Below are 115,343 nucleotides of genomic sequence, written 5' to 3'. Positions count from 1 at the left end.
AACTTTTACGAATATACTTCAAAAGAGAACCTCCTATATAAAGTGTAATGATTACGATTTAGCACATTGGTTATTTTACTATCGTTCTTCCAGAAGCGCAAGTATTATTTTCTACTCAGTATGCCCGCACTTGCTGCCTACTCATTCGCGTCAAGAAAAAAGACCATGCCTAGTGGACATGATCCTTCTCGGGGGGCCATTCCTCGGGTACTTCATCGATGCCGCCCGGATGGAAGGGGTGGCATTTCACGATGCGCCTGACGGTGAGGTATCCGCCCTTCAAGGCACCGAACCGACTCACGGCCGTGATGCCGTAGTGGGAACAGGTCGGGTAAAAGCGACAGGTGGGAGGCTTCAGTGGTGAGATGACTTTTTGATAGATCTTGAATAAGATGAGAAGTAATCGTTTCATCATGCGTGGTCCTTCCGGGTTCAGTTTCCTTTACTATAGCAGAAAGATCTTCCCTGCCAAAAAAGTTTGTTTAGGACGGATTGATCCGGGAAAACAAGAAGGGATCGATGGTTAATCCGGATTAAGTTGATGAAATAACTTTGAATTTACGGTATACTGATGAAGAATCCAAAATAGGAGTGATGAATCAATGCCTTCAGTAGAAAGCTTTGAATTGGACCATAATGCAGTAAAAGCACCTTACGTCCGCCACTGCGGCGTTCACAAAGTGGGGAGCGACGGACTTGTGAATAAGTTTGACATCCGTTTCTGTCAGCCGAATAAACAGGCCATGAAGCCGGATACGATCCATACTCTTGAGCATCTTCTCGCCTTCACCATCCGTGAATATGCTGAGCCATATAAACACTTCGATATCATCGACATTTCCCCGATGGGATGCCAAACCGGCTATTACCTCGTGGTGAGCGGAGAGCCGACTGTGGAAGAGATCATTGATCTTCTTCATGCTACGATGGAAGACGCCATCACGATCGAGGAAATTCCTGCAGCCAATGAAAAACAATGCGGCCAGGCGAAGCTTCATGATCTCGATGGAGCGAAAAAACTTATGAAATTCTGGTTGGGTCAAAGCAAGGAAGATCTTAAACAGGTATTTGCGTAAAACACGAAACCCCGGCGGATGCCGGGGTTTTTATATGGGGAGGAGCGTCATGTTTTCGGCTCTTCCTTCTTTTGATCGTCTTCCTTTTCCATATGCTCAAGATGCGGATTGTTTTCAATGGGATCCACGGTATGTTTGACGGATGTATAGGCCTTTGATGTCGTGAGGGCACTGATGAAAATCACGAGGATGCAGATGGCGATGGAAATGATCAGCACTAAAGTCACTGACATAATGACACCCCTCCTTTTTTCGCTAGTTTATCATAGAAAGCGCTTCAATATAGATGAATAATCAACAACTTTATGACTATTTTTCCATTTTGACTTTTTTAGGAAAAATCCATTTGGTATGCTTAACGTATGCAAAGGAGGTTGTTTTCATGAACCTATCGTCCATCATGTCGCGTCAAGTAGCAGAGCTGCAGCATACGGTGAGTCTCAGCCTTATGAAGACTCAGATGGCCACCCAGGCAGCACAGGCGGTCGTCATGCTTCAGGACATGAAAGAAGCATCACACCCTCATAAAGGCACCGTGATCGATCAGAAAGGGTAGGGAGCGTCTGGGTATCCAGGCGTTTTTTTTGTTGTAGGCTGAGGGAAAGAGTACATACTAACGGGTAAATCCACTAGAGATCGGAGGAACCCAGATTGTCAATCGACCTTTTATTCCTGCTCATCCTGATGATCCTGAATGCCTTTTTTGCCGCTTCTGAAATCGCCCTCATATCCATGAATGATACGAAGATCAAACTGCTTGCAGAGCAGGGGGATAAAAAAGCGGGGCTGCTCGTGAACCTGCTTGCGGAGCCGAGCCGTTTCCTCGCCACCATCCAGGTGGGCATCACCCTTGCAGGTTTCCTAGCGAGCGCATTCGCTGCAGGAAGCTTTGCGGGAAGGATGGCAGATCTGCTTCATGACTGGGGAGTCCCCCTTTCCCAGAGGATCCTTGAAACCGTGTCTGTCGTGATCATCACGATCATCCTGTCCTACTTCACCCTTGTGATCGGAGAACTTGTGCCGAAGCGCATCGCCATGCAGCGCCCGGAGCCGATCTCCATGTTCGTGGCGAGGCCGCTGTCGATCCTGTCTGCCTTGACGTATCCATTTGTGAAGCTCTTGACGCTGTCGACGAACGGCATCCTGCGATTATTCGGGATCGACCCTGATGCACATGATGAAGAGGTCACCGAGGAAGAAATCCGCATGATGGTGGATGTGGGCAAGGAGCGGGGGACCATCCAGGATACAGAGAAGACCATGATCAACAATATATTTGAGTTTGATAATACAACTGTTTCCATGATCATGGTCCACCGCACCAACGTGACGGCCCTGTCGGCCGATGCCGACTTCGAGGAAGTGGTCCATTTCGTCAATCAGGAGAAGTTCACGCGCTTTCCTGTATATGAAGAAGATATCGATCATATCACGGGCGTGCTTCATGTGAAGGATATCCTTCAGTATATGGAGACGGGGGTAAAGGAAGACTTCGATCTGAAACGGGTGAGCCGTTCTCCTTATTTTGTCCCGGAATCGAGGATGACCGATGAACTGTTCCAGGACCTGCAGTTGAACAAAGTCCATTTGGCCGTCGTGCTGGATGAATTCGGCGGCACGGCCGGGATCGTGACGTTGGAAGATCTCTTAGAGGAAATCGTCGGAGATATTTATGATGAGTATGATGATGAAGAAGAGGGGTATGAGCAGATCGATGAGAGGGTCTATGAATTCGAGGGGACGACGAATCTTCATGACGCTGAACGGATCCTCGAGACCGATCTTCCGAGCGGGGAATTTGATACAGTGAGCGGCTTCATCATCAGCGAGCTTGGCGAGATCCCCGAACCGGGTGCGGCAGTGGAGTTTGAGCGGATCACCTTCAAAGTACTCGAAGTGGACGAAAAGAGAATCAATCGGGTGTTGATCACCTTGCCCGAGGATGAATGAAAAGGCAAAGAAGCTGACCTCCGGGGGTCAGCTTCTTTGCCTTTTCACCTTAATGATAGCTCTTGTTCCCGGCAGGCTCGCGTCCTGTCCCTTTGGACCATCTTTCCTTCAAGGTTTCAAATATGTATAAACGGAAGAAGTATTCCAGTTCCCTGGTTTCCAGCTCATTCAGCATCTCAAGAAGTTCTTCCCGTGAGGTGTCTTCAAGGATGGTAAGGGCAATAAGATCCAAATCTTCATCGGTACCTTTAATCCTGCCGCGGTACATTTCATAAATCTCTTCGATCAGCTTCATGCGCTTCACCTCCCTTATGTTCATTCTATCACGAATCCTTCTCAATTACTCCACATATTATGTGGGGACAACTCTATTTTTGTCATTACCCACCCCCGATAAAAACTAATCATTTTGCTCCATTCCCATGATCAATGGATATGAGCCGGAGTGCCGGTTCTTGATGCATATGGAAGCAAGGTTTATGGAAAGGAGATGCTTACGTTTGGAAAGAGTATTATTGGTGGCAGGCTCGGGAATGGGGGCCTACATCATTCAGTTATTTGGTGAATGGAACCCCTTGCTGACCTTTCTGGTTGCCGTGGTCATCCTCGATTATTTCACCGGCGTCATCGCAGGTGCCATAGAAGGGAAACTATCGAGCAGATTCGGTCTCAAGGGGATTGCCCGGAAGGTCCTGATTTTTGCCTTGGTGACCGTCGCGCACTTATTAGATACTATATTGTCAGATCAGTACTTTATTCGTAATGCGACCATCATTTTCTATATATGCAACGAAATGATTTCCATCATTGAAAATGTCGGACGTGCAGGGGTACCTGTCCCGGAATTTTTGAAGAAAGCAGTGGAAGTCCTGAAAAAGAGAGGGAAATGAATAGAAAATGTGATATTGAGGAAAATGAGGATAGGAAGATGAAAAGGGGTGGACCGCTTGCAGGAAGAACGGAATGATTATTACATTGAAGTCGCGACTGGTGAGATCTCAAGGAGCTCGACGGATTCCCCGTGGAACTTCAAGATCTCTGCTACAGATGAAGAAATCATCGGGCTGCGTGAGATCTTCGACTCCAACCATTCGGTGAGCTGGCAGAATTTTTACCGCGCTCACGTACCCTATGTCCAATATCACTTCGACCGGGAAAATGATGCGTACGATGAAAATCTTCATCGCGTATATGAGACCCTACATCGATTGGGGGATGAAGAAGCCCGCACCTTCATCGAAAGCATGGGAATTCTCAAATCCTCCGACTGACCTTAACATGAAACCGGTCCACCAGAGCTTTTATGGTGGACCGGTCCTTTTTATTTGTGGTTATAATGAAAGAAAGAATGAGGTGAAGCATAATGGAACAATTCAAGGATGCGAACGGACTGGACGTCCACTTTTCATACAGGCGAGATGCCTTTTCCCCGGAATCCGGGCATGTCCTCGTCATTTGCAGGCATGGGGAAGACTGGGTGTTCACCCGTCATAAAAGGAGAGGCCTCGAATTCCCAGGAGGTAAGAGGGAAGATGGAGAATCCCTGGAGGAAGCGGCCATACGGGAGACGTATGAAGAAACGGGGGCTGTCATCACGGAACCGGCCTTCATCGGGGAATACAAGGTGCATGGCGACGCCCCGTTCGTGAAGACGATCTTTTTCGGGGAAGTAACGGAGATCATCGACAAGGAGGACTATCTTGAAACGGATGGGATCTTCCTGTGGAACGGAGACTGGACCGGGATACAGGATGACCCATCGTTCAGTTTCATCATGAAGGACCGTGTCATTGAATTGGCACTGAAGAAGGTCACGAACGGATAAGCTTTTTTTCGATGAGTTCAACGACTTTGTACATAAGGGTGGCGCATATGGCGATCACGAGAAGGGACATGAGGACAAGGGTGAAGTTGAACACCTGGAATCCATAAATGATCATATAGCCAAGTCCCTTGGCCGATACGAGGAATTCCCCTACAATGACACCCACCCATGATAGTCCGACGTTCACCTTCAAAGTCGAGATGATGGTAGGGAAGGAGGAAGGAAGGATCACTTCCTTGAACGTGCGGCTGCGCTTTGCACTGAATGTGTGCATCACCTTCAGGTAATTGGGGTCGACTTCCCGGAAGGAAGTGTACACAACGATCGTCGTGATGATGACGGAAATGATCGTCCCCATGGCGATGATCGATGTAAAGCCCGGTCCGAGCCCGACGATGAGGATCGGACCCAGTGCCACCTTCGGCATGGCGTTCAGGATTACAAGATAAGGATCCAGGACCTTCGAGAGGAATGGAGACCACCATAAAAGGGCGGCGAGGAGTGTCCCGAGCAGCGTCCCGAGTATGAAGCCGATTACGGTCTCCCCGAGGGTCACGGATAAGTTGGTGATGAGACTTCCATCTGAAAGTTTCTCCATGAACAGATTCCATATTTTCGTCGGGGAGCTGAAGATGAGCGGGTCGATCCAGGACTGCCGGCTCGCCGCTTCCCATGCCCCGAAGAATACAATGAAGATCAAGCCTTGGTAAAGCCATACCAGGCGTTTTTCTTTTTTCAGGCTCTGAATATACTCCTTGTGTTTTTGATGCGTATCACGCGTCAAGGCTTTCAAGCTCCTTCCATATCATTTGGAAAAATGCAGGGTAATCATCGTGATTCCTGACATCAAACGGTGTTTGCCCGCGCAACCCGGCCGGAACCTCGAAGGTCGCATGGATCCGTCCGGGTTTGGCTGCGAACAGATAGATGCGGTCGCTCATGGCAATCGCTTCGCCGATGTCATGGGTAACGAGGATCGCCGTCTTCCCGAATGACTTCAATGTAGTAAAGACGAGATCTTCAAGCTTCAGTTTCGTCTGGTAATCGAGGGCGGAGAAGGGTTCATCGAGGAGAAGGAGCCTCGGTTCAGTGATCAGCGTCCTGATCAGGGCGGCCCGCTGCCGCATCCCTCCAGACAATTCCCTTGGATAGAGGTTTTGCACCCCTTCAAGGCCCATTTCCTTCAAAAGGGCAGAGGCCTCTTTCCTTTTCTCGGGGGTAACGGTGCCCTTGATGGACAGACCGATCAGAATATTCTCCTCGATCGTCTTCCACGGGAAGAGATAGTCCTGTTGGAGCATGTATCCGGTCAGGTCCCTTCTTTCGGAAATGGGGCGCCCTTCAAGGTTCACGGATCCTTCTGTGGGATCCATGAGGCCCGCGATGATGGAAAGGAGGGTGGTCTTGCCGCACCCGCTCGGTCCGATGAACGAAATGAACTCACCTTCATCCACATGAAGGGAAATATCCTCGATGGCGGAATTGGCTGATTTCAAGGAAAAGTACGTATGGCTGATGGAATCCAACGATAAAAAACTCAACAGTGAACCCTCCTGTCTGATACGTAAGAAGGGCTGACTCATCCGTCAGCCCGATCTTAGCTATTCTTTGGATGCTTTTTCGGCAATCGACGTATTCACCAGTGTGTCGTGATCGATCCTTTCAGGCAGTTCTCCCGCTTCATCCATGATGTTCTGGAGATTTTCCCACTCTTCCTGATCGAGTATCGGATCGGTAGCATAGGAGCCTTGTGATTTGTAGCGGTCCACGACGGTTTCCATAATGCCGGGATCTGTATCCTCGAAGTACGGTGCAATCACATCGGAGATCTCTTTCGCACTAGCTTGATCGACCCATTGCTGTGCCTTATAGAGGGCACGGGTGAACTTATCGACGGTTTCATCGTTCTTGTTCATGTAGCTTTCTTTTGCCATGAAGGTCGTATAAGGCACATGTCCGGACTCGGTGCCGAATGAGGCGACAATATGGCCTTTTCCTTCTTTCTCGAAGATGGAAGCGGTCGGTTCGAACAGCTGTACATAGTCACCTGTACCGGATGCGAAGGCATTCGCCACATTGGCGAAATCGATGTTCTGGATCAAGTCGAGATCCTTGTGCGGATCGATGCCGTGCTCCTTCAGCACATATTCGCCGACCATCTGTGGCATGCCGCCTTTACGCTGGCCGAGGAAGGTCGTTCCCTTCAACTGATCCCACTCGAAGTTCTCCACCTTTTCCCTGGAGACAAGGAAGGTACCGTCTGTCTGGGTGAGCTGGGCGAAGTTGATCACCGGGTCATCCGAGCCCTGTGCGTGGACATAAATGGACGTTTCCGATCCGACAAGGGCGATGTCGGCTCCGTTCGACAGGAGGGCCGTCATCGTCTTGTCCCCGCCCCAGGTGGTTTTCAGCTCGACATTCAATCCTTCGTCTTCGAAGAATCCTTTCTCTATTGCTACATATTCGGGTGCATAGAAGATCGATCGGGTGACTTCTGCCACACGTACTTTCTCAAGGGGTTCTGCCTGTTTCCCGCAGCCTGAGGTCAATAAAGCAATTCCGGCGACTGCCATGCCGGTCCGTATCCACTTTTTCACAGCCGTTTCCTCCTTTACTGCATGACCGACATTTTACCTGTCACGCACGGTTTTCATTTGCTAAACCATTGTATGTTTGGGGTAAAATATGTGTGAATACCCATGGGAAAGGAAGAGATGATGAAAAACGGGACGATTATACAAAAATATGAATTCCCTTCCCCGAATCCTTCGATCAGGATGTACGAGCTGACGTATATGTCTGGCGGATTGAAGGTGAAGGGGATGCTTGCGGAGCCAGCGAACGGCAGCGGGTACCCCGGCTTCCTATACTTAAGGGGAGGAATCAAGGGAGTGGGGAAAGTGAGGCCAGCGAGGATCGGCCAGTTTGCTTCCCACGGCTTCATCGTCTTTGCCCCTTATTACCGGGGGAACCTCGGTGGAGAGGGAAGCGAGGACTTTGCCGGTGATGATCGCGAGGATGCCGTATCTGGAGTGGAACTTCTGCGGGATCATCCTCGGGTGACAGGAGGGATCCATGTGTTCGGATTCTCCCGCGGCGGGGTGATGGCCCTTCTGACGGCCATCGAACAGCCTGATGTTGCTTCCGTCGTCTCCTGGGGAGGAGTAACGGACATGTTCCTTACATACGAAGAGCGGGTCGATCTGCGCCGCATGATGAAACGCGTCATCGGCGGAACCCCGAAGAAAGTACCCGAGCGTTATGAGTGGAGAACGCCGCTCTTCCAGCTTGATCGCCTGAAGGCACCGGTCCTGATCATTCACGGTGAACAGGATCAGAACGTCTCCATCGAACATGCCCACCGCCTTGAAGCGGGGCTGAGGGAAATGGGGAAAACCGTTGAGACACAGTATTATCAAGCCTACACGCATTATTTCCCGCCACGTAAGAATCAGGAAATCGTTGCAGGAATGTGTGAGTGGATGAAAAAACAAGAGGGGGAATGAGCAATGGGCATGCCGATGGAACTGAACACCATGATCGTAACGAAGAATAACGAAATTAGAGAGGAAGAGAATCTCTTCACGCTTGTGAAAGAGGGGTACCGCCTCTACCCGATGGAGATTCCCATTGAAGTAAGGGTGACTAAACACAGCGAGCCGAACGCCATCGGCCGAATCGAAAAACTAAGTTGGAAAGACGGAGAAACATCGATTACGTACCGGCTGCTTTCTTTGAACTCGACAAACTGAAGTAGCCGGCAGGTTCATCGATGACAGGCAGGAATCCTTTCTGTATGATGGGAAAAAGAAGCTTTTTTTCCAAGGAGGAGATGAATGTGGCACAATCGGTCAACCTGCAAGCGAAGCTGGCCCCTTACCGTACAGCACTTGATGGAACGGAGATTCCGTCTGTCCATCTACATATAAAAGAAGGGAAAACTGGCCCTTATGATAGTAAGATCGCCGGGGATCCATATTTCCCGAAGGCGGATGAGTATCCTGTGGACGGGGAGGGGCACCCGATGAAACTGTTGGCCCAGATCAATTTCGGTCAGCTCCCGAAGCTCGAAGATTATCCCGAATCAGGACTTCTGCAGATCTTCATTTCGGTACATGATGATCTGTACGGAATGAACATCGACCAGAAGCAGGACCAAAAGGATTTCCGCATCAGATTTATAGAAGAGCCGTTCCTGCCGAAAGAAGAGCTGATATCCGATTTTTCTTTCGTGAAAATCCCCGATGACGTGTATTTCCCTGTCACGAAGGAAGGTGCCGTCCTGGCGGAATTGACCAGTGAAACAATCAGCGCCGGCGACTACCGCTTCGAGAAGGTGTTCGGGAAGGAAAGCTGGGATCTGTTTGAATCCATGACCGATGATGGTGAAGAGGCAGACGCCCTCATGGATGAATTCTATGAAACCCAGAGCGGTTTCGGACATAAGATCGGAGGATATCCGGGCTTCACACAGGAGGATCCGCGTCAGTATGAAAATCAGGATCATGCACTCCTGCTGCTTCAAATCGACTCGGATGATGAAGTGGACATGATGTGGGGTGACTGCGGCATTGCCAACTTCTTCATAAAAAAAGAAGATCTTAAGAAGAAACAGTTCGGCAATGTGGTCTATAACTGGGATTGTTCATAATACAAGGCCGGTTGCAAAAAATGTTTTAGTCATAGCAAAACCCGAATTCATTTGCCTACGATCAGGCGATTGAATTCGGGTTTTCACCTTTTTTGGAATAAAAGAATGTTATTGGTCCCAGCGGTTGATTGGAGTGCAAGACATAGACTCCTGCGGGAGAGTAGCTAATGTGAGACCCGCAGGCCTGCCAAGGAGGCTCACGGGCTACCCGCGGAAAGCGAAGGCTTGCACGGAAATCATGAGCGGCATAAAGAACCTACACTGTTCGTGTCCATCATTTTTCAATCTCTTCATAGAGGAGGTATCGTTCGTCAGAAGTCTTGGCGATGAGATAGGTGCTGTGGTCCTTCACATAATAAAGATCCGTTCCCTTCTTCAGATGATTCGCCGTATAGTCTTTTTCAGGGTGGAACTCATCCCCGATCTTCTCCTTGATCACCCCTGCTTTCCCGTCGAGGGTGAGCGTCTTCTTCACAGGCAGCAGCACATATCCTTTCCCGTTCAACACCAGCATATCCCCGTATCCACACAACTCGTAGCTCTTTTCTTCACTTCCGCAGCCTGCCAGCAGCAGGAAAACGAAGCTCAGTGGGATCAACCATTTCATGCTATCATCCCTTCTTGTTTGTTTGTCCTTTTCATTCCTATTCAGAACCGGACGGGTTCATGAGAGGGATCTGAAAAAATAGAAACACCCCAAGGGGGCTCGCATGGTATAATGGTCCTTAAGTGAATAGACCTTCGCAGAAATCAGGTGCGCTCGCGCATAAAGGGAATCCGGTGAAAAACCGGAGCTGTTTCCGCAACTGTAAGTGCTAACGAACCAAGGGAAAACCCACTGTTCAACCATTGAACGGGAAGGGCCTTGAAGTAGGATGATGCACAAGCCAGGATACCTGCCTGATTTCCATCGTATTATGCTCTTCGGAAGTTAAGGGGATGGTGCGGCTTGATGCATCTTTTTTGATGATGATTGCCGGCCGTTTGGCTGGTTTTTTTTATGCCCGTTTCCGCTACGATCGGTGATTCACTAAAAGAGAAGAAAGGGAGGATGAATGTGGGAAAAAAGGATTTCAGGTACATCTGTTATCCGTATATGAGGGAATCCCAGTCGACGGTCGACTTTGAGATCAGGACGGATTCCCTGGCAACGAGGATCGGTCAGGCTTCTTCATTGACAGAGGGGAGAGTCCGTGAAGATCTGCTTTATCTTTGTGAGATGGCGTATCACCTGAATGGTTCGGTGCGGGGGGAGATGGCCATCACCCTCCAGGATCTGCAGCGATTGAGCGACCTGTATGACACGTACGTGAACGAAGTGGAAGAGGAAATCAGAACGTTCCTGCTTCCCCAGGGATGCTACGCGGCGACGGTCCTTCATACGTGCAGGAGCGAAGCGAAGAAATCGGTCAGGGCCCTTCATAAGGTAAGCCTCGAACAGAAAGTGGACAATCTGCTGTTCAAATATGCGCACCTGATGGCAAATGTCCTGTTTGTCATGGCCGTGTATGTGAATAAAGGTGAAGGGGTAAAAGAAATTCCTTTTATCAGCAAGTCCTATGGAGTATCAAAATCAGGCAAGGGAGAATAGTGAGATGAAAAAACAAGCATGGATCGGATTGTTCATCAGCATCGGTCTCATTCTATCAGGATGTGGAGCCGGGGAAGAAACAGCATCAACGAAAAAAGAAGAAAAGTCTACTGCCTATAGCGTCAAGGATGACCGGGGAGAAGAAGTCACATTCAAAAAGGTACCGGAGACCGTCGTTTCCCTGCAGCCGAGCAATACAGAGATCCTGTATGCAGTCGGAGCAGGGGACAAGGTGGTCGGGGTGACAGAATTCGATCATTATCCGAAGGAAGTGGAGGATCTCGAGGTCATCTCCGATTCCATGACAGTGAATACGGAAAAAGTGATTTCCTTGGATCCGGACGTGGTGATTGCCTATACAACAGGTGATGAAGCAGGAGTCAAGCAGCTTGAGGATGCGGGCATTCCGGTTTTCGTCATCCAGTCTGCTCAAACCTTTGACGACGTATACGGCGACATCGAACAGGTGGCAAAGGTGATGGGGGCTCAAAAAAAGGGGAACGAAGTGATTGAAGGAATGAAGAAGCAAATCTCCGATGTCGGGGAAAAGGTCAAGTCCCTTGACGAAAAAGAAAAGGTCTATTTTGAAATCAGTCCAGCCCCTGAGATCTATACGGCCGGTAGCGCGACCTTCCAGCAGGAGATCCTCCAGGTTGCTGGTGTGGATAATGTATTTGCCGATCAGGAGGGCTGGCCGAAGCTCGGAGAAGAAGAAATCATCAAACGGAACCCGGCAACCATCCTGACTACAGTGAACTATGTGGAAAATCCAGTAGATGAAATCAAATCCAGGACCGGCTGGGACACCATCGATGCCGTGAAGGGTGAACGGGTCATCTATCTTGATTCCGATGTCATGTCCCGACCGGGCCCGAGGATCGGTGAGGCAGTCGAAATCACAGCCAAGGCTGTTTATCCGGACCTTTTCTAGAATTCAATCATAATCGTGTAAAAGAAAGCCTTTTCAAACTTGCTTTTAATATGTAAACTAATAATATAATTAAGTTTACATATTTTAAGGGGTGCATGTAAATGGATCGAGACAGGTTGAGAATGATTATTCAGTGCGGGGTGTTTGCGGCGATCACGGGAATCTTTGCGCAGATCGAGATTCCCCTGCCCCTCGTGCCCATCAGCGGGCAGACGTTGGCAGTGGGATTGACGGCGACGATTCTTGGGAGCCGTTATGGGGCGTTTGCCCTCATAGGATACACAGCTATCGGTGCAGCCGGACTCCCGGTGTTTGCAGGGATGAGCGGAGGTGCCCATGTCCTGGTCGGACCGACGGGAGGGTACATCTTCGGTTTCGTCGCGGCGGCTTATGTGACAGGATTGATCCTGGAGAAAACCTCTTTCAACCTGCCCATGGCCATGGTAGCCAATCTGGTCGGGATGGTCGTGACCCTGATTCTCGGGACGATCCAGTTGAAGTTCGTGGCAGACCTTGGGTGGAGCCAGGCGATGGCAGCAGGGGTCTATCCGTTCCTGGTAGGAGGAGTGATCAAGGCGGCCCTTGCCAGTTGGCTTGGGATCGTCGTACGCAATCGCTTGGTGCAGGCCAGGTTGATCAAGCCGGCAGTCGCCTGAAGAGCTTTCGAACAATAAAGGAAAGAGATGGGCACAAAACTAAAAAAGGCCCCTTTAATGCCGAACACGATCAGTATAGGATCTTAATACCGCTCATGATTTCCGTGCAAGACTTCGCTTTCCGCGGGTAGCCCGTGAGCCTCCTCGGCACGCCTGCGGGGTCTCACATCAGCTACTCTTCCCGCAGGAGTCTTCGTCTTGCACTCCGATCAACCGCTGGAAACGATGTAATTTGAATATTCATTAAACGAACGTAAAACCCGAATCATTTGCTTTATCGTAGGCAAGTGATTCGGGTTTTTCTATGACTAAAACATGTTCGTCTCAGCCTCTTTTTAATAGCTGAACATCGACCAGTAGCCGATGTCATGAAATCCGATTCGTTTATAGATCTTGCCTGCATCCGGGTTATCATAGAAGAGGCAGAGCTCCTTTCCTTCCCTTAGAAGATCCCCCACAAGCTTGGACATGCACTTACTCGCGTAGCCTCTTTTCTTGTAATCGGCATGGGTGCAGACCCCGACAATCATGGCCGATTTCGAGTTCTCTGCGGTAGTGGAAGCGGAGGCAGCCAAACGACCGTCCCCTTCAATGTAATAGCTCCTGGCAGCACCGGCTTTCATGCTGTGCTCCTTGCTTTCCACTGAGATATTGGAGTGCTCGAATTCCGGAACGGTGAGAAGGAGTTCGACAAGGGCGGGGATGTCTTCGATTCCCGCTTCTTTCACCATGGACAGGTCACTTTGATCGAGTGATTCCCCTTGGGTGCATTTGGCATAGTGAAGATGCCTTTTCTGCTTCGTCTCCCGGGAAATGAAAGGGTCAAGCTTCGAAACGATCTCTTTCAGTCCTGAAATATAGAGGAACTCCTCATCTTTATTGATGATGGAGGCAAATCCTTCTGCATCATACTCACCGGGTGCATATGGTATGTAGTTTTCCCTGTATCTCAGGAGTACACCGCGCAATACTCCTTCATCGGTGAAATCCCCCCAAACCTTCTGGAAATCCTGGTCGTACCCGAAGGCTTCGATATCCCCGATGATAAATAGGTTCTCTGCAGGCGCCTGGGTGATAAGGTCCTGACAGATAGAGTCGTCTTCGGTGGTCAGTTGTCTGATCATGTTTGGTCTCTCCCTGTAAATTTTTTCTTGTAATCATATCAAGAGAAGGGAGGAGAGTAAAGGGAAAATTCGAAAAAATAATAAGATACCACTTCTATACACCGCTCATGATCTCCGTGTAAGACTACGCTTTCCGCGGGTAGCCCGTGAGCCTCCTCGGCACGCCTGTAGGATTTCAACATCAGCGACTCTTCCTTTAGGGAGTCTTTACCGCTGGAAACAATAAAATACCCGAACGCATTCGCCTTATCTTGGCAAATGCATTCGGGTTTTACTATGACTAAAACATGGAGTTCCAGCCTTTTTACTTATCCCCTACCTGCCTGGAAGGAAGGATATTTGGTCATTCCGCCATCACAGAAGAGGGTGATGCCGGTTACGTAGCTTGCTTCCGAGGAAGCGAGGAAGGCCGCAACAGATGCGACTTCTTCAGGTTTACCGATATACCCCATTGGTATCATGCTTTCCACATCGGCACGCTGAGCTGGATCGGAAAATTTCTCTGCGTTGATCGGTGTGTTCATGGCGCCGGGGCCGATGTTATTGACCCTGATCCCTTTAGGAGCATACTCGAGGGCGAGTGTTTCGGTCATGAGCTTGATGCCGCCTTTACTCGCCGCATAATGGACGAATAGGGGCCATGGAATGACTTCGTGGACGCTCGACATGTTGATGATGTTTCCTTTGACCCCATTTTCAACGAAGTACTTGAGGGCCTCCCGGCAGCCGAGGAAGGCTCCGGTCAGGTTCGTGTTGACAACCTTATTCCAGTTGTCGAGGGTCATTTCGTGTGATGGGACGGGATTTTCCACTCCTGCGTTGTTAATCATGATGTCCAATGTCCCGAATTTTTTGATGGCGGCCTGTATGAGGTTGATGACATCGGCTTCGACCGTCACATCCCCTTGAACGATTTCTGCTTGTCCGCCGGCCTGTTCGACTTCTTTCTTCGCATCCAGTGCTTCTTTTTCATCCTTGAAGTAGTTGATGACGACCTTGGCTTTCTCCTGGCCGAATCTTACAGCCATGGAGCGTCCGAGTCCGGTGGATCCCCCCGTGATGACGACTACTTTATCCTTTAAATCGTTGTACATGTTGTTTCCTCCTCAAATGACATTATTGTTTGGCAATCCCCAACAGGACGCCTCCGATGATGATCAAAATGATCCCGAATGAGATCAGGACAAGCTGTTTCTTCGTTTTCCTCTCACCGAGGATGAAGATTCCCCCCAATGTGGAGATGACGATTCCCATTTGGGAAAGGGAGAAACTCGTGGCTACTCCGACCCGTGGCTGGGAGATGAAGAGGAACATATTTCCCAGTGCCCAGATGAGTCCGGGGATGATATTCCGGATGGCGTATTTGTTGAATGGCTTATGTCTGAACGTCAAGATCACGGCACTGATGAACATCCCTATCGCCTGAGGGAACAGGGCAACCCAGCCATCGACGTGGAAGAGCCTTGCCACAACGACATAGATCAGATAACCGATCGTCGACACGATGAGGGTGAGGATGGCTTTTTTGAAGTTGCCCGATTCTTCTTCGTTCCCTTTTTTCTCTTCATACGAAGTGAAGACGATCCCGACGACGATACAGATCAGGGCAATCACGCCGAGGATGACGGTGGTTGTGGTGGACCATTCATGAAAGACGATGACGCCGAACAGTGCGGTGGAAACGAGCTGCATACCGGTGGAGATCGGCATCGTTTTACTCACGCCGATATATTGGAACGTTTTTAATTGGTTGACCTGTCCGACGGTCCAGAATAGACCTGAAACGATTCCGACGATGATGATCGTTGAATTCAGTTCTGGCTGGATGAAAAGGTAAATCCCAAAGGAGAGGATAAGCGCCCCGATGGTGGTCCCAAGTACCTGGCTGTAGGGTCCGCCTCCCAGTTTTACATTGAATAACACGATGCTACCCCAGAATATTGCTGGGAGTATGGCTAAAAAGATATCCATAAGAAGCCTCTCTTTCTTGAATGCAATAGTCACAATTCTTCTTTGGATAGGTTTTGCCAGAGAATTTGATTGTATGTATCCAATTTCAATTGGGAGTGAAAAGAATGAGGGGGGAGGTTTTAAAATTGCGAGCTTAGGGAATCGTAAGAATAAATAAGGAGGTGCAGCACATCATGATTTGGACGATTATCGGTATTTTATTGATTTTATGGCTTCTTGGTCTTATTTTCAAAATTGGGGGCGCGGTGATTCACGTATTGCTCGTGATTGCCATCGTCGTGTTCATCTTCAACCGCATTACAGGGCGTAAGAAAGGACTGTAGAGGGAATTCGATGTGTCGGAGTCCCTACATAAATAAAAGAGCCGGCATTCCTTGTTAAGGAGTGCCGGCCCTTTTTATATCCAGATCAGACGAGGGGTCCGCCCTTTGCTTCGATCTCACCTGTCATCATGCTGAACTTTTTGAAGTTCTCATTGAATTTGTAGGCCAGTTCTTTCGCTTTTGACTCGTACGCATCTTCATTCATCCAGGTTTTTTTCGGCTGGAGCACCTCATCAGGTACCCCAGGGACATGATGGGGGATATGCAGCCCGAAGATTTCATCGGTCTTGGTCTCCACGTGGGTGAGCTCCCCTTCAAGTGCCGCCTGGACCATGGAGCGCGTATAGGACAGCTTCATCCGGCTGCCGACGCCATATTCCCCGCCGGTCCATCCGGTGTTCACGAGGTATACCTGGGCATTATGTTCATCGATCTTCTTGCCGAGCATCTCCGCGTAGCGGATGGCAGGAAGAGGGAGGAACGGTGACCCGAAGCAGGTAGAGAAGGTTGCTTCAGGGGATGTGATGCCGCGTTCTGTGCCGGCAAGCTTGGACGTATAACCGCTCAAGAAGTGGTACATGGCCTGCTCCTTTGTAAGCTTGCTGATTGGAGGTAGCACACCGAATGCGTCCGCCGTCAGGAATACGATCGTGTTCGGATGACCGGCAACGCTTGGGTCGACGATATTTTCCATCGCTTGAAGGGGATAGGCTGCCCGCGTGTTTTCCGTCATGGATGCATCCTCATAATCAGAGGCACGGGTATCTTCATCGACTGCCACATTCTCCAGTACGGAACCGAAGCGGATCGCATCGAAGATCTGAGGCTCTTTTTCGCGGGTCAGGCCGATGCATTTTGCATAGCAGCCCCCCTCGATATTGAATACGCCGTTCGGTGACCAGCCATGCTCGTCATCACCGATGAGCCTGCGGTTGGGATCGGCAGAAAGGGTCGTTTTACCTGTACCTGACAGTCCGAAGAAGAGAGCGACATCACCTTCAAGGCCCACGTTGGCAGAGCAGTGCATGGAAAGGATTTCCGACTCGGGTAGAACGTAGTTCATGACGGAAAAGATTGACTTCTTCATTTCACCCGCATACTCCGTGCCGCCGATAAGGACGATTCGTTTCTCGAACGAAACGATGATGAACGTTTCAGAATGGGTCCCATCCACAGCGGGATCTGCTTTGAAATGAGGGGCCGATACAATCGTGAATTCCGGTTCGTGACCGCTCAGCTCCCCGTCTTCGGGACGGATGAAGAGCTGATGAGCGAACAGATTATGCCACGCAAGCTCATTGATCACCTGGATTGGAAGGCGGTGCTTACGGTCGGCTCCCGCATACCCGTTGAACACGAACAGTTCTTCTTTTTGTTGAAGGTAATCAAGGACCTTTCCATACAATCGGTCAAATGATTCTTCCGAGATCGGCTGATTGACCTTGCCCCACTCGATTTTATCTTTGGAGGAAGCTTCTTCCACAATGAATTTATCCTGAGGTGAGCGACCGGTGTATTTTCCGGTTTTGGCCCTGACGGCACCGGATGAGGTCAGGATCCCTTCGTTTCGCTGAAGGATTTTTTCCACCAGCTGCGGGACGGATAATTGTTGGTGTATGTTTTCGCCGTTCAGTAATTGCGTCAACTCATTTGATTTGCTCACAGTATTCATTCGAACCCTTCCTTTATGTGAATTTTAAGTAAGTTTGCTTCTCGATGATTAGTATAACACATTAGAAATATTAGTCTATACTATATAATCTTTTTTCTGAAAAATAATTAACATATCCTTGTTTTATGCTCGTATAATCCTATTTATATGCGAAATATCGGATTAACGTTAACGCTTTGGACGATTATGATGTCTTAATGAAAAAGGGGGAGGGGATGGTTAAACCTAGCAGGGGGAAAGTGTTGACACTCCGCCGTTGAACCGTTATTATTGTACCTTGAACGGATACTCTTATCCTGAGCTGGTGGAGGGAGCAGACCCTATGAAACCCAGCAACCTGCTATGAAATAGAGGGAAACAGAACGATTTTCCCAAGAGCGAAGGTGCTAAACTGAGGCAAGGTGCAAACCTTGAACGATAAGAGAGAAAAGGCGCGGCTAAAAGTTCAACCCTTTCCTCTGCATGATTTCCAGAGGGAGGGTTTTTTATTTGACCTGCTACATGGCAATCCCCGGGTCCGATCCCGGCAGCGGGGCCGCCGTGTTTACTTCATACTACTTAGGGAAATGAGTACCGTATCTGCTTCGCTAAATTCGCCGGAAGCCACCGGCAAATGTGTTTAAGGAGGAACCTTGATGTCAACTAAACGTCGTCTGTTTACATCTGAGTCCGTAACGGAAGGACATCCAGATAAAATTTGTGACCAAATCTCTGATTCAATTCTTGATGCTATTCTTACGAATGATCCCAATGCGCGTGTAGCTTGTGAAACATCCGTTACTACTGGTCTCGTTCTTGTTGCCGGTGAAATCACAACCAACACGTATGTCGATATCCCGAAAATCGTCCGCGAAACCATCCGCGAAATCGGATATACGCGTGCAAAATACGGTTTCGATGCTGAAACATGTGCCGTCCTCACATCAATCGATGAGCAATCGGCTGATATCGCTCAAGGGGTGGATCAGGCCCTTGAAGCCCGTGAAGGACAAATGAGCGAGGAAGAGATCGACGCCATCGGTGCCGGTGACCAAGGTCTCATGTTCGGATTCGCCTGTAATGAAACGAAGGAGCTTATGCCTCTTCCGATCTCCCTTTCTCATAAGATCTCCCGTCGCCTGACTGAAGTACGTAAAGAAGAGATCCTTCCTTACCTTCGTCCGGATGGGAAAACGCAAGTGACGGTTGAGTACGATGAGAACGACAAGCCTGTCCGCATCGACACGATTGTCATCTCTACGCAGCATCACCCTGAAGTGACGCTTGAGCAAATCCAGCGCAATCTGAAGGAATATGTGATCGATCCGGTCGTTCCAAAAGAATTGATCGACGAAAACACAAAATACTTCATCAACCCGACTGGTCGCTTCGTTATCGGTGGACCTCAAGGAGATGCCGGTCTGACAGGCCGTAAGATCATCGTTGATACGTATGGTGGATACGCGCGTCACGGCGGTGGTGCATTCTCTGGTAAGGATGCTACCAAGGTTGACCGCTCTGCGGCCTATGCTGCACGTTACGTTGCGAAAAACATCGTGGCTGCAGGACTTGCCGAGAAGTGTGAAGTTCAGCTTGCATACGCCATCGGTGTTGCACAACCCGTATCGATCTCTGTCGACACATTCGGAACCGGACAAGTATCCGAAGATGTATTGGTGGACGTTGTCCGCAATAACTTCGATCTTCGCCCGGCAGGCATCATCAAGATGCTTGACCTTCGTCGCCCGATCTACAAACAGACGGCTGCTTACGGTCACTTCGGACGTAATGACCTTGATCTTCCTTGGGAGCGTACAGACAAAGCAGACGCTCTTAAAGCAGAAGCGCTTGCTTGATTATCCTTAAGAACTAAATAAGGCTGTAACATTCGTGTTTCAGTCATAGAAAAGCCCGGACCGATTTGCCTGTGATATGGCAAATCAGTCCGGGTTTTTAATTTGGTCCAAGACCATGACGACTTTATTGTTTCCAGCGGGTGATTGCTGGAAGAGCAGCATCCCGCAGGCTTGCCGGGAATGCTTTCGGATTATGCGAAGAAAGCGACGTCTTCCGCGGAAGTCATGAGCGATATGAAAAACCTATACGGACCGTGTTCGTCATGCTATGGTCCCTTTTTCGTTTTCGTACTACCCTCTTTTTATTCGGGGTCCTTACAAACAATCCGAGTAATCTCCATCAAGTTGGGGTATCCCAAGTATAAGTGACTAGAGGGGCTTGGCGGCTTTATAATGCTGCGCTTTTTCCGCATACTCCCTTGAGATCCGCTCCATGTCCATGATATCGTCTTCATTCAACTCCCTGACAACCTTGGCGGGTCTTCCGAATGCAAGGGTATTGGGAGGGATGACTTTCCCTTGAGGGACCAGGCTCCCGGCTCCGATGAAGGCGCCTTCACCGATCTCGGCATTATCCAGTATGATCGAACCCATGCCGATCAACGCCTTTTTTCGGATTTTGCAGCTGTGCAGGATGACTGCGTGACCTACGGTGACTTCATCCTCGATGATCAGGGGGTTGTCCGGACTTTGGTGAAGCACGGAGTTATCCTGGATATTGACCTTTTTTCCGATCTTGGTCGGGGCGACATCCCCGCGGATGACGGAATTGAACCAGACGCTCGATTCTTCCCCGATCTCGACATCCCCGGAGATTGTCACATAATCTGCAATATATGCAGACTCTGCAATGAGCGGTTTTTTATTATAATATGGATAGAGCACTTTATACTAACCCCTTTCAGAAATATTTACTATAATAAATGGTAGCAGAATTTTTCGGAATTACCATCTTTAAAGGAGGATTCGCCATGTGGAAATGGGAAACGGATCAAGAAGCAAAGGCAGTCATCGTCATCATTCACGGAGCAATGGAGCATCACGGCCGTTATGGTTGGCTCATTGAAATGTGGCGCTCGGCAGGGTATCATGTCGTCATGGGGGACCTGCCCGGCCAGGGTATGACCTCGAGGAGCATGAGGGGACATATCGAATCATTCGAAGAGTACCTCATCGAAGTGAAGGATTGGATACAGGCAGCCTATCAGTTCGAACTCCCTGTATTCGTGATCGGTCACAGCATGGGTGGACTTGTCGCCGTGCGTCTGCTCCAGGAATCGCATGTGAATCTTGCAGGAGTCATCCTTTCCTCGCCCTGCCTCGGATTGATGAATTATCCGAACAAGTCGGTGGACCTGCTTTCATATGGCCTCAATAAAGTTGCCCCATCGGTTAAATTCCCATCGGGATTATCCATCAATATGGCGACCAGGAACGCTGAAGTCCGTGAGATCGACAGCAACGATTCCCTCTATATCACGAAAGTCTCTGTCCGGTGGTACCGGGAATTGATCAATGCGATGAAGCATGCTCATCAGGAGCTTGATAAAATGCCTGACTATCCGTTGCTTGTCATGCAGGCGGGGGATGATCAGATCGTAGATAAACGGGCTGTGAAAAAATGGTTTACAGAACTTTCCTTGTCCGAAATGCATTATAAAGAATGGGCAAAATGTTATCATGAACTATACAATGAGCCGGAGAGGGAGGAAATCTTCGAGTACTCCAAGTCTTTCATTGAAAGCCGGCTGAAAACATTGGGTTATATTGTGTAATGAAGTAAGGAAGAGGTGATAAGCGTGTCCATACCAAGCGATCCATTTTCATTAATGACAAAAGTATATCGAAATGTTTTTCCACACGTTCATCACGAACTTGATCAGTGGAAAATGAAGGCCGAAGCGATCCCGAATGAAGAATTGAGGCGACAGGCCCTCTCAAGCATTGAACATAAGACGTTTCACTGTGAGGGCGGTGGCATCATGTCCCTCCTTTCCCTTGATAAGAAAGTAGAGACGATCCGTTTCATCGTGGCCTATCAAACGATCAGCGATTACCTCGACAATCTGTGTGATCGGAGCGTCTCCCTAGATCCGGATGATTTTGCCCTCCTTCACCAGTCCATGAGGGATTCCCTTGATGTCGGTGCAGAACCCGTGAACTACTATGCCCTCAGGGAAGACCAGGATGATGGCGGATACCTCGAAGCACTGGTCAGGACGTGCCAGGGTGTCCTCAAGGGTCTCCGGAATTATGAAGCGATCAAAGCCGAGCTCGCTCAGCTTTGTGATTACTACTGCGATCTGCAGATACATAAGCATGTGAAACAGGAGGAGCGCGTCGAACGGCTGCAGGGCTGGTTCGAATCCCACAGGGAGAACCTTCCCGACATGGACTGGTATGAATTCTCGGCGTGCTCCGGATCGACCCTCGGGATCTTCTGCCTCGTCTCGTATGCAAATCGGGCCGATTTCCATCCGTCCTATACGGATAAAATCAAGAGCGGCTACTTCCCTTATATACAGGGACTACATATTCTACTCGATTATTTCATCGATCAGGAAGAAGATAGGGAAGGGGGAGACCTTAACTTCTGCTTCTATTATGAAAATGAAGAGCACATGAAGGAACGGCTCCTTCACTTCCTCCGTAAAGCGGATGAGCATACGGAAGGACTCCCACACGCCCATTTCCACCGATTGATCAACAAAGGGCTGATCGGCGTCTATCTGTCAGATGATAAAGCAAGGAAGCAGCGGGACGTTCATCACTTTTCAAAAGAATTCATCAATGAATCTGGCTGGATCACGAAATTCTTCTATTTCAATGGTAAAATGTATCGGAAATGGAGAAGCCGGAAAAAAACATCTTAAATCCTAAAACCTCGACATCGCTCGAGGTTTTCTTTTTGATTTTATGAAAAAAATGGAATAAAAAAGGTTAGTTGGTTACAGGTAAGAAAGTGGGTGCTGGGACGATAGAACTGTTTTAATTCTGAAAATATTTACTTTTCAGAATAAAGGAGTATATTTGGTAGAGAAAGTATTTACTAGAAACTTTAGGGGGAATGGAAATTGAAGTCTAGAAAGATCATGTCTGTTGCCATGGCCGCAGCGCTCAGTGCCGGTTTATTTGCCGTACCTGCATCCGCTCATGACGCCACTCCGGTGAACGTCCTGAAGGACCCGGTGTCGAAGAAGGTACATAACCACGGGGAAGGACCGTTTGACCTTGCCATCGCCAATGAAGAGAAGTTGATCGAGATGCTCAAGGAAAAAGGGGATATTTCAAAGAATGCTTCCGCTTCTGAAGCTGAAAAAGGATTGCAGAAGTTCCTGAATGAAAAATCCGATGGCTTGAAGGAGCTTGAAGATGATGGAGAGCTGAAGGAAGAGAAAGAGAAGCTCGAGAAGAAAATCACCCAGAACAAAAAGAAGGGAAAGGGTAACAATAACAAAAAGAAACATCGTAACCTGGACCCTGTAAAGGAAGAATACTATGACGGGGATGTCAGGGAGGACAAGGTCCTTGTCGTCCTGATGGAATTCCCTGATTTTCCTCACAATTCGATCCAGGAAGATGAAACCGACATGTACTATGACGATTATGTGCAAAAGCACTATGAAGACATGGTATTCGGTAATAGAGGATACAAAGGTCCCAATGGGGAGAAGCTGGTCTCCATGAAGCAATTCTACGAACAACAAACGAACGGTGCCTATACGGTCGATGGGGAAGTCACGAAATGGTATATGGCCAAGCATCCGGCAGCCTACTACGGCGGCAACGGAGCGAATGGCAGTGACGCAAGGCCGAGGGAACTCGTCAAGGAAGCACTTGAAGCTGTTGCGGCAGATCCCGATGTAGATCTTAGTGAGTTCGATCAGGAAGACCGCTATGATCTGAATGGAAACGGGAATACCCGCGAGCCGGACGGCATTGTCGATCACCTCATGGTCGTTCACTCTGCTGTCGGTGAAGAAGCGGGCGGCGGAAGCCTTGGAGAAGATGCCATCTGGTCCCACCGTTGGAACCTTGGCAGCGTATTCCCGATCAAAGGAACGGAAACGGACGTTCCATACTGGGAAGGCAACATGGCTGCGTATGACTATACGATCCAGCCGGCAGACGGAGCTGCAGGGGTGTTCGCCCATGAGTACGGACATGACCTCGGACTTCCGGATGAATATGATACCCAGTATACAGGAACAGGTGAAGCAGTAGCTTACTGGTCGATCATGGCAAGTGGAAGCTGGGCAGGGAAGGTACCTGGCACAGAACCGACCGGATTCAGTGCATGGTCCAAGGAATTCCTCCAGGCTGCCCATGGTGGCAACTGGCTGAAGTACGATGAGGTCAGCCTCGATGAGCTGAACAAAAAAGGTGCAGAATTCTATCTTGACCAGGCCAATACGAAGGGTACAAATGCAGATGCATTGAAGATCACGTTGCCGGATAAAGAAACACCGGTCAACAAGCCGTTCAGCGGAAAATACAGCTACTTCAGCGGCAGTGGAAACGAGCTTGATAATTCCGCGGTCGTCGATGTGAATCTGTCATCTGCCTCAAGTGCAGAATTCTCCTTCAAAGCTTGGTATGATATCGAGCAGGATTGGGATTACGGATCTGTTCAAGTAAGCGAGGACGGGAAACAGTGGACAACCATCCCGGGTAATATCACAACGGATGCAGACCCGAATAGCCAAAACCCTGGCAACGGGATCACCGGAAAATCCGACGGCTGGATCGATGCCAAGTTTGACCTGAGTGCGTATAAAGGGAAAAAAGTCCAAGTGAAAATCAACTACTGGACGGATGTAGCAGCCGTTTATCCTGGTCTTTATGTAGACGATATCAAGGTGACGGCAGATGGGAAACAAGTATTCTTCGATGATGCTGAGGGCAAACCGAAAGTGAAGCTTGATGGATTTGCGCAGGATACGGGAGTTAAAAAATCAGAACATTACTATCTTCTTGAGTGGAGAAACCACCAGGGAGTCGATAAAGGACTGGCTCATATCAAACGTGGTGACAGCCTCATGTCATATGATCCGGGCCTTGTGATCTGGTACGCAGATGAATCGTACGACGACAACTGGACGGGCATCCACCCTGGTGATGGATACCTTGGAGTGGTCGATGCGGATCAAATACCGATTAGATGGAGTGATGGTTCCGTTGCTTCCACCCGCTATCAGATCCATGACGCTGCATTCAGCATGGATAATTCGAAAAAGATGTTCATTGATTACCGCGACCTTCTCGGGTTGACGCTTACCGATAAGGATACGAAGAAAAATCCTGAGTTCTATGACAGGAAAGACTACTCGAATACAAGGATGCCGGATGCGGGACGAAATGTTCCTGAATATGGCCTGAAAGTCAAAGTGACGGGTCAAAGTAAAGACAAGTCCGTAGGGCGCATCGAAGTATCTAAACATTAATCTTGAAGGGTGATCGCCGACCGGCGGTCACCCTTTAAGCATGTTAGTGGACATTTTTCACTATGGAATTGATAATAATACTCACATCACACAAAGGAGATGTAAGTATTGGCCATTAAATTAAGCATTCTCGATCAATCACCGATCGCAGAAGGAATGAGCCCACAAGAGGCTCTTCAAAATACAGTAAAACTCGCACAGCATGCCGATCGATTGGGCTATGAGCGTTTCTGGGTGTCTGAACACCATGATTCCACCAGCCTTGCCGGTTCTTCACCGGAAGTATTGATCGCCCATCTTGCACAGAATACAGAGAGGATCAAGGTAGGCTCAGGCGGAGTGATGCTCCCCCACTACAGCTCGTACAAAGTGGCCGAAAACTTCCGATTGCTCGAGGGTCTGAACCCTGAACGGATCGACCTCGGTCTTGGAAGGGCTCCTGGCGGGATGCCCATGGCCACGATGGCCCTACACGACGGGAAACCGAGGGACGTCGACCGCTATCCTGAGCAAATCGACGATCTTCTCGGATATATGACGGATAACCTGCCGGCATCCCACCCATACCAGGGACTGACGGCTGCTCCGCAGATCGCTACGATGCCTGAAGTGTGGCTGCTCGGATCGAGTCCATCGAGCGCCATGTTGGCCGCTCAAAAAGGACTACCGTACACATTCGCCCAGTTCATCAATGGCGAGGGCGGTCCGCAATACACCGCGGCTTACCGCAACAACTTCGTGCCAAGCCCTTATCTTGATCAGCCAAAGAATATTGTCGCTGTCTTTGCAATCTGTGGCGAAACGGATGAAGAAGCTGAAAGGATCGCCTCGAGCATCGATCTTTCTATCCTCATGATCGAACAGGGGATGCGCTCGAACGGAACACCGAGCCCCGAGAAAGCGGCCCAGTACCACTACAGTCCGTTCGAACTTCTACGGATCAAGGAGAATCGGAAGCGGATGGTTGTCGGAAGCCCCGAAACCGTGAAAAATAAGATCCTCGCCTTGAGCGAGCAGTATCAAACAGACGAAGTCATGCTCGTGAGCATCACGTATGATTTCAACGATAAGCTGAAATCATTCGAATTGATTGCCAATGCACTGATGGACGCATAACAAAAAGGGACGGCCAGCGGGCCGTCCCTTTTGATTATCTTTTTTCCAGTGCCACGATGAATGGCGGGTGGTTGAGCTGATTCATGAACTGATAGCGGAGGACGTGGACATAATTCTGGTCGAGCTTCTCCACATAGCGGAGGATATAATCCCTCTCCACCGCGCCTTCCGGGTGTCCGTGATAGATCACAAGGACGAGGATTCCTTCAGGCGCCATCATTTCAAGGATCTGATTGAGGGCGAGGATCGTCGTCTTCGGACGGGTTACGATCTCCTTATCTCCCCCCGGCAGGTAGCCGAGATTGAAGATGGCCCCTGTCACTTTCCCGTGATGGACGGGGGGGATCACATTCATCACGGTCTCATGGCCCTGATGGAACAGGGTGACCCGAGGCGCCAATTCGTGGGTATCAAGTTGCTCTTTCGTATTCTCGATGGCTTCTTCCTGGATGTCAAAGCCGTAGACCCTGCCATTTTCTCCTACGAGCCTGGCGAGGAACAGCGTATCGTGCCCATTCCCTAGCGTAGCGTCGATCACGACATCCCCGGGGCTTACGGCACGCTCAAGAAGCTGCCTTGCAAATGGTAGAATTCTGTCTAATTTCATGTTGTCACATCCACTTTGTAATATTTTCCCTGCCAACTTTCGCGGCGCTTCATTTCATCATCAATGGCGTTCAGCACGCTCCATTTATTCACGCTCCACATCGGGCCCACCATAAGATCGATGGGACCATCTCCGGTGATCCTGTGCACCACCATTTCGGGAGGGATGATCTCGAGCTGATCACAAACCAATTGTATGTATCGATCAAAATCAAGGAACTCAAGAAGTCCTTTTTCGTATTGTTTCACCATCGGTGTACCTTTCAGAAGATGCAGAAGATGGATTTTGATTCCCTGTACATCGAGTTTTGCCACTTCGGCAGCGGTCTTAAGCATCATCTCGTCTGTTTCCAGTGGAAGGCCGTTGATGATATGGGAACAAACCCGGATTCCGTGCTTCCTTAACTTCCTGACACCTTCTTTGTAGCATTCATAATCATGGGCACGATTGATTAGGCCTGCCGTCTTTTCATGGACCGTCTGAAGCCCGAGCTCCACCCATAGATACGTTCTTTCGTTCAATTCAGCCAGATACTCCACCACGTCATCTGGAAGACAATCCGGGCGTGTGGCGATGGACAGGCCGATGACCCCGTCCTGCTTCAGCACGGATTCATAGCGTTCCCGTAGTACCTCGACGGGGGCGTGGGTATTGGTGAAAGCTTGGAAATAGGCAAGGTATTTGCCGTCCTTCCATTTTTTATGCATTTTATCCTTGATATCATGGAATTGTTTTTCTAATGATTCGGCCCTGTTGCCTGCAAAGTCTCCAGAACCTGCCGCGCTGCAAAAGGTGCATCCACCAAATGCGGCCGTACCGTCACGGTTCGGACAGTCGAATCCTCCATCCAGTGCTACTTTGAACACTTTATGGCCGAAGTGTCCGCGCAGATGATAATTCCAGGTGTGGTAGCGTTTTTGGTCTGCTGCATATGGAAATGGGTTTGTCTCGATGGCAAACACCTCCTGATTCGTCGATTTCTGTGGTTCATCATAGAGATTTTAACATGAAAGAGGGGGAGAATGAATCCTCGGGGAACCAAAAGGCGAAGTTTACCACTTTTGAAATGGGTGAGCAGGCTCACACTAAGGGATGGGAAGTACTTCCCGAAAGCACTAAATAGGCAGGGGGATGTTCAGATGGCAACGAGGCAATCAATCGACGAGTGTATCCAGAAGTGTGAAGACGCCATCCGCGAAGGTCAGAAGCAGTACCAGGCCGGTCTCGGACAGGAACATTACAGTGACAGTGATTATACGCAGGCCATGCTAAAGATCGAGGAATCGGTCAATGACCTTGCACAGCTGTCACAAAGCGCCAATGCCCAGCAGCGTGAACAGCTTCACAGGATGCGGCTTCAGGTGCAGCATCTTCAGAATGAAATGATCCTCCTTGAGCATGATCCTTCGACGGTAGGGGGGACCCTTCATTGAAGAAGCGATCCGATCAACACAACCCGGAACAGAGTGGACGGAATAAACCGATCGATACCGAGTTCGGGAAAGAGTACAATCCTGTTGAAACCGTGAAAAAGCAGAATGAGCACAGGAGTCAACCTGTTCGGAGCAACCATCATAATGACAGATAGCAACACGGGCCAGCCCTGGATTCCAGGGCTGGCATTTTTTGTTCAAGCGCTTGAATCACCGCATCGAAGCAGCATTACATAACAGGTTTGAAGCCGGTAAATAGTTCTTGCCCCTTTCAATGAAAAGGAGTAAAATCCTCTAGGGAATTGAAATTGTGTTAGAAAGGAAGAGGAAAAAATGCCAAAATCTTTATGGCTCCTCATCATCGGAATGATGGTGAACGTTACCGGTTCTTCCTTCTTATGGCCTTTGAATACCATCTACCTACATGATCACCTTGGGAAGACATTATCCATGGCCGGCATCGTTCTCATGCTCAATGCAGGGGCGAGCGTTGCCGGGAATCTGATCGGTGGGTTTCTTTTTGATAAAATGGGCGGGTACAGGTCCATCCTTTTGGGGATCCTCATCACGCTTACAGCACTTGGAGGAATGAATCTCTGGCACGGATGGCCTCATTATGTCGTGTTCCTGACCATCGTAGGCTTCGGATCGGGGATCGTGTTCCCGTCCATGTATGCCATGGCAGGGTCCGTATGGCCGGCCGGGGGAAGGAAAGCGTTCAATGCCGTTTACGTGGCCCAGAACATCGGGGTCGCCGTCGGGGCGTCACTCGGCGGCCTGGTTGCATCGTTCTCATTCAATTATATCTTCCTCGCGAATTTCTTGATGTATATCGTATTCTTCCTGATCGCCCTGTTCGGCTATAAGAAGATCTCCGCCCAGGTTTCAGGACATACGTCGGTCATTCAGGAATCAAGGCCGATTCGTGACCGTTCGAAACTGACGGCATTGATGCTTATTTGTGGAGCGTATCTCTTATGTTGGGTCGGATATGTGCAGTGGCAGTCCACGATCGCAAGCTATACCCAGGAAATCAACATTTCCCTTAAGCAGTACAGCTTCCTGTGGACTATTAACGGGGCGCTGATCGTCCTTGCTCAACCCTTGTTGTCCAGGGTCATCAAGCGGTTCGAGCATAATTTGAAGATCCAGATCATGATCGGGACGGTCATCTTCATGCTCTCATTCGCCGTTGCGGCTTTTGCCGATCAATTCATGTGGTTCGTGGCGGCAATGATCATCCTGACCGTCGGGGAGATGCTCATCTGGCCGGCCGTTCCGACCATCGCCAATTCCCTTGCGCCTAAAGGGCGGGAAGGGTTTTATCAGGGTATCGTCAACAGCACGGCGACAGGCGGCCGGATGATCGGTCCCCTTATCGGCGGATTGATGGTCGATATGTTCAGTATGCAGATCTTATTTGTCATCCTGATCGCCTTTTATATCGCGGCCATGATCTTATCCAGCATCTATGATCGTCCATTGAAGAGAAAAGAACCGGTAACCATTTCAGTCCATTAAAAAAAAAGCGTACGATGCATGCATCGTACGCTTTTGGTTTCAAAACAAATTAAAAGGGCTCCCGTATCCTACGGAAGCCCACTTGCAAAAAATTGAGGCGGATAATCCAGACGCCACATCGTCTGTTGTCACAAGGACGCGATTACCGACTTACACAATTCAGCTCATCGCTAGATAAGAATAACATGGGCGCCGAAAAAAGGCAACCTCTTTTTTATAGGGATGGATTGCGTGGAATCCGCCAGTGACGGATCAGTGGGCCGGAACCCCCGAAAACGGGGTCGTGCGATGGGAGGGGGACCGAGATGATGTCCAGGCGCGAGCTCGTCCTGTCATCCGTCCCTCCTTTTTTTGTGTTGTAGTCCCTTCCGTCAGGATAGGCGCCTGCAACCTTGAAATCATCACTCGCCGAAATCCGTTTATGTCCGGTGCCTGCAGGCAGGATGAGGACGTCACCTTTCTGGAAGCGTACTGTTTCCCCGAACTCGCCCCCCACCAAGACCTCGGCTTCCCCGTCGATGACCCCCAACACTTCATGGGTATTGCTGTGGAAATGGTGGTAATCAAATATTCCGTTCCTCCAGCTGTTGCACCATTCATTCCGTTCGAACACCGATTCGGGGCTGTCCGTTTCTCCTGATAAGGCATCTCTGTATAATAACACCGGAAGATTCGGGTTATTGGGGATGATCCCATCATCCTCAAAATACAAGATCTTTAGTTCGGCGATTTCCATCCTTCATTCCTCCATTCGTTGTTAAGGAGATTCCCTCCGTATCAAGCCTTTAAACCGTTTTCCAAAAAGTGGTGTGGAATATTTTCCGTGGGCGCAGTAAATGGTATGCTAGGATATAGTTATCTGAAAATTTCGGGTTTGGAGGAAGGTCGATGAGTTCATTGTTGAAGTCGGTATCGGTTGAGATGATCGAAATCATTCTCGAGAATGCGTTTGAGTGGCTTGTTGTCGTGGATGAGGGAGGGACGATCATCTATATGAACGACAGCTACTGCCGTTTCCTCGAGGTGGAAAGGGAAAGGGCCGTAGGAAGTCATGTCACGGAAATCATTGAAAACACACGCATGCATATCGTAGCGGCCAGCGGCAAAGAAGAGGTGGCCGACCTTCAATATATCAGGGGGAACTATATGATCGCCAACCGGATCCCCATCGTGGTGGATGGTCAGGTGATCGGGGCTTTCGGATCGGTCATATTCAGGGATACGAGTGAGTGGATGCAGATGAGTTCCCATGTGAAGAACATGATGTCAAAGATCCAGAGCTATATCCACGATATCAATAGCGGGGTGCGCTATACCCTGAACGACATCATCGGTGATTCAGAAGTGATGCTCGAGCTGAAAGAAAAAGTCCAAATGATTGCTCCAAGCGATATTTCCATTTTGATCAGGGGAGAGAGCGGGACGGGTAAAGAGCTCTTTGCCCACAGTATCCATCAGCTCAGTGAACGGAGCTCACAGCCTTTCATCAAAGTCAACTGTGCAGCCATACCGGAGCATCTTCTGGAATCAGAACTGTTCGGATATGAAGAAGGGGCATTCACAGGAGCGAAAAAGGGAGGGAAGAAGGGGAAATTCCAGCTTGCCCACAAGGGGACCCTCTTCCTCGATGAAATTGGGGACATGCCTTTGAATATGCAGGCGAAATTGCTCCGTGCCCTTCAGGAAGGGGAGGTGGAGGCAGTCGGTTCCACAAAGATCCAGCATGTGGACGTCCGGATCATAGCCGCCACGAACCGACCCCTTGAAACGCTTATGGAAGAAAAGCGATTCCGCAGCGACTTGTATTACCGGATCAATGTGATCCCTTTTCATATCCCCTCCCTTAAAGAGCGTAAGGGGGATCTTTCAAGACTTGCCTCCTTCTTTCTTGAGAAATCAATCAAATCCTCTGGGAAGCGGATCAGTGGATTCGAAGGGGATGTACTGGAAATATTCAAATCCCACAGCTGGCCGGGGAACCTGCGGGAACTGGAAAATGTGATCCATGCCGCTACCTATCTCACCTCTGGCACCGAAATCAAAGTCAATGCCCTTCCTTCTTATTTGAAGGTGGGGAATGTGTACAAACCAGGGTCGAAATCATTAAAGGAAATGATGGAAGAAACAGAACGTGCCATATTGGAAGAAACGATCCGAACTCATCCTGATAAACGGAAAGCTGCCCGTGTATTGGGGTTGGGGAAATCAAGCCTGTATGAAAAATTGAACAAATATCACCTCCAATGAAGGTGGTGTCCGGAATATCGGACTGTTGTCCGGATTTCCGGAAATAGGATGAAAGTGGCAGGTTTGTGCGTGCCGAAAAAGCAGGAGGGAGAATCTGTCCGGAATACCGGACAGATTTTTTTCAGATGAAGAGGGAAAGACCGATAGACAAAAAGAATCCGTATGTTAGAGTTTTTTAAAATAAGTCTAAAACGTGACAGAATGGGAAAATGAACCGCGTAATAGAGAAGACTCCAATTAATTTTCCGAATAGTTAAAAACTTGGCACGAACCTTGCAAGTACATTATGTGAAAGGGAACAAAACCCGATTGGTGGGTGCTAAAAGATGTAAACGATTACAAAAACAAAGGGGGAGCAAGAATGTTAAGTATGATCGGCCTTATTGGAGGACTTTTACTATTAATCTATTTAACGATGAAAGGCATGAATATCCTGGTTGTCGGTCCGGTAGCAGCACTGTTTGTGGCAATCCTCAGCGGCATGCCTCTTTTCCCGCAGCTGGCTGCAGAAGGGGAAGCGGATCTCGTAACGAACTATATGGGTGGGTTCACGGGATTTGTAGCGGCTTGGTATCTCATGTTCCTGCTCGGTTCCGTATTTGGTAAGGTGATGGAGGACAGTGGTGCAGCAGACAGCGTATCCCGCTTCGTTGTCGAGAAAATGGGAATGAAATATGCAGTACTTGCCGTCGTGGCATCCTGTGCCATCTTGACGTATGGCGGAGTCAGCCTGTTCGTCGTCGCCTTTTCTGTCTATCCTATGGCACTGAGCCTATTCAAGCAGGCGGATCTTCCAAGGCGCTTCATCCCGGCTGCCCTGGCCCTCGGGTCCGTCACCTTCACGATGACGTCTGCCGGATCTCCGGAGATCCAGAACTGGATCCCGATTGAATATCTTGGAACCACACCTTATGCCGGATGGGAAGTCAGCATCATCGTCGCGGTCTTCATGGCCTCGTTCGGCTACTGGTGGTTGAAACGCATGATCAAGAAAGCACTGGCCAAAGGGGAGCGTTTTGAAGCGAGAAAAGAAGATCCAATCATCGATGAAGGGCGTCCGCTTCCGAATCCGATCATGGGTCTGATCCCGCTCCTCGTCGTCCTTGGATTATCCTTTGCTTTCCATGATTCTTTGAAGCAATCGGCGCTCATCATCGCCCTACTTGGCGGTGTCATCACGACGTATCTTCTGAACAGGAAGTATTTCAAAGGCTTCTGGGGAGCGGTATCTGAAGGAACGGTCGGTGCACTGATCGCCATCGGAAACACGGCAGCAGTCGTCGGTTTCGGCGGTGTGGCCAAAGCGGTTCCTGCGTTTGAAACGGCTGTTACAGCTATGACGAACATCCCAGGGTCTCCATTGATTGGGGGAGCGATAGCGGTCAGTGTCATTGCCGGTATGACGGGATCATCCTCGGGTGGTCAGGCAATCGCGCTGCCACTGCTCGCGCCTCACTACATGGATATGGGTGTGAATCCGGAAGCACTGCACAGGGTCGTATCGATTTCGTCCGGGGCATTGGATTCCCTGCCGCATAATGGCTATGTCGTCACGACGATCCGTTCGATCTGTAATGAAACCCATGAAGCGGCCTATGGGGCTGTAGGGGCATTGACGGTCATCGTGCCAGCGATAGGGGTGGTCATTGCCATCATCCTATTCTCACTTGGATTAGGTATTTAAGAAAGGAGTTCCATCATGGTAGAAAATAAAATCGTATTCATCACAGGAGCTGCGCAAGGCATCGGGTATGAGATCGGCAGGGAGTTCGCGGTCAAGGGAGCGAAGGTCGTCCTGACCGATCTTGATGAAAAGAAAGTGGAAGAAGCTGCAAGCTCCCTCCGTAAAGAGGGCTTCGAGGCCAAAGGCATTAAATGCGACGTGACGTCCGAAGAGGATATCCGCGGAGCAGTAAACAGGACGGTGGAGGCATACGGTCGGGTCGATGTGCTGATCAATAATGCAGGGCTTCAGCACGTCGCCCATATCGACGAATTCCCCACCGAAAAGTTTGAACTGCTCATCAAAGTGATGCTCACCGCACCCTTCATGGCCATCAAGGCGGTATTGCCCCATATGAGGGATCAGCGGTGGGGACGGATCATCAATATGGCTTCCATCAATGGCCTCATCGGTTTTTCCGGCAAGGCTGCGTATAATTCGGCGAAGCACGGCGTCATCGGGTTGACGAAGGTTGCCGCACTTGAAACGGCAGACCAGGGGATCACGGTCAACTCCGTATGCCCGGGGTATGTCGATACCCCCCTCGTCCGGAATCAGCTCGCAGACCTTGCCTCCACTAGGGGAGTGGAGATCGATAAGGTCGTAGAAGAAGTGATTTACCCCCTTGTTCCTCAGAAGCGCCTTCTCGATGTGAAGGAAATTGCGGATTACACCCTATTCCTCTGCAGTGATGCGGCGAAGGGCGTGACCGGTCAATCGGTCGTACTCGATGGGGGCTACACCGTCCAATAGAAGATCGAAAGCGGCGTTCCCCCGGTGTGACAGGTGAACGCCGCTTTTCCTGTTATTTGGACCCCAAGAATAAAAAGGGCTTGCGTGAAGGTATACAATTGACTAAAATAGACCATATATATGATAGTACTATATGAGACGTTGATCAGGAGTAGTAATGATGAGTCCCGGAGCAGAGAGTTGACGGCTGGTGAAAGTCAATCGGAAGACCTCATGAACTCGCCTGTTGAGTCGCAGATCTGAATGGAGTAGGATCTGCCGTTTGCCGCGTTATGGTTGAATGAAGCTGAGTGCGCGTACACTAATGTGGGTGGTACCGCGGGAGTATAAACCAAACTCTCGTCCCAAATATCTTATTTGGGGCGGGAGTTTTTTGTATTTCAAGGCAATGGCCCCGATCTCCAGCTATCGAAGAAAGTAAAACCACTAAGGAGGTCTCACGATGAGTTTTAATCATAAGCAAGTCGAGACGAAATGGCAGAAACACTGGGAAGAAAACAAGACATTCAAAACGACGGAAGACCCTGGGAAGAAAAAGTTCTATGCCCTTGATATGTTCCCATATCCTTCTGGAGCCGGGCTTCATGTAGGACATCCGGAGGGCTTCACGGCGACGGACATCCTCTCAAGGATGAAGCGCATGCAGGGCTACAATGTCCTCCACCCGATGGGCTGGGACGCATTCGGCCTACCGGCTGAACAATATGCACTGGATACGGGGAATGATCCTGCCATCTTCACGGAGCAGAACATCAACAACTTCCGCAGACAGATCAAATCCCTCGGGTTCTCTTATGACTGGGACCGCGAAGTGAATACAACGGATCCGGATTACTATAAATGGACGCAATGGATCTTCCTTAAGCTGTATGAAAAAGGTTTGGCATACGTGGACGAAGTAGCTGTCAACTGGTGCCCTGCTCTCGGTACGGTCCTTGCCAATGAAGAGGTCATCGACGGGAAGAGCGAACGTGGCGGCCACCCGGTCGAGCGCCGTCCGATGAGACAGTGGATCCTTAAAATCACAGCCTATGCCGATCGTCTTCTCGAAGACCTGAATGATGTGGACTGGCCGGAGAGCATCAAGGATATGCAGCGCAACTGGATCGGACGTTCAGAAGGCGCGGAGGTTGTCTTCAACATCGATGGCCACGATGAATCATTCGACGTATTCACCACCCGTCCCGATACGATCTTCGGCGCAACCTACGCGGTCCTTGCACCGGAGCATCCCCTTGTAGAAAAGATCACAACAGGGGAGCAAAAAGAGAAGGTAGAAGCGTATCTCGACAAAGTGAAAGCAAAGAGCGATCTTGAGCGTACGGATCTTGCCAAAGAAAAAACGGGTGTATTCACCGGTGCCTACGCCATCAATCCGGCGAATGGCAAACAAATGCCGATCTGGATTGCCGACTATGTTCTCATGAGCTACGGTTCAGGAGCCATCATGGCGGTACCTGCACATGATGAACGGGATTATGAGTTCGCAAAAGAATTCGATCTTCCCATCATCGAAGTGGTTTCAGGCGGAGATATCGACAAGGAAGCCTACACAGGAGATGGGGATCACGTCAACTCCGACTTCCTCGATGGATTAGGGAAAGAAGAGGCCATCACAAAGGCGATTGCGTGGCTTGAAGAGAAGAGTATCGGTACGAAAAAAGTGACCTATCGCCTCCGTGACTGGCTGTTCAGCCGTCAACGTTATTGGGGTGAACCGATTCCAATCATCCACTGGGAAGATGGCACGGCCACAGGAGTACCTGAAAGCGAGTTGCCGTTGATCCTTCCGAAGACGACGGAAATCAAGCCTTCAGGCACAGGTGAATCCCCACTTGCCAACATCAGCGACTGGGTGAACGTCACCGATCCCGAAACAGGTAAGAAGGGCCGTCGTGAAACGAACACGATGCCACAATGGGGGGGAAGCTGCTGGTACTTCCTCCGCTACATCGATCCGCACAACAAAGAAGCCCTTGCAGATGCCGAGAAGATGAAGGAATGGCTTCCGGTTGATACGTATATCGGAGGCGCCGAGCATGCCGTCCTTCACCTTCTATACGCACGATTCTGGCATAAATTCCTTTACGATATCGGTGTGGTACCGACGAAGGAGCCGTTCCAGAAGCTGTTTAACCAGGGAATGATCCTTGGTGAAAACAATGAGAAAATGAGTAAATCCAAAGGCAACGTCGTCAACCCGGATCAAATCGTCGAGTCACACGGGGCAGACACACTCCGTTTGTACGAAATGTTCATGGGGCCGCTTGAAGCGTCTGTAGCATGGAGCACAAACGGTCTTGACGGAGCGAGACGATTCCTTGACCGTGTATGGCGCCTCCTTGTGGAAGAAGACGGGCAGCTCAGCGGAAAGGTAACGGACCGTCCGAATGAAAAACTCGATAAAACCTATCATCAAACCGTCAAAAAGGTGACCGAGGATTATGAAGGACTCCGCTTCAACACGGGAATCTCCCAGCTCATGGTCTTCATCAACGATGCATACAAAGCCGATGAACTTCCAAAGGAATATGTCGAAGGCTTCATTAAACTCTTGTCTCCGATCGCCCCTCATATGGCAGAAGAGCTTTGGAGCAAGCTCGGACATGAAGGGACCATTTCATATGAAGCGTGGCCGACATTCGATGAGTCGAAACTCATCGACAACGAAGTGGAAATCGTCCTTCAAGTGAACGGAAAGGTCCGTGCAAAAGTGATGATCCCGACAGACATGAACAAGGAAGACCTTGAACAGCTGGCGAAGGACCATGAAGAAATCAAAGCCCAGATCGAAGGGAAAACGGTCCGTAAAGTCATCGCCGTACCAGGTAAGCTCGTCAACATCGTGGCGAACTAGTTTGTTTCCGGCAGCACCTTTGCTATAATCATGGTACGAACCGTGAAAGGAAGATGATGATGCAGGAAATCAAAACCATTACAACAGATGAACTTCAAAAGAAACTCGAAAACGGAGAAACGCTCGAACTCGTCGACGTACGAGAAGATGAAGAAGTGGCCGAGGGCATGATTCCTGGCGCACGTCACATCAAGATGGGCGATATCCCCGATTCACTCGATCATTTCGATACAGACAAAGAATATTTCCTGATCTGCCGTTCCGGTAACCGAAGCGGAAATGTAGCTCACTACCTTCAAGACCAGGGTTACAAGGTCGTCAACATGGAAGGCGGCATGCTGGACTGGTCAGGGAGTACAGAACCAAAAAAATAAGCTGATGAGAGGACGTCCATTACGGGCGTCCTCTTTTTTAGGTTTATTTGTTTGAATAATAAGAAAAATGTCCATACTGGTAGCAAAAACGGGAGTGGTGAACGTGATACAGGTGAAAGTGTTCGATTATGAGCATGAAAAGGATCTGGAGCAGGATATGAACGGTTTTTTGAAGGAGCTGGATGAGAAAAAGATCGTGGATATCAAGTACCATGTAGCCGCCCTGCCTGAAGATGACGAAGAACAGATCTACTGCTTTTCTGCCATGGTGATCTATAAGAAATAAAACAGAAGAAGCTGGGACAAAGGTGTTTCAATCATAGTAAAACCCGAATTTACTTGCTTGCGGAAAGGCAAATAAATTCGGGTTATTGTATTCATTCATGCTCATCTATATTTCATTGTTTCTAGCGGTTGATTGGAATGCGAGACGAAGACTCCTGCGGAAAGAGTAGCTGATGTGAGACGGACTGCCAAGGAGGCTCACGGGCTACCCGCGGGAAGTGAAGTCTTGCACGGAAATCATGAGCGGCATACAGAACCTAGACTGATCGTGTTCGTCACTACATGTCACCTTTTTTCGTTTTGTCCCCACCGCTATGCAGCTCATTTAGGACTGCGCAAGGGCTGCATTGGACCCTGCTAGACGACCGGTGACGAGCGCGGAGGTGATATTATATCCGCCGGTATAGCCGTGAATATCAAGCACCTCTCCACAGAAGAAGAGTCCGTTCATTTTTTTGGATGCCATCGTCTTTGGTTCGATCTCCTTGATGGACACCCCACCGCCTGTGACGAAGGCCTTATCGATGGATAGGGTCCCGTTCACGGTGAATGTGAAGTGCTTCAGCAACCGGGCGAATTGGCGGAGGTGATCGACTGCGAGGTGATCACCCTTCTCATCGAGGTCGATCCCGGACTTCTCCAATAGAAAATGAAGGTAGCGCTCTGGCACGAGGCCCTTGAACAGGTTTTTGGCCGACTTTTTCCCATCGGTCTTCACCTGCTTGTGGAGGCGCTGGAACAGCTGTTCATCGTGCTCATCGGGGAAGGAATCCACTTCCATCGTGACATGGGTGAGGTTCCATTTCTTCATGGCCTTGACCACATACTGACTGCACCGGAGGACGGCCGGACCCGAGATGCCGAGATGGGTGAAGATCATATCCATGCGGTGGGTGATGATCTTTTTCCCTTTGGGGTTCATCACGCTGAGCGCCACGGAGCGGAGGGAGAGTCCCTGGAGCTCCTTGCGCTTGACGAACGTCTCATCGGATGTGAGGGGGACTTCCGTCGGGAAGAGGTCGGTGACGGTATGCCCTGCTTTCTCTGCCCACGGGTAACCGTCCCCGGTGGATCCGGTATGGGGAACGGATTTACCGCCAACGGCCACGACAACGGCAGCAGCGCCGAGTTCATCCCCATCCTTCAGTCTTACGCCGACGGTTGCGCCGTCTTCATACAGGATCTCATCCACGGTCGTACTTGTACGGATCTGGACGTCGAGCCTTTTCATCTGATCGAGGAGGGCTTCGACGACATCCATCGCCCGGTTGGACACAGGAAACATCCGGCCGTGATCCTCCTCCTTGAGGGCGATCCCGAGATTCTCGAAAAAGGAAATGATATCTTCATTGCTGAATTCGGAGAACGCACTGTAGAGGAATCGGCCGTTCCCCGGGATATGCTTGATGATTTCGTCCACAGGTAAGCGGTTCGTTACGTTGCATCGTCCGCCGCCTGAAATGGCGAGCTTACGGCCGAGCTTCGTCCCCTTATCGATCAGGAGGACACGGGAACCCTTCTCGGCAGCGGCAATGCTTGCCATGAGACCGGAGGGACCCCCTCCGATGACGATGACATCATATGTTTTTTTCATTGATTACACCAACTTCTATTCTGATAAGATTGTTTGTTTGAATGGAAAAAGACCCATTAAGGTTCTCTTTATTTTAAATGGGCTTGTTTTGAAAAACAACCATCCGAAAAAAATTGTCATTCGTTTCATACAGTAGTAAACTACTCATAGTGTGTAAATTTCAGAGTGTTTATTCCAAGTCTCTTTTTTGAGAATAAGTGCAACAAGGTAAATTGAGAGGGATACTATGTCATCAAAACTAATTCGCGGAACGTTTATTTTGACGCTCGGGACCTTTATTTCCAAGTTTTTGGGTCTTTTTTATGTTATACCGTTCGACCGTTTATTGAGGGGACATGAAGAAGGGGCCTCCCTTTATCAGTACGGCTATGTTCCTTACACTATATTCTTGACGGTGGCGACGGCCGGAGTGCCGCTTGCCGTGTCGAAGTTCGTATCAAAATATAATGCCATAGAAGAGTATGCGGTAGGTAGGCGGTTGTTCAAGTCGGGCCTTTTCCTCATGACCATCACGGGGATCGTTTCCTTCCTCATCATGTATGCTTTCGCTCCGATCTTTGCCGAGATGACCATCAAGAGCGATGACCAGGTCATCACGGTCGCTCAGGTGACGACGGTCATCAGGGCTGTGAGCTTCGCCCTGATCATCATCCCGTTCATGAGTTTGATCCGGGGGTTCTTTCAGGGGTATCAATCCATGGGACCGACGGCGCTCTCCCAGGTCGTCGAACAGATCGTCCGGATCATCTTCCTCCTCGGAGGGATCTATGTGGTCTTGAATGTCATGAACGGCACCGTGACGACGGCCATCAGTGTCGCCACATTCGCGGCCTTCATCGGAGGGATCGCAAGCCTGGTCGTCCTCATCTGGTACTGGTTCAAACGGAAGCCGCAGCTGGACGAGCTCATGCTCGAAGACAAAGGCCAGGTGCAGGTTTCCCTGCGCTCCATGTACAAGGAGATCATTGCGTATTCCGTCCCGTTCATCTTCGTTGGACTGGCGAACCCACTCTTCCAGCTTGTGGATCAGATCACGTTCAATACGGCCATGGCAGATATCGGAAATGCCCGGGTTTCTGACCATGCATTCGCCGTTTTGAATTTCTACACGCATAAATTGGTCATCATACCGGTGTCGCTCGCGACGGCGTTTTCCATGACGTTGATTCCATTGATCACCACGTCCTATACGAGCGGTGACCGGAAGACGATGAGACGGAATATCGATCAGACCTTCCAGATCCTTTTGTTCCTGACCGTGCCGGCAGCCCTCGGCATTGCGCTTCTTGCCGAACCGACGTATACGATGTTCTATCATAGCGATGCACTCGGTACATCCGTACTGCGGGCATACGCACCGGTTGCCATCCTATTCTCCCTGTTTGCCGTCACGGCGGCAATCCTGCAGGGGATCGATGAGCAGAAGTTCACGATCTTCAGCTTGCTTGTGGGGTTATTATTGAAGCTAAGCCTCAATATCCCCCTCATCAAACTGTTTGAAACGGAAGGGGCGGTCCTTGCCACCTCCATCGGCTATATCGTGGCGATCCTGATCAATCTCTATGTGATCAAGAAATACGCCCGGTATCAGTTCAGGCTCATCATCAGGAGGACGGCATTCATCGCTGCGATCAATATCGTCATGGCAGTCGTCGTACTGGCCATCTACTGGCTACTTGTGAAATTCCTGAACCCGGCTTCAGGATTCCAGTCGATCTTCATCGTCGCCATTTGCGGCGGCGTCGGCGGACTCGTGTACTTCTACATCAGCATGAGAAGCAGGTTAGCGGACAAGCTATTCGGAGATCGCATTACCCGCTTACGAAGCAAATTACGAATCGGATAAACCACAAAGGGGATGATCACTCATCCCCTTTTCAATTAGAAGGAGAGTGACGCATCATGCGTATTGATAAAATGCTGGCCAATATGGGCTATGGAAGCAGGAAAGAAGTCAAGAAGCTGCTGAAAGAAGGCGGACTTCAAGTGAACGGGGAAGTCGTCAAGGACGGGAAGAGCCATGTGAATCCGGAAACCGACACCGTCGTCCTGCACGGGGAAGAAGTGCAGTACAGGGAGTTCATCTATCTCCTCATGCACAAACCACCGGGCGTCATTTCCGCTACGGAGGATCAGAACGATGAAACGGTCATCGACCTCCTTCAGATGGAAGACCAGATCTTTGAACCATTTCCAGTAGGCAGGCTCGATAAAGACACAGAGGGCTTGCTGCTTCTTACAAACGATGGACAGCTGTCCCACCAGCTTCTATCACCGAAACGGCACGTTCCGAAAACCTACTATGCCCGCATTGAGGGCAAGGTCACGGAATCCGACGTGAAGGCATTTGCCGCCGGCGTGACCCTCGATGATGGGTATGAAACCAAGCCCGGCAAACTGACAATCCTAGAATCTGCACCTCAATCCGAAATCGAACTAGTGATCACAGAAGGCAAATTTCATCAGGTGAAAAGGATGTTCGAAGCTGTCGGGAAGAAAGTGACCTACTTGAAGCGCATCTCCATGGGACCACTTGGACTCGGGGACCTCGAGCTCGGTGAGTACCGGGAGCTGACGGAAGAAGAAGTGACGATGCTGAAGGAATATAAACCGGAATGAACGAAGGCGGCTCCTGATGGGGTCGCTTTTTTTGTTCGTGGGGGTGGATGCATGCTGGTATACATGAGAACGCAGAAGTTGATAAAAGTGAAGTGAGAAACAAGTCGGCAGGCGAGTTAGTGGCGAAGGAATGTGTGTACTGGCTGTGCACGAACACGAAGCGTGGAGAGGACAGGGGAGTTGTGAGTATCGTACGTTAGTGCAGCTGAATGGTAGATTAAAGAGCGGTTTCGTACATAAGGGTGGTTAATCGCAAATAGAATTTGCCCGGCAAAAGTCATTCGTAAATAAAATTTGAAATGTCACAAATAAATTCAGAAAAGTCGAAATTAAATCTTTTGAATTCGCAAATAAGGTTGTTCTCAGGCTCTGAGTTTGGTGGGAAGGAAGAGAAAATCCTCATAAAGCGAGTGCGAAGAAAGTCGTTATATGTCGATCGGGAAATTAGATACTATTCTGCCTTACATATTGCTTTAATAATGGGGAGGTTTACAAACAATCCACCATTATCGCCCGTATCAACAAAAAGTCGCAAATAAAGAATCGGATTGTATATCTGGATGTAAGCCAAAAGCCCGAAAAGGCAAAGGGCGCCTTCCCGGGGTTCTGTCTTATGCTTGTCGCCTCAGGGCGAAGCCCCTGTGCTTTTCTATATGTCCAGCTCCGGCGGGTTGCCCCTCGAGGTCATAAGCCAAAACCCCCAAAAAGGCAAGGAGCGCCTTTCCGGGGGTTTCGTCTTATGCTTGTCGGGCCAGACCGACCCGCCTCCGCTTTTCTATAATCAACTTGTCATTTTTACTTTTTTTGTGGTTGTGGTCCAGTGCCCTCTTGTTGGGCTTTCGACCAGGTCGTTGTAGGCCAATACGTTGAGATCTCTTTGTATGGTGCGTGGAGTAATGCCAAATTCGTCTACAAGATCTTGAGTTGTTACTGTACCTTTCTTATTGATGTACATGTATACAGCCTTGATTCTATTCAGCATACGATTGGTTGAAGGTTTCAAGAAACCACTCCCTCATCATTATTCCAAAGGCAAAGACTACAGTGTCTACTGTGCACCACACGTGCTACCTAAGTACTAAGCGCTTTAGACAACCCCTTTTGTTGACCGCGGTTCCGGGTCATTTTATAAATTTGAAATGTCAGACAACTACATTGTAACGCTATTCCAGAAAAATATCTAGGGAATTGTTCGATTTCATCCATTTAAATGGATGGGATTGGTTCTAGAATATGTTTGTATTTGAAAAAACATGTAGGATGAAGTGAATTTTCTTGTTGTTCCTGTTTGGTTTTACAAGGCAAACAGTATAAAATGGGAGGGAGAAAACTATTACATATAGAGCAGGTGTTAGAATGACGATTAACTGGATGAATGAAGTGGAAAACCGAAAGGACGAATTACTGAAGGATCTTCAGAAATTCTTGCAAATCAAAAGCGTCATGGATGAAGAAGATGCTACGGAGGAAGCTCCCCTTGGTAAAGGAGTGAAGGAAGCATTGGACTATATGCTTTCTCTTGGGGAAAAGGATGGTTTCACACCGAAGAATATCGGCAATCTTGCCGGGCATCTTGAGTTCGGTGAGGGAGAAGACCTTCTTGGGATCCTCTGCCACGTCGATGTGGTCCCTGAAGGGGATGGATGGAGTGTCGATCCGTTCGGCGGCGAAATCAAAGACGGGAAAATCTTTGCGCGTGGTGCCATTGATGATAAGGGTCCGACCATGGCGGCGTATTATGCCATGAAGATCGTGAAGGAACTCGGCGTCCCGTTCAACAAGAGGATCCGCATGATCATCGGGACGGATGAAGAGAGTGATTGGAGATGCGTCGATCACTACTTCGAGAATGAAGAAATGCCGACAATGGGCTTTGCGCCGGATGCCGACTTCCCGATCATCTATGCTGAAAAAGGGATCGCGGACTATGATCTCGTCCAGGAAGGTACACGGGATGCAGAAGCTGAAGGAATCCGCGTAAAGCACTTTGAATCCGGCCGTCGCTACAATATGGTGCCGGATCATGCGAAAGCTGTCCTTCGCATGGAGGAAGATCATACGAAATGGGTGCAATACTTTGACACCTTCACGAAGGAAGAAGGCATCAAGGGTGACTGCTTCATGGAAAATGGGGAGCTTGTCATCACGATGGAAGGTGTATCGTCCCACGGGATGGAGCCTGATAATGGGAAGAACGCAGGCCTTTACCTGGCGGCATTCCTCAGCAAGCTGCCCCTCGCTCCTTATGAGGCTGAATACTTCGGGTTCACGGCCGAGCATTTCTTCAAGGATTCACGTGGTGTCCAGCTTGGGGTGAGCTTTACGGATGATATCACCGGTGATTTGACCATCAATGTCGGGAAACTCCGCTTCTCCGAGGAAGATGGGGGCCGAATCGGGTTGAACATGCGTTATCCTGTTACATTCGATATGGTAAAAGGACGCAAGATCCTCGACGCAATCGAAGGGTACACCATCGAAAACTTTGATGACAGTGAACCTCACCATGTATCGGCAGATGATGACTTCGTCCGTACCCTGCAAAAGGTTTATGAAGATCAGACGGGTGAGAAAGCGGAACTCCTCAGCATCGGTGGAGGTACCTATGCAAGGAGCCTTGAAACCGGCGTGGCATTCGGTGCCCTGTTCCCGGGACGTGAAGACATTGCTCACCAAAAAGATGAATATATGTATATCGAAGATTTGCTGAAAGCGACGGCCATCTATGCCCAGGCCATCTACGAATTGACGTGTGAACAATCCTCCTGACGGGGAGTAATCTAGCGACAGACTATATATAAAGGGGAGTGCAGGATGGAAACAGTATTTGTGAATGGTGTATTGATGGATCGGAAAGAAGCGAAAGTCGATATCGAAGACCGAGGATACCAGTTTGGCGATGGAATCTATGAAGTCGTCCGGGTCTATGGTGGAAAGACGTTCACCATGAAAGAGCATATGGAACGTTTCTATCAGAGTGCTGAGAAGATCAAGCTCCATATCCCTCACGAGATGGATGAGCTCACCGGATTGATCAACCGTTTGATCGAAGCCAATTCGATCCATGACGGAATTGTTTACCTTCAGGCTACTCGCGGGGTCGCCTCCCGTCAGCATCACTTCCCGGCATCTGATGTGAAAGGCAGTGTTGTCGCCTACACGAAAGAAGTGCCCGTACCACAGTCTCAGATGGATCAGGGTGTCACGGTGAAGCTTATCGAAGATGTTCGCTGGCTGCGATGTGACATCAAGAGCCTGAATCTCCTCGGCAATCTTCTTGCCAAGGAGGAAGCTGCATCTGAGGGGCATTTCGAGGCAATCCTTCACAGGGGAGATCTTGTGACGGAAGGATCTTCTTCTAATGCATTCATGGTGAAAGACGGAGTCGTGAGAACCCATCCTGCCACAAACCTGATCCTGAACGGGATCACGAGAAGGGTGATCCGGGACGTCGCAGGTTCAGAAGGGATCCCGTTCCAAGAGGACGCTTTTACCCTTGATGAGCTGTTGTCTGCAGATGAAGTCTTCATCGCAAGCACCACGTCCGAGGTGATGCCTGTTGTGAAGATCGGTGAACGCCTTGTAGGGGAGGGGCTTCCCGGGGCTGTCACGAGAAAACTCCAGGGGGCTTTCAGGAAGCGGATCGAGCAAGAGGCTCCGGTGGCCCATTGATCGGGAGAATCCTTTGAAAGCCATTTATTCACAGCCTTTCATGCAGACAGAGCGCCGCATAGAGGAAGAGACGCAGAAAACGATCGAGACGGTCGGATACATCCATTTGTACAAGGATAGAATCGAGACCCCTTCCAATGTTTTCGTCATAGGCGATGTGTTCGACGTGACCAGCAGGTCGCTATCGGCAGGCTACTGTTTCTTGTATCTCCACACCATCATCGGTGTGCGGACCTTCGTTATCAAATCTTCACCAGACCGCTTCATCCTTCACTACCGTTCATTGAAATGAGCGCAGGCAAAAAGGACCCTCCGTTTTCAAACGAAGGGTCCTTTCCTTTATCTAAAAGCTGAGGCTGACTGCTCAGACCGGCCATTGGGATTAAACGGTCTCAGAGAATCAAAAACGGAAGAGATCGCTTGAAAGGTAACGTTCTCCCGTATCGCATGCTATGCATACCACAACCTGATCCGGGGATAGCTTCTTCGCCACTTCGATGGCAGCGTAGCAGGCAGCGCCTGAGGATGGGCCGACAAGGATCCCTTCTTCGCTGGCCATCCTCCTGGCAATATCATAAGCTTGTTCATCCTCGATCCTATGGATTTCATTATAGATCTCCGTATTCAGGATTTCCGGAACGAAGCCCGGGCTTGTGCCGACGAGTTTATGCTTACCCGGCTTCCCTCCAGAGAGGACGGGGGATCCGGCCGGTTCCACGACGTGGATGTCGAGGTCGGGATAATACGTCCTCAAGCCTTCTCCTGTTCCGGTGATTGTACCTCCAGTACCTGCAGTGGCTACAAATGCGGCCAAGGGCTTGCCGATTTGTTCCATGGCTTCTGCGATCTCGATGGCGGTCGATTGCCTGTGCGCGTCAGGATTGGCGTGATTCTCGAACTGCATGGGCATGAAGCCGTTCTCGATGGACTCCGTCAGTTCCTTTGCTTTCGCGATTGCGCCAGGCATCTTCTCATCACCCGGGGTGAGAACCACTTCGGCTCCGTACGCCTTGAGAAGGTTGATCCGTTCCTGCGTCATCGTGTCAGGCATCACGAGGATTGCCCGGTACCCTCTTGCGGCTGCATTCATGGCGAGGCCGATGCCCGTGTTACCGCTCGTCGGCTCAATGATGGTGGCCCCTTCTTTCAATAGGCCGGCTTTTTCCGCCTCTGTGATCATATGGTAAGCGGCCCGGTCCTTTACACTCTTACTTGGATTATAGAATTCCAGTTTCACGTACACGTCCGCTCCTTCTGCCGGAGCCAATCGATTTAGTTTCACAAGGGGGGTATCCCCGATCAAATCAGCGATGTTTTGCACAACTTTCATGATGAACATCCTTTCTGTCTTGTCTTATCGTTACTTTCTATCCTACTCAATCCTATAAATTCTATCAAATAAATCAGCTTTGCGGGTCATTTCCCATGTATTTCCCTCTGTACTGGTTCTCTAGGTTCTCACATTTTGCTATGATGGATATACATCAAGAAAGGACGGATGATATGCGACAGCCCCATTATTTCTTTGCCCTCCCCATCCCGGAAGAAGAAAAGCTCCGTTTGGCGGATCAAGCAGACGCGTTTCCATTCAGAAAGCCGGTCCACCATCAGGACTTTCATTTGACACTGGCGTTCCTAGGGGGTTCCGGAGCCGACGCCCTGGACCTCGCCAAGTCCAAGGTGCGGGAAGTTTCAAGGGAGCATGACCCCTTCACATTGACCTTCAGTGGCTTTAACTTCTTCGGGCGAGAGGAAGCACCGCGAATCTTCTGGATGGGGGTTGAACCCTCTTATGAGCTCAATCGACTGAGGGCGGCGGTTTATGATGCCTGCCTGGACGCAGGATTCGAGTTGGACCCACGCCCGTTTGCTCCCCACATCACCGTGGCGCGCAAATGGGGGGGAGAGTATGCGTTCCATGAGCGTTCTCCAGAAATCGAACCACTTCATATCGAATTCCCCGTAGAACACGTTGTCCTGTACCGGACACGACTGGAACACATCCCAAAATACGAGCCGGTGGCGACGTTCCCATTGAAAGGGCTGACATCGGAAGAAAGAGGAGAACCTCATGGCACAGCTCATTAAACTGCAGGACTACATTTCCAGATATGAAATGGATCTTTACCGCTATCCTACCCAATTTGTCCGGCTGAAAAAACAGCAGTGGGAAAAAATGAAGGATCACTGGGAAAATGGCGACACCCATGAGGAAGCGCATAGTGCGATGGAGGAGAAAGAAACCGTAAAAGATCGATTGTTTTCCTTTTTTAAGAGAAGGGGCGATCAAGAAGAGATCGAGGACTTGACCATGTATGCAGAAAGTGATGATGAGGAGGAATTCGCCATCGATGCTGAAAGGGTGGAGGCTTCAACCGAGGATGAGTTGAAGCAAGTGTTTCTCGAGAATATCATGGATTTTCAGCTGAAATGGGCGAGTTCGACCATTTCACAACGTTCGTATGTGGACAATAGCTATTATTATGATGAACGGTTGAAGTATCTTCTTCAGCGGTTCCCGGATAATATCTTGGTGCTCTATCATCCGATTCTCAAGATCAAAAAAGCCCCTGTTGAATTTGAAACGATCCTCGTCACCCCGACGGCTGTTTGGTGCCTGACCTTCCTGGAGTTCGAGGAGGGCACCGCGTATATCGGAGGGAAGGATCATTTCTGGCTGAAGAAGTGGGGACGGGAAGAAGAGAGAGTGCTGAATCCCCTGATCACCCTGCAACGAATGGAAACGATCATTGATCAGATCCTGCGCTTTGCCGGTGTGGACCTCCCTATACATAAAGGAGTCATCTGCAGAAACGGGTACATCGATTATCCCCAGGCTCCCCACCATGTCCATCTTTTGGACAAACGGAAGCATGAAGGATGGTTCGAATCCCTGCGATCCATATCGTCCCCCATCAAGGGCGTCCAGCTCAAGGCTGCCCAGGCCATTCTCGACTATGGACATACCACGTCCTTCAAACGGATCGGCATGGATGAAGACCGATTCGTCGGGGAAGAGCCGTGAAGACCTTCTACCTTGTCAATCCCGCAGCCAAAAATCGAGGGAGTACAGAAGCCTGGGAACGATTCCGCATGGAGCAAGGGATCATCCATGAGTCCTTCGTCACCCGGCATCCGTCTGAAGTGAATCAGGTGGTCCGGGATCTAGTGGAGAGGTATCCCGACGAGACCTTGCTACTTGTAGGGGTGGGAGGTGACGGAACGATGAAATCCATCATCAGCGCGTCGATTGGTTTCCCTCAGGTGATCATCGGGTATATTCCTTCAGGAAGCGGGAATGATTTTGCAAGGGGATACAATTGGCCGCGGAAGCCACGTGAGGCAGAAAGCCGGATAAAATCTGGATCGCGTCACGCCTCCTTGATGGATGCAGGTGTATTTCAACTCCCTGCGGAGCCGAATGGGCACTTTGTGAATAATATAGGAATAGGATTCGATGCCCGGGTAGCGGGCCGTGCCAATCATTCCCCATGGAAGAAACGGCTTAACCGGGTTTCCCTCGGGAAGCTCATCTATCCCATCATTCTGGTGAGGGAAGCCCTTACGTTCCAGCCCTTCTCCCTGCAGGTCCGGAGAGATGGAGAAGATAGTATGTACGACAAGGTTTGGTTCATGACAGTATCCAACCATCCGTATTTTGGAGGCGGCATGAAGATCGCCCCCGATGCCCATCCGGATGACGGCATGTTGGATGTGACCGTCGTGGCCGGACTCGGCCGCCTTAAGCTCATTGCGGTCTTTCTTTCTGTATTTGTGGGAAAACATACGGTGTTTAAAGAAGTTCATACATTCCGCACGCGGGAAATGGTCGTGCAGGCGGATGGGGATCCCGAAATCCATGCTGATGGAGAATCGTGTGGGACACTTGCTGTGAATGGACGCATGGGCATCAGGGTGCTCCCGTCCAGTTGGAAAATGATGAATGGAAGAGGGTGAGCAGGTGTTCAATATCAGTCGTCATTATGAAGCGTTTATGGATACATTCACGACCGTCACGATCATTATCCCCCATGATCGAGTCGGGGGTGAGGAGGATTTTCATATAGTGAAGGGAGACATAACGATCCCGCTGGAGATAAAGGAAGAAATCCAGCTTGAGCACGCAAGGAAAATCGTGACCTCACTTCCGGAAGAGCTCGATCTTGAAGAGGCCTGCGAAGTGGTCGATGCGAACGGGATCAAGACCGACCTCCAAGTCGGGGCCGTCATCAGGACGGATGCCTTCGATGAGCGCTACTACTATGATGGCGAAGACCTCGGCGTACGGAAAGTGGAAGGATGCTTCCGGTTTAAACTGTGGGCACCTACTTCGTCGGCGGTCAGACTCAAACTGATGTCGGAAAACGGTGAGGAAACGGAACGCGACATGACGCGAGAAGAAAAAGGGGTGTGGACCCTGGACATCCATGAAGACGTGGAAGGGTTTTGTTATTCCTATCTCACCTGCATCAATCTCGTCTGGAAGGAAGCCCTGGATCCCTATGCCGTAGCGGTTTCGTTCAACAGCCGCTGGTGTGTGGTCGCGACCGGACTCGGACCACCTTGTACATCCCTTCCGCCTGTTTCATCCCCCGTCGATGCCATCATTTATGAGCTCCATGTACGGGACTTTTCCGCAGGGGAAGAAGGCGGCATGAACGCAAGGGGGCGCTATGGTGCCTTTTCCGAGCGTGGAACCAAGACGCCTGCTGGGTACTCAAGCGGAGTCGACTATCTCAAGGAGCTCGGGATCACGCATGTGGAGCTTCTGCCTGTCAATGACTTCGGGGGCGTGCCGGATGATCCATCCGAGGAAGAATACAATTGGGGTTACAACCCATTATTTTTCAACGTCCCGGAGGGCAGCTACAGCTCGGATCCCGGAGAGCCCCTTGTCCGGATAAAGGAATTGAAAGACGTGGTGAACAGTCTTCATGATGAGGGGATCAGGGTCATCATGGATGTCGTCTACAACCATGTGTTCATAAGGGAAGAGTCCTCGTTTGAAAAAATCGTGCCTGGTTACTTTTTCCGTCATGGTGAAAACGGGTTGCCTTCCAACGGGACCGGCGTAGGGAATGATTTTGCCTCGGAGCGGCTCATGGCGAGGAAGTTTATCAAGGACTCGATCCGTTTCTGGATCAAGGAATACGGGTTCGATGGCTTTCGGTTCGATCTTATGGGGATCCTTGACGTGACAACGATGAATGAGGTGTCGGATATCGCGCGGGAATCGGGTCTTATCGTCATCGGGGAAGGGTGGGACCTGAATACCCCTATCCCTCAGGAAGAAAAGGCGAATCTCCGCAATGCACGGTTGCTCCCGAACGTGGGACAGTTCAATGATTGGTTCAGGGATACCGTCAAGGGGAGCACCTTCAATCTTCACGATAAAGGGTTCATCCTTGGACATAGCGGACTTGAAAAACAGGTGGCCCAGGTCCTTTCGGGAAGCGTCGGCATCCAGAGCCGGGACCAGGGGATCTTCGATGGGCCCATTCAATCCGTCAACTATATCGAATCCCATGATAATCACACCCTTTGGGATAAGATGAAGGCCTGCATGCATGAGAGCGAGGAACAGCTGTTCAAGCGGCAGTCCCTTGGCACCGCGATGGTCCTCCTATCGCAGGGGATTCCGTTCATTCACGCCGGTCAGGAGTTTTATCGTACAAAGGGAGGGCATGAGAACAGCTACAATGCCCCGGTTCGGATCAATCAGCTTGACTGGACGCGGAGGGAAGACCATGACAAATCCATTGCATATGTAAGGGGATTGATCGCTATACGGAAAGCCCACGGTGCCTTCAGGTTTCAGGAAGCACAACTGATCAGGCAGCATGTGAGCATCGTCACCGCTGAAAACCAATCTGTGGTCATCCGCTACTGGGAAGTCGGGGACTACGGACCTTGGAGTGAGATGATTCTTGCCTTCAATGGTGGAACAGAACCGGCCGCATTTGCACTTGGAGATGGGGAGGATTGGCTCTGCCTGGCAGAAGGGGACCGTGCGGATGCTGAAGGTCTAAACACGATTGAAGGAGATCATCTGGAGGTCGCCCCAATGACTGTCTCCCTTGCCGTGATGCTGTCGATTTCAGGTGCGCTTGACGAATAAGGAATATGACGATAAAATTGAACATAGATGGCTATTGATCTTATTGCCCAATAGCTATCTTTTTTATTTTATTTGAGATGAAATGTGAACAATCATATAAACATGACAAAGGACCAATAGAAGGTGAATATATTGGAACACTTATTTGACCAAGATTGGGAAATCGTCCCTGCGGGCGGTGCCACGGGGGAAGCCTTCTTTGCCCAATACCAGGAACAGAGGCTATTCCTCAAGCGGAATTCATCGCCGTTTTTGGCGGTATTATCCGCAGAAGGCATCACGCCGAAGCTTGTCTGGACAAAACGTCTGGAAAACGGGGATGTCATCACGGCTCAGCACTGGTTGAATGGCAGAGAACTGAAACCCGCAGAAATGAAGGAAGACAGGGTTGCCCGTCTGCTGAAAAAAATCCATACATCGAAACCTCTCTTGACGATGCTTGAGCGCCTCGGCACAGAGCCTTTTCAGCCTGATCATATGTTGACGGAACTTGAGACCAGTCTTGAATTCGACCTTCTAACATTGCCCGATGTCAAGAAAGCGATGCGTTTCCTTCAAGATGGCCTAGATGAGGTCCGTCAAGGCGAATATGTCGTCTGTCACGGGGACGTCAATCATAATAACTGGCTCCTTTCGGAACAGAATCAGCTATATCTCATTGATTGGGACGGCGCCATGATTGCAGATCCCGCCTTTGATGTCGGCCTGCTCCTCTATTGGTATATCCCTGAAGATCAATGGGAGGACTGGCTCCTCCAATATGGAACGGAACTGACGGATAGCCTGAAGCTTCGCATGAAATGGTATGTGGTCGCACAGACGATCCTCTTCATGCAATGGCATAAAGCCAAAGGCCGTTTTCATGAAATGAACCACTGGATCGAGTATCTGCACAAAATCATCTGATCATGAATAGTTGTTCATGTCCGACACCCACTGGGACAGGTTATCTTTGTTAGTGGTGATGTGATCGGATAGATCCGAAGACGAGATGCCGCTTTGACTGTACCGATAGATCTCTTCGAGTACGGGTTTGACGTTCTCGTGGATGTCTGCATTGACCATGAGGGACTTGACCAGTCTCTCGAGCTGTTCGCATTCGGATACGGAGCCACAGCAGTCCGTTTGATGATTACTCAGAATATCGGATAATAATTGCATTTGATTTTGAGCGTTGAGAGGCATGAAAGCCACCCTTTCTTTTGGGATTGAATTCAGATAGAGAAGGAATTCACTGATAGTGTGTGGATTCCTTTTTTTATTATGCGCGGCTCCAATGGATTTCATCTTGCACAACCATTGTGGTCGTGGTATGTTTTTGTTCGAATGACGTGCCCGTGGACAAGCAGGAAGCTTGCAGAATCGGGTGCGTGAAAAATGGAAAAAAGAGGTGTCTACATGCGTGTGCGTTACAAACCATGGGCAGCTGAAAAGCTCAGTGAACATTCCGGCATAGTAGTGGCGGAGCCCGATAAACTGAAAGGGAAATGGAATGAGTTCTTTGGGAACGACAACCCCATCCATATAGAGGTAGGAACAGGCAAAGGTCAATTCGTCACCGGTATGGGGAAACAGAACCCTGAGATCAACTATATCGGGATCGAACTCTACGAGAGTGTCCTCGTGACAGCCCTCGACCGGATCCTTGAGGAAAACGTGAGCAATGTGAAGCTCTTGAATGTCGATGCAAGGGATCTGAAGGAATTCTTCGATGATGGTGAGGTAGGACGGGTGTATCTGAACTTCTCGGATCCTTGGCCGAAAGCCCGCCACGAGAAGCGCCGACTTACGTATGAACATTTCCTCAAGCTTTATGAGGATATCCTGGTGGAAAACGGCGAAATTCATTTCAAGACCGATAATCAAGGGTTGTTCGAGTACTCGCTGAAGAGCTTTTCCTGGTACGGACTCCGACTGAATTACTTGAGCCTCGATCTCCATAACAGCGGGATGGAAGGTAATATCATGACGGAATACGAAGAAAAGTTCTCTGCAAAAGGGGACCGGATCTACCGGGTGGAAGCTCAATTCCAACACTCATGATCAGAAGGCTGTAGCTGCCGTTTACCGGCTTCTTCAGTCTTTTTTTCCTGTCTGCCGGATTCGCTCGGCCTACTTATGCTACACTTATGGGGAACAATAAGGGAGGAATGGAGAGATGGAAAAACGGATGATTGGTGATACAACGTTTCACTGGCTGAATGGCGGGGTGACCTTCATGGATGGGGGAGCCATGTTCGGGGTCGTGCCAAAGCCATTATGGTCAAGGAAGTACGATGTGAATGAGCGCAATCAGATCGAGCTGAGGACAGATCCGATCTTTTTCCGTTGGAACGGCAAGAACGTATTGATCGAGTCGGGCATCGGAAGAGGAAAATTAACAGACAAACAAAAGCGGAATTATGGGGTGGAAGAAGAATCTGATCTTGAATCTGACCTTCAGGCGCTTGGGGTATCGCCGGAAGAGATCGATGTGATCCTGATGACGCATATGCATTTTGATCATGCATGCGGGTTGACGAAACGCGAGGGCGAAGACTATCGCTCGGCCTTCCCGAACGCCGTCATCCATACATCACAGGTGGAATGGGATGAGATGAGAAACCCCAATATCCGTTCAAAGAATACATATTGGAAAGAAAACTGGGAGGCCGTTGAGCATCAGGTGATGCCATTTGATGGGCAGAAAGAAGTCCTGCCCGGTATCACGATGATCCATACCGGTGGGCACAGTGACGGCCATTCCATCATCCTATTGGAAACAGGAGGAGAAACGCTGATTCATATGGCCGACCTCATGCCGACGCACGCCCATAAGAATCCATTATGGGTGCTCGCGTACGACGACTATCCAATGACGTCGATTGGAGCCAAGGAAAAGTGGATCTCTCAGGCGATCGAAGGGGGATACTGGTTCCTCTTTTATCATGATGCCGTATATCGTGCCCTGAAATGGGATGAAGAGGGAAAAGTGTTGGACTCGGTTGAACGCATTAGGTGATGAATGGAAAAGATCCAAAGCCGGATGGCTTTGGATCTTTTTTTGATTATAAGGGGTAAACATCTAGGATGGTGCCACTCTTCACATCAGCGATGAATTCGAACTGTTCGAGTTCCCCGTCGATCCTGCGTGAAATGCCGCCTTTGAATACCTGTGTTTCAAATGTATGCTGCTTGAAGGACTCGGGCTTCATGCTGATCCATGAGCCATCGATCTTCCCGTCTTCTTTGAAGCGTTCTTTCACGCTTTTAAGTACTTTTTCCGGAGAAACGGTCTTATGATCCTTGGCGGCACCGCTGAGGACGATGCCCCCGACAGCTCCGACAGCCGCTCCTAATGCAAATGATTTCCAGTTCATCCATTCTTCCCTCCAAAAGCACGGCTGAGACATGGAATGCCTCCCCGATATTTTCTACATGATAAGACCATTCTAACAAAGAACACGGAAAAAAGAGAATCTTATTTGAATCCAATCGGTGGTAAGAGGTGCGAAAGTTCTGTAAAATGGTCGTATACATAAAAAGATGTGAAAACGAAATGGGGTAAATGATATGAATCAGGGTACATTGGAATTATTCAAAACATTGACAGAACTGCCTGGTGCTCCGGGTAACGAACATGCTGTGAGGGCCTTCATGAAAGAACAGCTCTCCGCCTACTCGGATGAACTTGTACAGGATCGCCTTGGAGGCGTATTCGGTGTCAGGAAAGGGGACAGTGATGCTCCGGTTGTCATGGTGGCCGGACATATGGATGAAGTGGGCTTCATGGTGACCTCCATCACGGAAAACGGGATGCTGCGCTTTCAGACCCTCGGAGGCTGGTGGAGCCAGGTGCTCCTCGCCCAGCGCGTTCAGATCATCACAGACAACGGACCGATCACCGGCGTGATCGGAAGCATCCCACCTCACCTTCTGGGAGAGGCTCAGCGATCGAAGCCGATGGATATCAAGAACATGCTCATTGATATCGGTGCAGATGACAAAGAGGACGCCCTCCGGATCGGGATCAAACCTGGCCAGCAGATCGTACCGATCTGTCCGTTCACACCGATGGCCAATGAGAAGAAGATCCTGGCGAAGGCATGGGATAACCGTTACGGTTGCGGACTGTCCATCGAGCTTCTGAAGGAACTCCATGGTGAACAGCTTCCAAACACGCTTTACTCTGGTGCCACCGTTCAGGAGGAGGTAGGATTGAGGGGGGCGCAGACGGCGGCCAACATGATCAATCCGGATCTATTCTTTGCCCTCGATGCCAGCCCGGCCAATGATATGTCAGGGGATAAAAATGAATTTGGACAGCTCGGGAAAGGGGCCCTTCTCCGGATCCTCGACCGTTCCATGGTCACTCACAGGGGCATGAGGGAATTCGTCCTAGATACGGCTGAAACCAATTCCATCCCTTATCAATACTTCGTCTCCCAGGGAGGAACGGATGCAGGCCGTGTCCACATGTCCAATGAAGGCGTGCCGAGTGCGGTCGTAGGGATTTGTTCTCGCTACATCCACACCCATGCATCCATGATCCATATCGATGATTATGCCGCCGCGAAAGAATTGATCGTAAAGCTAGTGAAACAGTGTGACCGTTCCACAGTGGAAACCATCCGCAGTAACGGATGATGGAGAGACCGCCCGGTAACCCAGGCGGTCTTCTTTTATGAAAAAGGGGGTAAAGAAATGAAGGATTTCGGAGTGGGGACGACCAATCCGGCAAAAGTGTCGGCGATTCAGAAGGCAATCGGTCCAGGAGCCGTCATACATCCGGTTGAAGCGGAGTCGGGGGTCAGTGCACAACCGTTTTCGGATGAAGAGACGATCAGGGGAGCGGTGAACCGGGCGAGGAACAGTATTGGAACCTTTCATGCGGGCATCGGTCTCGAAGGAGGGGTGGTTGATACGCCTTCAGGCCTTTTCCTCTGTAACTGGGGAGCATTGGTAGACGCCGAGGGCCGCGAATTCATTGCAGGCGGAGCGCGCATCCTCCTTCCTGATGAGCTGGCAGATGACCTTCGCGGAGGCATGGAGCTTGGACCTCTGATGGATGCTTATACGAAACGGGAAGGGGTGCGGCACCAAGAGGGGGCTGTGGGGGTTTTCACAAACGGTCTGGTGACGAGGGAGGCGATGTTCATCCATGTGGTTATCCTCCTGATCGGCCAATGGGAATATGCTCAAATCAAGCAAGATAGACGCTGTGATACCTGACTTGGCCCATACCAAATAGAGCCCATCCTCATAGGATAGAGTAGATCGGATGCGAAGGCATGCGATAAATCTCTTGTACAAGGGGGGCAAAAACACATGGGATGCTATAAAGGACAAAATGAAGGCGGATGTCGCCGTCGTAATTGTTGTTGGAACTTCAATTTCTGCTGTGATTGGGACAAATTCCTATTCGGTAACCGCTGCTGCTGCAGACGCAATCGCTGTGAAGGCAATCGTGGAGGCTGCAGAGGCAAAGGGAACGACCACGGCGGATGCAGGCGCAATGAAGGAAACAGAAACCACGGGTGTAAGGATTGGTAAGAACTGAATAAACTAAAGCAGCCTCTTTGATAAGAGGCTGCTTTTTTTGACTTATTTAATTCCCTTCATGTAGGTCTGGATCTTAGGACCGATCAGGAAGAGGATGAGGCCTAATACGATGGACACACCACCGATGGTACCGAAATACACATTTTCTGTTGCCGGCGAGTAGAATCTGACGAGCTGTGCATTCAACGCCTGTGCCGCAGCAGGTGCAAGGAACCAAAGGCTCATGGTTTGTGCAGAGAAGGCTTGAGGAGCAAGCTTCGTCGTCGCAGAAAGGCCGACAGGCGAAAGGAGCAGTTCCCCGATGACAACGATGAAATAGCTTAGTACGAGCCAGATCGGATTCACTAGTCCGCCATCAGGAGTAAAGTAACCCGGGATGAGGATGACCAGGAATGAAAGACCTGCAAAGATCAGACCCCATGAGAATTTACGCGGGATGATCGGCTGGCGGTTACCAAGCTTCACCCATAACCATGCAAATACCGGTGCAAGGAGAAGGATGAACAATGGGTTAAGGGATTGGAACCACGCAGGTGAGATTTCAAATCCGAAAAGATCGAGCTGTGTCTTTTTATCAGCATAGGTCGCAAGGATGGTTGCACCTTGTTCCTGGATGGACCAGAACATGACCGCAGCAATGAAGAGCGGGATATAGGCGATAACCTGAGAGCGTTCCTGTGTCGATGTTTTAGGGCTGTAGTACATGATCAAGAAGTACGCAAGAGGTACTACCACACCGAAGATTCCGACAATATTGATGAATACATTCAGCGTGAAGATTCCGGCTGGAATGGTCCACCCAAGGATGATGGCAAGGACGATCACGACCACTGCCGACATCCAGCCATATTTCTTTTTCTCGGCTGCTGTCAGCGGGTTTGGCACATACGTACCGGCAAGTCCCAATGTAGAACGTTTGCTTACCATGAACACGACAAGTCCGAGGAACATCCCGATGGCTGCTGCCGCAAATCCCCAGTGGAAGCCGTAGTTCTTTTGAAGACTACCTACAACGAGTGGTGAAAGGAATCCACCAAGGTTGATCCCCATGTAGAAGATACTGAAAGCCGAGTCTCGGCGTGTATCTTCCTGACTGTACATTTCACCGACGACGGTTGAGACGTTCGGTTTAAGTAACCCAGTACCGATGACAATCAGTACCATGGAAACGATGAACATGGAGAAGTTCCCCGGGAATGCAAGGGCGATATGACCGAACATGATGAAGATCCCGCCGTAGAAGACGGCCTTCGATGTTCCGAATACCCGGTCGGCGAGCCAACCTCCGATGACCCCTGACATATAAACCAGGGAACCGTAGATGGAAACGATGGCTAGAGCAGTACCTTCCTCGATGCCCAGCCCGCCTTTTGATACCTCGTAGTACATATAATATACAAGGATGGCTTTCATACCATAGTATGAAAAACGCTCCCAGAACTCTGTGAAGAATAATGTGAACAACCCTTTAGGGTGACCGAAGAACCCGGTCTGAGGTACACTTTCCACAATTTTCTGTTTATTCGTTGATGACATATTACTACCTCCTTATTCTTTTACTATAATATTTTAAGATTTTTATAAAGTCAAAAAGAAATTAATAAAATTTTAATTATACCAAATATTTCTATAAATTACTAATATTAATTCGTTTTTGAATTGTTAAACTATTTTGAAAGCGCTTCACACGCAAAAAAGAATAAATTCGCCCGCCCAGGGTAATAGGGCAGGCGATGGAATCATTATTCTTCAAAAATATAGGAAATGGCTTGAAGTGCCTGATCAATGGTCGAGACCGTCGCATCTGCCCGCTGGGAAATTTCTTTCAGCGGATGGTGAAGCTTTTCCGGACGGATCAGGATCAATGGCTTGTCCTTCGCGAGGGCAATGCCGGCATCCATGGCTGAATTCCACTGTTTGTACTCTTCTCCGAAGTAAGCGATGACGATGTCTGCCTTTCCCATCAGGATCTTGGTGCGTAAGTTATTGAAAGCCGAAGCCGCTTCATCTTTCAAGATGGCGTTCGGCTGGGTGCCGAGGATTTCTTCCCCGATGGAATCAGATCGGTCATGGTTTTCCATAGGTCCTGAGAACTGGATGTTCAGTCCCCTTTTCTCCGCTTCGTTTTTGACATCATCCCTCCAGGCACTATGTATCTCCCCTGCCAGATATACCGTTAATTTCACTGTGATCATCCCCTATCTGTTACTGTTTCCTACACGATTTACCCCATCCGAGTCAAAATTAACCTTTCTTCCCAGTAAAAACAGCATACCTGTAAGAAAACGGGTTGTCATTAGGACTATGTGAGGGTATCATAAGCGTAGGTTTAGCAGAAAAAAGGAGGATGACGGAGAATGAAGCGTAATTTACCGGTTTTATTCATTCTTGCCCTTACATTAGCAGGGTGCAGCACCTCAATTGACGAAGAGAAGGATAAAACGGCGAAAGTCGTAGAAGATATGGTTAATCATAAGGTAGAACCGAAAGAGAACGCCGGGGACATGGAATTTTACCTGCCCTTCGGTGCCGAAGTGGAAAAAGAAACCTCTCATAATGTGATCATCAAAAAGGGGGCGGATACGTTTATCCTCTTTAACAACCCCCAGGAAGATAAGGACAGCGACCTTCTATATAAAACGTCTCTTGAAGATGAATCGGACGTGGTGAAAAAAGGAACGGTCCAAGGCAAGGATGGGTTGGGGTATTACATCATCAAGAGCATCCCCGATTCAGAAAAATATGAACTCATCGTCGGGGTAGGGGGCACGAAGGTTTCCACCCAGTCAGATGAAGGCGATCTGTCTGATCATGCGAAAATGATGATGAAGATGGCCACTTCTGTTAAGGGTTCCTGAGATCTGATCATTACGATCGGATCTTTTTTTGTGTGGATATTTATCTGGACAAATGATACATGTGTCTTTACACTAGTAAAAGACTAATGGTTGAAAGGGGAACCAGTATGAAGGAATGGCTTGCTCGGAAAGGGGTTAAGCCCTCAGCGAGGGTTTATTTTATAGATGCATTGAGCTACATGGCTCTTGGATTATTCAGCTCCCTCATCATCGGCCTGATAATGAAGACGATCGGGGAGCAGGCAGGGTTTCTCCCTGAAGGATTGCAGCAATTTTTGATCGAGATGGGAGGGGTAGCCTCTTCCATGATGGGGCCAGCCATCGGTGCAGCCATCGCCTACGGGCTCGGGGCCCCGCCACTCGTGCTCTTCTCGGCAGTCGTCACGGGGGCAGCCGGTGCGGCACTCGGTGGACCGGCCGGTGCTTATGTGGCGGCGGTCCTGTCTGTGGAAGTCGGTAAGTTGATCAGCAAAAGCACAAAGCTCGATATCATCGTCACTCCGTTCACCACCATTCTGACAGGGTTTGCGGCCGCTTCTTTCATCGGACCGGGTATTTCGACATTCATGACCATGTTCGGCGGATGGATCAGCTGGGCGACAGAGCAGCGGCCGATCCTCATGGGGATCCTTGTGGCCATGCTCATGGGTCTGGCCTTGACGGCACCGATCTCAAGTGCGGCCATCGCCCTCATGCTCGATCTGAACGGAGTGGCTGCAGGTGCAGCAACAATCGGCTGTGCCGCCCAGATGGTCGGGTTCGCTGTCATAAGCTACAGGGAGAACCGCTTTGGAGGTCTGCTCGCTCAAGGGATCGGGACCTCGATGCTGCAGGTGCCGAATATCATACGCAATCCCCTCATCCTCCTGCCTCCGACACTGGCGGGCATGATCCTAGCCCCGATCGGGACGACGATCTGGGTGATGGAGAATAATGCGGCGGGAGCCGGTATGGGGACAAGCGGATTGGTCGGTCAGATCATGACGTTCCAGACCATGGGATTCAGCTCGGGTGTCCTGATCCAGGTCCTCGTATTGCATATCATTGGACCTGCCATCATCAGCCTGTTAATATCTGAATATATGCGTAAACTAGGGTGGATCAAACCCGATCAATTAACGCTGGATATTGGAGGTAAGTAACATGCGAAAACTGGCATCAGAAGAAGAATTTCATGAGTTGAAGGCGAACGGGAAGCATGTATTCATGTTCTCTGCAGATTGGTGTCCGGACTGCCGGATCATCGAGCCGATCCTGCCTGAAATCGAGAGCGAGTACGAAGAATTCACGTTCATTTATGTGGACCGCGACCAGTTCATCGATATCTGCATCGAACATGATATCTTTGGTATCCCGAGCTTCCTCGCTTTCGGAGATGGTAAGGAACTGGGACGTTTCGTCAGCAAGGACCGTAAAACCAAAGAAGAGATCGAGAATTTCATGAATCAGCTTGGCTAAGAGGATCGAAAGGAATTCCCCGTTGGAGGAATTCCTTTTTTTTCTGCCTGGTTACACTGAAAGAATCCGACAGGCTTGTGGCGTCAGAATGGACAGCGCGGACAATTCGCGATTTTCTTTTGAAATTCGGCGCTTTTCATGTAAAATAACAGAAGCGAGATCGCATACGGAAGGAGGTCACACCATGGATACAAAAAAATTAAAAAAACAACTTCAGGAACGGCTGCAGTCACCTGACCGCCTGATTACATATGACCGTGAAAAAGAAACACTCCGCATCGAGCGGAAAGACACAAAGAAGGGGATGACGGTTGCACTTCCCCCCATTGTTTCCAAGTGGAAGGAAAACAACAAGACGATCATCGATGAAGTGGTCTACTATGTAGAGGAAGCATTGAATGCCATGGGCGAAGAAAAGGCAAACAAACATGAACAAAACATCTTCCCTGTCATCCGGTCCACTTCTTTTGCAACGGAATCACCTGATGACATCCCGCTCGTTACCGATGAACATACAGCCGAGACAAGGATCTATTACGCACTCGATTCTGGAAGTACCTATCGCTTGATCGACGAACGGATGATGAAATCGGAAGGGTGGACACGTGAACAGCTTAAGGAAATCGCCCTCTTCAATGTGAGACGTCTTCCGACTGCCATGAAAAAGGATGAAGTGGCCGGAAATACATTCTATTTCCTCAATCAAAATGATGGTTACGACGCGAGCCGGATCCTGAACGAATCCTTTTTGCGTGAAATGAAGGAAACTGTCTCAGGGGAGATGACGGTATCTGTTCCCCACCAGGATGTGTTGATCATCGGGGATATGCGCAATGAAACCGGCTATGACGTCCTTGCCCAAATGACCATGAGCTTCTTCACCAACGGGAATGTTCCCATCACGGCACTATCCTTCGTGTACGATGAAGGTGAGCTAGAGCCGATTTTCATCCTGGCTAAAAATCGTAAAAAAGAAAGGGAGTAGCATACATGAACGTATTTTATAATCTGGAGGGCATCGGTGATACCCTCATCATCACAATGGACCCGACATTCGAAGGAACCGTCGGTCATGAAAGAAAAGGTGATGCAGCACGCCTGTTCAATGAAGAAACGCATGAAACAGTCGGTTACAATCTGTTCAACGCTTCCACTTACTTAACCCTTGAGGCAAAAGGTCAAGTGGAGATGGATGACGAGAAGCTGAAGAGCATCAACGATGCCATCGCCAAAAACGGCTTTGAAGATGTTCTGAAAGGGGACTTCACCCCTAAGTTCGTCGTCGGGTATGTAGCAGAAAAAGAAAAGCATCCCAATGCAGACAAGCTCAATATCTGCAAGGTGGAAATCGGTGACGAAACGCTTCAAATCGTCTGCGGTGCACCGAATGTCGATCAAGGACAAAAAGTAGTGGTAGCCAAAGTCGGTGCCGTCATGCCGAGCGGAATGGTCATCAAAGACGCAGAGCTGCGCGGCGTGCCTTCATCAGGCATGATCTGCTCTGCCAAAGAACTCGACCTGCCGGATGCTCCACAAGAAAAAGGAATCCTCGTCCTCGACGATCAATACGAAGTAGGACAAGCGTTCAAAGGATAATGGAATGTTGGCCCGGGCCTTTTATGGTCCGGGTTTTTGTTTGATTGATGAATCTTTTCCTCTGTCCAGCTCCGGTGGCTTGAGGCTCGAGGTCATAAGTCAAAGATCTCAAAAAGGCACAGAACGCCTTTCCGGTGTCTTCGCCTTATGCTTGTCGCGCCCCCTCCGCTTTTCTATCTGTCTAGCTCCGGCGGGTTGCCCCTCGAGGTCATAAGTCAAGCCACCCAAAAAGGCCAAGAACGCCTTTCCGGGTGGCTCGCCTTATGCTTGTCGGGTCAGCCCAACCCGCCTTCGCTTTTCTTCATGTCCAGCTCCGGTGGCTTGAGGCTCGAGGTCATAAGGCGAAGATCTCAAAAAGGCCAAGAACGCCTTTCCAAGATCTTCGCTTTATGCTTGTCGCCTCAGGGCAAGCCCCCTCCGCTTTTCTTGTTACATTCTATTTACATGGATGTTGGTTTCGACACATTTTTCTAACAATGTTCATTTTGTGGTGAAATGTCTCGAATTTTTCCGTTGAACTGATAGAATAATAGTAAGTATGAAGGAAAGAGTGATTGACGTGAGTTGGATTAAGAAGATTATCGGGAAATTTTCTGATGTTGATGATAGTTATGAAGAATATGTGGAAGATGAAGTGCAGCGCCCTGTCGGAAAGCAGGCTGGGAGTCCGGCGGCTCCTTATCAGCGCGATGTCGAAGCACGGATGACCTATCAATATCCGAAGGGGAATTTCCGTTTTCCTTTGATCGGTGATGGGGAAGGTGGGAGCCGGGAAAGACGGACCCGGGATCGTGATAAGAAAGAAGTCACGGAAAAGCAGCCCGTACGCCCTAAGCGTGAGAAAGAACGGGTGGAACGTCCCCGTAAGGAGGTACAGCCCAAACCTGTACACCAATCAACGTCCGCACCGTCTAAAACGGTCACTTCAAAAGTACAGAAAGGGAAGGGGACCAGACCGTTCAAGCCGACGGAAATCCCTTCACCCATCTATGGATTCAGGGAGCGGCCGATCAAAAAGCAGGAAGTTGAGTACGAACTGGGCAATTTTTTACATAGTCATCCTCCGGAATCGGTCAATGTGCCGGATGTGAGGGAGGAGCCCCTGCCCGTTCGACCTGTCCATCATGATGTACCGGAGGTCGAAGCCCGAACGGAAGAAGCGGTGGACTTTGAATTACATGAATCCAAGAGCCCTTCAGATGAATATGATGTGGCGCCGATTACCGAAACTGTGACAGAAGAAAGTTCAGAAGATCTGTCATCCACAGTTGCTGACGAAGAGGTTTTCGATGCGGCAGGAACATTGGACATGACGGATGCCCCCGCACCTATCGGGGTTGTTGAGGAAAGGGAAGACGCCCGGTTTGAAGATCAAGCAGAATCAGCTCTTTCCGATGAGTATGTAGAACACGTCACCCCGGTTGAGAACACGGAAGAAGATAACGCCACTTTGCATGCAGGATCCCCAGAAGAAAGGACTGAAGCTATTTCAGAACATGATGCAGAAGCAGAGAGCGCCATGCCTGTAGAGGAGTTCCAGGAAGAACGGAAGCAGAAGAAACGGACGCATCTGCCGTTCAATGTCCTCATGCTGAATCAGGATAAGCGGAGCATGTCCGAGCGCCGGCAACAGCCGGCTCCTTCTCCCAACGTGAGGGTTCAACGTCCACAGGTGGAAGAACCTGTGGAGGAGCAACCTGAACGTCAACATGAAATGGAACAGACCGTGGTCCAAGGGGAGGAAGCCGTAAAAAGCTATAGTGAGCTCAGCTCTTCCACCAAGACGTTGAATGAGTACGAGTTTCCGAGTCTGGAATACCTGAATCCCCCCGTATCCAAAACCATGAGTGAAGAGTGGTTGGACACCCAAAGTGCACTCCTCGATGAGACCCTTCTGAACTTCAATGTAAGGGCGAGAGTCGTGAATGTGACTCAGGGGCCGTCGGTCACCCGCTTTGAAGTGCAGCCTGAACCAGGAGTTAAAGTGAATAAAATCACCAACCTTTCTGATGATATCAAGCTGAGCCTCGCTGCCAAGGATATCAGGATCGAAGCGCCCATCCCTGGTAAGCATACGATCGGCATCGAGGTGCCGAATCGGGACAGCCGTCCAGTATGCATCAGTGAAGTCATTGCGAGCCCTGCTTTCCAAGAAGCGGACTCTCCGCTTACAGCTGCACTCGGTCTTGATATTTCCGGTCAGCCCATCGTGACGGATCTCAGCAAGATGCCACACGGACTGATTGCCGGGGCCACCGGTTCAGGTAAGAGCGTGTGCATCAACTCGATCCTCGTCAGTCTTTTGTACAAATCATCGCCTGATGAGTTGAAGATGATGCTGATCGATCCTAAGATGGTGGAACTCGCTCCTTATAACCGGATTCCCCATCTTGTCAGCCCTGTCATCACCGATGTGAAGGCTGCAACCGCCGCCTTGAAGTGGGCCGTCGAAGAGATGGAGCGCCGCTACGAGCTCTTCGCCCATACCGGAGTAAGGGACATCAAGCGATTCAATGAGCTTGCCACAAAGAACAAGCAGTATAGTGATAAGCTTCCTTACCTTGTGATCGTCATCGACGAGCTTGCCGACCTGATGATGATGTCGCCTGCAGATGTGGAAGAGGCCATCTGTCGCATCGCCCAAAAAGCTAGGGCGTGCGGGATCCATCTCATCATTGCGACCCAGAGGCCTTCAGTCGATGTCATTACCGGTCTGATCAAAGCCAACGTACCGACCAGGGTCGCCTTCTCCGTCTCATCTGCCGTCGATTCACGAACCATCATTGATGGAAGCGGAGCAGAACGACTGCTGGGGCGCGGAGATATGCTGTTCTTGGAAAATGGGTCTTCCAAGCCCGTCCGGCTGCAAGGGACCTTCGTCTCCGATGACGAAATCGATGACATTATCTCCCACGTGAGGGACCAGCGTGCACCCCATTATCTTTTCGAACAGGATGAACTCCTGAAAAAGGCACAGGTCACGGAAGAAGAAGATGAATTATTCCTTGAAGCATGTGAATTTGTCGTCGATCAGGGGGGAGCCTCGGCATCCTCTCTTCAGAGGCGTTTCCGTATCGGCTATAACCGTGCAGCGAGATTGATGGAAATGATGGAGAATAATGGTATCATCTCTGAAGCAAGGGGAAGCAAGCCGAGGGATGTGCTGATCTCCGAGACAGAGCTGGAGACGCTCGTCTGAGTGGAAGCATAAGGTAATATGTGGTATCCTGTTGGTGACTTGATTGGAATGTGTCACTGACAGGATCCTCTTTATTTTCCTGGCAGTTTCAGATGATCCCCGCGGGGGTACTATACCAAAGGGTTTCACCAGACGGGGAGAACAACGAGTGGATAGGTGAGCAGAATGGACGCAGAGAGAGGTTTACTGGATTTGACGGAGTACCGTCACCGTAAACAAATGATAGCAGAGGAACAGACCCGTGCGGTTTATGAGTCCGCCAAGGAGTTCTGTCGGCACGAACCAAATATCCGGGAAATCGTCAGGGCGAAGATGATCTTTACCAAGCGATTTGCCCCGGTGGAAACAGACAGCCTTACTGAAGACGTATTTTCAGAATGGCTTTTATTTGATTACAAGACGATCAAGGGGACCACACTGTTCTTTCAGTTTCTCCAGACCCAGGCCCTTTCGCCTTCACAGAAGACCTTGGGGGCTGTGATGATGACCCTGCCGTGGGAGCCTGTATCGGTTGAACCTGAGAGCGATGACGCCCTCTGCATACCGTTATTGGGCGATCACCGTGAGTGTTCCCGATTGAGGGGTAAGACCAGTTTGAAGAAGGACAGGATCTATTTTGTGAGGAAAGTCCCTCTGGTCACCCATGAGTGGATACTAGGTCCCGTCTTTGAAGCGGGATCGCCTGATATTGTGGATACGATGAAGACGCGATACGGTCAAAGGTATCAAGAAAATGGTGGTTTATGGAGGGCATTCCTGAAAGAAGAAGCGCCGGAATTCATTCTAACTGACTGAAAATTTCCTTCTTCATGGTCACAGTTTTTAAAAGGTGGTATAATGTTTCAAGTTGACAGTGTTCACCATTGGTCCTTAATGGCAAAAAAATCATGATTTCATATAATGTTTTTAAGATAGACGATTGTTGGAGGTTCTATTATGACGATATATCATTTCGTAGGAATCAAAGGTTCGGGCATGAGCGCATTAGCCCAGATCCTTCATGATATGGATTATCAGGTCCAGGGTTCCGATGTAGAAAAATACTTTTTCACCCAAAAAGCGTTGGATGATGCAAACATCAAAATCCTTCCTTTCCAAAAGGAAAACATCGGCGGAGATATGCATGTGATCGCCGGAAATGCATTCCCCGACACACATGAGGAAATCGTGGCAGCCAAAGAACTTGGCCTGCCTGTGACGCGTTACCATAAATTCCTCGGTGACTTCATGCAGGAATTCACAAGCGTAGCCGTCACGGGAGCACACGGGAAGACATCCACGACAGGTCTCCTCGCACACGTGATCAGAGGGGCGAAGCCGACTTCCTACCTGATCGGTGATGGAACGGGTAAAGGAGAAGTGGATGCGAACTACTTCGTATTCGAAGCATGTGAATACCGACGTCATTTCCTTTCATACTACCCTGACTATGCCATCATGACGAATATCGACTTCGATCATCCTGATTACTTCGCCAATATCGATGATGTATTTTCTGCATTCCAGGAAATGGCCATGCAGGTGAAGAAAGGGATCATTGCATGTGGGGATGATGAACAGCTTCAAAAGATCCAGGCAAGGGTTCCCGTTGTATTTTACGGATTTGCCGAGGAGAATGACTTCCAGGCACGCAATGTAGCCCATGATGAGAACGGAACATCATTCGATGTGTTCGTACGCAATGAATTCTATGCGTCATTCAAGATCCCGACTTACGGAGATCACAACATCCTGAACGCCCTGTCTGTCATTGCCCTTTGTCATTACGAGGAGCTTGATACGGCTATCGTACAGGAAAGACTTCAAACTTTCGAAGGCGTCAAACGCCGTTTCTCTGAGAAGAAGGTAGGCGGACAGATCCTTGTGGATGATTATGCCCACCATCCGACCGAGATCACAGCCACCCTTGATTCGGCCCGCCAAAAGTACCCGAACAAGGACATTGTCGCTGTCTTCCAGCCGCATACGTTCACAAGGACGCAGACATTCCTTTCAGAGTTCGCTGAAAGCCTTCAGCTTGCCGATAAAGTGTATCTGTGCGAAATCTTCGGCTCTGCCAGGGAAAATCACGGAAAGCTTTCCATCCATGATCTTGAAACCAAAATCGATGGATGTGAAATCATCGATGAACGTGATACAACCGCTCTTCTTCATCATGAAGACAGCGTGCTGATCTTCATGGGCGCAGGGGACATCCAGAAATTCCAGCAGTCCTATGAATCCGTTCTGAACGAACAGGTGGCAGAATAATTCTGCATACATTAAAAAGCCATCCGCGAATAATCGCGGATGGCTTTTCCTATGCTCATTTCAGGTTTTCGGGATTCAATCCTTCAAGTTCGGGGATGACGAACCGTCCATCTTTCCTGATAAGGACATCATCGAAGTAGATCTCCCCGCCACCATATTCAGGGCGCTGGATCATGACCATATCCCAATGGATATTGGAATGGTTGCCATTATAAGCATCTTCATAGCATTCACCAGGGGTGAAATGGAAGCTGCCGTCGATCTTCTCGTCAAACAGGATGTCCTGCATCGGATGCTGGATGAACGGATTGACACCGATGGCGAATTCACCCACATAGCGTGCTCCTTCATCCGTATCGAAGATCTTGTTGATCCGGTCTGAATCATTCGCTTCCGCTTCTACGATCTTCCCACCCTTGAACGTAAGCTTGACGTTTTCGAATGTAAAGCCGTTATAAGGCGACGGCGTGTTGTAGGAAATCACACCGTTGACCGAGTCCTTCACCGGGGCACTGTATACTTCCCCGTCAGGTATATTCAACCGGCCGGCGCATTTGACCGCTGGTATATCCTTGATGGAAAACGTCAGGTCCGTGCCTTCCCCTGTCAGGCGCACGCGATCCGTCCTGTTCATGAGATCGGCGAGGCTGTCCATGGCCGCATCCATCTTGCTGTAATCGAGGTTGCATACATCAAAGTAGAAGTCTTCGAATGCCTCGGTGCTCATTTTGGCTAGCTGTGCCATGGATGAAGTCGGATAGCGGAGCACAACCCATTTTTTCTTCGGTACTCGGATCTCCCTGTGGACCTTTTTGCCGATCGTGTTGCCATGGATCCTCATCTTATCGTCCGGCACATCGGATTGCTCGTTGATGTTATCTCCAGAGCGCAAACCGATGTAGGCGTCCATCTGGTCCATCTTCCGTGCTTCGAAGTCGGCCATCATCTCATATTGTTCTTCTTGTGCACCCATGAGGAGGGAGCGGTCGACAGCTGCGTCCTTGAGGGTGACGAACGGGTACCCGCCTGCTTCATAGGCTTCCTTTACAAGGGCGGTGACGAGTTCGCGCTGCAGTCCGAAGTTCTCGATCAGCACTTTTTCGCCGGGTTGGAGTTGGACGGAGTAATTGATCAGGTTCTTTGCCAATTTTTGAATTCGTGGATCTTTCATTGTGTTTCCCCCTCTTTATGTATTCCCTTCTATTTTACCCTAAATGCAGCAACCATGCGTCATCTGCCGTTTTGAATATACAGATATTTTTTTGAAAGTAAAAAGAGGAATTATGAGAGAAAAGGAAGAAATACTAGTATAATGTTTAATGAATTCATATGAGGGTAAAGAATTTCTATACATGGAGGTGTAGCAGATGGAAATCATTCTTTATCTTAGTGTCGCAGTTATCGCGGTGGCATTCTTCGTCCTCGTGATCAGCCTCATGAAGACATTGAAGTCCCTCGGGACGACGCTCGACAGCGTTTCGACGACCCTGAACGGCCTGGAAGGGCAGCTGCAGGGAATCACGAAAGAGTCTACTGAATTGCTACATAAAACGAATCTTCTTGCAGAGGACATCCAAAAGAAATCCGAAGACTTGAATACGGTCGTTTATGCAGTGAGGGATGTCGGACATTCGATCCAGAACCTGAATACGTCTGTGAAGAAGGTCAGCACAAACATCTCGTCTGAACTCGAACGTAATCAAGGCAGGATTTCCCAGGTGGTTCAGTGGGGCAATACGCTGATGGAACTTCGGGGCAAGTGGAAAGAACGGAAGGCTGTTGAACAACCTCCCGTACCTGCAACCGATGACATCGGCGCAAGGGAAAAAATGATAAAAAGAGCCAGATCTTATAATTGAGAGGGGAATGAACATTATGACACAGCAGTACAATCAGCAAAATCCAAATCAAACCAATGACAGCAACATCAACTCAAAAGATTTCATCATCGGCACGTTGATCGGCGGTATCGTCGGGGCTGCAACCGCTCTTCTGGTCGCTCCAAAATCCGGTAAAGATCTTCGCAGCGATATCAACGAACAGGCAGGCAACTGGAAAGAAAAGACTAGCCAGTGGAAAGACACGGCCGTTGAAAAAAGCAATGAATTGGCTGCAGCTGCCAAAGAGAAATCTTCTTCTTTGACAAAGACGGTTCAAGAGCAGTCCAACCAAGTAGTCGGTAAAATCAAATCATACCGTTCCGGAAGTGCTGAAGGTGAGGAAGAAGTACCTGCAGAAACGGGCGATGTGAATCAAAAGCTTGAAGAAACGAAAAAAGCCTTTGATGAAACAGAAAAAACATACAACAACTGATTTCGCTAACGCGTGATCATTGATTGAAGGAACGGTGAAGTGATATGATGACTTCACCGTTTTTATTATGCTGAAAGGAAGTTGGATAATGAAAAAAATTGAAACCGTACAAGAATTCGAAAACCTCGCAGAGAGTCAGCCCCGCTTTTTCTTCATGAAGCACAGCCTGACATGTCCGATCAGCGGCAATGCGTTCAATGAGTACCAGTCGTTTTTAAACAAACACGGGGAAGAAGAGGGCTACTACCTCGCTGTTCAGGAATCAAAGGAACTATCCAATCATATCGCGGAGAAGTTCGGTATCAAGCATGAGTCTCCTCAGGCCTTCCTTTTCATCGACGGGAAACCGGGATGGAATGCTTCCCACTGGAACATTACAGAAACAGAACTTGATAAACTATAATCTGCATCCACAAAAAAGCCTGAGAGGGCTTTTTTGTTTTCCCCCTGACTGACGAGCTTGTGCCAGGGTTTACTTTCTTGTCGAAAGGGAAAGGGTTTATATAACGATAATTCAAGGAGGAACACAATCCAATGAATTCAACGAGAACCCGTTCGAGAAGTGGAAAGTTGATGAAAGGCATCATGCTCGGCGCTGCAGTAGGCGGAGCCATTGCCATGCTTGACTCTGGCACCCGACGGAGGGTGGCGACGAAGACGACGTCATGGAAGGATTCCACCATGGGCATGGTGGATCGTGTCCGGGAGGATCCTTCCGGGGTGATGAATGATTGGCAGGGACGTTTGAAATCGGCTTCTGCTGTCCTGAAGGATGCCATCAATGATGCCCAATCCCTCTACGAAAGAGTCAGTGATGACATTATTGAACCAGTGAAGGAGCAGTCTTCGGAGCTCATCGCATCGACCAAGGACGCCGCTGAGGACCTCCAGGAAATCGGCATGAAGGTGAAGGAAGCAGGGGAAGAAATCAAGGAGGATGAAGGGGCTCCAACGGCCTCTTCTGATCAAGAATCGATTCATCCTGTTGATCGTCCAAGCCCCGTTCCTGGTAAAATCGGTTCATGACGGAATATACCTCATGAAGATCAAAACGCCGCGAACCCCTGTAATGGGGTTCGCGGCGTTTTATTTGGCCGTATTTACTATCTGACTTTAATCTCAGGCCAGACGATCTCTAGAAGGTCGCCGTCCCGGATTTCGTCGAAGAAGGTTGTTTCCAGTTTGTTTCTCAAGAGGAGGAAGCTCCCCCTGGTGTTTTTCGGCATGTCGATTTCCACGAAATTAAACACGTCCTGGAAAATGAATGGTGATTCTTCCGACTCTTGGACCGTAAGCTCATCCCCTGAGAATACCAGGTCTTTCCCGGATAACTCAGCCCCGTTCCTTTTGACGGTGGTGAAGACTTTTTCAAGTGTTACATCTTCCCCGTTGAAGGAGATGGTAATCGACTTCGTAAGCAGCATCTTCTTTTTGTTCAGGAGGAGTCCGAGGGTCGGTTGTGCTGGAGCCTCGAAAGTGAGGCGATCCAGATGGTGGACCATGGCAGTCGGTTTCACTTCCTGTCCGTTACGTAACATCTTCCCGTTAAAAGCGGGGAAATACGTCTCTTTTCCGTTCAAGGAGAGATGGAAAGGCCTCAAGGAGGAAATCCAATCATGGTAGCCGAGCTGTGACAGGGCGTCAGCGATCGTTTCGATAAAGGTGATGTCGACGATGTCCCCATCTTTCAGCACGGTCTCTTTCCCGGAAGGAACTCCGTTTAGCATGATATCCGGTTCCAGGATGAGTTCCCGTTCCTGTAGATAGACCCGCTTCCCAGAACCCTCATCCATGAGTTCCCCTATGGTCACGACGGGTTCGTCGCCATCCCTTCCCTTTTCGACGAGGAGACGGTCCTGATTCCCGACCCCCTCGTCAAACGAACAGGCCTGATCGTTTTTGAACAGGGAAGGGGGTTCCCCGGGACTTCCAGGTAGGGATAGTGTCTGACCGTTGACCGTGACGGAAATGGCCTTGCCTGGCTTGCCGTGCAGTTCCTGGACTTTGACTCCGGCAGAGAGGATGCAGTCTCCCACCGTCAGATTCTTAACTTCGAACATCCGAACGGCATGCCCGTTCACATCCACCGTCACATATTGAACGGGAGTCTCTCTTGCGGCGATGGCAATACCGATCGGCGTGACCAGTTCTGGACCTTTCAACATATGACCTTGAAGCTTCACACGCTGGATCGCTTCCACTCCCCTGACCGCTGCACGGTTCTCAGGCAGGCCGAGGACAGAGGCAAGCTTGGTGGGAAGACCCGGTGTCAGACTGCCACCGCCGACGAGCATCACGGCCTGCGGTGCCTTCATGTTGTTCAAACGGAGGATTTCGTCCGAGATTTCTTTTGCCAGGCGCTCTATGGATGCTCCGATGCGACGGAGTACCTCATCGGACGGAATGACGGTTTCAAACCCGAGGATATCCGTCACTTCGATGGAAGGAGAATCATGGAGCTGCCGCTTCGCTTTTTCCGCAAGGGGGAAGTCGAGGAGCAGTTCCCTGCTGAGTGCTTCCGTGATTTCATCCCCGGCTGTCGGCACCATCCCATACGCTGTGACCGTTCCGTGGTTCGTCAGGGCGACATCCGACGTACCGGCCCCCACATCGACGAGGGCGACATTCAACCTTCGCATGGACTGGGGGATCAAAACGTTGATGGCAGCGATCGGTTCAAGGGTGAGGGCTTCCAATTCAAGTCCGGACCGTTGAAGTGCAGCAAGCAGTGAATCCACGACGACCCGCGGAAGGAAGGTGGCAATGATCTCCACGCTCGCTTCATCGCCCTGTTGGTCGATGAGGCTCCCGATCTCTTCTCCGTCCAGGCGGTAGTAGAGCACGGAGTACCCCACGCAATAATAGTGATGACCTGCATCATCGCCGGCAGCTTTCGCCTGCGCCTCTTGGACAGCACCGAATTCAAGATGGAGCACATCGTCTTTCTTTAGGAGCGGCTTGCCTTTGATGGAAGAGGTGATGGAGGCCGTTTCGGTTCTCAGGGCCCTTCCGGCAGCCGCGACGCATACTTTCCTCAGAGGGCCGTGTGCATCTTCGAGACGGCTCTTGATCGATGTAATGACGGCAGCTACTGCAGGTACATCGTGGATCTGTCCGTCCAGCATGGCCCGTTCCCGATGCTCCTCTATTAAAATATCACTCACCTGAAAATGGTCATCCATTTCTTCCATGATGATGCCCACCACTGAGCGTGTACCGATGTCCAGTGCAAAGATTTTTTGATTTTTTTTCACCATTCATTCACCTGCTTTAGCCCAGTCTCATAGTATACTTAAATACTTTAACGCTTAAAAGCGTTTAATCAAAAAAGAATTTCTTCGTGACATTTGAGATATGTTCTATTATAATAAGTTTCAACATCAAAAATGTATCATACTTCCTTAAAACTATAACAGGTTTTACGTATGAACAGGAAAAAAAGAAAGGGTGCTGTATTGTGAGTAATCAAGAGCTCGATCAATTAAGGAATCAAGTCGACGAACTGAATCTGAAACTACTGGACATCATCAATGAGCGGGCCAAGCTCGTTCAAGAAATCGGGCGTGTCAAGGAGACACAAGGAGTATACCGCTTTGATCCTGTTCGTGAACGGGGAATGTTGAACCTGATCAAAGAAAACAATGACGGTCCGTTGAAAGACTCGACTGTTGAACATATTTTCAAGGAAATATTCAAAGCAGGATTAGAACTGCAGAAGGATGACCATTCGAAGGCCCTTCTTGTTTCCCGTAAAAAGAAACCGGAAGATACCATCGTGAATATCAACGGAGAAGCCATCGGAGATGGAAATCCTCACTTCGTATTCGGTCCATGTGCCGTGGAATCTTACGAGCAGGTGGCAGAGGTGGCGAAAGCCGTCAAAGCAAAAGGCCTGAAGCTTCTCCGCGGGGGAGCATTCAAACCGCGTACGTCCCCTTATGACTTCCAGGGACTTGGAATGGAAGGCTTGAAGATTTTGAAGAGGGTTGCCGATGAGTACGGCTTGGCGGTCATCAGTGAAATCGTCAATCCGGCTGATATCGAGCAGGCTGTCGAATACATCGACGTCATCCAGATCGGTGCCCGCAATATGCAGAACTTCGAACTTTTGAAAGCAGCAGGGGCTGTTAAGAAGCCGGTCCTATTGAAACGCGGTCTTTCGGCAACAATCGAAGAATTCATCAATGCGGCTGAGTACATCATTTCACAAGGGAATGGAGACATCATCCTATGTGAGCGTGGAATCAGGACGTACGAGAAAGCAACCCGTAACACCCTTGATATCTCCGCGGTGCCGATCCTGAAGCAGGAAACGCATCTTCCGGTATTCGTAGACGTGACCCACTCTACAGGACGCAGGGATCTCCTTCTCCCGACAGCAAAGGCGGCCCTTGCCATCGGCGCAGACGGTGTCATGGCAGAAGTGCATCCTGACCCGGCGGTCGCCCTGTCCGATTCTGCCCAGCAGATGGATCTCGATCAATTCGATACATTCTACAATGAGGTATTCAAAGGAAGAACAATCACAGTATAATCAAGGAAGAAATGGACGGATCCTCCTTTTGAGGGTCCGTTTCTTCCGTTTTCATGGAATTTTTTTCACGAATTGATGCAGAGTCATTGCAGGAATAAATATACTATCGTATGATTATGTACGTGATTGCAGATAAATATACTGTATACACTAATCGAACTTATGAGTGGATGCTAACTTGTGCATAATGTAACAAAGTCCTGTAATCGCTCTCCAGGTTTATTTGGTGTAAAATAAGGTAAATGGTTATGAGTAAAGGAGCGTGTTTGCAATGAACGTGACAATATATGACGTAGCAAGAGAAGCAAATGTATCAATGGCCACGGTTTCACGTGTGGTCAACGGAAATCCCAACGTAAAGCCTGCAACAAGGAAGAAGGTACTTGAGGTCATCGATCGACTCGGCTACCGTCCGAATGCGGTTGCACGTGGTCTTGCGAGCAAGAAGACGACGACTGTCGGAGTCATCATCCCTGATATCTCCAACATCTTCTACGCGGAGCTTGCCCGTGGGATCGAAGACATCGCCACCATGTACAAGTACAACATCATCTTGAGCAACTCTGATCAGAATGCAGAGAAGGAGCTTCATCTCCTCAATACGCTGCTCGGGAAACAAGTGGACGGCATCCTGTTCCTCGGTGGACATATATCCGAAGAACATGTACAGGAATTCGAGCGTTCACCAGTGCCGATCGTCCTTGCTGGAGCGGTTGAAGAGACAAATAAAGTCCCTTCCGTCAACATCGACTACAAAGCGGCGACTTACGATGCCGTGAAGGATCTCCTCGATAAGGGGCATGAACGCATCGGATTCGTAAGCGGTCCGTTCCATGACACGATCAATATGAAGTTCAAGCTTGAAGGATACCGTGAAGCCCTTGCGCAAGCAGGAATCGAATACAATGATGAATTGGTCATCGAAGGGGAATACACGTATGATTCAGGACTTGAAGCATGGCAGAAGTTCTCTGAGCTATCGGACAAGCCGACTGCCGTCTTCGTAGGGAATGATGAAACGGCCCTCGGTGTCGTACACGGCGCGCAGGATGCCGGTGTTTCCATTCCGGATGAAGTGGAAATCATCTCGTTCGATAATACACGACTTGCCCTCATGGTACGTCCGCAGCTCACGTCCGTCGTGCAGCCGCTTTATGATATAGGTGCCGTGGCCATGAGACTCTTGACGAAGTACATGAACAAGGAAACGGTCGATGAAGCAGCCGTTGTGCTTCCTCATCGCATCGAATACCGTAATTCAACCAAATAATGCTGTAAACTGGTTAGATAGGTCTGGAAGGCTGATCCTGCCTTCCGTCCTCTTTTGACCGGAAGGCAGGATTTTATTTTTTTTGCAGGGAGAGTCATGATGAAGAAGCTTGATATGCTTACACCTTTAGGCGTCGTCTTGGGGATTGTATTCGTCGGTGTCGCCATCCTTACCAATGCAGGTCCCGATAGTTTTGCATCCTTTATCAATATTCCATCCATCCTGGTGGTCATCGGCGGCTTGATCGGAGCCATGCTGGTCAGCTTTTCCTTCAGTGAATTGAAGCAGCTGGGAAGAGTGATGGGAGAGTCGTTCAAGGTACAGGAACATGATACACAAGACTTGATTTCCACATTTGTGTCCCTTTCAGACAAAGCGAGGAGGGAAGGGCTTCTTTCCTTGGAAACAGAGGTCGAAGAAATCAAGGATCCGTTCATCAGGAAGGGAGTCCTCCTTGCCGTGGATGGAATCGAATCGGATGTCATCACAGATATCCTGAATACCGAGATCATTGCCCTTGAAGAGCGTCATCGCAAGAATAAGAGACTGCTAGATAAAGCAGGGGAGTATGCTCCTGCATGGGGGATGATCGGAACTCTGATCGGACTTGTCCTCATGCTCCAGAACCTCAGCGACCCGTCATCCCTCGGACCCAATATGGCCGTTGCCCTGCTGACGACCCTGTATGGGACGCTGTTGGCCAACCTGGTCTTCATCCCCATGGCATCGAAGCTTGCCATGAAGACTGAAAAGGAAGTGTTCATGAAGCAGATCGTCATCGAGGCCGTGATGGGTCTCCAATCAGGGCAAAACCCGAGGGTCCTTGAAGAGAAGCTGACGGTCTTCCTATCAGGAGAAGAATTGACTACATATCGATTGAAGGAACGTGATTCCGTTGATGAGGCGTAGGAGTAAGGAAGAAGAATCTCCCCGGACTCCTGCCTGGATGGTCACATTTTCGGATATGGTCACCCTGATCCTCGTATTTTTCATCCTGCTTTTCTCCATGTCGCAGATCGATAAGGGAAAGTTCGAATCCATCGTCGATTCATTTCAGGGTGCGTCCATCATTCCGGATGGAAGTACAAGTGATCTAGATGTGGTCTTGAAAAATGTGAAGGCCTATCTGAAGGAACATGATATGGAAGATGGCATCAAGGCTGAACGGACGGACAGGGGTGTCGTCCTCGTTCTTCAAGAGCAGGCCCTTTTTGAAACAGGGGATGCCGAAGTCCTTGACTCTGCCTTTCCTTTCCTCGATATGGTCGCAGGGCTTCTTGAAGAACTGCCGAACAAGGTGGACGTGGAAGGACATACTGATAATCGCCCCATCTCCACCTATCGCTATCCATCGAACTGGGAACTTTCAACCGCCAGGGCCAGCAGTGTCATCCGGTACCTGGTGAACGAAAATGGACTGGATCCTGAGCGGTTCATCGCCATCGGCTACGGAGATACCATGCCTGTGGAACCGAATGATTCCGATGCCCATATGCAGAAGAACCGCAGGGTGGAGATCATCGTGACCGATCCTGCCTACAAAGAAAACTAAAAAAAGAGTGACGTCCATTTTCATGAACGTCACTCTTTTTTATATTGTCACCTAATCGATTATGTGATAAAGTTAGATAGATATGCGCTGTTAATTAATTTAGGTATTAGTTATCCTTATTATAATTATACAGTGCAAACACGATTCGTGTCAACCCTTATCTAAACGATTCCGAGGAGTGAATGCTATGAATGCCGAGTACAAAAAAGAGCAACGCCGTGTCGATCATGTGCTGGAGGAGATAAACGGTGAAATTGAAAAATTGAAAGAAGAAACCTCCAGGCGTAAACAGGAAGTGATTCACACGCGCAAACATTTCTGGGATGAAGTCAAAGTGAATACGGACAGCTTCGATGACTATTTGGAGACGATCATCGGTCTTCGCCAGGAGGCTCAGGCCTTGTCCTCCAGTCAGAGCAGCCATAGGCACGCTTCTAAGCGACTAGCCACTCTCGAGAGAATGAAAAGAATTCCATACTTCGGACGGATCGATTTCACAGAGGACGGAAATGAATCAGAGGAAAAGGTCTATATCGGCGTATCGTCCCTCACTGACGAAACCGGTGAGAATTTCCTGATCTATGATTGGAGGGCGCCGATCTCAAGCGTCTATTATGATGATCAGCCTGGGCCAGCTGCTTATGATACACCCGGTGGGGTCATCAAGGGAGAATTGAACGGGAAGTGGCAGTACCTCATCCGTGAGGGAGTACTAGAATCCCTTTTCGACACCAGTCTCACCATCGGTGATGAGATCCTTCAGCAGGTCTTGGGAAGAGGAAAAGATCAAAAGATGCACAGCATCGTAGCGACCATCCAACAGGATCAAAACCGGATCATCCGCCATGATCAAGGAAAACTCCTCATCGTCCATGGTGCAGCGGGCAGCGGGAAGACGTCGGCAGCCCTCCAGCGGATTGCTTATCTTCTCTATAAATACAGAAATCGAATCGATGCGGATCAGATCGTCCTCTTCTCCCCGAACTCCCTCTTCAGCCGGTATGTTTCCAATGTACTGCCGGAGCTTGGGGAGGAAAACATGCAGCAGGTCACCTTCCAGGAATACCTGGATCACCGGCTCGGCGATTCTTTCGCTGTGGAGGACGCGTATGATCAGCTTGAATTCGTCCTTGGGGGTCACGCTGACCCTCTTTATCCGGATAGGCTTTCCGCCATCCGTTATAAAGCTTCTGCAGATTTTATCCAGTCGGTCCTTGCTTATCGGAGCACATTGGATACAGACGGTATGGCTTTCAAGGATGTCGTCTTCAGGGGTGAACCGGTGGTGACGGCCGAGGAAATCCGGGAACGCTTTTATCAAACATCCCTGGATCTCAGGTTTTCGAATCGACTCGAAGCTCTGCAGGACTGGATCATGAAGAAGTTGAAGGAGGTAACGCGCCGGGAGAGAAGGAAGCCATGGGTGCAGGATGCCATGGAGATGCTGAGTGAACAGGCCTATCACAATGCGCGGACACATCTGGCACTGAGGAAGGGATATGAACGTGAAGCGGTGGGGGACTACGAAGTAGAGCCCGATCAGCTGGCACGATTGATCGTTCAACAGAAAATGAAGCCGGTGCGCAACGTTGTCAGGGAATTTGGATTCATTGACTTTGTGGCCATTTACAAAGGTCTTTTTGACACCCTCGATCAGACCCATTGGAAAGGCATCGGCGCATTAACGGCAAAAGCCATCGATGACGGGCACCTGTACCATGAAGATGCCACCCCATTCCTCTTCTTGAAAGAATTGATCTTGGGCTTCCAGATCAATAGCTCCGTCAGGCATCTTGTCATTGATGAGGCCCAGGATTATTCACCGTTCCAATTCGAGTTCTTGAAGCGCATGTTCCCCGCTGCCAGGATGACGGTCCTCGGTGACTTCAATCAGGCCATCTTCTCCCACGCCAGCGGGCAAGCGGATTTCCGCATGCTGACAGGGTTGTATGGTGAAGGGGAGACAGATACCATAAGCCTCAAGAGGAGCTACCGGTCGACGAAGCCCATCATAGAATTTACCCGGACGCTCATTCCTGATGGTGATGATATCATCCCATTTGATAGAAGCGGAGAAACACCATCACTTGAATGGGTGTCAGACCGGGCAGGACTGCATCTCGCCGTCCGCTCAAAAGTCGAACATTACCGTGATGCGGGCCATGAGAGCATCGCCATCATCTGCAAAACGGCGAGAGAGAGCGCCGAGGCATTCAGTGCCCTTTCCGACTTTGGTGATGTCACCCTCCTCACAAAAGGGACGCTCGAACATGATCAAGGTATCGTGATCGTACCAGCGTACCTTTCCAAAGGCATCGAGTTCGACGCCGTCATCATCTATGATGCATCAGAGGGCTGTTACGGGACAGAAGATGTGCGCAGGCTCTTTTACACTGCCTGTACACGTGCCATGCATGAACTGCAGGTCTACACACTAGGAGAACCGAGCCCCTTTCTGAAAAAGGCCATGACAGAGGGTCTGATCAGGACCGGGGATAGTGTACGATAATGAAAAAACCGATTCCTTTTTAGGGGGATCGGTTTTTTTGTTGTTCCTTCTGTCTTTTTTACAACATAAAGCTTCCCGGCATTGTGAAAGAAAAAACGCAGCGGTCAATCTGCTGCGTGAATGTCTTCAGCCAGTTTCATGACCCGCTCCTTTTCCGAGCTGCTGACGGATCGGGTAGAGGGCCTTATCCACATTCTGCTTATTCTTCTCTGTGATCTCTGCCTTCCTTGGAATGGGTGTGTAAATTCCCGGCGGATCCATCCAGTCCCTTGGCAGCGTGATACCGGATTTCGTTTTCCAGCGATCATACCAAGCGGAAGGAAGGGTGCCTCCGACGGTCCTGCCCGTCATTTCAAGCCAGATGAACGACCAGGCCCTGGGCACCACCCGCCATATGTCGTATCCCCCGCCGCCTACAGCAATCCATCTGCCCTCACAGTACGTGTTGGCAAGTTCGTGTGCAATACGGGGGATTTCACGGTACGTCTTCATGGTGGTGGAAAGATGGGTGAGGGGATCATAATAATGGGCATCCGCTCCATTCTGGGTCAGTATCACATCCGGTTTGAAGAACTCGGCCACCTCCCGGATCGAGGATTCATAGGCATACAGGAATGACTCATCCTCGGTGAACGCATCCAGGGGGATGTTGAAGGAATATCCATAGCCCTTCCCGTGCCCCCGCTCATTCACATTACCGGTCCCCGGGAACAGGTAGCGTCCCGTTTCATGCAGGGAAAGGGTGCAGACATCGGGATCATCATAAAAGGACCACTGAACCCCGTCTCCATGGTGGGCATCTGTATCCACATAGAGGACCCTTGCTTTGTACTTTTCCTGAAGGTATCGTATGGCGACGGAGCTGTCATTGTAAATGCAGAAGCCCGAAGCCTTTCCCTTGAACCCGTGGTGAAGGCCTCCGCCAAGGTGGAGGGCGTGCTTGGCCTTGCCGCTCATCACCTGATCGACCGCTTCCAGGGCACCGCCCACCAGGAAGGAGCTGGCCTCGTGCATGCCCGGGAAGATCGGCGTATCCTCGGTGCCGATTCCGTAGCTCTCTGCCTGCTCTGGGGGAAGCTCCCCTTTTCCAGCTTTCTTGATGGCTTGAATATAAGCCGCATCATGGTTCAATTGGAGCTCTTCCTCTGTGGCTGCCCGTGGCTTAACGATTTCATCCTCTTCGATCGCGCCGGATTCCCTGAGTAGATCCAGGGTGAGGGTCAAGCGCATCTGGTTGAATGGATGGTTATCGGAGAAGCGGTAGCCGAGGAGGTCATCGGAGTAAATGAAGACGGAATCCTTCATGACGGCATTCCCGGCATGTTCGGCCATAACACGCTATATCCTTCCGATTTGATCTCCTCGATGACGCGGGTGGGATTCATCGTCTGGACGCGGAAGACAAGGACCTTCTGCTTTTCATCCTGTTTATCGGGATACACAAGGACACTCAGGATGTTCGCATTATGCTTGCGGATGATCCCGGCCACTTCGTAAAGGATGCCTGCCCTGTGAGGTACCTTTACTTCGATCTGGGATCCCGGCTGATTGGCACCGGTCAACTGAGTGAGGGTATACAGCAGATCGGTTTCCGTGATGATCCCCACCAGCTTATCGGCCTTCAGGATCGGCAGGCAGCTGATACGATGTTCATAAAAGAGCGCGGCCACTTCCTCGACGAAGTCCAAGGGATGCCCGGTGATGACCTGCTTCTGCATGATCTGCCTGACAGGGTTTTTCAACGTGAAATCAGCAGATTGTTCATTGAGGATCGACGGTGCCGCGTCTTTGACGTCCCTGTCACTGATGATCCCCAGTATCTTCATTTCATCATCCACAATCGGGATATGCTTGATTTTCTTCTCCCTCATGAGTCTGATGGCGGTTTCGATTGAGTCATCCGGTCTGAGCGTTTCTACGTTTGATTTCATGATCTCTTCAATGATCATGGTCGCTTCCCCCTTTGGCTAGTACATAAAACGATTCATGAATCGGAGCTGATCGAACTGTTGGATGGAGTCGGGGTCCACGCGCTCCCCGATACGCGCCATGAGGCAGTTCGCAGGATGGGAGCTGATCTCCGGATCATCCGTCGCGAAGTATTCCAATCCTCCGGCGTTCATCATCTTCTCCATCACTTTCCGGTATTCCCACACATTGAGACCCGTCCCCTTCAGATCCCAATGCCAATAATATTCAGTTGTGATGATGATGAAATCCTCCATATGGTCATCCATCATGGATACGTTCAGAAGGGTTTTGCCGACCGAAGCCCCCCGGAACTTCGGGATCACTTCAATGGCACCAAGCTCGATGAGATTTTTCATTTTCCCCTGTGACCAGCGCTCGAGGGGGTCAGGGTAGAGATATGTAACATAGCCCACCACCTGATTCTCATCCCGTGCGATGATGATCCTTCCTTCCGGGAGCTGGGCGATTTCAATCAAGGCTTTATGCTGCTGGGGAGCAGGCCTGAATGCGGTCAGGTCTTCATGGAAATCGAGTTTGGCCAGCTCTTCGGACGAGATGGGTCCCTCGACGACGATCCTGCCTTTGGTTGTCTTAAGTTCTGTTGCATTATAGGTCATTTTAAATTCCATGTGGCCACCACCTATTGATTTTCCTCAGTATCAGTATACATGAAAGAGATAGCGCTTTCATGACTTTTCTATCATTCTATCTCCAATCGTTATTCTGGAATATTTTAAGAACCTTGCCAGATCAACGTTTGCTATCATCTCTCCTTCATTCTTCTCTATTCTCATTTTTTAAAAAATTGAGAATATATTATATTTATACTATAATGGAAATGTCATTTCATTCACAAGGGGGATATCTCGATGAAAGTGGAAGCGCTACCAGTAACGAAGGGGGATTATAATCTCGCAGATTATGATCAAGCATATGAATCATTTGATTGGAAAGAGGTAGAGAAGGAATTTTCATGGTCAGAAACCGGCCGGGTCAATTTGGCTCATGAAGCCATCGACCGTCATGCGGATACCCACCGTAAAAATAAGGTGGCCCTGTACTACCGGGATCCTGAGCGGAATGAAAAATATACGTTTGCCGATATGAAAAAGCTGTCCAACCAGGCAGCGAATGTACTGAAGAACTTCGGGGATGTAGAAAAAGGGGACCGGGTGTTCATCTTCATGCCACGGTCACCTGAATTATATTTCAGCATCCTGGGTGCCATCAAGCTCGGTGCCATTGTCGGTCCCTTATTCGAAGCCTTCATGGAAGGGGCGGTCAGGGATCGTCTCGAGGACAGCGGAGCCAAGGTGCTCGTCACCACCCCGGAACTCCTTGAGCGGGTACCGGTGGATGAGCTTCCTGAACTGAAGCACGTATTCCTCATAGGGGATGGGGTGAAGGAAGATGATGTGCACATCGACTTCATGGCGAAGTTCAAGGACGCCTCCAAGAAACTCTCCGTCGAGTGGGTGGACAGGGAGGATGGATTGATCCTTCACTATACATCAGGTTCAACGGGGAAACCGAAAGGCGTGCTTCATGTCCATAATGCCATGCTCCAGCACTATCAAACTTCGAAATGGGTCCTCGACCTTCAGGAGGAAGATGTGTACTGGTGCACGGCTGATCCAGGCTGGGTGACAGGGACATCGTACGGAATCTTCGGTCCGTGGCTCGCCGGTGCCTCGAATGTCATCGTCGGTGGCCGCTTCAAACCCGAGCACTGGTACAAAACGATTGAAGACTACGGTGTCACTGTATGGTACAGCGCCCCGACTGCATTCCGCATGCTCATGGGGGCGGGGGATGAGATCGTGAAGCAATTCGACCTTGGTTCCCTCCGTCACATCCTGAGCGTCGGGGAACCCCTCAATCCGGAAGTGGTCCGATGGGGGATGAAGGTGTTCAACCTACGCATCCATGATACGTGGTGGATGACGGAAACGGGTGGTCAGCTCATCTGCAACTACCCGAGCATCGAAGTCAAGCCGGGTTCCATGGGCAAGCCGTTCCCTGGTGTGAAAGCGGCGATCGTCGATGATCAGGGGAACGAACTGCCTCCGAACCGGATGGGGAATCTGGCCATCAAAAAAGGCTGGCCGTCCATGATGCGTCAGATCTGGAATAACCCGCAGAAATATGATTCCTACTTCATGCCGGGTGACTGGTACGTATCGGGAGACTCCGCCTACATGGATGAAGAAGGATACTTCTGGTTCCAGGGCCGTGTCGATGATGTGATCATGACGTCGGGTGAGCGCGTCGGTCCGTTCGAAGTGGAGAGCAAACTCGTAGAGCATCCGGCAGTGGCGGAAGCCGGGGTGATCGGCAAGCCCGATCCGGTCCGCGGGGAAATCATCAAGGCGTTCATCGCCCTCCGCGACGGGTATGAGATCAGTGATGAGCTGAAGGAAGAAATCCGCACCTTCGTCAAAAAGGGACTCGCAGCCCACGCAGCACCCCGTGAAATCGAGTTCCGGGATAAGCTTCCGAAGACCAGGAGCGGTAAGATCATGAGGCGCGTCCTGAAAGCATGGGAGCTTGATCTCCCGACCGGTGACCTCAGTACGATGGAAGATTGAATAGAAGAAAGGCCCCCTCATCCTGGATGAGGGGGCCTTTCTTTATTCGTCTGCCGGCTTATCGGGTTCGGCAGGGGGATCTGGTTTTTCTTCAGCCGGCGGATCAGGGGAGTCATCTGATTGACCATCATCCGTCTCTGACTCTTCCGGCTTTTTCGGTTCATCCGGTTTGTCCGGCTTTTTCTCTTCCGGTTTAGCGTTCGTCGGTTTTGCCTTCGGCTTCGAACTGCCGATCTGGACCGTGTTGGATGGCTTGGATTCTTTTCCGGCCACATCGACGGCCACGACATAGTAAGAACCATTCCCTACGCCTGCTGATTGACTGCCACCGGACTTGACGCTTGCCACCTTCTTACCTGAAGAACTGTAAACCCGGTAGCCGACCACATCACTGCTTCCGGACGATGTCCAGGAAACGGAGCTGCCGCCTGCGGAGGCTTTCACTCCTCCAGGGGCCTGTCCATCATCCGACAGTTTATTCTCGGCGACGAGGACGTTCTTGAAGCGGGCGTCTCCGTCTGGGATGAGCTTGCTGGCATCCCCCGGTACCTTGCCGAAGATCCTCTTGACAAAGTCCGGATTCAGGATGACCCCCTGATCGGCGAACTCGTCCGGAGTTTCCGGTAAGGCCATATACTTCTTGCCACCTGCGACGACGTACTTGCTCATGACGAGGCTGTCGTCGGTCTTGGTCGGCACGTATTTGGCATTGAACAGATCGGTCTTCACAAGGCCTGCTTTGCTACAGGCTTCTGAAGGAAGCATGCCCGAGATTGAACAGTACGAACGTTTTACGATCCCGTCCGGTTCCTTGAACGATTCGTCGGGATCGATCAGCTTCGGATCAAGGTCCCGCGTGTCATTCAGCAGATGGGCCCAGAGGCGGATCGTACGTTGTCCATAATGGCCATAGATGGCATCGGAATCAGGTGTCTTCAGTGGAGAAGGCTGATCATATCCAAACCAGGTGCCGAATGTGATGCTCGGATTGGATGCAACGAACCATGAATCATGGTAATCCTGACTTGTGCCCGATTTTCCTGCCCAGTCGGAGGAGAAATTCAGGAACTGCTTGGCATATCGTCCTGTCCCAAGGCTGTAATCCAATGTATCCCTCATCATATCCAAGGTCAGATAGGCGGTCTGAGGGCTGAAGACGTCGACCGGCTTCGATTTATGCTCATAAACCGTTTCACCATTGGAATCCTCGATTTTCTCGATCATATAAGCATCAATAAACTTTCCGCCGTTTGCGAAGGTGGTATAGGCATTCACGTTTTCTTCCACCGTCACTCCCTGGGAAGCAGCACCCAAGGTAAGGGCAAGGTTGTTATCCCGCTTGGTTAGGGAGTCGAAGCCCATTTTCATCAGGAATTGATTGAACGGATCTCGGTCATAAATATTGATGTAATTCCGTGCAGCCGAGATATTCAAGGATTCGGCAAGGGCGTAGCGTGCCGGGTACAGCCCCTTCTCATTGAAGGAGTAATTCTTCGGTGACCAGGCTGCTCCGCTCCCGCTTGCCGCGGAGAATTCCACATCAGGAATCGGTGTTCCTGGCGAAATCGTCCCATATTCAAGGGCCGGTGCGTAAGAGAGGAGAGGTTTCATCGTCGAACCGTTGGAACGAAGGGATTGGGTGGCATGGTTGGTCTGCTCAAGCTTGAAGTCCCTACCGCCCACGAAACTGATGATCCGTCCGCTCTTATTCTCGATCATGATGGCGCCGACTTGGACGGGTTCTTCCACGGTTTCTTCTTTTCCTGTCTCTTCATTGGTCACGGTTTTCGTTTTGGTGACCCCGTACATATTGTATTCGTCTTTCGTTTTTTGCATCTGATCGTATATCTTTTTGTTGATCGTCGAATGGATCTTGTATCCACCGGAGCGGATCTTACGGTCAGCCTGGATTTTGTATTCCTTCGTCAGCTTATCGCTATTTTCCAAGTCTTCTTTCGAATAGCCGTCCTTTTCGGCAAGGACCTCCGTCAGGATATCGATGGAGCGGCTTTCAAGTTCAGCCATGAGCCAAGGATACTTTTCCTGAGGCGTTTTCTTTTTCTTGATGAAATCTTTCTTTAGATCATAAGCGACCGCTTCATCATATTGTTTCTTCGTAATGTATCCTTCGCGATGCATCCGGAACAGAACGGTGTTTTTCCGCTTCAATCCAGCTTCCAGGTCTTCCTTCAGCTCACCCCGATTGGTATAGGGCGTGTAGGTGAAAGGCGCTTGTGGGAGCCCTGCGATGAAGGCGGCTTGCGGAAGGGAAAGATCTTTTGCTTTCACACCGAAGATCCCCTCGGCGGCAGTCTCGACGCCGGCAATATTCTGACCGGATGAATTCCGGCCAAGAGTGGCCATATTGAGGTAGGCCTCGAGGATCTCTTTTTTGTCGAAGAACCGCTCCAGTCTCATGGCAAGGAGGATTTCTTTTGCCTTCCGTTCGAAGGATACTTCATTCGTAAGGATCTGGTTTTTGATGAGCTGCTGGGTGAGTGTGCTTCCGCCTGATTGAGTGGAGGAATTGGTGAATTCCTGCATCACGGCCCGCACGATCGCTTTCGGTACTACTCCGTCATGCTCTTCAAAGTACTCATCCTCCGTTGCGATGACCGCATGCTGCAGATCCACCGATACATCCTTCAGCTTCACTTCTTCCCGCTCGAGGTCGGTACGGAGCTTTCCGAGATATACCTCATCGGCAAAGTAGAGCTGGGAGGTTTCTTCATAGTTATAGATATCATCTTTCATTTCTTCATAGGGGCGCAGAGGCTCGTCTTTGACCAGGGAGGCAAAGTAGCCGGCCCCGACTCCCCCGGCGAAGGCAAAGCCGAGGACGGCTGTGACCATGATGATCAGTAGCAGGTTCCACAGCACGCCATATGTAATCCGGGTCCGTTTTTGAAATCTCGGACTCCTGAATGGTCTCAGTACAGGATCTATTTTATCGAGAAATAATTTCCATTTTTCGTTCATTTATTCATCCCCTCCAGAACATTCCCATTATAGCATAATAGGGTGAATGCGGTCGGAAAAAGTGGAAAAAAGTCTGACGGCTGGAGGGGCAGTCGTTGACTATTCTCGCGGAATATGATAAAAACCATATAGAGTGATTGAAATGTGATACGCAATGATGGGAATAAGTAGTTTGTGTACTCCGTAACGTCCAGAGAGCCGATGGGTGGTGAAAATCGGCACGGCACGCAGACGAATTACCTCCCGGAGCTTTTGTTGTGAACCCAAGTAGCAGCAAACGGTAAGAGCCGTTATTTCAAAAGAGTGAAGGACAGCTTTGTCCTTAATTTGGGTGGTACCGCGCGAACAGCGTCCCTGCATATTTGTGCAGGGGCTTTTTTTATGCGCTAAACGATAAGGAGGAATGGAAAAATGGAATTATTGAAGGATTTGGACTGGAGGGGCATCACGTACCAGCAGACGGATGCCGAAGGACTGGAGAAACAATTGGAGAAGGAAAGCATTTCGATCTACTGCGGGATCGATCCGACGGCAGACAGCATGCATATCGGTCATCTTCTGCCGTTCCTGACGCTGCGCCGCTTCCAGAATGCTGGGCATCGCCCCCTTGTGCTTGTCGGTGGAGCCACGGGTCTCATCGGGGATCCGAGCGGAAAAAGCGAAGAACGCAAGCTTCAGACCGTTGAAGCAATTCAGGAAAATGTTGCATGCATCAAGGTGCAGCTTGAAAGCATCTTCGACTTCCAAGGTGAAAATGGAGCCGTGATGGTGAATAACTATGATTGGATCGGATCCATGGATGTGGTGACCTTCCTTCGAGACTTCGGAAAGAATGTCGGTGTCAACTACATGCTTGCCAAAGACACGATCTCATCCCGTCTTGAGTCCGGGATTTCATTCACGGAATTCACCTACACGATTCTTCAGGCGATGGACTTCAATCACCTGTATGATCACTACAACTGCAAGCTTCAAATCGGAGGAAGCGACCAGTGGGGGAATATCACAACCGGTCTTGAAATGATCCGCAAAACGCATGATGAGGAAACGAAGGCATTCGGATTCACCATCCCCCTTGTTACAAAAGCGGACGGAACGAAATTCGGGAAAACCGAAAGCGGTGCGATCTGGCTCGATCCGAAAAAGACATCACCGTACGAGTTCTACCAGTTCTGGATCAACACGGCGGATGCCGATGTGGTGAAATACCTGAAGTACTTCACCTTCCTCTCTCATGAGGAGATTGATGCGCTTGCTCAATCCGTTGAAACAGAGCCTCATCTGCGTAAAGCTCAAAAAGCCCTCGGTGAAGAAATGACCAAGATGATTCACGGTGAAGAGGCCCTGGACCAGGCGATCCGGATCTCAGCGGCATTGTTCAGCGGCGACATCAAATCCCTATCTGCGGCTGAAATCCTTGAAGGCTTCAAGGACGTCCCGACGGTGGAAGCGTCAGCTTCTGAGGAGCTCGGTCTTGTCGACCTCCTCGTCGATGCGAAGATCTCCCCATCGAAACGCCAAGCGCGTGAAGATGTCGGCAATGGTGCGATCTACATCAACGGTGAACGCACGACGGATTTTCAGCACGTCATGGGGGCAGAGGATAAAATCGAAAACAAATTCACCATCATCCGGAGAGGGAAGAAGAAATACTTCCGTATCCAGTATGTGTGAATGAACGAAAGGTAATGTGAAAAAGGACTTCCCGGGATGGGAAGTCCTTTTTGCGTCATCGGACATTACGACAGCCACGCCGCGATCGTATCACTATATTCAACGATGGCCAGTGCAGCGCCCAATGAGACGGACGAGCCGATCATCCAGATTGCCGTGCGTTTCTTCTGGCGTGGATTGAGCTTTTTGTCGTTCATGACAGAGCACAACACCGTCGAAAGCAAAATCAACGCTACACAAATCCATAGAGTCATTGCATCACCTCCGATAGGGACGAGTCATAACCATCAATAGGAAATGATGGTTTCAACTGGAATCACCTCGTTTTATTTTAGCACACACCAATCGAGCGGAGGGGAAAAGGAGTGAACGCATCGATTGTTCTGCTGTGAATCCGAAGCATGGGACCGTATCGCCACACTTCGATGATCTGTTTCCTCCAGTTGAAAAATTTCTTAGAAGGTACCCTTTCTTGCAGGCAGAACCTATATATAAGATAGGAGATCAGGTGGATGGGGGATGCAAGAATGCAGTCATGACGATCGGTGGAGACGCGCGGAAAAGATGTCAGAGAAGGATTTATTTTCTTCCTTACAAATCTCAACGCTAGATCCTACTGGAACACCTTGTGAAATGGATGTGAAAGACTTATGAAATGGTTGTGAAAGAGAGGTGGAATGAAGGTGGAAACATAAAGAAGAACTTAAAGATCTTAAAGATCTTAAAGATTGTGAAGAAGGAAAAGATGATGATATGTGCGCGAGGCTTAGGGCTGCAGGGACGGTGGACATGAAGACGTTGAAGAACCGGAAGTGGATCATGAGCTGTCAGCCATGGTGGAAGAAGAGGGATCCGGTAGTGGGGATGCATAGGGTAGCGGAAGCGTGCTGGAAGAGGTGATTATTTGCATAGCACTACACTGTGGATTCTCCTCCGATGACGTTTTCCGAACAGAAAAAAACCCCTGAAACGTTGAGAACAACATTCCAAGGGTTTTTGCTTGCTCATTAACGAGAGTAGAACTCAACGATAAGAGCTTCATTGATTTCAGCTGGTAGTTCAGAACGCTCAGGAACGCGTGTGAATGTACCTTCAAGCTTGTCAGCATCGAAAGTAAGGAATTCAGGAACAAAGCTGTTCACTTCCATCGCTTCTTTGATGATGTCAAGGTTGCGTGATTTTTCACGAACTGAGATGACTTGTCCTGGTAGTACGCGGAAAGATGGGATATCTACGCGTGAACCATTCACTGTTACGTGACCGTGGTTGACAAGCTGACGAGCTTGACGACGAGTACGTGCAAGACCAAGACGGTATACAACGTTATCAAGACGGCACTCAAGTAGCGCCATGAAGTTTTCACCGTGCTTACCTTGTAGTTTGCCAGCTTGATCGAACAAGTTGCGGAATTGACGCTCAGTTACTCCGTACATGTGACGAAGTTTTTGTTTCTCTTGAAGTTGAAGACCATACTCAGAGATTTTTTTACGTTGGTTAGGACCATGTTGTCCTGGAGCGTAAGGACGCTTTTCTAGTTCTTTACCCGTTCCGCTTAGAGAGATTCCAAGACGACGGGATAGTTTCCAGCTTGGGCCAGTATATCGAGCCATGAATGACTCCTCCTTTATTGTTTTTATTTTGTTGTAAAATAAAAACACCTATGAACAGCCAATATGTGCATTTTGTTTTCATGTACCTTCGCCCTAGCAGCAGCGGGTTACGAGATACACCTCATGGTAAGAGGAACAAAATACGGTCATAAGGGACTTCACTGAAGCTGCATTATTTTACACAAAGAATATTATATGATGCGGAGTGTCAGAAGTCAAGGAGGGATTTGGACCTATCCAAAAACCCATCATACCTGAAGATCAATCTAGTCCATAAGTCACTTACTATGCTATAATGACGTTTATAGAAAAGTACGAACGTCGTCCACAAAAGGGGAGATGGCAAGTATCTCCCGATCGGTGCCCCTTCGTCTCGGAGGGGTCAATGGGTATTGTTTTCTGATTTTTTAGTTATCTGATATCGGGAAGTGAGTATGGCGGCGGATTGTCGGTCCATTAGCCGCCATTGCCGCTCCCGGCTGTTGCTACAGCGTTACAAGACAAACCTTTGGTGTGGGTGAGGGGAAAAATGACTGACAACGAAGTACTATTAACGTATAAATCAAATCTTTTCGACTTGATCTATGATGGGGAACCATCTACTTATATAGAAAGATGGCTCGGGATCATGGGAGAGTCTTGGAACGCAGAGCGGGTACATCTGTATATCCATTCGGATGATTCCTATCTACTATATGGTTCCGGGGAGGCAGGGGATGTGCCCCTCTCCATCATGGGGGAGGAAATCCGGTATAGGAATCCTTTTTCGATCAGCTATGAAGGGCCCCATGTTGGAATCCGCGATGGGCTCGCTTTCGCGGATCATCAGGGAGGCGGCTCCCTTTTGCTTTTTTGGATTGGTGGAATAAAAGTGGACCGTGCGCTTCTGAAGCAGATATGGGAGGTGAGCAATCGCTTCCTATTGCATACGAGTGCGATCAAGACCGTGCATGAAGATGAACGCAGGTATAGGGAGTTGTTCAACGTGACGGAGATTTTCCATTCCACCAGGGATGTGAGGAAGCTCCTTGTTGTGACGATGGATACCCTGAAGCGCGTTTTCCCTCAAGACGTGTTCACGTTGCTCCTGGCGAATGACCCCGTTGGGAATGAAGCTCATTCGATCCGTCACTTTGATTTGGACAAAGCGAATGAAGCCTCCATGCATGTGTTTGTCAGCGGTGAAATGAAATGCTGGGGAGAGCATGTCCTCTATGCGCCCCTCAAAGGGACACAAGGGATCTACGGGGTACTGGAAGTGAAGCTCAATCCCACGTCGCCGCTGAGTGATCATAAAAAGGAATTTGTGAAGCTACTGGCCTATACGGCGGGAAGTGCCCTTGAAAATGCAAAACTTTACGAACAATCAAGAAAAGTCATTTCAGATCTTCAGCTGATCAATGAAACCTCCCATCAGTTGAACTTGAATCTGAGAATGTCGGACACCCTCCAGTTTTTAAGGAAGCAAGTGGAGAAATCCTTCCAGACAGAAGATATCGGCTTTGTCCTGTTTGAAGACGGAGCTGTTATGATCTCGGAGGAAAGCTCGGATCTGTTCAGTCTTCCATCTGGGAAACGGTATGTGGAATTTGTCCACGAAAGGATGCAAGAGAACAGGGAAGCCATCTTCATCGGTGAGATGAACGAACAGGTGGGGGATGGAGAAGCTTTTTCTTCCCTGATGGCGGTTCCGATGATGCATGATGGAAGCCTCCTGGGATTCTGCCTTGTCCTTCACCGGGATGCTTATCGTTTCTCGTTCGACATGTATAAGCTGTTTCAATCCTTCATCCATCATTCCACCCTTGCCATCACGAATGCAAGGCTTCGGGAGAAATTGGAGGAGTTGGTCATCACTGATCAGATGACCAATCTATACGCAAGGGCCTATCTTGGAGAAAAGATGGATGCTTCTATAGAACAGGATGATCACGGCACCCTGCTTCTTGTCGATATCGATGATTTCAAATCGATCAATGACCGGTTCGGTCACCAGGTTGGTGATGAAGTGCTCGTACAGGTGGCGGATCTGATGAAGGAAGTGGTGGGGGAAAGCGGCTATGTTGCCCGGTGGGGCGGCGAAGAATTGGCCGTTTATCTCCCTTCTGTCGAACAATCCATCGGTGCGTTGATCGGAAGGGCCCTCGTTGAAGGAATTTCGGAAAAGACTTCTCCCAGGGTGACCCTTTCTTGCGGAGTGGCCTCGTGGCACCGCAAACGTTCTGCGGTCACGGTGGAAAAGCTTGTGAAGCGGGCGGATGAAGCACTCTATATCGCCAAGAATAATGGGAAGAACCAGGTGGTCCTTGAAGATCGATCCACATATGCATGAAAGCCCGCCGGAATTCCGGCGGGCTTTTTCGTATGATGGGTGCATCTCCCCGAATGAGCGTACACGAGGAGGTGGTGACTAACGATTGAGGGGAAGAAGAGTACTATTCTTACTTTAGCACATTAGTGTAAACGCTTTCTTTTTGACGCTATTTCGCATATTCTAGAAGTATAGACAGAGGAGGGATAGGGAGAAATGAAAGAACGTAAACGATTTGAGACCAGGGTCATTCATGAGGGCTATTCTTCGGTGGAGCATTCGGACAGTCTTGCTCCGCCGCTTTATCAGACATCCACCTATACATTTCAAACGGCAAAGCAGGGGGAAAGGCGCTTTGCAGGGGATGAGGATGGATATATATATTCAAGACTCGGGAATCCGACGGTGTCGATCCTTGAGGAGCGGATGGCTTCTTTGGAGGGCGGTGAAGCGGCGCTTGCATTCGGTTCGGGGATGGCGGCGGTTTCAGCTGTGCTGTTTTCATTGACAAAGGCAGGCGACCATATCGTATGCTCACAAGGGGTGTACGGATGCACGTTCGGATTGTTGGAGCTGATGGAAGAGAAATTTGGGATAAGCCATGATTTTTCTCCAATGGACACGGAGGAGGAAATACGCTCGAAGCTTACGGACCGGACGACTTGCATCTATGTAGAGACGCCGATCAACCCGACGATGCAGCTGATCGATCTGGAGCTTGTTTCTTCGATCGCAAAGGAAAAAGGAATTCCAGTGGTGGTGGACAATACCTTTTGCTCGCCTTACCTTCAACGCCCGCTTGAATTTGGCTGCGATCTGGTCATCCACAGTGCCACCAAGTATATCGGCGGGCATGGGGATGTGATAGCGGGGATCGTCGTGGGGGATCAGGAACGGATGTCAACGATCCGCATGACCACCCAAAAGGATATCGGCGGCATCATCTCCCCCTTTGATGCGTGGCTCCTGCTGCGGGGATTGAAGACCCTGGCCGTGAGGATGGACCGCCACTGTGAGAGTGCCTCAAAAGTGGCAGAGCAGCTTAAGCACCATCCACTGGTGGAAACGGTCATCTTCCCGGGACAGGTGGAGCATCCACAGCATCACATCATGACCAAGCAGATGAAAAAGCCGGGTGGGATGATTTCGTTTACCATCAAGGGATGCAAGGAAGACGCGCAGAGGCTCATGGATGAGCTGAAGATGATCAAGATCGCCGTCAGCCTCGGTGATGCCGAAACCCTTATCCAGCATCCGGCAACGATGACGCATGCGGTGGTACCGGAAGAGATGCGTGAGAAGATGGGGATCTCCGATACGCTCCTCCGACTTTCAGTAGGGCTGGAAGCTTATGAAGATATCTGGGAGGATCTTGAGAACGCACTGAATCAGATAGGATAAGAAAAAGGAGGGTAGCCGGATCGGCTCCCTCCTTTTTCTATCTTATTAAACGTGACGGACGAGTTCTTCCACAAAGCGTTCAAGATGACGTTGATCTTCTTCGTCGAATCGGGCTTTTTCAGGGCTGTCGATATCAAGGACGCCGATCAGCTTGTCATCCTTTACGATCGGTACGACGATTTCTGATTGTGAAGCGGCATCGCAGGCGATATGTCCGGGAAATGCATGGACATCCTCGACAAGCATCGTTTTCCGTTCCGATGCAGCCGTGCCACAAACACCTTTGCCAAGCGGGATGCGCACACATGCAGGCAGTCCCTGGAATGGGCCGAGGACGAGTTGATTGCTTTCTTCTTCGTAGAGATAGAAGCCTACCCAATTGGTGCGGTCGAGAAATTGATTCAACAGCGCAGAAGCGTTGCTGAGGTTCGCAATGACATTCGGCTCTCCTTCAAGCAGAGCGCTCAGCTGTTTGGTGACGAGTGTGTACCCTTTATCTTTTGAATCCTCATATTTTTCTACTTTAAACAACACAAACTCCCCCTATTCTACACGAATTGATCCGTCCGCACCCCATTTCCCCTTCACTCGATGGATTATGTCGATAAGTAAAAGGAGGGAATCGGCCGCGATGGACGAATACATGTTGTAACGCTGAAGGTCCCTATACGGGATCCTCACGAACGTATTGAATCAGTTTTAGCATATTTCCAAGAAATCTTCAATCCATTCCGTTCTCTACCGGCCAATCAAACGAAACGAGGGATTCGAATGAAGAAGCTTATAAGTACAAAAGATGCGATTTTTGCTGCTGCTGTTTCATTATTCAATGACCATGGATTCGATGGTACGTCTGTCAGGGATATCGCCGGCAAGGCCGATGTCAACCCTGCGACGATCTCCTATTATTTTAAAGGGAAGCAGGGGCTTCTCGAAGCATGCTTCACGCATTTCTTTGAACCCTATCTCCGTTTTTTGGAGGAGGAGACCGCTGCCCTTCCATACATCGATGCTGAAGTGTGCCTGAAACGTGCCGTCTACAAGCTCCTCAAATTCCAAAGCGAGAACCATCAGCTCACCCGGTTCATCTGGAGGGAAGTGTCCATCGATTCCCAGGTCGTAAGGGAGATCATCGCTTCCTATCTTATGAAGGAGCGATTCTACTTGAAGTGCCTGTTTGAAAAGGGGATGATGGATCACTCATTCAAGAAGCAGCCGGTGAATTTCCTCATCATTCAGCTGAAATCCATGCTGACCTTTCCGTTTCTGAACAGCCAGCAATTGAGGGAAGTATGGCAGCTTTTTCCGCAGGAATTCTATTTTGTTGACCATTACTATCAGCAGATCGATCAGTGGATCAGGCTCATGCTTGTTGAACAGAGGAATGAACCATTCGAAAAAGAGATGCTCGTCTGAGATTCATAGGAACGTCATCCGGGTCCTTCCTTGATCAAGGCCTCTGACCGTATGGGCATCGGAACCATATACGACGGGAATCCCCATCCCATAAGCCTTCCGGATGACCGGTTCGGGTGGATAGGACTCGCCGCAGTGCGGTTTGATGACACCTGCTCCGTTATAATCGACTTCCAGACCGTTGGCGAGGATCGCTTCGAGGATGGTTGAAATATCCCGGGAAAAAGATCGGGTTGTCGGGTAGAGCTTCTGGAATTTGTTCGCTAGTGTCATATGACCGATCCTCTTCGGTTTATAGGGACCGAGGTCCGAACGGATGGAAGAAAGGACGGCTCTATAATAATCCTCATGGACAGCATCGACCCCGCCATAGGCTTCCGTCATCCTACCGAAGGTTTCATCACTATAGTCCAGGCAGTACCAAGCCCCGTCTTTCTTCAAGAAGTGAACCGAGAGGATGCTGTCGTTGAGGAACGGACCGTATTTTGTCAGCAACTCTTTTGTTCCTTCTTCATAGCCCTCGATATAGTCCACCTCCAGGCCTGCTAAAATCACAATGCGGCCATCATATTTCCTTTTTAAACGGTCGATTTCTTTCAGATAGTCGTCCATTTGCCCGAACTGCATAGCGCTGTCCTTTTCCGGCACAGGATCGATGAAGTCCCTTGGAAGGGGAGCGTGTTCTGTGAACGTGATGTGGGTGTATCCGAGTGCGATGAGTCTTTCGACATATTCTTCCATGGCGTCCTTGCTTCCGTGCGGACAGAAGGGGGTATGGATATGACCGTCCCGTTTGATCATGGAGAAGCCTCCTATTCCTTAATCGGCTAAGATTTTGCCCGTCAAATGGCGAAAAATCGCCCATTGAACGGAAAAACTGCCGATTATGACTTTTTATCGAGTAAAATTCGAATTTAATAGTCAAAAAATGTCGTTAACATGGTATCATTATAGCAATGAGATAAATTTTACGAAACTTAACTTTAGATAAATGTTACTGAATAGTTGAACAGGGGGCTTATGATGCAGTACATCATCGGTGGAATACTACTAGTATTGATTGTCTTCCTGACTGGATTCTTTGTCAGGAAGAAATATTATGCAGAGGTCGATCGCTACGAATCCTGGAAGATCGATATCATGAATCGTCCTGTCTCGGATGAACTTTCCAAAGTCAAACAACTGAATATGACCGGGCAGACCGAGGAATTATTCGAACGCTGGAGACAGGGTTGGGATGAGATCGTAGCCGTGCAGCTCCCTGAAGTGGAAGAACTTCTATTCGATGCAGAGGAGCATACGGATAAGTTCCGGTTCAACAAAACAAAAGCCACCCTTTCCCGTATCCACGAGATCCTCACCGGTACCGAGACGAAGATCGAGACGATCCTGAAGGAACTCGATGAACTGATCGGCAGTGAGGAAAAGAACAGGGAAGAAATCCAGACGCTTCAGGAAGAATACCGCAAAAGCAAGAAGCAGCTTCTCGCTTATCGTCATACATATGGTTCCACGGCTAAACCGATCGAAACCATCCTTGATGAGATGGGGAAACAAATCGAACGATTCGAGGAATTGACCGAACAGGGGAACTATATCGAAGCACGTGAGATGGTCCTTGGACTGTCTGAGAAAATGAGGGAGACCGCCTATAAGATGGAGGCTATCCCGAAACTGCTCACAGAGTGTGAAAACGTCCTGCCGGTCCAGATTTCAGAGCTCGAGGCAGGATATGAGGGGATGAAGGAAGAAGGGTACATCCTGGATCATGTGGAGGTCGAAGAAAAGGCCACCGCACTGAAGGCTTCCCTTGCATCCCACGTCACCGACCTCGGGGAACTGAAGGTGGAGGGCGTGGAAGAAGGCCTGAAGGAAATGAAGGAAACGATTGAATCGTTCTACGACATCCTGGAAAAGGAAGTACACGCCAAGCATTTCATCGGGCAGTATAAAGATGCCACCACGGAGAGCCTCATCAAGGCCAAGGAAGAGAATGAAGACATCCAGGCGGAGCTCCGGATTGTCCAGCAGGCGTACCATCTCCGGGACGAAGCACTCACGATCCCCAAGGATCTGGAACATAAGATCATCCAGCTTTCCAAACGACATGAACTGATCATGAAGAAGGAAGAAGAACAGGGTGCCCCTTACTCCAATCTGAGTGATGAACTGAAGGATATCCGGAGCAGTCTGGACGAATTGAACAGGGAGCAGGAAGAATTCAATCTTTATCTTCAAACGATGAGGAAAGATGAGCTTGCCACTAGGGAAAAAATCCATGAGCTGAAGAAAAAGGTGGCTGAAGCGAGCCGCATGATTTCCAAAAGCAACGCACCTGGCCTCCCACAAGGATACAAAGATCTTCTTGACGAAGTTCATAATAAAATCGAGCAGGTGAATGTGAGTCTCACCGAGAAACCGCTGAATATGAAATTTGTTCAGGAAACATTGCTTGCTGCGGAAGACACCGTGGATCATTTCTATAAGAAGACCGATGAACTCATCGAAGACGTCGTCCTCTCGGAACGGGTGATACAGTACGGGAATCGCTATAGAAGCCGCTATTCATCCGTCCATGACGGCCTCAGGAATGCCGAGGAAGCTTTCAGACAGTACGAATACCGGAGGGCGCTGGAAGAAGCGGCCACCACCTTGGAAAAGGTAGAGCCGGGCGCACTGAAGAAAATCGAGAAAATGCTTGAGAATAAATAAGATAAAGACAGTCCCCTTACCGTGAAAACGGGCTAAGGGGACTGTTTTTTTATGGGGTTCATATAAAAATCGTATCAATCGTGGGTTCGTAACGCTCGGGTCGCGGGCTCGACAATCATCCCCGGTGCATCCCTCACTCCCAACAAAAAGTCCGCCTCTCTGATGCCGAGGCGGACTTTGTCACGATCAAGCTTGTATCACTCTTTTGCTCGTTCCGAATACCAATGAGATCACGAAGCCAATCAAGGCCCCGAAAATCGCCGGGACGATCCAGCCGATCCCTTCTGCATAGAGGGGAAGGAATGAAAGCCAGTCCCTGACGGCCGTCACTTCGATACCGGCTTCCTTCAGTCCGTCGAATAGACTGATGAAAGCGGTCAGGGCAAGCGCCGTGATATACACCGGGCGGTACCCTCTGAACAGATTGTGGAAGAACGAAAGAATGATCAATACGATGGCCATTGGATAAATGAAGATCAGCACCGGCACGGATATGGAAATCAGCTGTGTCAGTCCGATGTTGGAAATGATCATACTGAACAATGAAATGATGAACACCAAGGCTTTGTAAGGGATCGGAAGCAGCTTGGAAAAGTACTGAGCGCTCGCCGATACCAACCCGATTGATGTCGTCAGGCAGGCAAACAGGATGGCTAGGCCAAGGACGATGATCCCGAACGACCCCAGCAGTTCCTCCGATGCTGCAGCAAGGAGTGCGCCGCCGTTTGCTTGTTCTCCGATAGCATCGGTACCGCTGGCTCCGATGTAGCTAAGGGACAGGTAGACGAGGGCAAGACCTATAGCGGCAATCACACCGGCTTTCATGGTGATGGCTGAAATACTTGCCTTCGAGGTGATGCCGTGATCCTTAATGGAATTGATGACCACGATTCCGAAGACAAGGGCCGCAATCGTGTCCATTGTCAGGTACCCTTCGATGAATCCTTTGAAAAGGGGCCCATTTTGATAGGCTTCCATTGGTGTACCAAGGCTGCCCATGGGCGTGACAATACTTTTTACGACAAGAACGGCAAGGATGATCAGTAGTGAAGGAGTCAAAATCTTCCCGATTCGGTCGACCAGCTTGGACGGGTTCAGACTGAGCCAAGCGGTCAAAGAGAAGAAGATGAGCGAGAAAATCATCATCGGCATCCGGCTATCGGTCAATCCTTCCGGCAAGAAAGGCAGAACGCTGATTTCATAGGTGACCGTACCGGTACGCGGTATTCCGAAGAAGGGACCGATTGCTAGATAAAGGATGACGGTGAAGACGATGCCGAAAACGGGATGCACCCTGCTCGCAAGGGACTGCAGGTCTCCTCCTGACTTGGCAATCGCGATGACGCCCAAAAGGGGAAGTCCCACACCGGTAATCAAGAATCCCAGGATGGCCGTCCAGACGTGATCTCCAGCCTGCTGACCTAAAAATGGAGGGAATATCATATTCCCGGCTCCGAAAAAGAGTGCGAACAGCATCAAGCCTATTGCCATTACACCACTAAACGGAAGCGCTTTCCTATTCATATACTTTCCTCCGTTTCATTCATGCTAGTTGATTGTGTTGGTAAGAAGGGATAAGTGCGTTCAATAACGAAATAATCAAACAATTTAGTATATTCAAATAGTATGACCTGTCACTTACTTACATGATTCTCGCAAAAATTCAGTTATATTTCAATGAATAAATTTGGAAAGTATATTAAAATTTCATGAACAATAAAAAAGTGCGCTTCTTATTTGGGAATCCCTGCAGGTATGGTAAGATTAAAAATTGAAATGTGAGCCAAACCATAAGCAGGTGAGATGTATGATCTATTTAGATAATAGTGCCACAACGAAACCTTATAAAGAAGCACTCCATACGTTCATGAAGGTGAACGAAACACTGTATGCAAATCCATCTTCGATCCATTCGTTCGGTGGGAAGGCGGATGACCTTATCAAACGTTCACGGGAGCAGGTAGCGGACCTCCTTGGCGTTGAAGGACCGGAAGTCTTCTTCACATCGGGAGGGACCGAGTCGAATAATCTGGCCGTCAAGGGTACGGCCATGCAGTACAAGAACAGGGGAAGGCATATCATCACCTCCCGCATCGAGCATCCTTCAGTAAAAAAGGCTGTAGAAGATCTTGAACCGTTCGGGTTCAGCATCACGTATGTAGGCGTCGATGAGGAAGGGCGGGTGGATCCGCAGGAAATCGCGAACTCGCTCAGGGATGATACCATCCTCGTCAGCATCATGCACGTCAATAATGAGGTCGGAACCATCCAGTCAATCCGGGAAATCGGTGAACTGCTCAAGGAGCGCCCGAAAACCCTTTTCCATGTGGATGCCGTGCAGGCATGTGGGAAAATACCGCTTGATCTTCATGGGGCGGGAGTGGACCTGTGCAGTCTTTCCTCCCATAAGATTCACGGAATAAAAGGAACGGGGGCCCTCTATGTCCGGAGCGGGGTGCGCCTTTCCCCCTTGTTATCCGGTGGCGACCAAGAAGGCAGCCTCAGGAGCGGGACCGAAAACACAGGGGGGATCGCGGCTTTTGCCAAGGCCCTTCGCATGCATTTGAAGGAAAGGGAAGAATCCCTTCCAGTAATGCAGGAAATCCAAGGCTTCATAAGGGACGGATTATCCAAGCTCCCCTATGTGACGGTCCATACACCTGAAACTAGCGCAGCTCCCCATATCCTGAACTTTTCCATTGAGGGGTTCAAAGGGGAAGTGATGGTCCATTCACTCGATCAGCATGGAATTTATCTTTCCACCACGAGTGCCTGTTCATCCAGACAGCATAAACCAAGCGAAACGCTTCTTGCCATGGGCGTGTCGGACATGCGGGCGAACAGCTCCCTCAGGGTGAGCCTGTCCTACCATACGACGATGCAGGAAGCACGGATGTTCCTGGAAACATTGGAGAGGGAAATCCGATCATTAACGAAAACGATGAGGAGATCACGATGAAATATAATCGAATTCTAGTCAGATACGGTGAAATTTCCACAAAAGGAAGAAACCGCAAGAAATTTACATCCCAACTGAGAGAAAACATCCTGGAGGCCCTGAAGGACCTTCCTTCCATATCCGTCAATGCAAGCAGGGATCGCCTTCACATCCTGCTAGGGGAAGCGGACGGGGATGAAGTGATCACAAGGTTATCTTCGATCTTCGGCATCCAGTCATTCAGCCCGGTTGTCATGACGGGCAGGGATGTGGATGAAATGATGGAAGCGGGCCTTGCCCTTGTGCAAAAAAGCTTTGAACCCGGAAAAACGTTCAAGGTATCGGCAAGACGGGGAGATAAGACATTCCACCTTGATACGAACGAATTGAACTACCAGATCGGGTCATACATCCTGAAAAATATGGAGGATTTGACCGTCGATGTCCGCAATCCCGATATCAAACTGAATGTAGAAGTAAGGAAGGAAGGGGTCTACCTTTCATCCGAAATCTACCCGGGTGCAACAGGCATGCCGGTGGGAGCGAGCGGAAAGGCTATGCTCATGCTATCTGGGGGGATCGATAGCCCCGTTGCCGGTTACCTGACGATGAAACGGGGAGTGGAGATCGATGCCGTCCATTTCCACAGCCCTCCTTTCACCAGTGAAAGGGCAAAGCAGAAGGTCATCGATCTTTCGAAAAAGCTGTCGGCGTTCAGCGGCAAGGTGAATCTTCATATTGTCCCGTTCACTGCAATCCAGCAGCTGATTCATGATCAAGTACCTGAAAATTACACCATGACTTCAACGCGGAGAATGATGCTCAGGATCACAGACATGATCCGGGAAAAACACGAAGGGCTTGCCATTGTGACGGGTGAAAGTCTCGGGCAGGTGGCGAGCCAGACACTGGAGAGCATGCAGGCCATCAATGATGTCACAAATACCCCTGTCCTTCGACCGTTGATCGCCATGGATAAGCTTGAAATCATCGAGATTGCCCAAAAGATCGATACGCATGATATCTCGATTCTTCCATACGAAGACTGCTGCACGATCTTTACGCCGCCTGCTCCGAAAACCAGGCCGAAGCGTGAAAAGGTCCAGTACTATGAAAGCTTTGTCAACTTTGATGAGCTCATCCGCGAAGCGGTTGAAAAAACGGAAATCATGCAGATCGACGGTTCTTCCCATAAAGAAGAAAGCTTCGACGAGCTACTCTGATTTAGGAACATTTACCAAGAACATCCCTTGCATGAAGCCATGTGTTTTCGCACATTCTATACTCAACAAGCAACGAGGAGGTGAAAACACATGGCAAACAACAGAAGTTCTAACCAACTAGTAGCTCCTGGAGCTCAACAAGCTATCGACCAAATGAAATACGAAATCGCTTCTGAATTCGGAGTTCAACTTGGTGGAGATGCAACTGCCCGCGCTAACGGTTCTGTAGGTGGTGAAATCACTAAGCGTTTGGTTCAAATGGCTGAACAACAAATCGGCGGTTACCAAAAATAATTGAATACAATGGCTACAAAGGAGCGGGCATTGCCCCGCTCCTTTCTTTTTTGCGCCTAGTAAAAAGAATATTTAAAAAAGTAAAAACATTTTGTATAATAGAGTGGGCTATGTAAAATAAAGGAGGAACCACGATGAAAAGGGAAGAGCTTATAGCACCGGAAACATACAATCTGGTGGAGGAAGTCGAACGCTTTGCTGCAAAAGATGGAGCGAAAGCCCTCCTGTGGATGGACGAACAAGGAAATGAGAAGCAGATCAGCTATGGTGATCTGATTAAAGTGGCGAATAAATATGGAAACGTTTTCATTGGAGAGGGATTTGAAAAAGGCGATGTGCTCCTGGTGATGATGCCAAGGTTGATTGAGGCATACGCTGTTTATCTTGCTGCCTTGAAAGCCGGTCTTGTGGTGATCCCGAGTTCGGAAATGTTAAGGGCCAAGGATCTCGGATACCGCATTGATCATGGGGATGTCAAGGGGATTGTCGCTTATTCTCCGTTTATCGGTCAGTTTGAAGGTGTTCCGGGTATGGAAAATGTAAAGAGATTTGTGGTCGGCGGTGGGCAGGAAGGGTGGATCGATCTCGAAGGTGAAGCGACAAACGCTTCGGACGAGCTTGGTTTCGCTGATACACACCGTGATGACATGGCGTTCCTCTCCTATACGTCCGGGACGACGGGTAATCCCAAAGGAGTTGTACATACGCACGGCTGGGCCTACGCCCACCTGAAGACAGCCGCAAAGGAATGGCTGGGCATCGAGGAAGGGGACGTCGTGTGGGCCACGGCAGGTCCAGGCTGGCAGAAATGGATCTGGAGCCCGTTCCTATCCGTCCTTGGTTCAGGAGCGACAGGTCTCGTTTACCAAGGGAAATTCGAGCCACATGCCTATTTGAAGATCCTTCAAGATCATCGGGTGAATGTCCTGTGCTGTACACCGACTGAGTACAGGTTGATGGCGAAGGTGGATGATCTCGGTTCCTATCACCTTGATTCCCTTCACAGCGCAGTTTCAGCCGGAGAGCCATTGAATCGCGAAGTCATCGACGCGTTCCAAAAGCATTTTGATGTCCTTGTGAGAGATGGATACGGTCAGACTGAAAATACCCTTCTTGTCGGGGTAACCAAAGGAATGGAACTGCGTCCAGGGTCAATGGGAAAACCGACTCCTGGGAATAGGGTTGAAATCATCGATGAACTTGGGAAACCGTGTGAAACGGGTGAGGTGGGGGACATTGCAGTACACCTTGAGACACCGGCCCTTTTCAAAAACTACTATAAAGATCCCGAAAGGACGGCCATGCAATTCCGCGGAGAATACTATATCACCGGGGATAAAGCCAAACGGGATGAAGATGGATACTTCTGGTTCGAGGGGAGGAGCGATGACATCATCATTTCTTCAGGATATACGATCGGCCCATTTGAAGTAGAAGATGCCCTGGTCAAACATCCTTCCGTGAAGGAATGTGCCGTGGTCGGAAGCCCTGACGAGATCAGGGGGCTGGTCGTCAAGGCGTTCATCGTCCTGAAAGACGATGTAGACCAGGCCGATCCGGCTCTCATCCCTTCCCTTCAGGAACATGTCAAGGAACTGACGGCCCCTTACAAGTATCCACGGAAGATTCAGTTCGTTGACGAATTGCCGAAGACGACTTCAGGCAAGATCAGAAGGATCGAACTTCGACAAAAAGAACTGGCAGCACAGAACTGATAGCCAAAAAAGGGAGTCCGCAGGGGCTTCCTTTTTTTCGTCATCGCATGCGAAATTCAGTTCTTTCTGATTTTTGCACTTTTATGGTACAGTAGATACAGAATTTTTTGGAAAGAAGGGAACAAGCACGATGGGAACATTATGGACGAACGGAACAATCTACACGATGCAGGCAGAAGGTCATACTGTAGAAGCAGTTTTGACGGAAGATGGCAAAGTAAAAGCACTTGGCAGCGAAGCGGCCCTTATAGAGCAATTTGCATTCGACCGGAAAATGGACCTTGAAGGCAAGATCATGTTCCCGGGGTTTGTGGACAGTCACATGCACCTCATTGGACATGGAGAGACCTTGATGAGGCTGGATCTTTCCGAGATGACCAGCAAGGAGCAGGTGCTGCTGGCGGTCAAGGAGAAGGCAGACCGTACCCCTGAAGGAGACTGGATCATCGGGGAAGGGTGGAATGAAAATCTTTGGGAAGATCCTGAAGTCATCACCAAAGATGAAATCGACCACGTAGCGGTGGGACACCCTGTCCTCCTGAAACGGATATGCCGCCATGCCATCGTCGTCAATACATTGGCCCTTGAAAAAGCTGGCATCACCGACGCATCGGAAGATCCCGAAGGGGGACTGATCGACCGATACGATGACGGACGTGTCAACGGGGTGCTGAAGGATACGGCACAGGATATCGTGACGGGGATCCTGCCTTCCATTTCGTTGGAATACCTCGAAGAAGCCCTCGCAAAAGGGGTTCAAAGCTGCTGGGAAAACGGCCTTACAGGTGGTCACACAGAAGATTTGAGCTATTACGGGAACTTTAACAAAACGTATCAGGCGTTCAGGAATACCCTCGGAAAAGACGGTAAGAAATTCAGGGCACACCTCCTTGTCCATCATGCCGTCGTTGAAGACTGGCGCGATGAAGGGCATCAATTCCTCGAGGGGAGCCCCTATGTGGAATTCGGCGCCATGAAAATCTTTGCCGACGGTGCCCTTGGTGGGAGGACGGCCCTCCTCAGCCATCCATACGCCGATGATGAAAGCACCAACGGGGTGAGTATCCATACGGAGGAAAACTTGCAGGCTCTCGTAGCGAAGGCAAGATCCTATGATTTACCCATCGCCGTCCATACCATCGGAGACCTGGCGTTTGAACAGGTGGTGGATGCCATCACGAAAGAGCCTACGGTGAAGGGGCGGCGCGATCGATTGATCCATGCCCAGATCCTCCGTCATGAATTGATCGAGAGAATCAAGGAACTGGATTTGATCCTTGATATCCAACCCCGTTTTGTGGCATCAGATTTCCCATGGGTGATCGACCGGATCGGGGAAGATAGGATGAAATATAACTATGCCTGGAAGACCCTCCTTGAAGAAGGGATCCACTGCGCAGGCGGTTCGGATGCCCCGATCGAGCCGGTCAATCCCCTGCTTGGTATCCATGCGGCCGTAACCCGGACCAACCCGACCGATCACGATCATACGGTTTATGGACCCGATCAGGTATTGAGCATGTATGAAGGCATCTCCCTGTTTACAAAAGGCAGTGCCTTCGCGTGTCACCACGAAGCCGACCGCGGTCTCATCAAGGAAGGGTATGATGCAGACTTCACGATCCTCAATGAAGATCCCTTCACAGGAGGCCCTGATGTGCTCCTGAAACAAGTGGTGGCGATGACCGTAGTCGATGAGGACATCGTATATGACAGAGATAGGAAAAAATAATGATTGCTCCTGGTCACCCCCATGGCTATAATGAAGTTATTTCGGTCATTGAAATAGTTTGGGGGTAACAAAATGAAGACAAGTCAGACGGGAATTGTGTATACCGCGTTTTCGTATCTATTATGGGGGATCCTCCCAATTTATTGGAAGTTTCTCGGAGATGTCCCAGCCGATGAAATCCTGGCAAACCGCATCTTCTGGTCCTTCTGGTTCATGCTGCTGTTCCTCTTTGTCACAAGAAGGTTCAGAGGATTCACGTCCTATCTGAAAACGTCACTGACGAAGAAAAAGCAGGTCCTTGCGCTCTTGGTCGCATCTTTATTGATCAGCGCAAACTGGTTCATCTACATATGGGCCGTCAATACAGATCAGATGGTGGAAGCAAGTCTCGGATACTATATCAATCCCCTGGTGAGCATCCTGTTAGGGGTCTTCATCCTCAAGGAGAAACTCTCCAAAGCCCAGATCCTGTCATTCGGTTTGGCCGCGGCAGGCGTCCTCGTCCTCACGTTGTCCTATGGGGATTTCCCGTGGATCGCGTTCGGTCTGGCGTTTTCGTTCGGTTTATACGGGCTGGCCAAAAAGTTGATCCAGGTTGAATCGTCCATCGGACTGACCTTGGAAACCATGACGATAGCGCCCGTTTCAATCGTGTACCTCCTGTTCTTGTATCAGGATGATTCACTGGCACTCTTCCATACGGGAACTGGGACTGATCTGCTTCTGATCGGAGCAGGTGCAGCGACGGCGATCCCACTCTTGTTCTTCTCACGCGGGGCCCAGCAGATCCCCCTTTATATGGTGGGATTCCTGCAGTATATCGCTCCGACCATCACGTTGATCCTCGGCGTGTGGATGTATCATGAGCCGTTTTCTACCGTCCATGCCATCGCTTTTTGCTTCATCTGGCTCGCGTTGGCCGTTTTGACGGCATCTCGGCTTCAGCTCGCCAGGAAAAGGCGTAAAGATGCCCGGCTGAGCGCATAGAAAAAACCCGGAATGCCTAGAAGGGAGTGGCCCTCCCTTTCGGCATATCCGGGTTTTCTTTTTTCTTCTTACAGGAATGAACGCTTCACCTTTTCCCAGAAAGAATTATCCTTCAGCTTGACGGTCTTGATGATGTTTCCGCTCAGCTTCGCCTCGATGGTTTCGACGTGCTGGATGCCGAGGGCTTCATTGTCCATGCCCATGGCCGGATAATCATTCCCGTCCTGTACGATCTTCAGGACAAGTCGGCGTTCCTGACTGAGGATGAAGGAAGAGCCCAATGTCCGGTACCGATTATTGTTCAAGGAAGCCATCTCACTCACCTGAAGGCAGGGGATCATCGGATCGACGACTGCTCCGTTGACGGATTTATTGTAGGCCGTACTGCCCGTCGGTGTAGCGATGACCATACCATCGCCCCTGAACGTTTCAAAATGGTTATCGTCGATGAAGACATCCATCACGAATGTCTTGATGATGCCGGAGCGGATGCTGAACTCATTCAGACACAGGAATGAGGTTTGATGATCCACGGTCACTTCGATTGTCGGGTATTTCCTGACTTCGATCTGTTCCTTGGTCATCGCCTCGATCATTTTAGACGTATCATCAATATGGAAGTCACAGTACATGCTCAGTGTACCGCCGGTGGTAATGCCCGCATAGAGGCAGTCCTGCCGGAAGCCGGTCTTTCTGACGGCCTGAAGGAAGGTACCGTCGCCCCCTACGCTCACGATGATACTCGCATCTTCGTGACGATTAACGATGGTGAAATCATAGCGGCGCGCGAGTTCATAGAGTGAATCCACCTTCGCTCCGAGTGCAGCATCTTTCAGGTGATAAAAATAAATATTGCGACGATTCATGTGAAATGCCCCCTGTCGATGTAGGTTAAGTTTTCCCATTTGATTAAAAATTTGCTAGAATCTTACTTAGTGAATATTCTACCACGTTTTATATGTAGAATGATAAAGATATCCTTACATAAGATAGGATGAGAAAGGGAGGATTATACAACATGAATGCAAAAAGATGGATTGCACTTGGGATCGCAGCCGGACTGTTCTTTGTCTCGGTCATCGTCAACTTCGCCACATCGGCATTGAAGGGTGATTTCACAAGTGCCTGGGAAGAGGTGTTGAGCATGGACTCGACCCTGAATGAAGAAGTATTGGATACAGGGTCGTCCGGGGACCGGATCGCCGTACTCGAAGTGAACGGAGTCATACAGGATACAGGAGGTGCGAGCTCGCTGTTCGAGAGTGCGGGCTATAACCATCAGTCATTCCTGGAGCAGCTCGACGCTGTTGAAAAGGACGACACGGTCAAAGGGGTCATTCTTAAGGTGAACTCACCTGGTGGAGGAGTGGTGGAAAGCGCCCAGATCCACAAAAAGCTTGAAGAAATCAAAAAAGATACAAAGAAACCGATCTATGTGTCCATGGGAGGCACGGCCGCTTCAGGTGGTTACTACATATCCGCCCCTGCCACCAAGATCTTCGCCAGCAAAGAAACCCTCACAGGTTCCCTTGGGGTGATCATGCAGGGTATCAATTATTCAGAACTTGCTGAAAAATACGGAGTCGACTTCGTTACGATCAAAAGTGGTCCATACAAAGATATCATGAGCCCGACAAGGGAGATGACCGATGAAGAGCGGGATATCCTGCAGTCCATGATCGATAATTCCTATGAAGGATTCGTGGACGTCATCGCAAGCGGCCGTGACATGTCGGAAGAACAAGTGAAGAAAATCGCCGACGGCCGGATCTATGACGGACAGCAGGCGAAGGAAGTCAATCTTATCGATGAATTCGGTTATTATGAAGACACCGTTGAGGCCATGAAGAAGGATTACAAGCTGAAAGATGCAGAAGTATTCCGTTATTCCTCAGGTGACTCTTTCGCAGGGCTCTTCAATATGGGCGCGAAGAAAATGATCGGTGGAGACATGGAAGCAACGGCCCTTGCCAAGATCCTATCCCAACCAAACGCACCACGATTGATGTATCTATATTCTGAGTAAGGAGGGCTTGACCGATGAGTGACGTATATGAACAAGACGGCGTGCCCTTTCCTGAAAGGGAGCAGCCGAAAGAAGAAAGAATAGAATCAGGCATCCCTGCCAAAGGGTTTTTCCTGGCAGGGTTTTGGATCAGATTCTGGGCCTACATCATCGACCTGATTGTGATCGGAAGTGTGACACGCCTCCTCGTAACACCGGTATTCAAGCTGCTGGATATCCCGATGGGGAGCTCCATGTTCGCTCCATACACCATCCTGACTACCATTGTCTTTTACGCTTACTTCGTTCTCATGACGAAGTTCTTCCACCAGACACTCGGGAAAATGGTATTCGGCGTTAAAGTGGTCGGAATCAAAGGACAGAAGCTCGACTGGGGAACCGTCTTATTCAGGGAACTGATCGGACGATTCATCACCGGCACGTTCTTCCTCCTCTACGCGGTTGTCGCCTTCACCACGAAAAAGCAGGGGATCCATGATCTTTTTGCCGATACAACGGTCGTACAGGAAAAAAGAAAGCTGGAGTTCACCCCGGTATAAACATGAATCAAAAAAGATTGGGACAAAACAAAAAAGGTCATGACGAACAATATCAGTATGGCTTCTTAATACCGCTCATGATTTCCGTGCAAGACTTCGCTTTCCGCGGGTAGCCCGTGAGCCTCCTCGGCAAGCCTGCGGGGTCTCATATCAGCTACTCTTCCCGCTGGAGTCTTCGTCTTGCACTCCAATCAACCGCTAGGAACAAATAAATAATAATGGACATGAAACACATTAAAAACCCGAACTATCTCAGGCAAGATAGTTCGGGTTTTACTATGACTAAAACACTCTTGTCCCAGTCTCTTTCATTGTATTTGAGAGTGGAATCCCTTCCATGCTTGATCTTAGGGGGCCAAAAGGAAAAGAAAGGTTTAAATCATGATCGTCGAGGCGATAATGGGAAGTTGAAGGGGTGTGATGGATATGAGCTGGTGGGTATGGACCCTCCTGATCCTCGCTGCATTGCTGTTGCTATTATTCGTAATCATTTTTATAACCAAACTGACCATTACCATATCCCTCTATCACGGAAATGATAATGATCATTTCAAGGTGATGCTCAGGGCATGGTATGGAATCCTTAAATATACAATCGACATCCCCATGGTGAAAGTCGATGATGATGGTCCGAATATCGTTCTGGAAGAAAAAAAGAAGGCAGGGGATGCCGGCTCTTCCGGTAAGGAAAAAGAAGATAAGAAGAAGGTGACCCCTTCGGAATTCATGAATAGCCTTAAAGATACGAAGACCCTCCTCGTCCATGTACGGTCCCTGCACCGGATCATCCGGCATTTCATGAAGAAAGTGAAGATGGATGACGTGATCTGGCATACGAAGATCGGCACGGGTGATGCCGCCACAACAGGTTCCTTCACAGGGGCGATATGGGGGTTGAAAGGAAGCATCATCAGTCTCATGAGCGGGTACATCAGGCTTCAGTCCATGCCGGATCTACAGGTGGTCCCCGACTTTCAACAAGCGATCATCCAGACCAGATTTTCATGTATCATCCAATTCAGAATTGGGAATGCTATCCTCGTAGGTTTCAAGATACTTCGTTTTTGGAGGGGCGGCAAGGCCACGTTCAAGACAACGCCATTGTCCACCCTCTCAGGTGAAAAACATTCAGTATAATAAGGAGGAACTGACATGAGCGAACATCCTATTGAAGGGTTAATGACCACCGCCATGGAAAATCTGAAACAAATGATCGATGTGAATACGATCATCGGTGATCCAGTCGAAACACCAGACGGAAGCGTGATCTTGACGGTATCGAAAGTCGGGTTCGGATTTGCTGCAGGTGGCAGTGAATTCATCATCGACGGCAAGGGTAAAGGCGGAGATAATGGAGACAAGCCGCAGTCCGGACCAAAGCAACAACCTTTCGGTGGAGGAAGCGGTGGAGGTGTATCCATCACCCCGATCGCGTTTCTGATCGTCAGTTCAAGAGGCATCAAAATGCTTCATCTTGATGAAAATACCCATCTCCTTGACCGTCTTCTCGATCTAGCACCAGGTGCCATCGAAAAGATCCAGGGCATGTTGAAGAAAGACCATGATGGACACGGACCGGATCACCATAAACAAAATGTAGACTTCTAAGCCTTGAGGCGTGCAGATTCCTGCATGCCTCATTTTCTTTACGAAAAGGGTAAGCCATAACAGTTGCGCACCCTCACCTCTTTTCTGTACTATGAGGAAGTACAACCTATTTTAAAGGAGGAATACATAATGGCATCTATCACATTCAAAAACAATCCTGTCACACTCGTAGGCAGCGAAGTCAAAGCAGGGGACCAAGCACCTGATTTTACCGTACTGGCCAACGATCTGTCAGAAGTGACACTTCAGGATTCAAAAGGCAAGGTGCGTTTGATCTCTGTCGTTCCTTCTATCGACACAGGCGTCTGTGACGCCCAAACACGAAAGTTCAATGAAGAAGCAGTCAAGTTCGGAAATGTGGAAGTCTTGACCATTTCCGCTGATCTGCCTTTCGCACAAAAACGCTGGTGCGGGTCAAACGGCATCGAGAATGTCCAAACCCTATCTGATCACCGTGATATGAGCTTCGGTGAAGCATACGGCGTCTACATGAAAGAACTCCGTCTGTTGGCACGTTCCGTATTCGTCGTAAACAGCAACGACGAAGTGACGTATGCAGAGTATGTGAGCGAAGGAACCGATCACCCGAACTATGAAGCAGCAATCGAAGCTGTTAAAAACGCAAAATAATGACACCAGATGCTGGCCACGGCCAGCATCCTTTTTTGCCGCAAAAAGGGTCTGGTTTTTACAAAAGGCGATGCCCACGTTACAATAAAAGCACCAAACCGTGAAAAGGAATGAACGTACATGATGAATTCACCAGTCGAAACACTCTTCGGCATACTCGATGAAACCTCAACCCTTCTTCAGGAGGAGCTCAACTGTACCTATCTGGAGGCAGTCGCTGAAACAGGAGAGAATCTCTTTCAGGAGGAGATCCTTCAAGATGAACTCAGCGAGCTTACGAAGAAGCGATTATCCAAAAAATACGCGGAACTGAACCTTGACGAGACGGCAGATGAAGATATCCGGAAAGCTTTCCAATTTGCCATCTTGAAAGGGATGAAAGAAAATGTCCAGCCGAATCACCAGATGACGCCGGATTCCCTAGGCATGTTCATCAGCTATCTGGTGAACCGTTTTACCGAAGGAATGGACACGCTCAATGTCTTGGACCCAGCGATCGGAACAGGTAATCTCCTGACCACGGTGCTGAATCACCTGACGGGGAAAGAGACGGAGTCCATCGGCGTGGAAATTGATGAGGTGCTGATCAAGCTCGCCTATGTAGGAGCCAACCTGCAAAAGCATCCCCTTCAGCTCTTCAACCAGGATTCCCTTGAACCGCTCATGATCGATCCCGTGGATCTTGTCTTAAGTGATCTGCCAATCGGGTACTATCCGAACGATGTGAGGGCGAAGGACTATGAGCTCCAGGCGGAAGAGGGTCATTCGTATGCCCATCATCTCTTCATCGAGCAAAGCCTCAAGCATACAAAAGAGGGGGGCTATCTGTTCTTCATCGTCCCGAATAATTTGTTTGAGTCTCCATTTGCACCACAGCTTCAAAACTTCTTGAATGAAACGGCGAATATCCAGGGCTTCTTACAACTGCCCCTGTCCCTATTCAAGAATAAGCATGCTGCCAAAAGCATCTTGATCCTTCAGAAGAAGGGTGATGGAGTGGAGGCGCCGAAAGAAATCCTGTTGGCACAGCTTCCGAGCCTGTCCAATCAAAGGGCGCTACAGGACATCCTCGGTAAGATTGATGGATGGTTGACTGATAATAAACGATGATTGTTTGAAAGGCTGCTTTTTAGCGGCCTTTTTTTGTTGCTATTTTTGAGAAAGGGGTGCGATGGGGATGAGTCCGTGCCTCTCCGCTGCGGTCAGCCGCTTTCCACGGGGTGTGCGGTGAGCCTCCTCATGCTTGCGGGGTCTCACCCTGCCCACTATTCCCGTAGGAGTCGTCTGCCCTCCGCTGCGAGTCACTCTTTGGGGAAGAGGAGGGGGTGCTGATTATTATGTTGTGAGAGGATCGACCCTGCTTGAACCTCCAACGTTCTGTCTCTTTTTGATAATGGTATTTGATGGGGAAGGGTCCGTGCCTCTTCGCTGCGGTCAGCCGCTTTCCACGGGGTGTGCGGTGAGCCTCCTCATGCTTGCGGGGTCTCACCTTGCCCACTATTCCCGTAGGAGTCGGCTGTCCTTCGCTGCGAGTCACTTTGTGGGTAAGAGGAGGGTGTGCTGATTTTCACGTTGTGAGAGAAGAGGCGGTGCTGGAACCCTCAACATCTTGTCTCTTTTTGATAATAGTGTTTGATAAGGAAGAGTCCGTGCCTCTTCGCTGCGGTCAGCCGCTGCGGTGAGCCTTCTCATGCTTGCGGGTCTCACCCTGCCCACTATTCCCGTAGGAGTCGGCTGCCCTCCGCTGCGAGTCACTCTTTGGGTAAGAGGAGGGGGTGCTGATTATTATGTTGTGAGAGGATCGACCCTGCTTGAACCTCCAACGTTCTGTCTCTTTTTGATAATGGTATTTGATGGGGAAGGGTCCGTGCCTCTTCGCTGCGGTCAGCCGCTTTCCACGGGGTGTGCGGTGAGCCTCCTCATGCTTGCGGGGTCTCACCC

The 115,343-nt window shown here is 49.6% G+C and carries 113 protein-coding genes, 2 riboswitches and 2 other annotated features (1 of these 117 cut by a window edge); of the genes, 78 read left to right on the top strand and 35 right to left on the bottom strand.

The window, feature by feature from the left end:
• Both K6T23_RS16555 and yidD read right to left on the bottom strand, forming a co-directional pair.
• Positions 1-22 carry the start of a metal ABC transporter solute-binding protein, Zn/Mn family gene (locus K6T23_RS16555; RefSeq protein WP_309300063.1) on the bottom strand. Its footprint begins 956 nt before the window's first position, so the window shows 22 of its 978 coding nt (coding positions 1-22); the start codon lies at positions 20-22; the stop codon falls past the left edge of the window.
• A 147-nt stretch (positions 23-169) separates the two neighbouring features.
• Positions 170-412: a membrane protein insertion efficiency factor YidD gene (yidD, locus tag K6T23_RS16550; protein ID WP_056538326.1), complete on the bottom strand. Its 243-nt coding sequence runs from the start codon at positions 410-412 to the stop codon at positions 170-172.
• Between the two features lie 190 nt (positions 413-602).
• Between yidD and K6T23_RS16545 the strand changes: the two genes are divergently transcribed.
• Positions 603-1,076 carry an S-ribosylhomocysteine lyase gene (locus tag K6T23_RS16545; RefSeq protein WP_048007366.1) on the top strand — a complete coding sequence of 158 codons (474 nt, stop codon included), beginning with the start codon at positions 603-605 and terminating at the stop codon, positions 1,074-1,076.
• Between the two features lie 47 nt (positions 1,077-1,123).
• On the opposite strand, the gene ytzI is transcribed toward K6T23_RS16545, so the two are convergent.
• On the bottom strand, positions 1,124-1,309 hold the full coding sequence (gene ytzI, locus K6T23_RS16540) for a YtzI protein (protein ID WP_238281821.1): 186 nt from the start codon (positions 1,307-1,309) through the stop codon (positions 1,124-1,126).
• Positions 1,310-1,458: 149 nt separating this feature from the next.
• On the opposite strand from ytzI, the gene K6T23_RS16535 reads away from it, so the two are divergent.
• Positions 1,459-1,632, top strand: a complete 174-nt coding sequence (locus K6T23_RS16535; protein WP_148986091.1) for a putative motility protein — start codon at positions 1,459-1,461, stop codon at positions 1,630-1,632.
• A 95-nt stretch (positions 1,633-1,727) separates the two neighbouring features.
• Complete coding sequence (locus tag K6T23_RS16530; protein ID WP_238281819.1) at positions 1,728-3,026, top strand: hemolysin family protein; 1,299 nt, start codon at positions 1,728-1,730, stop codon at positions 3,024-3,026.
• A 49-nt stretch (positions 3,027-3,075) separates the two neighbouring features.
• Here K6T23_RS16530 and K6T23_RS16525 read toward each other — a convergent pair whose 3' ends face one another.
• Positions 3,076-3,321: a DUF6154 family protein gene (locus K6T23_RS16525; protein WP_238281816.1), complete on the bottom strand. Its 246-nt coding sequence runs from the start codon at positions 3,319-3,321 to the stop codon at positions 3,076-3,078.
• Between the two features lie 205 nt (positions 3,322-3,526).
• Here K6T23_RS16525 and K6T23_RS16520 point away from each other — a divergent pair, with 205 nt between their 5' ends.
• The 3 genes from K6T23_RS16520 (at position 3,527) to ytkD (ending at position 4,851) form a co-directional block, all read left to right on the top strand.
• Positions 3,527-3,916 (top strand): phage holin family protein, encoded by a 390-nt coding sequence (locus K6T23_RS16520; protein WP_235563489.1) that lies wholly within the window; start codon positions 3,527-3,529, stop codon positions 3,914-3,916.
• A gap of 57 nt (positions 3,917-3,973) precedes the next feature.
• Entirely contained in the window at positions 3,974-4,297 is a 324-nt protein-coding gene (locus K6T23_RS16515; protein ID WP_079516666.1) for a hydrolase, read from the top strand.
• A 92-nt stretch (positions 4,298-4,389) separates the two neighbouring features.
• Positions 4,390-4,851 carry an RNA deprotection pyrophosphohydrolase gene (ytkD, locus tag K6T23_RS16510; protein WP_238281814.1) on the top strand — a complete coding sequence of 154 codons (462 nt, stop codon included), beginning with the start codon at positions 4,390-4,392 and terminating at the stop codon, positions 4,849-4,851.
• Here ytkD and K6T23_RS16505 read toward each other — a convergent pair.
• The 3 genes from K6T23_RS16505 to K6T23_RS16495 are packed head-to-tail and all read right to left on the bottom strand — an operon-like array spanning position 4,838 to position 7,424.
• Complete coding sequence (locus tag K6T23_RS16505; RefSeq protein ID WP_238281812.1) at positions 4,838-5,635, bottom strand: ABC transporter permease; 798 nt, start codon at positions 5,633-5,635, stop codon at positions 4,838-4,840. The two genes, ytkD and K6T23_RS16505, sit on opposite strands and share 14 nt — an antisense overlap.
• Positions 5,625-6,392 (bottom strand): ABC transporter ATP-binding protein, encoded by a 768-nt coding sequence (locus K6T23_RS16500; protein WP_238281810.1) that lies wholly within the window; start codon positions 6,390-6,392, stop codon positions 5,625-5,627. The genes K6T23_RS16505 and K6T23_RS16500 overlap by 11 nt, the downstream gene beginning before the upstream one ends.
• Before the next feature lie 60 nt (positions 6,393-6,452).
• Positions 6,453-7,424, bottom strand: a complete 972-nt coding sequence (locus K6T23_RS16495; RefSeq protein WP_238284457.1) for an ABC transporter substrate-binding protein — start codon at positions 7,422-7,424, stop codon at positions 6,453-6,455.
• Positions 7,425-7,568: 144 nt separating this feature from the next.
• On the opposite strand from K6T23_RS16495, the gene K6T23_RS16490 reads away from it, so the two are divergent.
• The 3 genes from K6T23_RS16490 to K6T23_RS16480 all read left to right on the top strand — a co-directional run bounded on the left by K6T23_RS16490 (position 7,569) and on the right by K6T23_RS16480 (position 9,502).
• Positions 7,569-8,357, top strand: a complete 789-nt coding sequence (locus K6T23_RS16490; RefSeq protein WP_238284456.1) for an alpha/beta hydrolase family protein — start codon at positions 7,569-7,571, stop codon at positions 8,355-8,357.
• Positions 8,358-8,360: 3 nt separating this feature from the next.
• On the top strand, positions 8,361-8,603 hold the full coding sequence (locus tag K6T23_RS16485; protein ID WP_238281809.1) for a DUF2584 domain-containing protein: 243 nt from the start codon (positions 8,361-8,363) through the stop codon (positions 8,601-8,603).
• A gap of 86 nt (positions 8,604-8,689) precedes the next feature.
• Positions 8,690-9,502: a YwqG family protein gene (locus K6T23_RS16480; protein ID WP_079516794.1), complete on the top strand. Its 813-nt coding sequence runs from the start codon at positions 8,690-8,692 to the stop codon at positions 9,500-9,502.
• Between the two features lie 274 nt (positions 9,503-9,776).
• Here the strand turns inward: K6T23_RS16480 and K6T23_RS16475 are convergent, their stop codons facing one another.
• Entirely contained in the window at positions 9,777-10,109 is a 333-nt protein-coding gene (locus K6T23_RS16475) for a hypothetical protein (RefSeq protein WP_079516661.1), read from the bottom strand.
• 128 nt (positions 10,110-10,237) lie between these two features.
• Positions 10,238-10,420: riboswitch (cobalamin riboswitch) on the top strand.
• Positions 10,421-10,553: 133 nt separating this feature from the next.
• Here K6T23_RS16475 and K6T23_RS16470 point away from each other — a divergent pair.
• From K6T23_RS16470 to K6T23_RS16460, 3 genes are all read left to right on the top strand, one after another.
• Complete coding sequence (locus K6T23_RS16470) at positions 10,554-11,093, top strand: hypothetical protein (protein ID WP_148986084.1); 540 nt, start codon at positions 10,554-10,556, stop codon at positions 11,091-11,093.
• A 4-nt stretch (positions 11,094-11,097) separates the two neighbouring features.
• Positions 11,098-12,024, top strand: coding sequence for an ABC transporter substrate-binding protein (locus tag K6T23_RS16465; protein WP_238281807.1), 927 nt, complete (start codon positions 11,098-11,100; stop codon positions 12,022-12,024).
• A gap of 101 nt (positions 12,025-12,125) precedes the next feature.
• Entirely contained in the window at positions 12,126-12,680 is a 555-nt protein-coding gene (locus K6T23_RS16460; RefSeq protein ID WP_148986082.1) for a biotin transporter BioY, read from the top strand.
• A 335-nt stretch (positions 12,681-13,015) separates the two neighbouring features.
• Here K6T23_RS16460 and K6T23_RS16455 read toward each other — a convergent pair whose 3' ends face one another.
• From K6T23_RS16455 to K6T23_RS16445, 3 genes are all read right to left on the bottom strand, one after another.
• On the bottom strand, positions 13,016-13,804 hold the full coding sequence (locus K6T23_RS16455; RefSeq protein WP_238281805.1) for a GNAT family N-acetyltransferase: 789 nt from the start codon (positions 13,802-13,804) through the stop codon (positions 13,016-13,018).
• Positions 13,805-14,112: 308 nt separating this feature from the next.
• Positions 14,113-14,898 carry a glucose 1-dehydrogenase gene (locus K6T23_RS16450; RefSeq protein ID WP_148986081.1) on the bottom strand — a complete coding sequence of 262 codons (786 nt, stop codon included), beginning with the start codon at positions 14,896-14,898 and terminating at the stop codon, positions 14,113-14,115.
• A 22-nt stretch (positions 14,899-14,920) separates the two neighbouring features.
• Positions 14,921-15,775 carry a GRP family sugar transporter gene (locus K6T23_RS16445; protein ID WP_048007382.1) on the bottom strand — a complete coding sequence of 285 codons (855 nt, stop codon included), beginning with the start codon at positions 15,773-15,775 and terminating at the stop codon, positions 14,921-14,923.
• Positions 15,776-15,948: 173 nt separating this feature from the next.
• On the opposite strand from K6T23_RS16445, the gene K6T23_RS16440 reads away from it, so the two are divergent.
• Complete coding sequence (locus K6T23_RS16440; RefSeq protein ID WP_142128989.1) at positions 15,949-16,098, top strand: lmo0937 family membrane protein; 150 nt, start codon at positions 15,949-15,951, stop codon at positions 16,096-16,098.
• Between the two features lie 85 nt (positions 16,099-16,183).
• Here K6T23_RS16440 and pckA read toward each other — a convergent pair whose 3' ends face one another.
• Positions 16,184-17,770: a phosphoenolpyruvate carboxykinase (ATP) gene (gene pckA / locus K6T23_RS16435; RefSeq protein WP_238281803.1), complete on the bottom strand. Its 1,587-nt coding sequence runs from the start codon at positions 17,768-17,770 to the stop codon at positions 16,184-16,186.
• A 288-nt stretch (positions 17,771-18,058) separates the two neighbouring features.
• Positions 18,059-18,194: riboswitch (SAM riboswitch) on the top strand.
• 211 nt (positions 18,195-18,405) lie between these two features.
• Here pckA and metK point away from each other — a divergent pair.
• Positions 18,406-19,605, top strand: a complete 1,200-nt coding sequence (gene metK / locus K6T23_RS16430; protein ID WP_048007384.1) for a methionine adenosyltransferase — start codon at positions 18,406-18,408, stop codon at positions 19,603-19,605.
• A 369-nt stretch (positions 19,606-19,974) separates the two neighbouring features.
• On the opposite strand, the gene K6T23_RS16425 is transcribed toward metK, so the two are convergent.
• Entirely contained in the window at positions 19,975-20,490 is a 516-nt protein-coding gene (locus tag K6T23_RS16425; RefSeq protein ID WP_079516655.1) for a gamma carbonic anhydrase, read from the bottom strand.
• Positions 20,491-20,576: 86 nt separating this feature from the next.
• Between K6T23_RS16425 and K6T23_RS16420 the strand changes: the two genes are divergently transcribed.
• From K6T23_RS16420 to K6T23_RS16405, 4 genes are all read left to right on the top strand, one after another.
• Positions 20,577-21,380 carry an alpha/beta fold hydrolase gene (locus K6T23_RS16420; RefSeq protein WP_053426264.1) on the top strand — a complete coding sequence of 268 codons (804 nt, stop codon included), beginning with the start codon at positions 20,577-20,579 and terminating at the stop codon, positions 21,378-21,380.
• 24 nt (positions 21,381-21,404) lie between these two features.
• Complete coding sequence (locus K6T23_RS16415; protein ID WP_238281801.1) at positions 21,405-22,478, top strand: tetraprenyl-beta-curcumene synthase family protein; 1,074 nt, start codon at positions 21,405-21,407, stop codon at positions 22,476-22,478.
• Positions 22,479-22,679: 201 nt separating this feature from the next.
• Complete coding sequence (locus K6T23_RS16410) at positions 22,680-25,049, top strand: immune inhibitor A domain-containing protein (protein WP_420493480.1); 2,370 nt, start codon at positions 22,680-22,682, stop codon at positions 25,047-25,049.
• Positions 25,050-25,157: 108 nt separating this feature from the next.
• Entirely contained in the window at positions 25,158-26,165 is a 1,008-nt protein-coding gene (locus K6T23_RS16405) for an LLM class flavin-dependent oxidoreductase (RefSeq protein WP_238281799.1), read from the top strand.
• A 34-nt stretch (positions 26,166-26,199) separates the two neighbouring features.
• Here K6T23_RS16405 and mnmM read toward each other — a convergent pair whose 3' ends face one another.
• The gene (gene mnmM, locus K6T23_RS16400) at positions 26,200-26,772 is read right to left on the bottom strand and encodes a tRNA 5-(aminomethyl)-2-thiouridylate-methyltransferase MnmM (protein ID WP_053426268.1); all 573 of its coding nucleotides are present in this window, start codon (positions 26,770-26,772) and stop codon (positions 26,200-26,202) included.
• On the bottom strand, positions 26,769-27,734 hold the full coding sequence (mnmL, locus tag K6T23_RS16395) for a tRNA modification radical SAM protein MnmL/YtqA (RefSeq protein WP_238281797.1): 966 nt from the start codon (positions 27,732-27,734) through the stop codon (positions 26,769-26,771). Before mnmL ends, mnmM begins: the two co-directional genes overlap by 4 nt.
• A gap of 177 nt (positions 27,735-27,911) precedes the next feature.
• On the opposite strand from mnmL, the gene K6T23_RS16390 reads away from it, so the two are divergent.
• From K6T23_RS16390 to K6T23_RS16380, 3 genes are all read left to right on the top strand, one after another.
• A complete protein-coding gene (locus K6T23_RS16390; RefSeq protein ID WP_056534785.1) occupies positions 27,912-28,205 on the top strand; it encodes a YtzC family protein in 294 nt (97 codons plus the stop codon).
• Positions 28,202-28,360: a glycogen biosynthesis protein GlgD gene (locus K6T23_RS16385; protein WP_238281796.1), complete on the top strand. Its 159-nt coding sequence runs from the start codon at positions 28,202-28,204 to the stop codon at positions 28,358-28,360. The genes K6T23_RS16390 and K6T23_RS16385 overlap by 4 nt, the downstream gene beginning before the upstream one ends.
• A 178-nt stretch (positions 28,361-28,538) precedes the next feature.
• Entirely contained in the window at positions 28,539-29,726 is a 1,188-nt protein-coding gene (locus tag K6T23_RS16380) for an MDR family MFS transporter (protein WP_238281794.1), read from the top strand.
• Between the two features lie 214 nt (positions 29,727-29,940).
• On the opposite strand, the gene K6T23_RS16375 is transcribed toward K6T23_RS16380, so the two are convergent.
• Positions 29,941-30,462, bottom strand: a complete 522-nt coding sequence (locus tag K6T23_RS16375; protein ID WP_238281792.1) for a cupin domain-containing protein — start codon at positions 30,460-30,462, stop codon at positions 29,941-29,943.
• Positions 30,463-30,614: 152 nt separating this feature from the next.
• Between K6T23_RS16375 and K6T23_RS16370 the strand changes: the two genes are divergently transcribed.
• The 6 genes from K6T23_RS16370 to K6T23_RS16345 all read left to right on the top strand — a co-directional run bounded on the left by K6T23_RS16370 (position 30,615) and on the right by K6T23_RS16345 (position 37,966).
• The gene (locus K6T23_RS16370; protein WP_056534793.1) at positions 30,615-31,973 is read left to right on the top strand and encodes a sigma-54 interaction domain-containing protein; all 1,359 of its coding nucleotides are present in this window, start codon (positions 30,615-30,617) and stop codon (positions 31,971-31,973) included.
• A 361-nt stretch (positions 31,974-32,334) separates the two neighbouring features.
• Positions 32,335-33,657 (top strand): GntP family permease, encoded by a 1,323-nt coding sequence (locus tag K6T23_RS16365; RefSeq protein WP_056534795.1) that lies wholly within the window; start codon positions 32,335-32,337, stop codon positions 33,655-33,657.
• 15 nt (positions 33,658-33,672) lie between these two features.
• Positions 33,673-34,449 carry a 3-hydroxybutyrate dehydrogenase gene (locus K6T23_RS16360; RefSeq protein WP_238281790.1) on the top strand — a complete coding sequence of 259 codons (777 nt, stop codon included), beginning with the start codon at positions 33,673-33,675 and terminating at the stop codon, positions 34,447-34,449.
• 132 nt (positions 34,450-34,581) lie between these two features.
• Positions 34,582-34,799: a binding site (T-box leader), on the top strand.
• A 92-nt stretch (positions 34,800-34,891) separates the two neighbouring features.
• Positions 34,892-37,306, top strand: a complete 2,415-nt coding sequence (gene leuS, locus K6T23_RS16355) for a leucine--tRNA ligase (RefSeq protein ID WP_238281787.1) — start codon at positions 34,892-34,894, stop codon at positions 37,304-37,306.
• Between the two features lie 59 nt (positions 37,307-37,365).
• Positions 37,366-37,680 (top strand): rhodanese-like domain-containing protein, encoded by a 315-nt coding sequence (locus tag K6T23_RS16350; protein ID WP_056534800.1) that lies wholly within the window; start codon positions 37,366-37,368, stop codon positions 37,678-37,680.
• Positions 37,681-37,783: 103 nt separating this feature from the next.
• Positions 37,784-37,966: a sporulation protein Cse60 gene (locus K6T23_RS16345; RefSeq protein WP_048007400.1), complete on the top strand. Its 183-nt coding sequence runs from the start codon at positions 37,784-37,786 to the stop codon at positions 37,964-37,966.
• Between the two features lie 324 nt (positions 37,967-38,290).
• Here the strand turns inward: K6T23_RS16345 and K6T23_RS16340 are convergent, their stop codons facing one another.
• A complete protein-coding gene (locus K6T23_RS16340; protein ID WP_238281785.1) occupies positions 38,291-39,559 on the bottom strand; it encodes a BaiN/RdsA family NAD(P)/FAD-dependent oxidoreductase in 1,269 nt (422 codons plus the stop codon).
• Positions 39,560-39,785: 226 nt separating this feature from the next.
• On the opposite strand from K6T23_RS16340, the gene K6T23_RS16335 reads away from it, so the two are divergent.
• Both K6T23_RS16335 and K6T23_RS16330 read left to right on the top strand, forming a co-directional pair.
• Positions 39,786-41,405, top strand: coding sequence for a putative polysaccharide biosynthesis protein (locus tag K6T23_RS16335; protein WP_056534803.1), 1,620 nt, complete (start codon positions 39,786-39,788; stop codon positions 41,403-41,405).
• 56 nt (positions 41,406-41,461) lie between these two features.
• The gene (locus K6T23_RS16330; protein ID WP_238281783.1) at positions 41,462-42,178 is read left to right on the top strand and encodes a pseudouridine synthase; all 717 of its coding nucleotides are present in this window, start codon (positions 41,462-41,464) and stop codon (positions 42,176-42,178) included.
• A 781-nt stretch (positions 42,179-42,959) separates the two neighbouring features.
• Here K6T23_RS16330 and K6T23_RS16325 read toward each other — a convergent pair.
• Positions 42,960-43,181, bottom strand: a complete 222-nt coding sequence (locus K6T23_RS16325; RefSeq protein WP_056534809.1) for a DeoR family transcriptional regulator — start codon at positions 43,179-43,181, stop codon at positions 42,960-42,962.
• A gap of 353 nt (positions 43,182-43,534) precedes the next feature.
• On the opposite strand from K6T23_RS16325, the gene pepV reads away from it, so the two are divergent.
• Genes pepV through K6T23_RS16310 form a run of 3 tightly spaced genes read left to right on the top strand, consistent with a single transcriptional unit; the run spans position 43,535 to position 46,142 of the window.
• On the top strand, positions 43,535-44,947 hold the full coding sequence (pepV, locus tag K6T23_RS16320; protein WP_238281781.1) for a dipeptidase PepV: 1,413 nt from the start codon (positions 43,535-43,537) through the stop codon (positions 44,945-44,947).
• Between the two features lie 45 nt (positions 44,948-44,992).
• A complete protein-coding gene (gene dat, locus K6T23_RS16315; RefSeq protein ID WP_238281779.1) occupies positions 44,993-45,850 on the top strand; it encodes a D-amino-acid transaminase in 858 nt (285 codons plus the stop codon).
• Positions 45,851-45,863: 13 nt separating this feature from the next.
• Positions 45,864-46,142 (top strand): hypothetical protein, encoded by a 279-nt coding sequence (locus K6T23_RS16310; protein ID WP_056534815.1) that lies wholly within the window; start codon positions 45,864-45,866, stop codon positions 46,140-46,142.
• Between the two features lie 108 nt (positions 46,143-46,250).
• On the opposite strand, the gene cysK is transcribed toward K6T23_RS16310, so the two are convergent.
• Positions 46,251-47,180, bottom strand: a complete 930-nt coding sequence (gene cysK / locus K6T23_RS16305) for a cysteine synthase A (RefSeq protein ID WP_056534817.1) — start codon at positions 47,178-47,180, stop codon at positions 46,251-46,253.
• A gap of 173 nt (positions 47,181-47,353) precedes the next feature.
• Here cysK and thpR point away from each other — a divergent pair, with 173 nt between their 5' ends.
• The 5 genes from thpR (at position 47,354) to K6T23_RS16280 (ending at position 52,874) form a co-directional block, all read left to right on the top strand.
• The gene (gene thpR, locus K6T23_RS16300) at positions 47,354-47,938 is read left to right on the top strand and encodes an RNA 2',3'-cyclic phosphodiesterase (protein WP_056534819.1); all 585 of its coding nucleotides are present in this window, start codon (positions 47,354-47,356) and stop codon (positions 47,936-47,938) included.
• Complete coding sequence (locus K6T23_RS16295; protein WP_056534821.1) at positions 47,922-48,875, top strand: NERD domain-containing protein; 954 nt, start codon at positions 47,922-47,924, stop codon at positions 48,873-48,875. The genes thpR and K6T23_RS16295 overlap by 17 nt, the downstream gene beginning before the upstream one ends.
• Positions 48,872-49,807, top strand: coding sequence for a diacylglycerol/lipid kinase family protein (locus tag K6T23_RS16290; RefSeq protein ID WP_238281777.1), 936 nt, complete (start codon positions 48,872-48,874; stop codon positions 49,805-49,807). The genes K6T23_RS16295 and K6T23_RS16290 overlap by 4 nt, the downstream gene beginning before the upstream one ends.
• 4 nt (positions 49,808-49,811) lie before the next feature.
• Positions 49,812-51,968: a type I pullulanase gene (pulA, locus tag K6T23_RS16285; RefSeq protein ID WP_238281775.1), complete on the top strand. Its 2,157-nt coding sequence runs from the start codon at positions 49,812-49,814 to the stop codon at positions 51,966-51,968.
• 132 nt (positions 51,969-52,100) lie between these two features.
• The gene (locus K6T23_RS16280) at positions 52,101-52,874 is read left to right on the top strand and encodes a phosphotransferase family protein (protein ID WP_056534826.1); all 774 of its coding nucleotides are present in this window, start codon (positions 52,101-52,103) and stop codon (positions 52,872-52,874) included.
• On the opposite strand, the gene K6T23_RS16275 is transcribed toward K6T23_RS16280, so the two are convergent.
• Positions 52,875-53,153 carry a YtzH-like family protein gene (locus tag K6T23_RS16275; protein WP_053427717.1) on the bottom strand — a complete coding sequence of 93 codons (279 nt, stop codon included), beginning with the start codon at positions 53,151-53,153 and terminating at the stop codon, positions 52,875-52,877.
• A gap of 213 nt (positions 53,154-53,366) precedes the next feature.
• On the opposite strand from K6T23_RS16275, the gene trmB reads away from it, so the two are divergent.
• Positions 53,367-54,011: a tRNA (guanosine(46)-N7)-methyltransferase TrmB gene (trmB, locus tag K6T23_RS16270; protein WP_238281773.1), complete on the top strand. Its 645-nt coding sequence runs from the start codon at positions 53,367-53,369 to the stop codon at positions 54,009-54,011.
• A gap of 115 nt (positions 54,012-54,126) precedes the next feature.
• A complete protein-coding gene (locus K6T23_RS16265; protein ID WP_056534830.1) occupies positions 54,127-54,969 on the top strand; it encodes a YtnP family quorum-quenching lactonase in 843 nt (280 codons plus the stop codon).
• A gap of 46 nt (positions 54,970-55,015) precedes the next feature.
• Here the strand turns inward: K6T23_RS16265 and K6T23_RS16260 are convergent, their stop codons facing one another.
• Positions 55,016-55,327, bottom strand: coding sequence for a hypothetical protein (locus K6T23_RS16260; protein WP_056538342.1), 312 nt, complete (start codon positions 55,325-55,327; stop codon positions 55,016-55,018).
• Positions 55,328-55,520: 193 nt separating this feature from the next.
• Between K6T23_RS16260 and K6T23_RS16255 the strand changes: the two genes are divergently transcribed.
• The 3 genes from K6T23_RS16255 to K6T23_RS16245 are packed head-to-tail and all read left to right on the top strand — an operon-like array spanning position 55,521 to position 57,507.
• On the top strand, positions 55,521-56,594 hold the full coding sequence (locus K6T23_RS16255) for a M42 family metallopeptidase (protein ID WP_056534831.1): 1,074 nt from the start codon (positions 55,521-55,523) through the stop codon (positions 56,592-56,594).
• 57 nt (positions 56,595-56,651) lie between these two features.
• The gene (locus K6T23_RS16250; RefSeq protein WP_056534833.1) at positions 56,652-57,179 is read left to right on the top strand and encodes a DUF84 family protein; all 528 of its coding nucleotides are present in this window, start codon (positions 56,652-56,654) and stop codon (positions 57,177-57,179) included.
• 49 nt (positions 57,180-57,228) lie between these two features.
• Entirely contained in the window at positions 57,229-57,507 is a 279-nt protein-coding gene (locus K6T23_RS16245) for a hypothetical protein (protein WP_056534834.1), read from the top strand.
• A 44-nt stretch (positions 57,508-57,551) separates the two neighbouring features.
• On the opposite strand, the gene K6T23_RS16240 is transcribed toward K6T23_RS16245, so the two are convergent.
• Positions 57,552-59,045: a peptide MFS transporter gene (locus K6T23_RS16240; RefSeq protein ID WP_056534836.1), complete on the bottom strand. Its 1,494-nt coding sequence runs from the start codon at positions 59,043-59,045 to the stop codon at positions 57,552-57,554.
• 206 nt (positions 59,046-59,251) lie between these two features.
• Complete coding sequence (locus K6T23_RS16235; protein WP_056534838.1) at positions 59,252-59,695, bottom strand: YtoQ family protein; 444 nt, start codon at positions 59,693-59,695, stop codon at positions 59,252-59,254.
• 171 nt (positions 59,696-59,866) lie between these two features.
• On the opposite strand from K6T23_RS16235, the gene K6T23_RS16230 reads away from it, so the two are divergent.
• The 8 genes from K6T23_RS16230 (at position 59,867) to murC (ending at position 68,870) form a co-directional block, all read left to right on the top strand.
• On the top strand, positions 59,867-60,367 hold the full coding sequence (locus K6T23_RS16230) for a hypothetical protein (protein WP_238281771.1): 501 nt from the start codon (positions 59,867-59,869) through the stop codon (positions 60,365-60,367).
• A gap of 107 nt (positions 60,368-60,474) precedes the next feature.
• Positions 60,475-61,509 (top strand): PTS sugar transporter subunit IIC, encoded by a 1,035-nt coding sequence (locus K6T23_RS16225; protein WP_238281770.1) that lies wholly within the window; start codon positions 60,475-60,477, stop codon positions 61,507-61,509.
• 1 nt (position 61,510) lies between these two features.
• Positions 61,511-61,825 carry a thioredoxin family protein gene (locus K6T23_RS16220; protein WP_056534843.1) on the top strand — a complete coding sequence of 105 codons (315 nt, stop codon included), beginning with the start codon at positions 61,511-61,513 and terminating at the stop codon, positions 61,823-61,825.
• Between the two features lie 184 nt (positions 61,826-62,009).
• Positions 62,010-62,810, top strand: a complete 801-nt coding sequence (locus K6T23_RS16215; RefSeq protein WP_238281768.1) for a DUF1444 domain-containing protein — start codon at positions 62,010-62,012, stop codon at positions 62,808-62,810.
• Positions 62,811-62,815: 5 nt separating this feature from the next.
• A complete protein-coding gene (ytpR, locus tag K6T23_RS16210) occupies positions 62,816-63,421 on the top strand; it encodes a YtpR family tRNA-binding protein (RefSeq protein WP_056534847.1) in 606 nt (201 codons plus the stop codon).
• A 559-nt stretch (positions 63,422-63,980) separates the two neighbouring features.
• Positions 63,981-66,620: a DNA translocase FtsK gene (locus K6T23_RS16205; protein ID WP_238281766.1), complete on the top strand. Its 2,640-nt coding sequence runs from the start codon at positions 63,981-63,983 to the stop codon at positions 66,618-66,620.
• Between the two features lie 165 nt (positions 66,621-66,785).
• Positions 66,786-67,415: a hypothetical protein gene (locus tag K6T23_RS16200; RefSeq protein WP_238281764.1), complete on the top strand. Its 630-nt coding sequence runs from the start codon at positions 66,786-66,788 to the stop codon at positions 67,413-67,415.
• Between the two features lie 141 nt (positions 67,416-67,556).
• Positions 67,557-68,870: a UDP-N-acetylmuramate--L-alanine ligase gene (murC, locus tag K6T23_RS16195; RefSeq protein WP_053426306.1), complete on the top strand. Its 1,314-nt coding sequence runs from the start codon at positions 67,557-67,559 to the stop codon at positions 68,868-68,870.
• Between the two features lie 55 nt (positions 68,871-68,925).
• On the opposite strand, the gene K6T23_RS16190 is transcribed toward murC, so the two are convergent.
• Entirely contained in the window at positions 68,926-70,041 is a 1,116-nt protein-coding gene (locus tag K6T23_RS16190) for an aminopeptidase (RefSeq protein ID WP_056534853.1), read from the bottom strand.
• A gap of 196 nt (positions 70,042-70,237) precedes the next feature.
• Between K6T23_RS16190 and K6T23_RS16185 the strand changes: the two genes are divergently transcribed.
• From K6T23_RS16185 to K6T23_RS16170, 4 genes are all read left to right on the top strand, one after another.
• On the top strand, positions 70,238-70,729 hold the full coding sequence (locus K6T23_RS16185) for a DUF948 domain-containing protein (protein ID WP_056534855.1): 492 nt from the start codon (positions 70,238-70,240) through the stop codon (positions 70,727-70,729).
• 16 nt (positions 70,730-70,745) lie between these two features.
• Positions 70,746-71,183, top strand: coding sequence for a YtxH domain-containing protein (locus K6T23_RS16180; RefSeq protein WP_238281762.1), 438 nt, complete (start codon positions 70,746-70,748; stop codon positions 71,181-71,183).
• Positions 71,184-71,271: 88 nt separating this feature from the next.
• The gene (ytxJ, locus tag K6T23_RS16175; RefSeq protein ID WP_056534859.1) at positions 71,272-71,586 is read left to right on the top strand and encodes a bacillithiol system redox-active protein YtxJ; all 315 of its coding nucleotides are present in this window, start codon (positions 71,272-71,274) and stop codon (positions 71,584-71,586) included.
• Positions 71,587-71,717: 131 nt separating this feature from the next.
• On the top strand, positions 71,718-72,209 hold the full coding sequence (locus tag K6T23_RS16170; RefSeq protein ID WP_053426311.1) for a YtxH domain-containing protein: 492 nt from the start codon (positions 71,718-71,720) through the stop codon (positions 72,207-72,209).
• Between the two features lie 77 nt (positions 72,210-72,286).
• Here the strand turns inward: K6T23_RS16170 and K6T23_RS16165 are convergent, their stop codons facing one another.
• Positions 72,287-74,440, bottom strand: coding sequence for a cell division protein FtsA (locus K6T23_RS16165; RefSeq protein WP_238281761.1), 2,154 nt, complete (start codon positions 74,438-74,440; stop codon positions 72,287-72,289).
• A gap of 200 nt (positions 74,441-74,640) precedes the next feature.
• On the opposite strand from K6T23_RS16165, the gene K6T23_RS16160 reads away from it, so the two are divergent.
• The 5 genes from K6T23_RS16160 (at position 74,641) to helD (ending at position 81,048) form a co-directional block, all read left to right on the top strand.
• Complete coding sequence (locus tag K6T23_RS16160; RefSeq protein WP_238281759.1) at positions 74,641-75,717, top strand: bifunctional 3-deoxy-7-phosphoheptulonate synthase/chorismate mutase; 1,077 nt, start codon at positions 74,641-74,643, stop codon at positions 75,715-75,717.
• A gap of 271 nt (positions 75,718-75,988) precedes the next feature.
• The gene (ccpA, locus tag K6T23_RS16155) at positions 75,989-76,987 is read left to right on the top strand and encodes a catabolite control protein A (protein ID WP_238281757.1); all 999 of its coding nucleotides are present in this window, start codon (positions 75,989-75,991) and stop codon (positions 76,985-76,987) included.
• Positions 76,988-77,086: 99 nt separating this feature from the next.
• Complete coding sequence (motP, locus tag K6T23_RS16150) at positions 77,087-77,896, top strand: flagellar motor protein MotP (protein WP_056534863.1); 810 nt, start codon at positions 77,087-77,089, stop codon at positions 77,894-77,896.
• Positions 77,897-77,933: 37 nt separating this feature from the next.
• Positions 77,934-78,539 (top strand): OmpA family protein, encoded by a 606-nt coding sequence (locus tag K6T23_RS16145; RefSeq protein ID WP_238281755.1) that lies wholly within the window; start codon positions 77,934-77,936, stop codon positions 78,537-78,539.
• A gap of 187 nt (positions 78,540-78,726) precedes the next feature.
• Positions 78,727-81,048: an RNA polymerase recycling motor HelD gene (helD, locus tag K6T23_RS16140; RefSeq protein ID WP_238281753.1), complete on the top strand. Its 2,322-nt coding sequence runs from the start codon at positions 78,727-78,729 to the stop codon at positions 81,046-81,048.
• 126 nt (positions 81,049-81,174) lie between these two features.
• Here the strand turns inward: helD and K6T23_RS16135 are convergent, their stop codons facing one another.
• From K6T23_RS16135 to K6T23_RS16125, 3 genes are read right to left on the bottom strand one after another with little or no spacing between them, the layout of a single operon-like run.
• Complete coding sequence (locus K6T23_RS16135; RefSeq protein ID WP_238281751.1) at positions 81,175-82,380, bottom strand: acetoin utilization protein AcuC; 1,206 nt, start codon at positions 82,378-82,380, stop codon at positions 81,175-81,177.
• Positions 82,350-82,997 (bottom strand): acetoin utilization AcuB family protein, encoded by a 648-nt coding sequence (locus K6T23_RS16130; RefSeq protein ID WP_056534869.1) that lies wholly within the window; start codon positions 82,995-82,997, stop codon positions 82,350-82,352. The genes K6T23_RS16135 and K6T23_RS16130 overlap by 31 nt, the downstream gene beginning before the upstream one ends.
• A gap of 18 nt (positions 82,998-83,015) precedes the next feature.
• Positions 83,016-83,648, bottom strand: a complete 633-nt coding sequence (locus tag K6T23_RS16125; RefSeq protein WP_053426317.1) for a GNAT family N-acetyltransferase — start codon at positions 83,646-83,648, stop codon at positions 83,016-83,018.
• A gap of 240 nt (positions 83,649-83,888) precedes the next feature.
• Between K6T23_RS16125 and acsA the strand changes: the two genes are divergently transcribed.
• Positions 83,889-85,607: an acetate--CoA ligase gene (gene acsA, locus K6T23_RS16120; RefSeq protein ID WP_238281748.1), complete on the top strand. Its 1,719-nt coding sequence runs from the start codon at positions 83,889-83,891 to the stop codon at positions 85,605-85,607.
• Between the two features lie 42 nt (positions 85,608-85,649).
• Here the strand turns inward: acsA and K6T23_RS16115 are convergent, their stop codons facing one another.
• On the bottom strand, positions 85,650-88,586 hold the full coding sequence (locus K6T23_RS16115; protein ID WP_238281745.1) for a transglycosylase domain-containing protein: 2,937 nt from the start codon (positions 88,584-88,586) through the stop codon (positions 85,650-85,652).
• Positions 88,587-88,731: 145 nt separating this feature from the next.
• Positions 88,732-88,945 (top strand) — a binding site (T-box leader).
• A gap of 52 nt (positions 88,946-88,997) precedes the next feature.
• Between K6T23_RS16115 and tyrS the strand changes: the two genes are divergently transcribed.
• Positions 88,998-90,260 carry a tyrosine--tRNA ligase gene (tyrS, locus tag K6T23_RS16110; RefSeq protein WP_238281744.1) on the top strand — a complete coding sequence of 421 codons (1,263 nt, stop codon included), beginning with the start codon at positions 88,998-89,000 and terminating at the stop codon, positions 90,258-90,260.
• Positions 90,261-90,325: 65 nt separating this feature from the next.
• Here the strand turns inward: tyrS and K6T23_RS16105 are convergent, their stop codons facing one another.
• Positions 90,326-90,472: a hypothetical protein gene (locus tag K6T23_RS16105; protein ID WP_238281742.1), complete on the bottom strand. Its 147-nt coding sequence runs from the start codon at positions 90,470-90,472 to the stop codon at positions 90,326-90,328.
• Between the two features lie 541 nt (positions 90,473-91,013).
• Between K6T23_RS16105 and K6T23_RS16100 the strand changes: the two genes are divergently transcribed.
• Positions 91,014-91,160 carry a hypothetical protein gene (locus K6T23_RS16100; protein WP_238281740.1) on the top strand — a complete coding sequence of 49 codons (147 nt, stop codon included), beginning with the start codon at positions 91,014-91,016 and terminating at the stop codon, positions 91,158-91,160.
• A gap of 107 nt (positions 91,161-91,267) precedes the next feature.
• Here K6T23_RS16100 and rpsD read toward each other — a convergent pair whose 3' ends face one another.
• Complete coding sequence (gene rpsD / locus K6T23_RS16095; RefSeq protein ID WP_048007445.1) at positions 91,268-91,870, bottom strand: 30S ribosomal protein S4; 603 nt, start codon at positions 91,868-91,870, stop codon at positions 91,268-91,270.
• 529 nt (positions 91,871-92,399) lie between these two features.
• Here rpsD and K6T23_RS16090 point away from each other — a divergent pair.
• Positions 92,400-94,202, top strand: coding sequence for a sensor domain-containing diguanylate cyclase (locus K6T23_RS16090; RefSeq protein WP_238281737.1), 1,803 nt, complete (start codon positions 92,400-92,402; stop codon positions 94,200-94,202).
• A gap of 195 nt (positions 94,203-94,397) precedes the next feature.
• The gene (gene megL, locus K6T23_RS16085; protein ID WP_238281734.1) at positions 94,398-95,582 is read left to right on the top strand and encodes a methionine gamma-lyase; all 1,185 of its coding nucleotides are present in this window, start codon (positions 94,398-94,400) and stop codon (positions 95,580-95,582) included.
• Positions 95,583-95,627: 45 nt separating this feature from the next.
• Here the strand turns inward: megL and K6T23_RS16080 are convergent, their stop codons facing one another.
• Entirely contained in the window at positions 95,628-96,113 is a 486-nt protein-coding gene (locus K6T23_RS16080; RefSeq protein WP_056534883.1) for a GAF domain-containing protein, read from the bottom strand.
• Between the two features lie 240 nt (positions 96,114-96,353).
• On the opposite strand from K6T23_RS16080, the gene refZ reads away from it, so the two are divergent.
• Entirely contained in the window at positions 96,354-96,998 is a 645-nt protein-coding gene (gene refZ, locus K6T23_RS16075) for a forespore capture DNA-binding protein RefZ (protein WP_053426326.1), read from the top strand.
• A gap of 3 nt (positions 96,999-97,001) precedes the next feature.
• Here the strand turns inward: refZ and hisJ are convergent, their stop codons facing one another.
• On the bottom strand, positions 97,002-97,799 hold the full coding sequence (gene hisJ, locus K6T23_RS16070) for a histidinol-phosphatase HisJ (protein ID WP_337946914.1): 798 nt from the start codon (positions 97,797-97,799) through the stop codon (positions 97,002-97,004).
• Between the two features lie 219 nt (positions 97,800-98,018).
• Between hisJ and ezrA the strand changes: the two genes are divergently transcribed.
• Positions 98,019-99,710 (top strand): septation ring formation regulator EzrA, encoded by a 1,692-nt coding sequence (gene ezrA, locus K6T23_RS16065; RefSeq protein ID WP_238281733.1) that lies wholly within the window; start codon positions 98,019-98,021, stop codon positions 99,708-99,710.
• Positions 99,711-99,896: 186 nt separating this feature from the next.
• On the opposite strand, the gene brnQ is transcribed toward ezrA, so the two are convergent.
• Positions 99,897-101,234: a branched-chain amino acid transport system II carrier protein gene (gene brnQ / locus K6T23_RS16060; RefSeq protein ID WP_238281731.1), complete on the bottom strand. Its 1,338-nt coding sequence runs from the start codon at positions 101,232-101,234 to the stop codon at positions 99,897-99,899.
• Between the two features lie 283 nt (positions 101,235-101,517).
• Here brnQ and K6T23_RS16055 point away from each other — a divergent pair, with 283 nt between their 5' ends.
• The 6 genes from K6T23_RS16055 to rarD all read left to right on the top strand — a co-directional run bounded on the left by K6T23_RS16055 (position 101,518) and on the right by rarD (position 108,599).
• Complete coding sequence (locus K6T23_RS16055) at positions 101,518-102,669, top strand: cysteine desulfurase family protein (RefSeq protein ID WP_238281729.1); 1,152 nt, start codon at positions 101,518-101,520, stop codon at positions 102,667-102,669.
• A complete protein-coding gene (thiI, locus tag K6T23_RS16050) occupies positions 102,666-103,871 on the top strand; it encodes a tRNA uracil 4-sulfurtransferase ThiI (RefSeq protein ID WP_056534892.1) in 1,206 nt (401 codons plus the stop codon). The genes K6T23_RS16055 and thiI overlap by 4 nt, the downstream gene beginning before the upstream one ends.
• A gap of 90 nt (positions 103,872-103,961) precedes the next feature.
• On the top strand, positions 103,962-104,165 hold the full coding sequence (locus tag K6T23_RS16045; protein ID WP_048007455.1) for an alpha/beta-type small acid-soluble spore protein: 204 nt from the start codon (positions 103,962-103,964) through the stop codon (positions 104,163-104,165).
• Between the two features lie 134 nt (positions 104,166-104,299).
• Entirely contained in the window at positions 104,300-105,880 is a 1,581-nt protein-coding gene (gene mbcS / locus K6T23_RS16040) for an acyl-CoA synthetase MbcS (RefSeq protein WP_238281727.1), read from the top strand.
• 130 nt (positions 105,881-106,010) lie between these two features.
• Positions 106,011-107,612 (top strand): amidohydrolase, encoded by a 1,602-nt coding sequence (locus K6T23_RS16035; protein ID WP_238281725.1) that lies wholly within the window; start codon positions 106,011-106,013, stop codon positions 107,610-107,612.
• A 72-nt stretch (positions 107,613-107,684) separates the two neighbouring features.
• Positions 107,685-108,599, top strand: coding sequence for an EamA family transporter RarD (rarD, locus tag K6T23_RS16030; RefSeq protein ID WP_079516622.1), 915 nt, complete (start codon positions 107,685-107,687; stop codon positions 108,597-108,599).
• A 68-nt stretch (positions 108,600-108,667) separates the two neighbouring features.
• On the opposite strand, the gene K6T23_RS16025 is transcribed toward rarD, so the two are convergent.
• Positions 108,668-109,465 carry an NAD kinase gene (locus K6T23_RS16025; protein ID WP_238281723.1) on the bottom strand — a complete coding sequence of 266 codons (798 nt, stop codon included), beginning with the start codon at positions 109,463-109,465 and terminating at the stop codon, positions 108,668-108,670.
• Positions 109,466-109,617: 152 nt separating this feature from the next.
• Between K6T23_RS16025 and sppA the strand changes: the two genes are divergently transcribed.
• The 6 genes from sppA to K6T23_RS15995 all read left to right on the top strand — a co-directional run bounded on the left by sppA (position 109,618) and on the right by K6T23_RS15995 (position 114,512).
• On the top strand, positions 109,618-110,625 hold the full coding sequence (sppA, locus tag K6T23_RS16020; protein ID WP_056534902.1) for a signal peptide peptidase SppA: 1,008 nt from the start codon (positions 109,618-109,620) through the stop codon (positions 110,623-110,625).
• A 14-nt stretch (positions 110,626-110,639) separates the two neighbouring features.
• Positions 110,640-111,164, top strand: coding sequence for an RDD family protein (locus K6T23_RS16015; protein WP_238281721.1), 525 nt, complete (start codon positions 110,640-110,642; stop codon positions 111,162-111,164).
• Between the two features lie 426 nt (positions 111,165-111,590).
• On the top strand, positions 111,591-112,301 hold the full coding sequence (locus K6T23_RS16010) for a DUF2953 domain-containing protein (RefSeq protein ID WP_079516620.1): 711 nt from the start codon (positions 111,591-111,593) through the stop codon (positions 112,299-112,301).
• 15 nt (positions 112,302-112,316) lie between these two features.
• Positions 112,317-112,772: a GerW family sporulation protein gene (gene ytfJ, locus K6T23_RS16005; protein ID WP_056534907.1), complete on the top strand. Its 456-nt coding sequence runs from the start codon at positions 112,317-112,319 to the stop codon at positions 112,770-112,772.
• A gap of 129 nt (positions 112,773-112,901) precedes the next feature.
• On the top strand, positions 112,902-113,402 hold the full coding sequence (gene tpx, locus K6T23_RS16000) for a thiol peroxidase (RefSeq protein ID WP_053426339.1): 501 nt from the start codon (positions 112,902-112,904) through the stop codon (positions 113,400-113,402).
• 123 nt (positions 113,403-113,525) lie between these two features.
• The gene (locus tag K6T23_RS15995; RefSeq protein WP_238284453.1) at positions 113,526-114,512 is read left to right on the top strand and encodes a class I SAM-dependent methyltransferase; all 987 of its coding nucleotides are present in this window, start codon (positions 113,526-113,528) and stop codon (positions 114,510-114,512) included.
• Positions 114,513-115,343 lie beyond the last annotated feature (831 nt).

It is taken from the genome of Rossellomorea marisflavi, assembly GCF_022170785.1.
Classification (GTDB): Bacteria; Bacillota; Bacilli; order Bacillales; family Bacillaceae_B; genus Rossellomorea; species Rossellomorea marisflavi_B.
This window is presented reverse-complemented; position numbering and strand designations above follow the sequence as displayed.

What these genes read in the sequence shown, in the direction of transcription:
- K6T23_RS16465 (WP_238281807.1), top strand. Translation starts at nt 11,098, where the DNA reads ATGAAAAAACAAGCATGGATCGGATTGTTCATCAGCATCGGTCTCATT.
- K6T23_RS16365 (WP_056534795.1), top strand. Translation starts at nt 32,335, where the DNA reads ATGTTAAGTATGATCGGCCTTATTGGAGGACTTTTACTATTAATCTAT.
- tpx (WP_053426339.1), top strand. Translation starts at nt 112,902, where the DNA reads ATGGCATCTATCACATTCAAAAACAATCCTGTCACACTCGTAGGCAGC.
- ytxJ (WP_056534859.1), top strand. Translation starts at nt 71,272, where the DNA reads ATGAAAAAAATTGAAACCGTACAAGAATTCGAAAACCTCGCAGAGAGT.
- ezrA (WP_238281733.1), top strand. Translation starts at nt 98,019, where the DNA reads ATGATGCAGTACATCATCGGTGGAATACTACTAGTATTGATTGTCTTC.
- K6T23_RS16025 (WP_238281723.1), bottom strand. Translation starts at nt 109,465, where the DNA reads ATGAATCGTCGCAATATTTATTTTTATCACCTGAAAGATGCTGCACTC.
- acsA (WP_238281748.1), top strand. Translation starts at nt 83,889, where the DNA reads ATGAAAGTGGAAGCGCTACCAGTAACGAAGGGGGATTATAATCTCGCA.
- tyrS (WP_238281744.1), top strand. Translation starts at nt 88,998, where the DNA reads ATGGAATTATTGAAGGATTTGGACTGGAGGGGCATCACGTACCAGCAG.
- K6T23_RS16190 (WP_056534853.1), bottom strand. Translation starts at nt 70,041, where the DNA reads ATGAAAGATCCACGAATTCAAAAATTGGCAAAGAACCTGATCAATTAC.
- dat (WP_238281779.1), top strand. Translation starts at nt 44,993, where the DNA reads ATGGAAACAGTATTTGTGAATGGTGTATTGATGGATCGGAAAGAAGCG.
- K6T23_RS16100 (WP_238281740.1), top strand. Translation starts at nt 91,014, where the DNA reads ATGTGCGCGAGGCTTAGGGCTGCAGGGACGGTGGACATGAAGACGTTG.
- yidD (WP_056538326.1), bottom strand. Translation starts at nt 412, where the DNA reads ATGAAACGATTACTTCTCATCTTATTCAAGATCTATCAAAAAGTCATC.
- metK (WP_048007384.1), top strand. Translation starts at nt 18,406, where the DNA reads ATGTCAACTAAACGTCGTCTGTTTACATCTGAGTCCGTAACGGAAGGA.
- K6T23_RS16170 (WP_053426311.1), top strand. Translation starts at nt 71,718, where the DNA reads ATGAATTCAACGAGAACCCGTTCGAGAAGTGGAAAGTTGATGAAAGGC.
- ytpR (WP_056534847.1), top strand. Translation starts at nt 62,816, where the DNA reads ATGAACGTATTTTATAATCTGGAGGGCATCGGTGATACCCTCATCATC.
- rpsD (WP_048007445.1), bottom strand. Translation starts at nt 91,870, where the DNA reads ATGGCTCGATATACTGGCCCAAGCTGGAAACTATCCCGTCGTCTTGGA.
- K6T23_RS16490 (WP_238284456.1), top strand. Translation starts at nt 7,569, where the DNA reads ATGAAAAACGGGACGATTATACAAAAATATGAATTCCCTTCCCCGAAT.
- K6T23_RS16225 (WP_238281770.1), top strand. Translation starts at nt 60,475, where the DNA reads ATGAAGGAATGGCTTGCTCGGAAAGGGGTTAAGCCCTCAGCGAGGGTT.
- K6T23_RS16445 (WP_048007382.1), bottom strand. Translation starts at nt 15,775, where the DNA reads ATGGATATCTTTTTAGCCATACTCCCAGCAATATTCTGGGGTAGCATC.
- K6T23_RS16460 (WP_148986082.1), top strand. Translation starts at nt 12,126, where the DNA reads ATGGATCGAGACAGGTTGAGAATGATTATTCAGTGCGGGGTGTTTGCG.
- K6T23_RS16230 (WP_238281771.1), top strand. Translation starts at nt 59,867, where the DNA reads ATGAAGCGTAATTTACCGGTTTTATTCATTCTTGCCCTTACATTAGCA.
- ccpA (WP_238281757.1), top strand. Translation starts at nt 75,989, where the DNA reads ATGAACGTGACAATATATGACGTAGCAAGAGAAGCAAATGTATCAATG.
- K6T23_RS16440 (WP_142128989.1), top strand. Translation starts at nt 15,949, where the DNA reads ATGATTTGGACGATTATCGGTATTTTATTGATTTTATGGCTTCTTGGT.
- refZ (WP_053426326.1), top strand. Translation starts at nt 96,354, where the DNA reads ATGAAGAAGCTTATAAGTACAAAAGATGCGATTTTTGCTGCTGCTGTT.
- K6T23_RS16340 (WP_238281785.1), bottom strand. Translation starts at nt 39,559, where the DNA reads ATGAAAAAAACATATGATGTCATCGTCATCGGAGGGGGTCCCTCCGGT.
- K6T23_RS16475 (WP_079516661.1), bottom strand. Translation starts at nt 10,109, where the DNA reads ATGAAATGGTTGATCCCACTGAGCTTCGTTTTCCTGCTGCTGGCAGGC.
- K6T23_RS16115 (WP_238281745.1), bottom strand. Translation starts at nt 88,586, where the DNA reads ATGAACGAAAAATGGAAATTATTTCTCGATAAAATAGATCCTGTACTG.
- K6T23_RS16380 (WP_238281794.1), top strand. Translation starts at nt 28,539, where the DNA reads ATGCCAAAATCTTTATGGCTCCTCATCATCGGAATGATGGTGAACGTT.
- K6T23_RS16420 (WP_053426264.1), top strand. Translation starts at nt 20,577, where the DNA reads ATGTGGAAATGGGAAACGGATCAAGAAGCAAAGGCAGTCATCGTCATC.
- K6T23_RS16330 (WP_238281783.1), top strand. Translation starts at nt 41,462, where the DNA reads ATGCGTATTGATAAAATGCTGGCCAATATGGGCTATGGAAGCAGGAAA.
- thiI (WP_056534892.1), top strand. Translation starts at nt 102,666, where the DNA reads ATGAAATATAATCGAATTCTAGTCAGATACGGTGAAATTTCCACAAAA.
- K6T23_RS16165 (WP_238281761.1), bottom strand. Translation starts at nt 74,440, where the DNA reads ATGGTGAAAAAAAATCAAAAAATCTTTGCACTGGACATCGGTACACGC.
- ytzI (WP_238281821.1), bottom strand. Translation starts at nt 1,309, where the DNA reads ATGTCAGTGACTTTAGTGCTGATCATTTCCATCGCCATCTGCATCCTC.
- thpR (WP_056534819.1), top strand. Translation starts at nt 47,354, where the DNA reads ATGCGACAGCCCCATTATTTCTTTGCCCTCCCCATCCCGGAAGAAGAA.
- K6T23_RS16055 (WP_238281729.1), top strand. Translation starts at nt 101,518, where the DNA reads ATGATCTATTTAGATAATAGTGCCACAACGAAACCTTATAAAGAAGCA.
- K6T23_RS16370 (WP_056534793.1), top strand. Translation starts at nt 30,615, where the DNA reads ATGAGTTCATTGTTGAAGTCGGTATCGGTTGAGATGATCGAAATCATT.
- K6T23_RS16350 (WP_056534800.1), top strand. Translation starts at nt 37,366, where the DNA reads ATGCAGGAAATCAAAACCATTACAACAGATGAACTTCAAAAGAAACTC.
- rarD (WP_079516622.1), top strand. Translation starts at nt 107,685, where the DNA reads ATGAAGACAAGTCAGACGGGAATTGTGTATACCGCGTTTTCGTATCTA.
- ytkD (WP_238281814.1), top strand. Translation starts at nt 4,390, where the DNA reads ATGGAACAATTCAAGGATGCGAACGGACTGGACGTCCACTTTTCATAC.
- K6T23_RS16245 (WP_056534834.1), top strand. Translation starts at nt 57,229, where the DNA reads ATGCGAAGGCATGCGATAAATCTCTTGTACAAGGGGGGCAAAAACACA.
- K6T23_RS16260 (WP_056538342.1), bottom strand. Translation starts at nt 55,327, where the DNA reads ATGAACTGGAAATCATTTGCATTAGGAGCGGCTGTCGGAGCTGTCGGG.
- K6T23_RS16335 (WP_056534803.1), top strand. Translation starts at nt 39,786, where the DNA reads ATGTCATCAAAACTAATTCGCGGAACGTTTATTTTGACGCTCGGGACC.
- K6T23_RS16130 (WP_056534869.1), bottom strand. Translation starts at nt 82,997, where the DNA reads ATGATCATTGAAGAGATCATGAAATCAAACGTAGAAACGCTCAGACCG.
- K6T23_RS16035 (WP_238281725.1), top strand. Translation starts at nt 106,011, where the DNA reads ATGGGAACATTATGGACGAACGGAACAATCTACACGATGCAGGCAGAA.
- K6T23_RS16220 (WP_056534843.1), top strand. Translation starts at nt 61,511, where the DNA reads ATGCGAAAACTGGCATCAGAAGAAGAATTTCATGAGTTGAAGGCGAAC.
- K6T23_RS16045 (WP_048007455.1), top strand. Translation starts at nt 103,962, where the DNA reads ATGGCAAACAACAGAAGTTCTAACCAACTAGTAGCTCCTGGAGCTCAA.
- K6T23_RS16525 (WP_238281816.1), bottom strand. Translation starts at nt 3,321, where the DNA reads ATGAAGCTGATCGAAGAGATTTATGAAATGTACCGCGGCAGGATTAAA.
- K6T23_RS16180 (WP_238281762.1), top strand. Translation starts at nt 70,746, where the DNA reads ATGACACAGCAGTACAATCAGCAAAATCCAAATCAAACCAATGACAGC.
- K6T23_RS16450 (WP_148986081.1), bottom strand. Translation starts at nt 14,898, where the DNA reads ATGTACAACGATTTAAAGGATAAAGTAGTCGTCATCACGGGGGGATCC.
- K6T23_RS16015 (WP_238281721.1), top strand. Translation starts at nt 110,640, where the DNA reads ATGAGTGACGTATATGAACAAGACGGCGTGCCCTTTCCTGAAAGGGAG.
- K6T23_RS16455 (WP_238281805.1), bottom strand. Translation starts at nt 13,804, where the DNA reads ATGATCAGACAACTGACCACCGAAGACGACTCTATCTGTCAGGACCTT.
- trmB (WP_238281773.1), top strand. Translation starts at nt 53,367, where the DNA reads ATGCGTGTGCGTTACAAACCATGGGCAGCTGAAAAGCTCAGTGAACAT.
- K6T23_RS16390 (WP_056534785.1), top strand. Translation starts at nt 27,912, where the DNA reads ATGGCAACGAGGCAATCAATCGACGAGTGTATCCAGAAGTGTGAAGAC.
- K6T23_RS16470 (WP_148986084.1), top strand. Translation starts at nt 10,554, where the DNA reads ATGAATGTGGGAAAAAAGGATTTCAGGTACATCTGTTATCCGTATATG.
- K6T23_RS16265 (WP_056534830.1), top strand. Translation starts at nt 54,127, where the DNA reads ATGGAAAAACGGATGATTGGTGATACAACGTTTCACTGGCTGAATGGC.
- K6T23_RS15995 (WP_238284453.1), top strand. Translation starts at nt 113,526, where the DNA reads ATGAATTCACCAGTCGAAACACTCTTCGGCATACTCGATGAAACCTCA.
- K6T23_RS16010 (WP_079516620.1), top strand. Translation starts at nt 111,591, where the DNA reads ATGAGCTGGTGGGTATGGACCCTCCTGATCCTCGCTGCATTGCTGTTG.
- mnmM (WP_053426268.1), bottom strand. Translation starts at nt 26,772, where the DNA reads ATGAAATTAGACAGAATTCTACCATTTGCAAGGCAGCTTCTTGAGCGT.
- K6T23_RS16485 (WP_238281809.1), top strand. Translation starts at nt 8,361, where the DNA reads ATGGGCATGCCGATGGAACTGAACACCATGATCGTAACGAAGAATAAC.
- helD (WP_238281753.1), top strand. Translation starts at nt 78,727, where the DNA reads ATGAATGCCGAGTACAAAAAAGAGCAACGCCGTGTCGATCATGTGCTG.
- hisJ (WP_337946914.1), bottom strand. Translation starts at nt 97,799, where the DNA reads ATGATCAAACGGGACGGTCATATCCATACCCCCTTCTGTCCGCACGGA.
- pckA (WP_238281803.1), bottom strand. Translation starts at nt 17,770, where the DNA reads ATGAATACTGTGAGCAAATCAAATGAGTTGACGCAATTACTGAACGGC.
- leuS (WP_238281787.1), top strand. Translation starts at nt 34,892, where the DNA reads ATGAGTTTTAATCATAAGCAAGTCGAGACGAAATGGCAGAAACACTGG.
- K6T23_RS16535 (WP_148986091.1), top strand. Translation starts at nt 1,459, where the DNA reads ATGAACCTATCGTCCATCATGTCGCGTCAAGTAGCAGAGCTGCAGCAT.
- K6T23_RS16360 (WP_238281790.1), top strand. Translation starts at nt 33,673, where the DNA reads ATGGTAGAAAATAAAATCGTATTCATCACAGGAGCTGCGCAAGGCATC.
- K6T23_RS16185 (WP_056534855.1), top strand. Translation starts at nt 70,238, where the DNA reads ATGGAAATCATTCTTTATCTTAGTGTCGCAGTTATCGCGGTGGCATTC.
- motP (WP_056534863.1), top strand. Translation starts at nt 77,087, where the DNA reads ATGAAGAAGCTTGATATGCTTACACCTTTAGGCGTCGTCTTGGGGATT.
- K6T23_RS16295 (WP_056534821.1), top strand. Translation starts at nt 47,922, where the DNA reads ATGGCACAGCTCATTAAACTGCAGGACTACATTTCCAGATATGAAATG.
- megL (WP_238281734.1), top strand. Translation starts at nt 94,398, where the DNA reads ATGAAAGAACGTAAACGATTTGAGACCAGGGTCATTCATGAGGGCTAT.
- K6T23_RS16125 (WP_053426317.1), bottom strand. Translation starts at nt 83,648, where the DNA reads ATGGAATTTAAAATGACCTATAATGCAACAGAACTTAAGACAACCAAA.
- K6T23_RS16375 (WP_238281792.1), bottom strand. Translation starts at nt 30,462, where the DNA reads ATGGAAATCGCCGAACTAAAGATCTTGTATTTTGAGGATGATGGGATC.
- K6T23_RS16145 (WP_238281755.1), top strand. Translation starts at nt 77,934, where the DNA reads ATGGTCACATTTTCGGATATGGTCACCCTGATCCTCGTATTTTTCATC.
- K6T23_RS16090 (WP_238281737.1), top strand. Translation starts at nt 92,400, where the DNA reads ATGACTGACAACGAAGTACTATTAACGTATAAATCAAATCTTTTCGAC.
- K6T23_RS16200 (WP_238281764.1), top strand. Translation starts at nt 66,786, where the DNA reads ATGGACGCAGAGAGAGGTTTACTGGATTTGACGGAGTACCGTCACCGT.
- cysK (WP_056534817.1), bottom strand. Translation starts at nt 47,180, where the DNA reads ATGAAAGTTGTGCAAAACATCGCTGATTTGATCGGGGATACCCCCCTT.
- K6T23_RS16255 (WP_056534831.1), top strand. Translation starts at nt 55,521, where the DNA reads ATGAATCAGGGTACATTGGAATTATTCAAAACATTGACAGAACTGCCT.
- brnQ (WP_238281731.1), bottom strand. Translation starts at nt 101,234, where the DNA reads ATGAATAGGAAAGCGCTTCCGTTTAGTGGTGTAATGGCAATAGGCTTG.
- pepV (WP_238281781.1), top strand. Translation starts at nt 43,535, where the DNA reads ATGACGATTAACTGGATGAATGAAGTGGAAAACCGAAAGGACGAATTA.
- mbcS (WP_238281727.1), top strand. Translation starts at nt 104,300, where the DNA reads ATGAAAAGGGAAGAGCTTATAGCACCGGAAACATACAATCTGGTGGAG.
- sppA (WP_056534902.1), top strand. Translation starts at nt 109,618, where the DNA reads ATGAATGCAAAAAGATGGATTGCACTTGGGATCGCAGCCGGACTGTTC.
- K6T23_RS16275 (WP_053427717.1), bottom strand. Translation starts at nt 53,153, where the DNA reads ATGCCTCTCAACGCTCAAAATCAAATGCAATTATTATCCGATATTCTG.
- K6T23_RS16135 (WP_238281751.1), bottom strand. Translation starts at nt 82,380, where the DNA reads ATGGCCGAACATGCCGGGAATGCCGTCATGAAGGATTCCGTCTTCATT.
- K6T23_RS16240 (WP_056534836.1), bottom strand. Translation starts at nt 59,045, where the DNA reads ATGTCATCAACGAATAAACAGAAAATTGTGGAAAGTGTACCTCAGACC.
- murC (WP_053426306.1), top strand. Translation starts at nt 67,557, where the DNA reads ATGACGATATATCATTTCGTAGGAATCAAAGGTTCGGGCATGAGCGCA.
- K6T23_RS16250 (WP_056534833.1), top strand. Translation starts at nt 56,652, where the DNA reads ATGAAGGATTTCGGAGTGGGGACGACCAATCCGGCAAAAGTGTCGGCG.
- K6T23_RS16545 (WP_048007366.1), top strand. Translation starts at nt 603, where the DNA reads ATGCCTTCAGTAGAAAGCTTTGAATTGGACCATAATGCAGTAAAAGCA.
- K6T23_RS16495 (WP_238284457.1), bottom strand. Translation starts at nt 7,424, where the DNA reads ATGGCAGTCGCCGGAATTGCTTTATTGACCTCAGGCTGCGGGAAACAG.
- K6T23_RS16215 (WP_238281768.1), top strand. Translation starts at nt 62,010, where the DNA reads ATGGATACAAAAAAATTAAAAAAACAACTTCAGGAACGGCTGCAGTCA.
- ytfJ (WP_056534907.1), top strand. Translation starts at nt 112,317, where the DNA reads ATGAGCGAACATCCTATTGAAGGGTTAATGACCACCGCCATGGAAAAT.